The sequence below is a fragment of the Streptomyces sp. CB02959 genome, from assembly GCF_002803155.1.
GTDB lineage: Bacteria > Actinomycetota > Actinomycetes > Streptomycetales > Streptomycetaceae > Streptomyces.
In genome coordinates this window covers 226,692-324,515 of the sequence record NZ_NNBP01000008.1, presented here as the reverse complement: position 1 = coordinate 324,515, position 97,824 = coordinate 226,692, and the positions used below count along the sequence as shown (strand labels likewise).

The window sequence follows — 97,824 nt, the reverse complement described above, 5'->3', positions numbered from 1 at the left end:
CAGACCCGTCCCCTCCCGTTGATGGGTGGGAAAAGGCCGGTGGGGCTGCGCGTGAGTGGGACGGTGCGGGTCCGTTGTTGAGTGGTGACCGGGATTGAGTAGCGACCGGTAGGCGACCACTCACGCTGGCCCCCACCCACCGTCTTTCCTCACCACCACCGGGAGGGGTCGGGGCGGAGGGGTCGGTGTGCAGGACGTAAAGCGCAGCAGTCCTGCACACCGACCCCTCCGACCCGACACCGCACCCAACAGCCCCGCGCAGCGGACAACAGCCAGCGCCGCCAGGCGCAACGACGAGCAACCCCCACGGCGGGACAGCCAAAAACGTCCGGGGCCCAACCAAGCGCAGCGACTAGCGGCCCATCTCCTCGCGGATCGCCGTCAGGAAGGCGTCGACGTCGGCCTCGGTCGTGTCGAAGGCGCACATCCAGCGGACCACGCCGGCCTGCTCGTCCCAGAAGTAGAAGCGGAACCGCTTCTGGAGGCGTTCGCTGACGTCGTGCGGGAGGCGGGCGAAGACGCCGTTGGACTGGACGGGGTAGAGGATCTCCACGCCGGGGATCTCGCGGACGCCGGTGGCCAGGCGCTGGGCCATGGTGTTGGCGTGGCGGGCGTTGCGGAGCCAGAGGTCCTTGGCCAGCAGTGCCTCCAGTTGGACGGAGACGAAGCGCATCTTGGACGCCAGCTGCATGGAGAGCTTGCGCAGGTGCTTCATGGCGCGGACCGCGTCGGGGTTGAGGACGACCACGGCCTCGCCGAAGACCGCGCCGTTCTTGGTGCCGCCGTACGAGAGGATGTCGACGCCCACGGCGTTGGTGAAGGCGCGCATGGGGACGTCGAGGGTGGCGGCGGCGTTGGATATGCGGGAGCCGTCGAGGTGCACCAGCATGTTGCGCTCGTGGGCGTGGTCGCAGATGGCGCGGACCTCGTCCGGGGTGTAGACGGTGCCGAGTTCGGTGCTCTGGGTGATCGAGACGACCTGCGGCATGGCGCGGTGCTCGTCGTCCCAGCCGTACGCCTCGCGGTCGATGAGCTCGGGGGTGAGCTTGCCGTCGGGGGTGGGGACGGTGAGGAGTTTGAGGCCGCCGACCCGCTCGGGGGCGCCGCACTCGTCGACGTTGATGTGTGCGGTGGCGGCGGTGATCACCGCGCCCCAGCGGTCGGTGACGGACTGGAGCGCGACGACGTTGGCGCCGGTGCCGTTGAACACCGGGAAGGTCTGGGCGCGCTGCCCGAAGTGGCTGCGGAAGACGCGCTGGACGTGCTCGGTGTAGTCGTCCTCGCCGTAGGCGACCTGGTGGCCGCCGTTGGCGAGGGCGAGCGCGGCGAGCACTTCGGGGTGCGCACCGGCGTAGTTGTCGCTGGCGAAGCCGCGGATCTGCGGGTCGTGGTGCTGCCGGGCGTCGGTCCTCGCCCGGTTCACGGCTTGGGGGTCAGCCACAGACGCTGTCCATTCACTTCCTGGGCGGGCCGGTTCCAGACTCCGGCGATGGCCTCGGCCAGCTCCGTGACGTCGGTGAAGCCCGCGAACTTTGCGTTCGGTCGCTCGGCGCGCATCTGGTCGTTGACGAGCGCCTTCACGACCAGGATGGCAGCCGCGGCACGCGGCCCCTCCTCGCCCCCCGCCTTGCGGAAACCGTCCCCCATGGCGAGGGTCCACGCCTCGGCGGCCGCCTTGGACGCGGCGTAGGCGGCGTTGCCCGCGGTGGGCTTGCTCGCGCCGGCCGCGCTGATCAGGACGTAGCGGCCGTTGCCGCTGCGTTCGAGTGCGTCGTAGAAGGCGAGGGAGGTGTGCTGGACGGTGCGGACCAGGAGCTTGTGCAGGGTGTCCCAGTCCGCCAGGTCGGTCTCGGTGAACGTGGAGCAGCCGCGCCAGCCGCCGACGAGGTGGACGACGCCGTCGACCCGGCCGAATTCCTTCTCCGTACGGGCGGCCCATTCGCGGGTCTGGTCGAGGTCGAGGAGGTCGACGGTCTCTCCGATGACGGTGGCGCCGCCGTGGGCGTAGCGGGCCGCGTCGACGGCTTCCGCCAGCCGCTCGGGGTTGGCGTCGGAGCCGACCACGGTCGCGCCGGCCTCGGCCAGTCGCAGCAGGGTGGCGCGGCCGGCCGGGCCGGCCGCTCCGGCCACCGCGATGACCGCACCGTCCAGCGGCCCCTGGCCGCCCGTCGAAGTAACCATCTCCGTCGCCTCCTCGTCCTGCCCCTGGACGGCCGTTGGCCGGGTGTTCCGGTCGGTCCGCATACTCTGCTGCCCGTTCTGTTCCTGCTCGGTCCGCGCGTTCGTCACGCCGCCGCCGGCGCTTCGCTCTGGGCGGTGATGCCCTTGGTCGAGGCGATCACGGTACGCAGCTTCTTGGCGAGCGCCTCGTAGAACATGCTCAGCGGGAACTCGTCGGGAAGCACGTCGTCCACGAGTTTGCGCGGCGGCTGGTCGAGGTTGAGGGCGTCGGGCCCCTTGGCCCAGACCGAGCCGGGGTGCGGGGCGAGGTAGGTCGAGACGAGGTCGTAGGCGGCGAACCAGTGGACCAGCTTGGGCCGGTCGATGCCGTCGCGGTAGAGCTTCTCGATCTCGCCGCAGAGCTGGTTGGTGACCCTGGGCGCCCGCTCCCAGTCGATGTGCAGTGTGTTGTCCGTCCAGCGTACGACGTCGTGCTTGTGGAGGTATGCGAAGAGCAGCTGGCCGCCGAGGCCGTCATAATTGCGCACCCGGTCGCCGGTGACCGGGAAGCGGAACATCCGGTCGAAGATCACCGCGAACTGCACGTCGCGGGCCTGCGGGTAGCCCTCGGCCTCCAGCTTCACGGCCTCCTTGAAGGCGGTGAGGTCGCAGCGCAGCTCCTCCAGGCCGTACATCCAGAACGGCTGGCGCTGCTTGATCATGAACGGGTCGAACGGCAGGTCGCCGTGGCTGTGGGTGCGGTCGTGGATCATGTCCCAGAGGACGAACGCCTGCTGGCAGCGCTGCTGGTCGTCGAGCATGGCCTCGACGTCCGGCGGGAGTTCGACGCCGAGCAGGTCCACGGCGGCCTCGCTGACCCGGCGGAAGCGGGCGGCCTCGCGGTCGCAGAAGATGCCGCCCCAGCTGAACCGCTCGGGGGCCTGGCGGACCGCGATGGTCTCGGGGAAGAGGACGGCCGAGTTGGTGTCGTAGCCGGCGGTGAAGTCCTCGAAGGTGATCCCGCAGAAGAGGGGGTTGTCGTAGCGGGTGCGCTCCAGGTCGGCGAGCCAGTCCGGCCAGACCATGCGCAGGACGACGGCCTCGAAGTTGCGGTCCGGGTTGCCGTTCTGCGTGTACATGGGGAACACGACGAGGTGCTGGAGGCCGTCGGCGCGCTGCTGGGCGGGCTGGAAGGCGAGCAGCGAGTCGAGGAAGTCGGGGACGCCGAAGCCGTCGTCGGCCCAGCGGCGCAGGTCGGCGGCGAGTGCCTGGTGGTAGGCGGCGTTGTGCGGGATCAGCGGGGCGAGTTCGCGGATGGCGAGGATCGCCCGCTCGACCTCGTGGCGGACGGCCTCGGCGGTCGGCGCGCCGTCCGCTGCGAGGTCGATCGAGCCGTCCTTGACCTGCCACGGGCGGATGGTCTCGATGGCGTCCTTCAGTACGGGCCAGGCGGGGTGCGCGACCACGGACTCGTCGGACAGGGTGCCACCCCGGACACCCACAGGCGAAAGAATTTCCGTCATGACTGCCCTCCGGCGGTAGATCGTCCTGTGGGAACACCGTAACCAGCCAAGGATCGCCCATTCAAGTGGGGTCGGTGAAAATTATTCTGCTGACCCCCCGTGGTCACGAGTGTTTTTCCTGTGAGGTACGGGTTCGGCCTCACTTCCTGGCATCCAGGGTGTCGTATTCCGCGTTTTCTCCGGAGGATGGCGGGGTAGGCCCTGGAGTCACGGCCCGTCCGGGCGGGTGACGGACGCGGGGCGGGGGCGGTCCCCGGCGAAGTGCGGAATGACCTTTTCACCCCATTGGCGGATGGTCTCCAGACAGGCTTCCTGCGGCACGGTGCCCATCTGGATCAGGCACATCACCTCGTCGGCGCCGGCCGCCCGGAACCGCTCCACGTAGGCGATGGCGTCCTCGGCCGTCCCGTAGGCGTGGTCGGCCCGGAACGTCGCGGTGGCGTTGGGGCGGACCGGGATGCGCTGCTCGTGGAGGTGGGCGACGACCGTCTCGGCGGCCCGCCGCAGTTCGGCGGCCTCGTCCGCGCCGTCCACCACGGCCTCGTCGGGGATCCCCGCGCCGCCGTACCAGTGCGCGATGGCCTGGGCGAAGAAGCGCTGGCCGCGCAGGCCGACGGCGCGGGCCCGCTCCCGGTCGGCCAGGACGGTGGTCGGGCAGAGCACCGCGAAGTGGTCGTTGATCCGCGGGGAGACCAGCCGGTCGCCGGTGCGGGCGGCGCGGGCGGCGTCGTACACGGTGCGCAGCTCCGCGACCGCGTCCGGTCCGGCGAAGCCCATGACGAGGGCGCCCACGCCCAGTTCGGCGGCCTGGCGGAGGGTCTCGGCGCGGCTGCAGGCGAGGAAGAGCGGCGGGTGCGGCATCTGGTGCGGCCGGGGCAGGATCGGGTGCGGCGGGATGTCAATCAACTCGCCTTGGTAGGCGAGCTGTTCGCCTTGCCAGGCGCGGCCGATGATGCGCAGCGCCTCCTCCACCTCCTGCGTCGTGCGGTCGCGGTCGACGCCGCACAGCGAGGTCTCCTTCCGCGGTGCGCGCACCGGCTACGAGCTGAAGAAGTGGGCCGACTCCTCGCTGCGGTTCTTCTACTGGTCGCCTGCGATCAGCCAGATCTACGCGGAGCTTCGGCGGCTGGAGCGGCTCGGGCTCGCCACGTCGCGGCGGTCGGGACCGGAGGAGCCGCGGGCCACCCGCGGCTACACCCTCACCGACGCCGGCCGCGCCGCGCTCGCCGGCTGGGCGGACGGCACCGACGACCCGGGTCCGCCGGTCCTCAAGCACCCGCTCGTGCTGCGCCTCTGGCTCGGCCACCTCGCCACCCCGGAGACCCTGCGCACCCTGGTGGAGCGGCACCTCGCGCGGACCCGGGACGCCTTGGCCGAGGTCCGCGGCGCCCTGCGGCGCGCCGAACAGGACCCGGAATGGGCGTTCCCCCGCGTCGCGCCGGCCTGGAGCGAGCGCCAGCACCTCGCGGAGCCGGCGCTGGCCGAGGCGATGCCGGCGGATCTGGCACGGATGGCGGCATCCGGGCCGGCCGACGGTGCGTAGCGGGCGCGGCGCGCGGGCACTCGTACGGGCTAGAGGGCACTTGTCCCTACGGCGATGCCGCTGTTGCGCGGATTAGGCTGTGGGCCATTTCGGGCAGCAGTGCGCCGGCGGCCGACATGTGCGCGGAGCCGACAGCAACCGAGCCGACAGAAGCGAGGCAGCCTTGTCCTTTCTCACCATCGGGCACCGCGGATTGATGGGTGTGGAGCCGGAGAACACCCTGCGCTCCTTCGTACGGGCCGAACGTGAGGGCGTCGACGTCATCGAACTGGACCTGCATCTGAGCAAGGACGGCGGGCTGGTGGTGATGCACGATCCGGACGTCGACCGGACCACCGACGGCAGCGGCCCGGTCGCCGAGCGCACCCTCGCCGAACTGCGGGAGCTGGACGCCGGGCAGGGCGAGCGGATCCCGGTGTTCGAGGAGGTGGTGGACGCGGTGCGGCTGCCGATCCAGGCGGAGATCAAGGATGTCGCGGCGGCCCGGTCGCTGGCCGAGGTGGTGCGCTCGCGCGACCTGACCGGCCGGGTGGAGGTGATCTCGTTCCACGACGAGGCACTGGCGGCGGTCCGCACCCTGCTGCCGGGGGTGCGCACCGGGCTGGTGGGCGAGTGGTACGACGCCGATGTCGTCGACCGGGCCAAGGCGGTGGGCGCGGAACTGGTGTCGCTCGACATCCGGCGGCTCACCCTCGAACTCGTCGAGCGGGCGCACGCCGCGCGGTTGAGGGTGCTGGGCTGGACGGTGAACACCCATGACCAGCTGCGGCTGGCGCGCGGGTTGGGGCTGGACGGGGTGGTGACCGACCAGCCGGAGATCCGGCGGGCGGTGCGCTTCACCGCGTAGCCGAGATCCTGCGGGCGGGTCGGCCGAGCCCGGCACACGGGGGCCGCCCGACGGGAAATCCGCAGTTCACAGCGGCGCAACGGGCTTCCAGCATGTGGACGTTCGCCCCGGTGATCTCGACAGGGAGGCCGGTGCGCTGCCACTCTCCCGACATGCACCTGTCGCCACGCCCCGTACGTCTCACCGTCTGCGCCACCGCCGTGCTGCTCGTCACCGCGGTCGGCTGCGCTCCGCAGGACGCGTCCCCCGACGGCGCGCAGGCCGCCGGGCCGGGGAAGCGGAGCTGTGCGCCCGGCAAGCTGACCACCGTGGCGCCCGGGAAGATCACGGTCGGCACCGACAAGCCCGCCTACGCGCCCTGGTTCAGCGACGACGACCCCGCCAACGGCAAGGGCTACGAGTCGGCGGTGGCCTATGCCGTCGCCAAGGAGCTGGGGTACGGCAAGGACGCGGTGCAGTGGCGGACCGTGCCGTTCAACAGCGCCTTCGCGCCCGGTGCGAAGTCCTTCGACTTCGACGTCAACCAGGTCTCGATCAGCGCCTCGCGCAAGCAGGCGGTGGCGTTCTCCTCCGGCTACTACGACGTGCGGCAGGCGGTCGTCGCGGTCAAGGGCTCCAAGGCGGCCGGCGCCAGGAGCATCGCCGACCTCAAGGACGCCAAGCTCGGCGCCCAGGTCGGCAGCACCAGCCTCGACGTCGTCAACGACACCATCCGCCCCCACCAGGCCGTCGCGGTCTTCCAGAAGAACGACCTGGCCAAGGCCGCGCTGAAGAACGGTCAGGTGGACGCGATCCTGGTCGATCTGCCGACCGCCTTCTACATCACCTCGGCCGAGCTCAAGGACGCCGTGGTCGTCGGGCAGTTCGCCCATCAGGGGCCGGCGAAGGAGCAGTTCGGGCTGGTGCTGGACAAGGAGAGCGCGATCACCGGCTGCGTGACGGCGGCGGTGGACGCGCTGCGCCGCAAGGGCACCCTGGCCGCGCTGGAGAAGCAGTGGCTGGCCGACGCCGTCAACGTGCCGGTGCTGAAGTGACGTCCGGGACGGCGAAGGCGGCGGGGACGGCGAAGGGGGCCGCGCCGGACGGTGTGGGCGGGTCCGCCGACGACGGGTACGTGCCGTCCCGGCGGCGGATCGAACGGGAGCGGTACAAGCGCACCCGGGCGCGCCGGGCCACCGGCCTCGCGGCGCTGAGCACGCTGGTCACCGGCGCGGTGCTGTACTTCGTGGTCACCGCAGCGCCCGGCTGGCCGCGCACCCGGGAGACGTTCTTCAGCGCCGCGTACGCACGGATCGCGCTGCCGAAGGTGCTGGAGGGGCTGCTGCTGAACCTGCGGCTGCTGGTGGTCTGCGGGGCCGCGGTGCTGGTGCTCGGCCTGCTGCTGGCGGTGGCGCGGACGCTGCGCGGACCGGTGTTCTTCCCCCTGCGGCTGCTGGCCACCGCCTACACCGACTTCTTCCGCGGCATGCCGCTGATCATCTGCCTGCTGATGGTGGTGTTCGGGGTGCCGGCGCTGCGGCTCCAGGGCGTCACCACCGATCCGGTGATCCTCGGCGGCGCGGCGCTGGTGCTGACGTACTCGGCGTACGTGGCGGAGGTGTTCCGGGCCGGCATCGAGTCGGTGCACCCCTCGCAGCGGGCCGCGGCCCGGTCGCTGGGGCTCTCCGGCGGGCAGACGCTGCGCTTCGTGGTGCTGCCGCAGGCGGTGCGGCGGGTGGTGCCGCCGCTGCTGAACGACCTGGTGTCGCTCCAGAAGGACACCGGGCTGGTGTCGATCGCGGGCGCGGTGGACGCCGTCTACGCGGCGCAGATCATCGCCAGCAAGGACTTCAACTACACGCCGTACGTGGTGGCCGGTCTGGTCTTCGTGGCGCTGACGATCCCGATGACCCGGTTCACCGACTGGGTCACCGCCCGGATGGACCGCCGGCGCGCCCAGGGAGGAACGGTATGAGCACGACGGACGGGAGCCCGGTGGCGGCGGAGGCGGCGGCCGGGGACGGCGGGCCGGTGCTGCGGATGGAGTCGGTGCGCAAGACCTACGGGCGCGGCGGCGGCACCGTCGTCCTGCGGGACGTGGACCTGGAGGTCCCTCCGCACAGCGTGACGGTGCTGATCGGGGCCTCCGGGTCCGGCAAGTCCACGCTGCTGCGCTGCACCAACCTGCTGGAGGAGATCGACGACGGGGCGATCTTCCTGGACGGCGAGGAGATCACCGATCCGCGGGCCGACGCGGACGCGGTGCGCCGCCGGATCGGGGTGGTCTTCCAGGCGTACAACCTCTTCCCGCACATGAGCGTGCTGGACAACATCACGCTGGCGCCGCGCCGGGTGCACGGGGTGGCGCGCGCCGAGGCCGAGGAGCGCGCCCGCGAGCTGCTGGAGCGGCTGGGGCTCGGCGGGCGGGCCGGCGAGTATCCGGACCGGCTCAGCGGGGGCCAGCAGCAGCGGGTGGCGATCGCCCGGGCGCTGGCCGGGCGGCCGCGGTTGCTGCTGCTCGACGAGATCACCGCGGCGCTCGACCCGGAGCTGGTCGGCGAGGTCCTCCGGGTCGTCCGGGACCTCAAGGAGGACGGTATGACGATGGTCATCGCCACCCATGAGATGGGGTTCGCCCGGGAGGTCGCCGACCAGGTGTGCTTCCTGGACGGCGGGGTGGTCCTGGAGCGCGGGGCGCCCGGTCGGGTCTTCGGCGAGCCCGAGCACCCCCGGACCCGGCAGTTCCTCCAGCGGATCATCGAGGCCGGGCGGCTGTAGGGCCGGCCGCCGCGGCCGGTCCGGCGGTCAGCCCAGCGGCTTGACCAGCAGCTCGAACTCCAGGTCGGCGCGCTGCGGGATGCCGAACCGCTCGTCGCCGTAGGGGAACGGGGTGAACTCGCCGGTGCGGCGGTAGCCCCGGCGCTCGTACCAGGCGATCAGTTCCGCGCGCTGCCGGATGACGGTCATCCGCATCTCCGGGGTGCCCCAGGCGGTCAGGGCGGTGCGCTCGGCCTCGGCGATGATCACCTTGCCCAGGCCGCTGCCCTGGAGTTCCGGGCGGACCGCGAACATCCCGAAGTAGGCGTGGTCCCCGCGGTTCTCCAGCTGGCAGCAGGCGATCAGCTCGCCGTCCCGCTCGGCGACCAGCAGCCGGCCGCTCTCGTTGCGCACCACGGCGGCGACGCCTTCCGGGTCGGTCCGCTGGCCCTCCAGCAGATCCGCCTCGGTGGTCCACCCGGCCCGGCTGGCGTCCCCGCGGTAGGCCGATTCGACCAGTGCGACGAGCCCGGGGACGTCGGTGTCGGTGGCGGTGCGGAAGGTCAGCGAGGTGGTGGGCATGGTGCGCGGGGTCCTCTCGGGCCGTAAGGATGGCTGCCAGCGAGGCTAACAAGAGGCGGCGGCCGGCGGCAGGGCCGGAAGGCCCCCAAGGCCCGGCGGTGCGCCGTGTCCGGCCCGTCGGGGCGGCCCGGCGGCGTAGGGTCCGTGCCATGGTGCAGGTACTGAGCAGCAGGGTGCTGGTGCGGCCGGCCGATCCGGAGCGGTCGCGGAAGTTCTACGGCGAGGCGCTGGGGCTGGCGGTCTACCGGGAGTTCGGTACGGGGCCGGAGCGCGGCACCGTGTACTTCCTCGGCGGCGGGTTCCTGGAGGTCTCCGGGCGGGCCACGAGCACCCCGACGCCGACCGTCCAGCTGTGGCTCCAGGTGGCCGACGCGGCGGCGGCGCACGAGGAGCTGGTGGAGCGGGGGGTCGCGGTGCTGCGGCCGCCGGTGCGCGAGCCGTGGGGGCTGATCGAGATGTGGATCGCCGATCCGGACGGGCACAAAGTTGTAATCGTGGAAATCCCAGCGGACCATCCACTCCGATACCGACCCTGACAAAAACGCAGCCTAACGGGACCTCGGGTCGCCTTCCATAGGCTCTTCGGAGTCGCCATCCTTGCCGGGGACATTTCGTGTGCGACCAGGGGCTCTATCTTCCGCGCCGAAATGCTCAATCACTAGCCTGCTCCCCCGGCAAGGACCGCAAAGCCGACGCGCCAGGGACGGAATCGGTGCGCCGCGCAGCTCCTCGGCATTCCGCCGAAGCCCAGCTCCTGTCGCCTAGTGCTGTGACCGGGATGGTCCACCGTGATCGGAAGGCGGCTCACGGGACGAGCGCAGGCGCAACGGCTGGTATTGCTGGGGCATGCAGGAAGAGACGGCACGCTCCGCGATCGACACGTTCATCTCCGCGTTTAACGCCTCGGACGACAGCTATGTGACTGCCCTGCTCTCCCAGGCCCTGACCTCAGACGTGGTCTTCTGGGGGCCGTTGGGTCGCAGCGAAGGAATCGCGGCGGTCGAGCGGTTCGTGCTGGACATCCGGCGCCACCCGGCGGGGACCGGCACGATGGTGCGCTGCTCAGCGGTGGACATGCCTGACGAGTGGGCCCGGTACCAGTGGGTCTTCACCACGCCGGATGGAGGCCCCCGCCTGGCGGGAACGGACGTCGTCCATCTGCGGCGGAGCCTCATCGACCAGGTCATCGTCTTTGCGGGGGAGATCGAGCCGTCCACCTCCTGAGTCGTCCTTCTGTCGCTGTCCTTCTCGTGAACTTGTCCCTTTCGGCACTCCGGGGCTGCGGTTCGCGGTCGGTCAGGCTGCGGCGTTGAGGGGGCGTCCGCCCCAGCGGATGCCCTTCTCGCTGCGGATGCGGGCGCGTTCCTTGCGTTGGGCGGCAAGTACGTCGGGTGGCGGGCGTTGACGTTGCGCCAGCGCAGGTAGCGGTGCAGTGCCTGGGATTGCGTGGGGTGGCTGCGGTGGTGGGAGTTGGCCAGGGTGAACTGCCGCAGCGGGCCGAAGTGGGCCTCGATCGGGTTGGCCCAGGATGCGTAGGTCGGGGTGAAGCACAGCTCGACCTTGTTCTTCTTCGCCCAGCGGCGGATGTCGGCGCCGGTGTGGGCGGAGAGGTTGTCCAGGATGATGTAGATCGGGGCGCCGTCGGGTCGGGCGGCGCGGATCGACTTCAGCGCGGCCAGGGTGTTGGCGGTGCCCTTGCGGCGGCGGTTGACGCCCCACAGGCGGTCGTCGCCCACGGAGTAGCAGCCGTGGAAGTAGGTGACGCCGTGGGCTGGAAGGTGATGCCGCGGCGCCGGAGCAGGCACCGTAAGGCTTCACGGCCGATGCGGATGACACGTCCGTGCACCTCCCGCAGGTAGGCGGCGAGTTTGCGGATCCACCAGTGGGTGAAGGGCTGGCCGAGCCTGGTGGGGCGGGTGGTGGCCGTCCGGATGACGAAGTCCTCGTCGTCAGGGGTGAGCAGGCGGGGAGGGTCTGTACGGTCAACGGTGGATCTTCGAACAGGAAGTGACACCTGATGACAGACGTGACCGTCTCGGCTGAGGCCGTGGAGGAAGTCGAGCCGACCGAGCTGAAGCCGGACGCTCTGGACGACCAGCTGATCAGCCAGCTGGTGGACCGTGCGAAAGCTGGCGGGGTCAGGCTGACCGGCGAGGGCGGGCTGCTGCAGCAGCTGACGAAGAGGATCCTCGAATCCGCCCTGGAGGGCGAGATCACCGACCATCTCGGGCATGAGAAGCACGAGAAGACCGCCGGCGGCAACGTCCGCAACGGCACCCGGGCCAAGACCGTGCTCACCGACGTCGGCCCGGTGGAGATCGACGTGCCCCGGGACAGAGCGGGCAGCTTCGAACCGCAGATCGTCAAGAAACGGCAGCGTCGGCTGACCGGCGTCGACGAGATGGTGCTGTCGCTGTCGGCCCGGGGCCTGACCCACGGGGAGATCTCCGCCCACCTGCGAGAGGTCTACGGCGCCGATGTCTCCAAGACCACCATCTCCACCATCACCGACAAGGTGATCGACGGCATGCACGACTGGCAGAATCGACCGCTGGATTCGGTCTACCCGGTGTTGTTCATCGACTGTGTGCACGTGAAGCTGCGGGACGGTCAGGTCGCCAACCGCCCCATCTACGTGGCCTTGGCGGTCACGGTCGAAGGCACCCGCGAGATCCTCGGTCTGTGGGCCGGCGACGGCGGCGAGGGTGCCAAGTACTGGCTCCAGGTCCTGACCGAGATCAAGAACAGGGGCACGCAAGACGTCTGCATGGTCGTCTGCGACGGCTTGAAGGGCCTGCCCGACGCGATCGAGACCGTCTGGCCCCAGGCCATCACACAAACCTGTGTGGTTCACCTGCTGCGGGCGTCGTTCCGCTACGCGGCCCGCCAGGACTGGGACAAGATCTCCAAGGCCCTCAAGCCCGTCTACACGGCACCCACGCAGGACGTCGCCGAAGAGCGGTTCCTGAAGTTCTGCGAGACGTGGGGCAAGAAGTATCCCGCGATCGTGAAGCTGTGGGAGAACGCCTGGGCGGAGTTCGTTCCCTTCCTTCAATTCGACACCGAGATACGGCGAGTTGTGTGCACCACGAACGCCATTGAGTCGGTGAACGCGCGGATCCGCAAGGCCGTGAGGGCCCGCGGCCACTTCCCCAACGAGCAAGCCGCTCTCAAATGCGTCTACATGGCCATCATGAGCCTGGACCCCACCGGTCAGGGACGCAAACGCTGGTCACTGCGGTGGAAGGCCGCTCTGAACGCCTTCGAGATCACCTTCGACGAACGCCACTCAGCAGCCCGTCTCTGAACCCCTAACAACACCAGAAACACCGTTCACTGGACAGACCCGAGGCACGCCGGAGGCCGGATTCCGCGACGGTAGCTTCCTGTCCCAACTGCCCTGAGGCGCCTTCATAGTCACGGGTCTGCCAGTGCGGAGGGAACGTGGCGGTGCACTCAACGGACGCCGCATCCATGGTGCTCAGCGCCCGTCGGGCATCGCCCAGGAGTACTGTGATGCGGTCATTGTGGAAACACGGTGTGAGCTGTACTGAGATTTGTGGAGTCCCTGAAGCCAGGGTTACGGTCCTGGCAAAGGAGAACCACCCGCACCGAGATCGCCGCTACGCTCGTCGATTGGGAGACCGACGACCTGCGCCAGTGATCGTTGATCGATTGCCACCGAAGGGCGACAACGGCCTTTCGTGTCGGCGAAGGACGACCACTTGCAGATTCGTGTCGGTGAAGGATGACCGCAAGCGGTGGTAGAGCCTCTATGGGTGCAGATCCTTTGAGGGGCCGCTCCACGTTGCTGAGAACGTCGGCTCGGCGCGGCTGTACCGGCCGGCGGCCGGGGAGGACGAGAAGTGGCCTCGCCGGGGGCCGGTGCTGTCGAGCAAGACGATCGACTGGGCCCTGATCCGCCGGCAATACGACCAGATCGTGAAGTGCGCCACCGCCCTGCGCCTGGGCACCGCCGAGGCCGAGCAGGTCCTGCGGCGCTTTCGCCCGCGGCGGGCCCAAGCACCCCACCTACCAGGCGATCGAGGAGCTGGGCCGGGCGGTGCGTACGGCCTGAGCGAGGAGAAGCGGCTCACCGACGCCGAACGGCGAGCCCTATCCCCGCCGTTCTGGCACCATGTGAACCCCTACGGTCGGTTCGAGCCGGACATGAACTCCCACCTCGAATCGGCCCCAGCCACGGCGGCCGGGGCGTCCGGCCCGCCCCGCGCCCGGAGTGCCTACTGTCCAATCGGCGGGCGGTTGGTCAGGCTCGGTCTGAACGACCGCCCGGGTCTCCTCGCGCCGGTACGACCACTTCAACTTCCTCGGCCGCTGCTCCAGCACCGAGCCTGCGGCACCGGGCCTGCGGCAGCGGCGCGCCCCGACCGCATGGCACGCGTGATTCGGTGCATCAGGGGATCTGGGCCTCGATGTGGGCGAGTTGGGCGGCGAGGATTTCTTCGAATGCGGCGCGGCGGTCGGCTCCGAGGGGGCGGATGTCGCGGGCGAAGTGGGCCAGGGCGGGGAAGTGTTCGGGGTCGGCGCCGAGCACCGCGACGCGGAACTGCTCCATGCCCTGTTCGTACTCCTTGGGGGTGATGGTGCTGATACCCGCCTCGGAGGAGATCAGCGCGGCGAGGAGGATCACGATGCGGTGGTATCGCGCCGGGACCTCCTCGTCGGGCAGGCCGGACGTGCCCAGGGCCTGCAGCAGTTCCTCCATGACCAATCGGGATCCGGTGCCGCCGGACCCGTAGCGTCCCCAGACGGCGGCGAGTTGGGGTTGCTCGCCGAATGCCTCGCGCAGGTGCAGGGCCAGGGCGGTGACGCGCTGCTTCCAGTCGCCCTGGGGGCGGTAGCCGTCCATGGCGGCCAGCAGGATCCGGTCGGCGACCGCGCGCAGTAGTTCGGTCTTGTTGCGGAAGTGCCGGTAGAGGCTGGAGGAGTCGGTCCCGAGCGCTGCGGCGAGTTTGCGCACGCTGAACGACTCGGCGTCGCTCGTGCGCAGCAGTTCCGCCGCCGTGTCCAGGATCTCCTCGGTCGACCATCGCCTTCGGCCAGTCATCTCGCCCCTCTCGTCAGGACTCACTCTAATCTATGCACTTGCTGATGCACGCACTGCGTGCATAATGGGGTGCAACACGTGGTCCAGTCACGACGACACACCCGGCGTCCAGCCGGAAGGGGAGAAGGACACATGAGCGAGACCACCACCGCGATACGGCCGCCGGAGCCGGACTTCTCGGCGATCACAGCCGAGGAGCTGCTCGCCTATCGCGACGCGGAGAACCGCTTCCGGGCCTCCGGCGAGGCGCGGGCGATCCTCGGAGAGCCGGATCCCGGCGCCGCGATCGATTGGCAGGAGATCGCGCTGCCCGGCCGCGCCCTCCCGGTCCGGGTCTATCGGCCGGCGCCGACGGGAGACGACGAAGCCGCAGCTCGAACCGACCTGCCTCTCGTGGTCCATGTCCATGGAGGCGGCTTCGTGGGCACGGCGGTGCAGTGCGACTGGACCAACAGCCACCTCGCCGCCCGACTGCCCGCCCTCGTCGTCTCGGTCGAGCACCGCCTCCTCGCCCCCGGCAGCCCGCTCGCGAACGCCGCCGACGACGGCTGGGACGTGCTCCAGTACGTGGTGCGGCACGCCGCGCAGTGGGGCGTCGACCAGGAGCGCGCGGCCGTCTTCGGTGAGAGCTGCGGCGCGCTGATCAGCGCGCTGACGGCCATCCGGGCCAGGGAGGCCGGCCTGGAACTCAAGGCGCAGGTGCTGGTCAACCCCGCAGTCGACGTGACCGAGACGATGTTCGACCACCCCTCGATCGCCGAGTACGCATACAGCCCGACCCGGGCCCTGCCACTACTCCGGCTCTTCCAGCGGCTCGCCGTCCCGCCGGGAGCCGACGCCGGCGCCGTCTCGCCGCTGCACGCGGACGACCTGAGCGGGCTCGCCCCGGCGCTCGTGGTGGTGCCCACCCAGGACGCGGTCGCCGACCACGGCCGCCGCTACGCCGAGCGACTGCGCGAGGCAGGGACCTCTGCGCGACTCTCCGAATACCCGGGCGCAAAGCACGCGTTCCTCACCCTGCCCGGCGTGGAACCACAGGCCGCGGTCGCCCAGGCGGAGATCCTCGCGTTCCTCCGCGCGGCCCTGGCAAAGTGACGGAGGAGCAATGAACCCCACCCTTGGACCCGACGGCCCGGCGGTCTCCCGACTCGGCCTCGGCTGCATGAGCATGACCGGCATCTACGGCCCCACCGACCCGCACGAGGCCGCAGCCACCCTGCTGGAGGCCCTCGATTCGGGCGTGACACTGTTCGACACCGGCGACTTCTACGGCGACGGAGTAAACGAGGAACTCCTCGGTCGGTCCCTCGCACCGCACCGCGATCGCGTCGTACTGGCCACCAAGACCGGAGTCCGCCGCACCGCCGAAGGCCTGGTCCCCGCCGGCTCACCCAACGATCTGCAGCGTGCCTGCGAAGCCTCGTTGCGCCGGCTGCGCACCGAACACATCGACGTGTACTACCTAGCCCGCATCGACCCCGCCGTGCCTGTCGAGGAGTCCGTCGGCGCCCTGGCCGACCTGGTGGCCCAGGGCAAGGTGGGCCACATCGGCCTGTCCGAGGTCTCGGCCACCACCCTCCGCCGCGCCCACGCCATCCATCCGATCAGCGCCGTCCAGACCGAGTACTCGCTGTGGGAACGCCATGTCGAAATCGACATCCTGCCCACGATCCGCAGTGTCGGCGCCACTCTGATCGCCTACAGCCCTCTCGGTCGCGGTCTGCTGACCGGGTCCGTCCGCGCCACTACACGGTACGAACCCGGCGACTTCCGCGCCACCGCTCCCCGCTACAACGGCCACGACCTCAAGGCCAATCTCGCCATCGTCGACGCCATCACCCACCTCGCCGCTGCCAAGAGCGCAACCCCCGCTCAGATCGCCCTCGCCTGGCTCCTCACCCGCGGCGGCGACGTCATCCCCATCCCCGGCAGCTCCCGCCGCCCCCACCTGCGCGACAACCTGGCCGCCCTCGACCTGCACCTGACCGCCACCGACCTCGGCGACATCGACGCCGCCGTTCCCGACGCCGGGGCCCAAGGGGCCCGGTATGGCGACCACGGCATCGCCCTGATCGACCAATGAAGGGAAATGAAGAGAGAAGCACCCTGATGACGCAACCACCCCATGCACGAAGGCTGCTCGCAGCGATGTACGTGGGCCTTGCGCTCACTGTCCTAGCGACGATCGCCCCGTACATCGACCGCGGCACCCATCTGCTGGCCGACCACATCCGGGCCGCCTATCCCAGCTACCTCCAGGCGCGGGTCGACTCGGCCGTCACCACCTGCCTGGTCGTGATGTCCGTCATCGGAGCGCTCGGCGTCCTTGCCTGGCTCACGATGGCCTGGGCTGTCAAGGCAGGCAAGCGATGGGCCCGTCCCGCCGCGACCGTGGTGTTCATGCTCGGCACCAGCGTCGGACTGGCCGGGCTGCTGACCAAGGACACCTCCGGTGCGACCGGACTGCCGCCGGAGCTGGGCTGGGCCGGGATGATTCCCAGCCTGGCGGGCGTCGCCGCGGTCACATTGCTGTGGAGAAGCCCCCGACTGACGTGACGTCGACTCGTTCGACTCCATATGTGAGGAGCCGACGGCAACCATCGCGACCGCACAGATCGAGCACCAACACAAGTCACGACTACCGCGCACCATGGAGGAAGACACAGTGCAGCGCATCGGCATTATCGGAGTGGGCGAGATCGGCCGGGCCATCGTCGAGGGCCTGCGCAACGAGGGCAGTGCGTTGCCAGACGTCTTCCTGTCTCCCCGAGGGGCCCGCACCGCCGCCGAACTGTCCGAGCGCTATGAGGGCGTCCAGGTATGCGCCGACAACCAGGAGGTTGTGGACCGCTCCGAGCTGGTGGTCATCGCCGTGCGCCGCCAGGACCACCACGAGGCCCTCACCGGGTTGAAGGTGAACGACGACAAGATCGTGGTCAACCTGATCGCCGGCGTCGCCACCGACGACCTGCGCCGGACCCTCGCCACCGGCGCCCCGATCGTCCGCGCCATCCCGCTGCCCGCAGTGCGCGAGCGTCGCTCCGTCACCGTGACCTGCCCCTCGCACCCAGCGGTCGACTCCCTCTTCGATCAACTGGGAGGAGCGCTCCCCGTCGCGGACGAGGGCGCCTTCAACGTCTTCTCCGCACTGACCGGGACGCTCACCGCCCACTACACCTACCTCGCCACGCTCACCTCTTGGGCTGTCGGCAACGGCATCGCCCCCGACGCCGCCGACCGCTATGTGCGCGGCCTCTTCCAGAACGTCGGCCGCTCCTTGGACGACGAGACCCGCCCTCTGCACCAACTCGCCGCCGACCACGAGACACCCAAAGGGAACAACGAGCGCATCCGCACCACCTGGTTCGATCCGGCCAACGCCGCAGCCCTCGAGGAGGCCCTGGACGGCCTCCTCGCCGATCTGAACTAGGGTCTGTTCCGCGGAACCTGTGACCGCTGCGGTCCCGGATCATTGGCATGAGCACGACGCGCGAAGATCTCACGAACACGGAGTGGGTCCGGCTGAAGTCTCATCTGCCGAAGTCCGATAGGCGCGGCGGTCGCTGGGCGAGCCACTGCAAGATCGTCAACGGGATCCTGTACCGGCAGCGTATCGGGATGCCATGGCGGGATCTGCCTGCGCGTTTCGGTTCGCGGAGGAGCATGTACGAACGCCACAGGCGCTGGTCGGCAGACGGCAGACGGCAGGATCGACTGGTCGATGGTGAGCGTGGTTCGACCTCCTGCCGGGCTCAGCATCGCGTAGGGGAAGCGCCGATCGAGTCGTGGGGTGCGTTTTCGCTCGACGTCCCCTGCCTGGTCGTGGATACCACGCAATGCTGGAAGCCGTCCCTGGACCGGATCGTCGAATTCGCCACGCTCAGGAGATCACCCGCAGGCGGGCCGGGGCTGGCTGGGTGAGCCGGTCGAGGTGGGCGGCGGTGTCCTCGTCGGCAGGGAGCAGGACGAGGAGCTGCTGGGCGTCGGCGGTGAGGTCCAAGCTCTCGCGCAGCAGGCGGAGTTCGGGCCCGGCCGGGTGCTGGAGGCGGAGCGGTCCGCGGCGGGGGACGCGGTGGTTGCCCAGGCGGCGGGTGAACTCGGAGCCGGCCACGGGGGCGAGTTCGGTGCTGAGCCACTCGGAGTTCTCGGCCGAGGGGCCGAGCCAGAGGTCGAAGGCCTGCTCGTCGGCGACCTCGTCCCAGTCAGGGAAGAGGGTGCGAGACCGGGGGTCGGTGAAGACGTAGCGGGTGAGGTTCGGAGCCGGGCCGTCGAGCAGGCCGGTCGTCCCGAGGACGGCGGCGTAGCCGCTGGTGTGGGCGAGGATGTCGCCGAGGCGGTTGGTGACGGCGGCGACGCCCGGTTCGAGCAGGCGCAGGGTCTCGCGGACGGCCGGGCGGACGTCGCGGGGCGGCGGGGCGGGCCGGGTGTGGCCGGCGCAGGCGCCGCCGGTGATCTTCGCAAGGTAGCGCAGGTGACCGCGCTCGGCGGGGTCGAGGCTGAGGGCGTCGGCGAGCGTGTGGACCACGGCCGGGGAGGGGTTACGGTCGCGGCCCTGCTCCAGCCGGGTCAGGTACTCGACGCTGATGCCGGCGCGGACGGCCAGGTCGGAGCGGCGCAGCCCGGGCGAGCGGCGGCGGCCGTGGTCGGGCAGGCCGAGCGTCTCGGGCTGGATGCTGTCGCGCTTGGCGCGGATGAAGTCCCCCAGTGGTGTGCCCATGCGACGAGCGTAGCGGTTGGCGGCAGCACGGAGGGTGGCCCTGCGGGGGCCAGCCTGGGCACGGTCTGGTTGCGGCCGGCGGGCGGGCCGATGGTGGTGGACATGGAGAAGAACACGCACAAGTTGGTGATCCTCGTCGGCAGCGTCCGGGAGGGCCGGTTCGGTCCGGTGGTGTCCTCGTGGGTGGCCGAACAGGCCGTCGCGCACGGCGGGTTCGAGGTGGAGGTGGTCGACCTGGCCGAGGTGGACCTCCCACTGGCCCTGCCCTCTGCCCCGCCGAAGTTCGCGGGCGCCGACTACCCCCGCCCGGCCGGGATGGCCGGGCTGACCGAGGCCCTGGAGGGCGCGGACGCCTTCCTGATCGTCACGCCGGAGTACAACCACAGCTACCCTGCCTCGCTGAAGGCCGCCATCGACTGGCACTTCACCCAGTGGACGGCCAAGCCGGTCGCCTTCGTGAGCTACGGCGGCGCGGCAGGCGGCCGGCACGCCGTGCTGCACCTGGAGAACGTGCTGACCGAGCTGCACGCGGTGACCATCCGGGACGGCCTGGCCTTCCCGAACTACTTCACCGCCTGGTCGGACGGCCGCCCGGACGACCCGCAGGCGGCCGGCTACGCCAAGACCATGCTCGACCAACTGTCCTGGTGGGCGGGCGCGTTGAAGCACGCGCGGGCCGCCGAACCGTACCCGGCATGAGCGGGGGAACGATGGAGTACGTCAAACTCGGCGGCACCGGCCTGACGGTCAGCCGGATCGCCCTCGGCTGCATGGGCTTCGGCGGCAGCGGCCATGGGCACAACCCGTGGGCGCTGGACGAAGAGGCCGCGGCGCCGGTCTTCCGGCGGGCGGTCGAGCTCGGCATCACCTTCTGGGACACCGCCAACGTGTACGGCGGCGGTGCCTCGGAGGAACTGGTCGGCCGCGCGGTGCGGCGGTACACCCGTCGCGAAGACGTCGTACTCGCGACGAAGGTGGGCCTGCCGATGCACGACGGCCCGGGCGGCTCCGGGCTGTCCCGCAAGGCGATCCTGGCGCAGGTGGACGGCTCGCTGACCCGCCTGGGCACCGACTACCTGGACCTCTACCAGCTGCACCGCTTCGACCCGGCGACCCCGGTCGAGGAGACCGTGGCGGCCCTGCGGGAGGTGGTGGCGGCCGGGAAGGTCCGGTACGTGGGTGCCTCCTCGATGTGGGCCTGGCAGTTCGCCAAACTGCAGCACACCGCGGCGCGGGACGGCGGCCCGGCCTTCGTGTCGATGCAGCACCAGTACAGCCTGATGCAGCGCGAGGAGGAGAGGGAGATGTTCCCGCTGCTCGCCGACCAGGGGGTGGGCAGCCTGGTGTGGTGCCCGCTCGCCTCCGGGCGGCTGGCCCGCCCGTACGGGCAGGCGACGGCCCGCTCGGCCGGGGATCCGGTCGCCCGGCGGTTCTTCGCGGACGTCGACCGGCCGATCGTGGACGCCGTGCAGTCCGTCGCGGGGGCCCGGGGCCTGCCGATGGCGCAGGTCGCGCTCGGCTGGGTGCTGGGCAACCCGGTGGTCACCGCCCCAGTCATCGGCGCGACCCGCCCGGACCACCTGGACGACGCGGCGGCCGCGCTGGACGTCCGGCTGACCGGCGACGAACTCGCGACGCTGGAGCGTCCGTACACCCCCCGGCTGCCCACCGGGTTCTGAGCACGAGGTCCGCGAAGATCGGGGCCTCGGCGGTGGTTGGCTCAGCCGAGAGGACACAGAACGACGAGCGGGGGCGTCGATATCGCAGCGGGTCACGGCGGTCGCGCGGCTGCGGGCAAAGCCGGGGCGCGAGGCGGAGATGCGGGAGCAGGCGCGGTCGATGGTGGTGCTGAGCATGGCAGAGCCCGCTGCCTGTCGTACCGGAACTACGTGGACCCGGACGATCCGCGCTCCTGGGTGGTCGTGGACGAGCGGGAGCCCTGAGATGCCTTCGAGGCGCACCTGGCCGGCCCGCACCTGGCGCGCTCGCTGGAGCGTACGGCCCAGCTGCTGGACGGCCCGCAGGAGTTGCGGTGCTGACGGTTTACCCAGGGAGGCTGGGCGTTGAAAACAGCTTCTCAACTTGAGGTTTAACGTTGCGAGTTGGAACGCGATACACACGTCGGGTCTGGAGACAAGCGCCACTTGTCTCCAGACCCGACGGCTACAGGCAGTGTCGCCGATCCGGCACTCCTGAGCGGATGCGCCGAAGTAAACTGCCGACACTTCGCCCTGATGGCTCGCAGTCCGCAGGGTTGTCACGGGACCAGCAGCGGACGTCTTTCTGTCCGCCTAGTGGATGTCAATGACGGCTTTGCCCGGCACGCGGCGGCCTGCCAGTTCGGCGGCTGCCCGCGCCACCTGCGTCCAGTCGGTACGCAGGGCGACTTGCGGGTCCAGCTCGCCGCGGGCGGTGAGTGCGGCCAGCCAGGTGAGGTCGGCGCCCAGACCTACGGCATCGTCCAGCAGGTAGTAGGTGGCGATCTGACGGTTGTGGCGACGGCCGTTGCCGAAGAGGGCGCCGTAGGGGAACTGCTCGCCGTCGCCGGATATGTGCCCGGCAGCAACCAGCACGCCGTTCTCGGCCAGGGCACCGTGTGCGGCGACCATGTGGGCGCCGCCGACCAGTTCGACCACGCCGTGCACCGGTTCGAGGTGCTGGAGCGCGGCCAGGTCGGTGACGATCTCGTCGGCGCCGAGTGCGCACAGCGCGTCCGCCTTCGCCGGATCGCTGGTCACTGCGGTGACGTGTGCGCCGCCCCGGGCCGCGAGTTGCAGGGTGAAGCGGCCCACGCCGCCGCCCGCGCCGGTCACCAGCACGCGTCGTCCCAGGATCGGGCCGATGCGGTGCAGGGCGCGCAGGGCCGTGCCCGCTGCGACCGGCAGTGTGCTCATCGGGCCAAGGTCGGCTCCTTCGGGCACGGTGCCGATCAAGTCGGTGTCCACGACGCGCAGTTCGGCCCAGGCGCCGTCGGCCCCCACGGTGACGACGGGGGTGCCGGCCACGGGACCGGAGCCGTCGGCGGCTGCCCGGACCACCACGCCCGCGGCGTCCCAGCCGGGCACCGTACCGGCTTCACCCTCGGGGACCACATGGTGGACCTCGCCGGCGTTGAGGGAGAACGAGTGGACCTGGACCAGGGCCTGGTGGGCGGCGGGTTCGGGGTCGGCGACCGTGGTGAGCGCAAGGCTTCCTGGGGCTGAGTGATCAATCGTCAGTGCCTTCATGGCGAGAGATAGTGCCACTGAGTGGCATAAGCTTACAAGTGGCAAAAGCTGCTGGTAGGCTTCATCCTGTGCAGGAGGACCCGAAGGAACTGCCGCTGCGTGAGCGCAAGAAGCTGCGGACCCGTCAAGATCTGGTCGACACGGCCCTCGAACTGTTCACCGCTCGGGACTTCACCGCGGTCACACTCGACGAGATCGTCGATGCGGTAGAAGTCTCCAAGCGCACCTTCTTCCGCACGTTCACCTCGAAGGAAGACGTGGCACTGGCCCCTGAGAAGGAACTGTGGGCCGCCTACCTCACCGACATCGAGACCCGGCCCCTGACCGGCGAGCACCTGCTTGGCGCCTACAAAGACGCACTGTTCGCGGCACTGGAACAGATGACGGACGGCTGGGAGCAGCGCTTCCTGGCCAGCCGCAGCCTGGCCGACCGCACCCCCACGCTGACCGCGCACAGCCTTCGCCATTGCTCAGAGGTCTCCGCGAACGTCGTTCGCATCGTCGCAGACCGGCTGGCCGGACAGGTCCCCGGCCACACCGAACTACGCCTGCTGCTCGACCTCATGCTCGCCGCCTGGCACTGCGCGCTGGAGGCATGGACCGCATCACACACCGCACGGCAGGACCGCCCTGCACTCATCCGGCACATGCACAAAGCCTTCGCAGCGATCCCCGCGGTCGCGGCACTGGCAGCACAGGACAGCTGAGCGGACAGAACGAGGTCCATTGCTGGTCCCGTGACGATCCTGCTGACTACGAAGTCATCAGGGCGAGTGTCAGCAGTTGACTTCGGCACATCCGCTCAGGAGTGCCGGATCGGCGGCACCGCCTGTAGCCGTTGGGCCTGGAGACAAGTGGCGCTTGTCTCCAGACCCGATGTCTGTATCGCGTTCCAACTCGCAACTTTAAATGTCAAGTTAGTGGACTTAAAGCCGTGATGGCATCGGCATCGTGCGCACTCTTGTCGTCGTCGCCTCAAGTCCGCGCAGGTCAAGGGTGGCTACCGGGAGGCCGTGGCTGGGCCCGGTTCGGGTAGGGGCCGGTTCGGTCCGCTCATTTTTCGTTGCCTCGTGCGCCTGGTGATGCTGGAGTGAGCGGATGGATCAGGACACAGTGCTGGCGGTCTTCGATCGCGAGATGCGGCAGGGCATCCGGGCCGATGGGCCCGGAGCCCGGGTAGAGAGGGTGGGCGGCGTCGTACGTCATGTGGGCGCAGACGCCGACGGCTGGAACGGGGTCGTCTGGTCGGAGCTGGACGAGGCCACGGCAGACGCCGCGATCGCGGAACAGGTGGAGTACTTCACCTGGCTCGGGCGCGGGTTCGAGTGGAAGTTGTACGGGTACGACCGGCCGGCCGACCTGCCCGGACGGCTGCGGGCAGCGGGTTTCGTACCCGAGCCGGAGGAGACGCTGATGGTCGCCGACATCAAAGACCTGCCCACGAGCGTCGAACTGCCCGAGGGCGTTCGCCTGCTCCCGGTTACCGATGCTGCCGGGGTCGAGCTCGCGGTGGCCGCGCAGGAGCGGGCGTTCGGCGAGGCACGGCAGTACCATCGGCATCTGTTGCTCGGCCAGTTGGCCGCTGGCTTGCCTCCCGCGGTCGTCGCCATGGCCGGTGACGTGCCGGTGAGCGCCGCACGGATGGAGCTGCACCCGGGGACGTCCTTCGCGAGCCTGTGGGGCGGGGGCACGGTGCCGGAGTGGCGCGGCCGGGGCGTCTACCGGGCCTTGGTCGCCTTCCGTACCCGCATCGCCGCCGAACACGGCTACCGCTACCTCCAGGTCGACGCGTCCGACCAGAGCCGTCCGATCCTGCGACGCCTCGGGTTCGTACCGCTGGCCACCACCACCCCGTACGTACACCGACCTCACCCAGAACGCGGCATCGACCGACCGGGCTCAGCGCCGCGAGGACGACGAGGCCGCCGGTGACCGCGAGACTGGTCAGCACCGCCGGGAAGGCAGCCCATGGCCTGCCTGGCGCGGGCCTGATAGGAGCCGTCGGACACGTCGTAGGCGCCTGGTCATGAGGGTGATGGCTGCCCAGGTGATCAGCGTCTCCGAGTGTTGGACGAGCCGTTAGTAGTCCCAACGGACCGCTACGTCTATCTCGACGGCGGCGGCGGCAGTTGCGCGATCCGGCCGGGCGTCTGGCGTGACACACTCCGCGACACTTCCCCCACCCCACTCCCGATCCCCTCCATCGCCTGGTGGTTGCACCACCCCGGCGCCTCCCCACCCACCCCCACCGTCGCCAACCGCACTGTCATCTCCACCGACCCCACCGGCCTGGCTACCTGGGGTATCGCCGAGGTGAGCCCAAAAGGGGCCATGGGATGATCTTGCTCCGTGATTGATGAGCAGAATCCTGGTGTGCTGGGTGGCTGGCTGGCCCCGCTTCCTTGAGCGTCGGCGGGACGCTCGTCGCAGGCGGGGGTCAGCCCCTTGATCCCGCCCGGCGACAGAGGCCGTCACCGCGTCGCCACGGCCTGGGCTCCGGTACGGGGCTCAGGAAGCGCGCCGCTGGCCTGGAGGGCTGCGAAGTCGGAGTGGGCCTGGGCGACGGCTTCGGGGTACGCCTCGCGCTTGGCGTGTTCGGCGAGGGCCCGGTAGATGCTGGCGACGGAGGGGTTCTGTCCTTGCGCTTGCCGATGGGGATGATCAGGTCGGGCTGGATCTGCTCGACGGACTCGCCGCCCGCGCGGCGCCGCAGCACAGTGTGGAGCATGTCGTCGGTGATGACCGGGGGCCGGCCGCCGTGCTTGCCCTTGCGGGCCGCGGTGTCGAGCCCCTCCAGCGTCGACTCCCGGATGTTCTCCCGCTCCGTCTCCGCCATTGCCGCGAAGAACGCGAACAGCAGCTTCCCGGGCCCGGTGGGGTCGTAGATGCCGGGCAGCGGGCCGGCGAGCATCTCCAGGATGAGGCCGTGGGCGGTGAGATGGTCCGCCAGGGCGGTGAGTTCGGCGGCGTCGCGGCCGAGCCGCTTGATCTCGTACACGGTGAAGATGACCCGGCAGTGCGGGGCGTGTGCCTTGACCTCCCGCGCCGTCCTCAGCGCCTCCTCGAACTTCGGGCGGACCCGCACCCGGGTGCTGATCTTCTCGCTGAAGATCTTGTCCCTCGGGATGCCGTGCCCCGCGAGCGCGTCGAGCTGGGAATCAAGTTCCTGCCCGAGCGTCGAGCAGCGCGCGTAGCCGATGCGGATGTCCGCGCTCGGCAGGTCCGGGTCGATGGGCGCCGGCGGCGGGGTGCCCGGCCGCCACGGCCGGCCCGGGCCCCGGTCCGCCGGGGTCGGGACCCGCAGCGCCTTCTTCAGCCGGGGCACCATGGTGAAGCGGCGGGTGTGGTAGGCGGAGGCGACCGCGCCGCCGCGCGAGCGGCAGGGCGAGCCGGGCTGGGCGCCACACTTCGGACAGGCGTGCTGCTCCACGTCGTCCGCGTCCGACCGGTCGGTCGAGGAAGGGGGCTGAGGGTCTGTCATGGGCCCGGATTTCCGCACAATGCAAGTCTCAGAAGGGGGTCCGTTCCGCTTTTGAGTGAGAACGGGTTCTGAGGACGAATCCGGGATCGGCGGGGGTCCGGGCCAGCGTGGCCCGGACGGTGACCAGCAAGGTGAAGTCCCCGATCCGCGCGATCGGGGACTTCACCAGTACGAGACCGTCCGGCGGGGGTCGGGGCGGGCCTCTGTTACGGCTCCGGGTGCCCGCTTACGCGGCCGGGGCGAGTTCGGCGCGGCCGAACAGCAGGGCGTAGCCGGTGGGAAGCTGGTACAGGATGCGGGTGATCAGGTCGGGGCCGGCGTGGGCTGTGACGGCGGCGAATACGGAGCCGGTGTCCCAGCGGGTGGTGGCCAGGGAGGCGCCGGAGCGGGCGGCGAGGTCCTTGACGAAGGCCCAGCCGGTCAGCGGCTGGGTGTCGGGGATCTGTGCGGTCAGGACGCGTGCGGCCTCCAGGGGCAGGCAGGCGGCCAGGTCGACGCGTTCGTCGCCGGTCAGCTGACGCCCGAGCCCTCCCAGGACGAGGCGGACGGCTTCGTCGGCCTTCTCGCGGGTGGGGTAGGCGCCCTCGTAGCGGACTTTCTCCAGCATCTGCTCGTACGCCGTCTCGTACGGCTGCTGGTGCCCTTGAGGTGCGCGTACGTCGGTGATCACTGCTGTGCATGCCTTTCATCGGAGCCGGGATGGGGTGGCGCCCGGGGGTGTGGCACCACTCCAGGTCTTGGTCAGGTGGGTTGTGGGCGGCCGAAGAGGAGGTCGTAGCCGGCGGGGAGCTGGAGCAGGATCTGCCCCGTCAGGTCGTTGCCGGCGGTGTCGGCGACCGTGGACAGGACGGCGCTGACGTCCCAGGTCGCGGTGTGCTCGGTGGCGCCTTCGATCCAGGCCGCGGTCGCGCGGACGAACCGTTCGGGGGGCAGCGGTTCGGCGCTCTGCAGCGGGTTCAGCAGGATCAGTGCGAATTCCTCCGGCAGGCGTGCGGCGAGCTGGGCTCGGACCTCGCCGACCAGGTGCGCGCCGAGCAGGGCGAGAACCACGCGGGCCGCCCGCTCCGCTTCCTGCACGGTCTCGTACTCACCGCGTTCTCTCACGTGATCGAGGAACGCTTCGCGTCGCAGAGTCATCTCGGCCGCCCCTTTCCTGTTCGGACTGTCCAGGGGTGCGGAGGACGGGTGATGAGGAGGAGATCAGGTGCCTGTCCTCCGCACCGGTCCGGCCGGCTGGTGTCAGCCGGAGATCTCCTTGCGGCCGGAGCCGACGCCGATGGAGATCTTGCGGGGCTTGGCGCGCTCGGCGATCGGGATGCGCAGGGTGAGCACGCCCGCGTCGTAGTCGGCCTGGATGTGCTCGGTGTCGAGGGTGTCGGCGAGCACGATCTGGCGGGAGAAGGCGCCCAGCGGCCGCTCGGACAGTTCCATCTGCACGTCGTCGGCCTTCGCCACCGGCCGGCGCTCGGCCTTGACGGTGAGCATGTTCCGCTCGACGTCGATGTCGATCGCGTCCGCGGTGACACCGGGGAGGTCGAAGGCCACCACGTACTCGTCGCCCTCGCGGTAGGCGTCCATCGGCATCGCCGACGGCTTGGACCAGGTGCCCGGGCCCATCAGCTGCTGTGCCAGCCGGTCCAGCTCACGGAAGGGGTCAGTGCGCATCAACATCGTGAAACACCTCCAGCGGTTTGTAGGCAGTTGCTGCCAATGCGCTGCACTGACACCGTTGTAACATGTCATCCAATGGATGACAAACATGATGTCGTCGACTTGATGACATGACGAGGGAGGTGCCCGTGACCGCAGCAGACCAGCCGTCCACAACCAGCACCGACGCCCACAGCCCGGCGTCGTTCCTCGCCGCCGCGGCGGCCCTCAACGCCATAAACGACGCCCTGCACACAGCCCAGCACGAGACCCCTGGCAGCCCCGGCACCGGGCCGGGCCCGGAGCAGGCCCTGGCCTCCCTGATGCTGCTGCGGCAGGTCCGCGAGCAGCTCGCCGGATGGGAGACCGGCCTGATCGAAACCGCCCGCGACGCGGGCGCCAGCTGGGCCGACCTCGCCCACCCCCTCGGCGTCACCAGCCGCCAGGCCGCCGAACGCCGCTACCTGCGCGGCCGCCCCGGCCCCGCCGGCACCACCGGCGAACAGCGCGTCACCGCCACCCGCCAGGCCCGCGCCGCCCAGCGCACCACCGCCACCTGGGCCCGCCACAACGCCGCCGACCTACGCCGCCTCGCCGGCCAGATCACCGCCCTCACAGACCTGCCCCCCACCGCCCGCCGCCCGCTCAGCGAGCTCCACGCGGCTCTCGCCCACAACGACCCCGCCGACCTCATCGCCCCCCTGACCGCCACCCGCCCCCACCTGGCAGCCACCCACCCCGGCCTCGCCGCCCAACTCGACAGCCTCACTCCCCCCTGACCCCGCCTGGTGCACCGCACCACCATCCAGGTCAGCCTCCGCCCTCGGGCGAACGAGTTGTGGCCTGGAGACCCGGACGGGCACCAGATCGTGGTGACCGAGGTGCCCGCCGACCATCCGTTGCGGTACCGGCCCTGACCCGGCGGGGCGGCGGACGGCCGGGGTGCGGCCGGCGGGGCGCCCCGAGAGTGCGTCCGGTGCAACTCCGGTGTGCACAGCGGTAACTGGTGGCGGGTGCCCGCCGTCGCTAGCGTCGCGGGCATGACCACTACGGAACACCCCCTCGGCGGGGAGCACTTCGATGTCGTGATCGCGGGCGGCGGCCCGGTCGGCCTGGCGTTGGCCGCCGAGCTGCGCCTGCACGGCGTCGTGACCCTCGTCCTGGAGCGGGGGCGGCGCGGGCAGGGCGAGCCGCGCACGCTGGAGCTGCACTCCCGGACGCTGGAGACACTGGACCGGCGGGGCCTGCTGGCGGAGTTCACCCGCGCCCAGGAGAGCCTGCCGGGCCTGGCGGACTACCGGCAGAGCCTCTCCGACCAGGCCACCCGCGGCCACTTCGCCGGGCTGTACCACCTCGGCCGGCACTCGGCGGAGCCCGCCGAGCAGCCGCACGGCCTGACCCTCCCCCACCACGTCCTCAAGGAGCTGCTCGCCCGGCGGGCCGACGGCCTCGGCGCGGTGGTCCGCTACGACCAGGAGGTGACGGGCCTGGCGCAGGACGCGGACGGTGTCACCGTCCATGTGCGGACCGCGGACGGCGACTCCGCGGTCCGTGCCGACTTCGTGGTCGGGTGCGACGGCGGGCGCAGCGCGGTCCGCAGGAGTGCCGGGATCGACTTCCCGGGCACCGCCCCGTCGTTGGTGTCCCGGATGGGGCGCGGCACCGTCGAGGTGCACGGGGGCGGTGAGCTGCCGACCGGTTGGCGGCGCACCGACGGGGGCTGGTTCATGCGGATGCCCGACGGGCGGATAGCCGTGACCGAATGGAGCGTGCCGGAGGACCTGGAGAGCCCGGCGACCGCCGGCGAACTGGCCGGCGCCATCGAGCGGGTGACCGGGCAGCGGATCACCCTGACCGACGTGGACTTCGTGACCCGCTTCACCGACAGCGCCCGGCAGGCGAGCCGGTACCGCGCGGGCCGGGTGCTGCTGGCCGGGGACGCGGCGCACATCCACTTCCCGGCCGGTGGGCAGGGCGTCAACCTCGGCCTTCAGGACGCCTTCAACCTGGGGTGGAAGCTGGCCGCGGAGTGCCGGGGCGGGGCGCCGGAGGGGCTGCTGGACAGCTACGAGGCGGAGCGGCATCCGGTCGCCGCGGCGGTGCTGGACAACACCCGGGCGCAGGTGGCGCTGATGGCGCCCGGCCCGCAGGTGGACGCGTTGCGGGCGTTGTTCACCCGGCTGATGGCGATGGACGAGGTCAACAAGCACCTCAGCGACGTCATCTACGGCACCGGCATCCGCTACACCGCTCCGCCCACCGTCGCCGGGGGCCCCTCCGGGCCGGGCGGTCATCCGCTGGCGGGGGCGTTCGCCCGCGATCTGCCGGTGACGACGGCGGACGGGCCGGCCCGGCTGGCGGAACTGCTGCGCCCGGGGCGGCCGCTGCTGCTCGGGCTGGACGGTTCGGGTGCCGGCGGCGCACTCAAGGCCGCGGCGGGTTGGACCGACCGGGTCGAGGTCGTACCGGCCACCGCCCGGGAGCCCTACGCGGCGGCGCTGCTGGTGCGGCCGGACGGCTATCTCGCCTGGGCGAGCGACGGGCCGGTGGCGGAGGACGCGCTGCGTGCGGCGCTGACCGCCTGGTGCGGGCCGGAGCGGCCGGCGGCCGGCTGAGCCCCGGCCGCGGCGCACTGTACGGGGGCTCCACCGGCGCCCGAGTCGGCCGGTCGGGCCGCGCCCTAGCCTGGCGCGGACATCCGACCGGCGGCGAGGGGGCTGTGCGATGACGGCGGACGCGGTGGCAGCGGCACTGGGGCGGTTGCGGGAGCTGGTGCGGGCGGGCGGCGGGTACGGCGAGGTGCGGGCGGTGCTCGGCGAACTCGCCGCCGGTCCGGGCGGGTTGGCGGACCTGGCGCGGGCCGGGCGGCTGCTGGCCCGGCACGCCCCCTCCCGCACCGCCCCGGACGCCCCCGGGGAGATCGGGATCGCGGTCACCGGGCACGGCACGCTGGCCGCGCTGGTGCCGTCGCTGACCGCCGAGTGCGCCCGGCACGGCCTGTGGGCACGGGTGGCGGTGAGCGACTTCGACGCGTACGTGCGGGACCTGCGGGACCCGTCGAGCGCGGTCTACGACGCCGGGCACCGGCTGGTGCTGTGCGTCCTGGACCCGTATGTGGTGCTCGACGAGCTGCCGGTGGTGTGGCGGGTCGATGCGGTGCGGGCGGCCGCGGACCGGGCGCTGGCCGGGGTCGGGGCGCTGGCGGAGCGGTACGCGGCGCACGGCGGCGGCACGCTGGTGCTCAACACCGTGCCGCTGCCCCGCAGCTGGTCGCACCAACTGGTGGATCTGGCGTCCCGGGCCGAACTCGGCGTGGTGTGGCGGGAGTTCAATGCCGCACTGCTGCGGCTGGCGGCGCGGCACTCGCGGGTGGTGGTGCTGGACCTGGATCCGCTGGTGGCCGCCGGTGGGCCCGCCGAGGAGCCGCGGCTGGCGGTCTACGCCGGGGCGCACCTGAGCGAGGAGCTGCTGGCCCGGTACGCGCGGGAGGTCGGGCACCTGGCCCGGGCGCTGTCCGGGCGGACGAAGAAGGTGCTGGTGGTCGACCTCGACAACACCCTGTGGGACGGGGTGCTGGGGGACGACGGGCCGGACGGGATCGCGGCGGCTGGCACCCTCCGGGGCGAGGCGTTCGGGCGGTTCCAGCGGGTGGTCAAGCAGCTGGGGAGCCAGGGCGTGGTGCTGGCGGTCAGCAGCAAGAACGAGGCCGGGGCGGTGGCGGCGGTGCTGCGGGACCACCCGGACATGGTGCTGCGGGAGGCCGACTTCGCCTGCGTGCGGGCCAACTGGGAGCCCAAGGACGGGAACCTGCGGGAGATCGCCGCACGGTTGAACCTGGGGGCGGACAGCCTGGTCTTCGCCGACGACTCGGCGTTCGAGACCGGGCTGGTCGCCGGGAGCCTGCCCGAGGCGGCCGTGGTCCGGCTCGGCGGCGAACCGGCCGTCCACGGCCACCTGCTGCTCGCCGACGGCTGGTTCGACACGCTGGAACTGACCGAGGAGGACCGCGTCCGGGGCGCCCACTACCGGACCGAGGCGGCCCGCGCGGAGCTGCGTGCCGACACCGGCTCGTACGCGGAGTACCTGCGGCGGCTGGACGTGCGGGTCGGGATCCGGACCGCGACCGGGGGCGACCTGGCGCGGGTGGCCCAACTCACCCGGCGGACCAACCAGTTCAACCTGACGACGCTGCGGATGGGACCGGCGGAGGTGGCGGCGTACGCCGCGGCGCCCGGGCGGGCGGTGCTGGTGGTCACGGCGGCCGACCGGTGCGGGGACGCAGGCGTGGTGGGGGCGGTCTTCGCGCGGTGCGCGGACGGGGTGCTGGAACTGGACAACGCGCTGCTCAGCTGCCGGGTGTTCGGCCGGGGGATCGCGGCGGCCGCGGTGGGCCGGGTGCTGCGGCAGGCCCGGGAGTGCGGGCTGGTGGCGGTGCGCGGACGGTACCGGGAGACCGCGAAGAACGGGCGGTTCCGGTCGTTCTATCCGTCGCTGGGGTTCGGGCGGGAGGGCGGGGACGAGGCGGCGCCGGTGTTCCGGCACGGCCTCGACCCGCTGCCCCCGATGCCCGGCCACCTGCGGGTGACCGCGGCGTTCGGCACCGGGCCGCTCAGCGGCCGGCCGGGGTGACGGCGCCGGCGTGCGGCCGGTCCGCCGGGGCGGTGTGCCGGGCCGCGTAGTGCAGGCGCGGCACGCCCGGCAGGGTGATGCCGGCGAACAGGTCGCTCTCCGGCAGGTGGGTGTCGACCAGGGAGCGCGCCAGGGCGTAGTCCTCGGTCGGCCAGATCTCCTGCTGGAGGGCGAGCGGCACCGCGAACCACGGGCCGTCCGGGTCGATCTGGGAGGCGTGCGCGATCAGCGCCCGGTCGCGCACCGGGAAGTACGCGGCGCACGGGACCCGGGTGGTGATCGGCGGCTGGTGCCGCAGGTCCCGCCAGATCGGCGCGTACGGGGAGGGCAGGCCGCGGTCGAGCAGGGCGCGGTGCAGGGCGGCGCGGCGGGCCGGGTGGGAGCCGTGGTTGTAGTAGAGCTTGAGCGGCTGCCAGGGCGGGCCGGCCTCGGGGCAGACGTCCGGGTCGGCGGCGGTGTCGAAGGCCGCGACGGCGACCCGGTGGGTCATGACGTGGTCCGGGTGCGGGTAGCCGCCGTCGGGCGCGTAGGTGGTGACCACGTGCGGCCGGAACTCCCTTATGACGCGGAGGAGTTCGCTGGCCGCGTCGGCGACGTCCAGGCGGGCGAAGCAGCCCGGGGGCAGCGGTGGGGCGGGGTTGCCCTCGGGCAGGCCGGAGTCGACGAACCCCAGCCACTCCTGGCGCACGCCGAGGATCCGCCGGGCCTCCTCCATCTCGCAGGCGCGGACCTCGGGCATCCGGTCGGCGAGTTCCGGGTCGCCGCGCAGTGCGGGGTTGAGGACGGAGCCCCGTTCGCCGCCGGTGCAGGTCGCCACCAGGACGTCGGTGCCTTCGGCGGCGTACTTGGCCATGGTGGCCGCGCCCTTGCTGGATTCGTCGTCGGGGTGGGCGTGCACGGCCAGCAGCCGCGGCCGGACCCGGTCGGGGTGGGGTTGACTGGTCTGGGTCACCGGTTCTCCTCGGATGTGGCTCACCGGCCCGCCACCGGTACCAGCCGGTCGGCGAACTGCGCGTGCCGCTGCGCCTCCCAGTCCAGGAGCCGCAGCAGGTAGTCGCCGTAGCCGCTCTTGCACAGCGGTTCGGCCAGGCGCCGCAGTTGCGCGTCGTCGATCAGGCCGGCGCGCCAGGCGGCCTCCTCGACGCAGCCGATCTTCAGGCTCTGCCGTTCCTCGATGACCCGGACGAACTCGGCGGCCTGGACGAGGGAGTCGAAGGTCCCGGTGTCGAGCCAGGCGGTGCCGCGGTCGAGGAGGGTCGCGTGCAGTTGGCCGCGCTCCAGGTAGGCGGTGTTGACGTCGCTGATCTCCAGTTCGCCGCGGGCGCTGGGGCGCAGGCCGCGGGCGATGTCGACGACCGCGCCGTCGTAGAAGTACAGGCCCGGTACGGCGTAGCGGGAGCGCGGCAGGGCGGGTTTCTCCTCGATGGAGAGCACCCGCCCGGCCGGGTCGAACTCGACGACGCCGTAGGCGCTGGGGTCGGCGACCGGGTAGGCGAAGATCCGCCCGCCGGTGACCGTGCCGCGGTCGCGCAGCCGGCGGCCGAGGCCGACGCCGTGGAAGATGTTGTCGCCCAGGATCAGTGCGGCGGGCGCCCCGGCGAGGAAGTCCTCGGCGATCAGGAACGCCTGGGCGATGCCGCGGGGTTCGGGCTGGACCGCGTATTCCAGGCGCAGGCCCCACGGGTGCCCGTCGCCCAGCAGCCGCTGGAACTGCGGGCGGTCCTCGGGTGTGGTGATCACCAGCACCTCGCTGACGCCCGCCATCACCAGGGTGCTGAGCGGGTAGTAGACCATCGGTTTGTCGAAGACCGGCATCAGTTGTTTGGACACCGCCCGGGTGATCGGCCAGAGCCGGGAGCCGGTGCCGCCGGCGAGAAGGATTCCACGCACAAGAGCCACCTCCGGGGCCGATGTTCCCGGCCCGCTCGCGGGCGCTCCGCTCATAACTGAGCATCGGGCGGTACGCGGCGCCTGGGCGGCCGATCGGTGCCGGGCGCGCGGGACGAACGGCGGCGCGGGCGTGCAAAGTTGAGCAGACGGCCGCTGGCGGCGCGCCCAGGCTCGGGGGATCCGTCCCCGTGTCCGAGGAGCCGAACTGCCATGTCCCGGGTTTCCGGCGTCGCTCGACGCCGCTTCTTGCAATGGACCGCGGCCGCCGCGGGAGCCTCCGCGGGCGCCGGGGCGCTGTCGGCGTGCAGCGGAGCGCGGGGCGGCGGCTCGGCGTCGGTGGCGGCCGACGGGGCGCTGCTGCGGGTCGGGGCCGGCGACGCCACCGGCAGCACCGGGCTGGATCCGCGCGATGCGGGGTTCGGTGCCAGTTATGTGGCGCTGTACCACGTCTACGACTCGCTGATGTATCTGCAGGGCGGCCGGTACGTGCCGGGGCTGGCGCGGTCGGTGGAGCCGAACGCGGACGCCACCGAGTGGACCGTCCGCCTGCACGAGCACGCGGTCTTCCACGACGGGGCGCCGGTGCGGGCCGCGGACGTGGCGTACTCGCTGCGGACGCTGGCGGCCCCGCCGTCCAAGCGCGCCTCGGTCTTCGCCGATCTGGATCCGGCGCGGATCAAGGTGGTGGACGCGACCACGCTGCGGGTGGGGCTGCACCGGCCGCGGGGGGACTTCCGGGAGTCGGTGCTGGTGGTGTTCTCGCCGGTGTTCCCCGAGGGGACCCGGGACTTCACCAAGGGCATCGGCTCGGGTCCGTACCGCCTGGAGGAGAACGACGGGAAGAACCTGCGGCTGGTGGCGAACCGCGGCTACTGGGGCGGGCGGCCGTCGTTCGAGCGGATCGAGCTGGTGCGGATCGCCGATCCGGCGGCCCGGCTGAACGCGCTGAAGAGTGGCCAGATCGACTATGCGATGGGGATCTCGGCGACCGGGGCGCGGGCCGAGCGGGCCGACCCGGGGGTGCGGATCCTGCGCGGCGGCGCCGCCAACTCCAACGCGCTGTCGTTCGCGATGAACGCGCGGCTGGCGCCGTTCGACGATCCGGACGTGCGGCGCGCGGTACGGCTGGCGGCCGACCGGGACGCGCTGGTGGGGCGGGTGCTGGAGGGACTGGGCACTCGGGGCGACGACCTGGTGGGCAAGGAGTTGCCCGGTTACGCCGCCGGGGCGGGGCCGCGGCGGCGGGAGGTCGCCGAGGCGCGGCGGCTGTTCGCCCGCGCGGGGGTGCGCGAACTGACCCTGCGGGCGGCGGACACGGTGCCCGGCCTCGTCACGGCGGCCCGCCTGTTCGGCCAGCAACTCCGGGACGCCGGCGTTGCGTTGAACGTGGAGCAGGTTCCGGCGGACACCTATTACGCGGATCTTCCCGGGCTGGCCCGGGCGCCGTTCCAGACCTTCTACTACACCAACCGGCCGGCCGCGGTACACCTGTCGGCGACCACTTCCAAGGGCGCGTTCTTCAACGTCACGGGCCTGGCCGAGGACCACTGGAAACGGCTCGCGGCGGCCCAGGCGACGGTGGACGACGACCGCCGGGCGGCGCGCTTCGCGGCGATCCAGCAGGGGCTGTACGCCTCCGGCGGGGATCTGCTGTGGGGGTTCCAGGAGCAGGTGGACGCCGCGGTGCCCGGACTGTCGGGGGTGGCGGTCAGCCAGTCGGTGCCGCTGTTCGCACGGGCGGCGGTACGCGGATGAACGGGCCGCGGGCGCGCGGGGTGCGGCGGTGGTCGCTGGTGCCGCCGGCGGTGGCGTGCGGGCGGCGGCTGGCCGGTGCCGCGGCGACCCTGCTGGCCGCGTCGGCGGTGCTGTTCGCGGCGGCGGAGGTGCTGCCCGGGGACGCCGCGGCGTCGGCCCTCGGCGGCTCCGCCACGGCAGGTCAACTCACGCAGTTACGCGCCCAGTTGGGCCTGGACCGCCCCCTGGTGGTGCGGTACGCGGACTGGATCGGGGCGGCGCTCGGCGGGGACCTGGGGCGGAGCACCGCGGACGGGCGTCCGGTGCGCGCGATCATCGCCGGGCCGCTGGCGGACACCCTGCTGCTGGTGGGGCTGTGCGCGGCGCTGACGGTACTGCTGGCACTGGCGGTCGGACTGGCCGCCGGGCTGCGGCCGGGCGGGCGGCTGGACCGGGTGCTGTCGGGCGGGGCGGTGGTGCTGGTGTCGCTCCCCCAGTTCGTGACCGCGGGGATCCTGGTGCTGGTGTGCGCGTCGTGGCTGGGGGTGCTGCCCGCAGTGTCGCTGGTGCCGTTCGGGGCGTCGCCGCTGGCCCGGCCGGAGGTGCTGGTGCTGCCGGTCGCGGCGCTGACGCTGTTCTCGGCGGCATGGGCGAGCCGGATGGTGCGGGCGGCGGTGGCCGATGCCGCGGCGGCCCCGCATGTGGCGGCGGCGCGGCTGGCCGGGCTGAGCGAGCGGCGGGTGGTGGTACGGCATCTGCTGCCGACCGCCGCCGGGCCCTGTGCGCAGGTCTTCGGCTGGCTGGCGGGCGCCCTGGTCGGCGGTACCGCGGTGGTCGAGCAGGTCTTCAACTATCCAGGATTGTCAAGGGAGTTGGTGGCGGCGGTGGAGCACCACGACAGTGCGGTGCTGGAGGGCGTCGGGCTGCTGATGGCGGCCGCGGTGGTCGGCGGGCTGGTGCTGGCCGACCTGGTGGGGATGGCGGTCGATCCGCGGCTGCGGAGGGCGCGATGAGCACGGTGCGGGCAGCGCGGCTGCGCGAACCCGGTCCGCCGCCGGACCCGGCGCGCCCGCACCGCACCGGGCGGCACCGGCCGGCCGGTGCGGTGCGGGCGCTGCTGCCGCTCCTCCCGCTGCTGGCGGTGGTGGTGCTCGCGGTGGCCGGCCCGTGGCTGGCGCCGCTGGATCCCGGTCGCATCGTCGCGGCCCCCTACGAGACGCACGGCGCGGGGCTGCTGGGGACGGACGGCGCGGGCCGGGACGTGTGGGCCCGGTTCCTGGCCGGTGGACGGCCGCTGGTGCTGATCCCGCTGCTTGCCACCGCCGTCACCACCGTGCTGGGGACGGCGATCGGCGTCCTGGCGGCGTATGCCGGTCGCCGGCCGGCGGCGCTGGTCGCACGGCTGGACACCCTGCTGCTGGCGCTGCCGCCGGTACTGGTGCTGCTGGTGCTGCTGTACGGCTGGGGCTACCACACCGGGACGCTGGTGACCGCGGTGGCGGTGACCGGGGTGCCGTTCGTGTCCCGGGTGGCACGGGCCGCCACCGCGCAGGTTCTGCACGCCGGTTACGTGGACCAGGCGGTGGCCCTCGGGGACGGGCCGGTGGCGGTGATGGCCCGGGAGATCGTGCCGAACATCGTGCGCCCGGTGCTCGCCGACGCCGGCACCCGGCTGGCCGTCGCGGTGGCCCTGACCGCCTCGGCGGGCTTCCTCGGCTTCGGGCCGGACAGTCCCGACTGGGGCGCGATGATCAGCCAGAACATGGAGGGCGTGACGCTGGCGCCCTGGGGCGTGGCGGCCCCGGCGGCCGGGCTGGCCGTCCTCACCGTCTCCGTCAACCTCGGCCTGGACCGACTGACCGCGAGGATCGCACCGTGAGCACTGTGGGCATTGTGGGGACTGCGGGCACCGGGGGCTCCGGAAGCTCCGGGGACACCGGGGACACCGGGGGCACCGGGGGCACCGTTCGCGCCGTGCGCGGGGAGCGCGCCCGGCCCGGCGGACACCGGGACGCACCGCTGCTCGACATCGAGGCGCTGACTGTCGCCGACCCCCGGGGGCGGCCCGTGCTCGACGGTCTGTCCCTGCGGGTGCGGTCCGGGGAGGCGCTCGGCGTGGTGGGTGAGTCCGGGTCCGGGAAGACCACGCTGGCGATGGCGCTGCTCGGCGCCCTGCGGCCGGCCGACGGCGGCGCCGCGGCCGGTCTGCGGATCACCGCGGGCCGGGTCCGGGTGGCCGGGCGGGACCTGGCGGCGCTGTCCGGCCGCGAACTGCGGGCGGTGCGGCGGCACACGGTGGGGTATCTGCCGCAGGACCCGGCGGGGGCGCTCACGCCGACGATGCGGGTGGGCGCGCTGATCGGCGAACTGGCCCCGGAGCGCTCCGCGCAAGCGGTGGCCCGGACGCTGGAGAGCGTCGGGCTGCCCGCCGGACGGGACTTCCTGCGGCGCTTCCCGCACGAGCTGTCCGGTGGTCAGCAGCAACGGCTGGCGCTGGGGCGGCTGTTGGCGGCCGATCCGGCCGTGGCGGTGCTCGACGAGCCGACCACCGGTCTGGACGTGCTGACCCGGCGCCGGGTGCTCGACGAGATCGGCCGGCTGGCCGCGGAGCGCGGGCTGACGCTGGTGTTCATCACCCACGACCTGCCCGCCGCGGCCCGGCTCACCGACCGGCTGGCGGTGCTGCGCGGCGGCCGGTTGGTGGAGGACGGCCCGGTGGACGAGGTGCTGCACCGGCCGCGGGCGGCGTACACGGCGGAGCTGGTGCGGGCGGTACCGGACGTGGCGGAGGCGGTGCGCGACCGGCCGGACCGCTCCCCCGCCGGCGGGCCGTCGGCCCGGACGGCCGGTGGTCCGGCGGGTGCCGGTCCGGTGCTGGCGGTCCGCGGGCTGCGGGCCGGGCACGGCCGCGGCGCGCGCCGGGTGACCACCGCCGCGGGGGTGTCGTTCGCCGTCGCGCGGGGCGAGTGCGTCGCGCTGCTGGGGGCCTCGGGGACCGGGAAGACGACGCTGGTGCGGTGTCTGAGCGGGCACCACCGGCCGGATCAGGGCGTGGTGGAGCTCGCCGGGGCGCCGGTGGCCCCGCGGCTGCGGGACCGGTCGGTCGCGCAGCGGCGGTGGGTGCAGCTGATCGCGCAGGACGCGACCGGTTCGCTCAATCCGCGGCGCACGGTGGCCGCGGCGATCGCCCGCCCGCTGCGGGTGCTGCGCGGTCTGGACCGGGACGCGGCGGCCGGCGAGACCCGGCGGCTGCTGGGGCTGGTGGGGCTGTCGGCGGAGTGCGCGGACCGGCTGCCGGGCGGGCTGTCCGGCGGCCAGCGGCAGCGGGTGGCACTGGCCCGGGCGCTGGCGGCCGGGCCCGAGGTGCTGCTGTGCGACGAGATCACGGCGAGCCTGGACGTCCGGGTCCAGGCGGAGATCCTGCGGCTGCTGGCGGAGCTGCGCCGGGACCTGGGCCTGGGGCTGCTGCTGGTCAGCCATGACCTGGGGGTGGTGGCGCGGCTGGCGGACCGGGTGCTGGTGCTGGACCGGGGCGGGGTGGTCGAGGACGGTCCGGCGGCCGAGGTGCTGGGTGCGCCCCGCCACGCCTGGACGCGGGAGGTGGTGGCGGCGGCCCCCCGCCTCACCCCGGGCTGAACCGACAACGCGTCATATCCGTGCCGCGGGCACACGTACGGGGCGGACCGGGATTCCCGATCTGCCCCGTATCGCGTTGCTCAGATCCGGTCGGCGGCCTCCGCGCGCAGGCGGAGCCGGTCGGTCTTGCCGTTGGGGTTGAGCGGCGGGTCGGGCCGCGCCCACAGGTGCTTGGGGAGCATGTACGGCGGCAGGAGTTCGGCGAGCCGCTTGGCGAGTGCGGTCAGGTCCGGGGTGTCCTCGCCGAGGACGAACGCGACCAGGACCGGACCGGCCGGGCCGGGTACGGCGAAGGCGGCGGCGTCGGACTGCGGGGCGGCGGTGCGCACCGCCCGTTCCACCTCGGAGAGTTCGATGCGGTAGCCCTGGATCTTGACCTGGCCGTCGCTGCGGCCGAGGTGGACCAGGCCGCCGTCGGCGGTGCGGCGGACCCGGTCGCCGGTGCGGTACCAGCGGTGGCCGTCGTGGTCGAGGAAGCGGCCGGCGTCGTTGGCGGGGTCGAGGTAGCCGTCGAACATCTGGGGCCCGGTGACGCAGAGTTCGCCGGTGGTGGCGTCGGTGCGGCCGTCCTCGTCGAGGAGGAGGCCGCGCAGGCCGGGGTGGAGCCGGCCGATCGGGACGGTGCCGGTGGGCGCGTCGGTGGCCGGGTCCCAGCGGTGGCCGGTGCAGGCGACGGTGAGTTCGGTGGGGCCGTAGAGGTTGTCGAGGACGGTGTGGGGGGCGACCGTGCACCAGTACGCGGCGCTCTCGGCCGGTAGCGGCTCGCCGCAGAAGACCGTGTGGCGCAGGCCGGGCAGGTCGCCGGGGCGGAGCAGGTCGCGGGTGCGGACCGCGGCGACCAGGCTCGGGGTGGAGGTCCACACCGTGATGCGGTGGTCGCGGAGGTAGCGGCGGGGGTTGAGGGCCTGGAGGCGGTTGAGGACGGTGAGGCAGGCGCCGGAAGCCCAGGCGGCCCAGACCTCGAACATCGAGAGGTCGAAGGTGAGCTCGTAGACCTGGCCGAAGGTGTCGTCGGGGCCGAAGTCGAAGCGCGGCAGGGTCGCGTCGAGGAAGGCGGAGATGTTCCCGTGCCGGATCGGTACGCCCTTGGGGCGGCCGGTGGAGCCGGAGGTGAACAGGATGTAGGCCGGGCCGTCGTCGGGGCCGGTGGCCGGCGGGTGGTCGGCGGCGGGGTCGGGGACGCGGACGGGGGTGCCGGCCGCGGCGGGGGCCCACCGGTCGTGGCGGGGGGCGAGGACGACGGCGGGGTGGGCGGCGGCGGCCAGCGCGTCGAGTTGCGCGGCGCCGGCCGGGTCGACGACGAGGGCGTCGAGGGCGGCGGCCGCGGCGATCTCCTGGTTGCGGGCGACCGGGTACTCGGGGTTGAGGGGGACGGCGGTGGCGCCCGCGTACAGGGCGGCGAGGAAACCGAGGTAGCTCTCCTCGGACTTGGCGGCGAGGATGCCGACGCGGCGGGGCGGGCGGGGCCCGGTGTGCAGGGCCGCTGCCCAGGAGCGGGCCGTGCGGTCGGCCTCGTCGTAGGTCCAGCGGCGGTCGTTGAGGCGCAGTGCGGTGCCGTGCGGGTTGCGGGCCAGACCGTCGAGGAACCAGTGGTGGAGGCGTTTGACGGGGGTGTCCGGGCCGGCCGTGGTCATCGGCCGGCTCCGCTGCCGGCGGCGGTGATCAGCGGCCGCAGGGCCGTCCAGATGGCACCGGGGGTGGCGAAGGTGGCGGGGGCGATCACGGTCTCGGGCAGGGCGAGGCCGTAGGTCTCCTCCAGGGCGACGATCAGGCCGACGGTGGCCATGGAGTCGAGGCCGAAGGCGGGCAGCGAGAGGTCCGCGGTGAGCGGGGTGCCGGGGTCGAGGCCGGGCAGGCGGTCCCGGACGAGCTGCTCGAACTGCTGGTCCCACATGGGGTTGTCACCTCGTGATGGCTGGGTGGGTGGGGCGGGGCCGGGCCGCCGGGTCAGGCGGTGGCGAACCGGACGAGGTCGGGGACGAGGTCCGCCGGGCCGGGCAGGGTCGCGGTCTCGGCGCGGACCTCGGCGGCGGCGTGGGCCAGCTTGTCGTCCTCGGTCAGGCGGCGCAGCAGGTCGGGGGTGAGGTCTTCGGGCGCCGCGGCCAGGGCCAGGCCGCGGGCGGTGGCGGCGTCGGCGTTGATGTGGCGGTCGGCGCCGTCGGGGAGCATCAGCTGCGGGACGCCGGCGCCGGCCGCCGTCATGGTGGTGCCGGCGCCGCCGTGGTGGACGATGCCGGCGCAGGTGGGCAGCAGGGCGCCGAGCGGCAGCCAACCGCAGGGGCGGACGTTGGCCGGGAGGTCGCCGAGGGAGCTGAGGTCGATGTCGCCCAGGGCGAGGACGAACTCGGCGTCGACGTCGGGGGCGTGGCGGAACAGGTGCTCGACCGGGCCGAGGCCGGTGAGCTTGGGCGCCATGGTGCCCAGGGTGACCGCGATGCGGGGGCGACCGGGGTTCTCCAGCAGCCAGGGCGGGAGGACGCCGCCGCCGTTGTAGGGGACGTAGCGCACGGTGCGGCCGCCGGGCTCGGGGGTGACCATGCTGGGCGGTGCCACGTCCAGGACCAGGCGGGCGGGGAGCCGGGCGGCGGTGTGCCGTTCCCGGGCGTCGGCCATGTGGTCGGTGAACTGGGCGGTCTCCAGGTCGCCGCTGCGGGCGAAGCCGTAGCCGTGGCTGACCGCGGGGACGCCCAGCGCGGCGGCGGCCAGGGTGCCGGCGCTCCACATCTGGGAGTGCACGACGAGGTCGGGCCGCCAGGCGCGGGCCACTTCGACGGTGCCGTCGCCGAGTTCGCCGGCGGCCATCCGGGCCCACATCACGGACATCAGGCTGAGGTCGCGGGGCGGGTTCTCGGTGAGCCGGCGGACGATGTCGGGGCATTCGGCGGCGATGGTGGTGCGGAGGGCGGCCATGTCGCAGTCGGGGGCGACGTCGGCGACCTGGAGTCCGGCGCCGGCCGCGGTCAGACCGTCGCCGGTGGTGGCGAGCAGGACCTCGTGCCCGGCGGAGCGCAGCGCCCAGGCCAGCGCGATGGTCGGGAAGGTGTGGCCGATGTGCGGGTTGGTGGCGAAGAGGACGCGCATGGTTGCTCCTGTCTAGGCGGACCGGGTCTCCAGGTAGGCGGCGAGCCGGCGTTGGTCGACGACCAGGTGGGATTCGGGGGTGACCTCGACCAGGCCGACGTCACGGAAGCGCTTGAGGAAGTGGCCGACGCGGGAGCGGGTGGTGCCGACCATGCCGGACAGCTCCTCGTGGGTGATCCGCTCCTCTATGCGGGGCCGCTGCCGGTCGCCCTTGCCGAGCTTGCGGGCGAGGTCCAGCAGGATCTCGCCCAGGCGCTGTTCGCTGTCGACGGTGACGAGGTGGGTGATGGACTGCTGCTGTTCGGCCAGCCGCCGGGTGAGGTGGTTGATGAACGCGTCGACCAGGCCCTCTTCGGTGAGGGCGGTGAGGAACTGCCCGTAGGGCACTCTGCGGACGACGCTGTCGCGCATCGCGGTGGCGGATTCCGCGCGGACGCCGCCGAGCGAGCACAGCTCCCCGAAGAGGTCCCCGGGGGTGTAGATCCGCAGCAGGCATTCCTTGCCGGAGCGGGAGAACATCACCGTCTTGATCTGGCCGCTCTCCACGTAGTAGACGTTGCGGTCCTGGTCGCCGCAGCTGTAGGCGTTCTGGTTGCGGTCGACCGTCACGGTGGAGGCCCGCACCGAGTCCTTGTAGAGCACGCCGTGCATCCGGGCGCGGAATCCGGTGGGTGCGAAGACGTGTGACGACGGGTTCATGTGGCCTCCCCAGGGCGATCGACCCGAAGCTCAGGTCCCGACCGTACGAAGGGGTCGTTGAGCGGTGGTCGATTCCCGGTGCACCGTGGACAGGGCGGTGCGCAGGGCGGTCATCAGGCCGTCGGGGGCCTCCTTGAGGTAGAAGTGGTCGCCGGGGAGGACCCGCAGCAGGAAGTCGCCGCTGGTCACGTCGCGCCAGCGGGCGACCTGGTGGGGCGAGGCGAGCGGGTCGGCGTCGCCGGTGTAGGCGAAGACCGGGCAGGTGAGGGCGGGTGCGGGCGGTGGGACGGGCCGGTAGGTCTCGTTCAGTTCGTAGTCGGCGCGCAGCGCGGGCAGGAACAGCCGCAGCAGCTCGCGCTGGCGCAGGACCTGCGGTGGGGTGCCGCCGAGCCCGGTGACCTCGGCGAGGAACTCCTCGTCGGGCAGGTGGTGGACGGCGGGGCGGTCGGTGGGGGCGTACGGGCCGCGGCGGCCGGAGACCAGCAGGGCGGCCGGGCCGGTGGCGCCGCGGTCGCGCAGCAGGCGGGCGGTCTCGTAGGCGACGATCGAGCCGAGGCTGTGCCCGAAGAAGGCGTACGGGCGGTCCAGGTGGAGTGCCAGGCCGTCGGCGAGGTCCTCGATGAGCGGGCCCATGCGGGTGTAGGGGGTCTCCCGGCCGCGGCCCTCGCGGCCGGGCAGGACGACGGGGCAGACCTCGACGTGCGGGCGCAGTGCGGTGCGCCAGGGGTGGAAGAAGGCTCCGCCGCCGCCGGCGTGGGCGAAGCAGAAGAGCCGCGGGGCGGAGCCGGTGGCGTCGGTCCGCCCCGCTATCCATGCGCCGGACAAGGTGAATCTCCTTACGGGAAGGGGAAGTTCAGCGCCAGGCGTACTGGCGGTGGTAGTCCTTGACGCCGGTGAACGTCAGGATCTCCTTGCGGTCGGCGACCCGGGCGAGGATCGGCTCCCAGGGCTCCGGGTCGACGGTGCGGTGCTGGACCGGCTCCAGGCAGCGGAGGTTGTGGTCGAGCATCCGCAGGTACTCGTCGAAGGTGATCCGGGCGCGGTGGTCCAGGTGGGCCTTGATGCCCTGGGCGGCGACCGCGGCGGCGGAGCGCTCGTCGGCGACGCCGCTGAAGAACTCCGAGGAGCAGCCGGACCCGTAGGAGAACAGGCCGATCCGGCGCGGGCCGGTGACGGCGCCGGAGTCCAGCAGGCTGGCGAGGGCGAGGTAGACCGAGCCGGAGCAGAGGTTGCCGACGACGCTGGGGTAGGCCAGGGACGGGGCGACCCGGCGGGTGAAGTCCGCGTCGATGGCGTGCGGTGCGGCGCCGTGCTCCCGCATCAGCTTGCGGTGGCCGGCCTTGACCAGCCCGGCGAACGGGGTGTGCATGACGAGGTGGTCGAAGTCGGTGGTGACGTCGACGTCCACGACGCGGGAGGCGTAGTCGGCGTAGGAGTGCTTGAGGCAGTCGAGGTAGGCGAAGAGGGAGCGGTCGACGTCGGCGATGTCGAAGCGGGGCGAGGGGCGGGCGGAGTCGAGGGTTTCGTAGCTGTAGTTGCCGAAGGCGCCCAGGTCGAGGGCGAGGACGCGCGGGTCGTCGCCGAGGAGGAGGGCGACGGCGCCGTGTCCGGCGGCCGGTTCGGAGTACTCGGCCTTCTCGTCGACGACCGCGACGTCGGTGGCGATGACCAGGGCCTTGGCGCCGGGTGAGATGCCGGACGCCAGGTATCCGACGGCCGTCTGGAGGGCGGCGGTGGCGCCGAAGCACGCCTGTTTGACCTCCAGGAGGCGGCAGTGGCGGTTCAGGCCGAGGTGTTCGTGGACGTAGGAGGTGAGCGATTTGCTGTAGTCGACGCCGGATTCGGTGGAGGTGACGACCAGTTCGATGCGGTCGCGTTCCTCCGGCGGGAGGGCGTCGACGAGCGGGCGGGCGGCGTTGACGGCGTTGGTGACCGGGTCCTCGATCGGCAGGCCGATGGAGCGTTCGGTCATCATCAGGTTGCCGAGGCGGGCCGGGTCGAGGCCGCGGCCGGCGAAGAGGTCGGCGGTGGTGATCCTGGCGAGGCCGCACCAGACGTTGAGCGCCTCGATGCCGTAGGCCGTTCGGTCGGTGGCGCCGGCGGTGGCGGTCATCGCTGCGCTCCGCTCAGGAAGTCGATCAGGCTGTCGATGTCGGGCAGCTCGCTGAAGGCGGACATCGGGGCGTCGGTGCCGGTGCGCGCCATCAGCTCCGAGATGATCTCCACCCGGTCCACGGAGTCCGCCCCCAGGTCCTTCAAGTGGCGTGTGCCGCCCACGAGTTCGGGGTCGGTGCCGGGCAGGATGGCGGTGACGACCGCGCGGACCAGTTCCGCCGTCGCGGCCCTGTGGGCGGTCGGTGCCTGGGTCATGCTGCTTCCCCCTCGGGGTCGTGGACGGTGTGCAGGGTGCTGACGGCGATCACCCGCTGGGTGCCGCGGTCGCGGATGACGACGTCGGTGAGTTCGTCGCCGGGGTCGGTGGTGCTGACCCGCGAGGTGGCGCTGAGCACCAGCACCGAGTCGAGGTCGGCGTTGCCGAGGTAGCAGATCTTCTGGTCCAGGACGGTGCGCCGCAGGAACGCGGCGTCGGACCGGTCGCGCTGCCGCCACAGGGCGAGGGCCGCCTTGTCGGCGAGGGCGAAGTACGAGGCGAAGTAGAGCAGTCCGACGCCGTTGACGTCCCGGGTGAGGTCGACCGGGTGCTCGACCAGGCCGATGCCGGGCAGCGGCCGGTAGCCGCGGTCGGCGCGGTCGCGGAAGGTGTGCTCGCTGCGGGCCCGGCGGTAGACGGCGCGCGGCGAGTAGCGGACCGGCAGGGCCGGCAGCCCCTCGTGGCGGAAGTCGGGCGGGGACGCCTTGACCAGGTCCTGGTTGCTGCCGGGGGTGCTGCGGGTGACCCAGCGGTTGAAGTTCTCGACGTAGAGGGAGCCTTCGCGGGGGTGGTCGTAGAACTCGGCGAGGTCCAGCGGCCGGTCGGCGCCGGGGGTGCCGGTGCGGTCCAGGCGGTGCAGGGTGAGCACCGATTCGCTGCCCTGGTCGTAGCAGCCGGAGGTGACGGTCAGCCGGTCGCCGAAGGTCAGCGCGCCCTGGTGCAGGGTGCGGCTGCCGCGCACCCGGAAGTAGTAGAACGCCAGGTAGGTGGGGTTGCCGGCGGTGTCCCGGGCGGCGAAGACGTCAGTGCCGCACAGGGCGCTGACGGTCTCCCAGGTCCAGTCGCCGAGCTGGCCCTGGAACAGGGAGTTGGGGCCGCACATCCCCGGGCGGACGGTGATGGTCCGCTTGACCTCCTGGCGGATGTCGAGGGCCGGCGCGGTGAGCGCGGACGCGGTTACGGGTATGGGTGTGGTGGTCATGCCGGGTCTCCGTCCAGTCATGCCGGGTGCTGCTCCAGGTGGGCGGCGATCGCCGCGTTGAACGCGTCGGCGCTGGTCAGGCTCGGGAAGTGCCCGGCGTCGGGGATCTCCTGGTAGGTGGCGTCCGGGATGGCGCCGTGCAGCAGGTGGGCGGTCTTCAGCGGGATCACGGTGTCGTACCGGCCCTGGACGAGCAGGGTGGGCGCGGTGATGTCGCCGAGCCGGGCGAGCAGGTTCGGGGCGGCCGCGAAGACGTCGAGGTAGCGCAGCCCGGTCTGCGGGTCCATGCTTTCGCAGCGCAGCAACTGCCGCTCGTAGCGGGCGCGTTCGCGGGCCAGCCGGTCCGATCCGCTCTGCGCGACGACATGGTCGAAGTCCTCGCCGGCGACCACCGTGAGCCGGTTGACCTCGCCGGACCGGTTGCCGAGCTTGTACGAGCTGCCGATCAGGGTGAGCGAGGCGGTGGCGTCGGGGTGGCGCAGGGCGAAGGTCTGGGCGGTGAGTCCGCCGGAGGAGGCCCCGGCGACGTGCACCCGGCCGCGCACCCCGAGCCGGTCCAGCGTGCGGCGGCCCAGGTCGGCGATCCCTTCGCAGGTCAGGTCCTCGCAGGCGGTGGTGGAGCCGACGCCCGGGTGGTGGACGACGGTCACCCGGTAGCGGTCGGTGAGCGCCGCGAACTGCGGGCCGTAGAAACCGGCGCCGATGTTGAACGGCAGCATCAGCAGCAGCGTCGGCCCGTCCCCCGCGGTGAACACCTCGACGTCGCCACCGCCGGCGCCCTGCGGCAGCCGGACCAGGTGCCGTTCGGTGGCCGGCTGATGCTCGCGAAGCACCGTCCAGTTGTCGTTCTCGGCCTGGTGGCCCTCGACCATGGCCTGCCGGATGTCGTCGGGGACCCGGTCCAGGGGGTGGTACCAGGCCAGGGCCGCGGGCCCGTCGCCGGGCGCCGGCAGCAGGTCGGGGATGTCGAGGACGGCGGGGCCGGCGAACAGGTCGGTGAGACGGGCGGTGATCTCGTCGGTCTCGGTGTCGGTGAGGCCGACCGGGACGGCCAGCCGGATCAGGGCCGGACCGTCGGCGCGGGCGTCGAGGTGGGCGGCGGCCCGGATGCCGGTGTGCCGGTAGAGCCAGGCGAGGGCGGCCGGAACCGGGTGGGCGTGGCCGTCGAGGGCGGGCATCCGCCGGGTGTCGAGCAGGACGCAGTGGGTGGCGGTGCCGTCGGTCACCGGGGCGCCGGCGGCGGCCAGCGCCCGCTGGATCCGGGCGACCCGGTGCACCCGGTCGCGGACCGCCGGGACCGCCCAGGCGGTGTCGGCGAGCGCGGCGGCGGCCAGCGCCCGGCCGGAGCGGCTGGTCTCCGGGCCGCGCAGGGTGATCCGTTCGCGCAGGTGGTGGGCGACGGCCGGGTCGTCGGTGGCGACGATGCCGCCGGTGTCCACACCGAAGTCCTTGGAGAGGCTGATGGTGACGGCGTCGGCGAGCGCGAGCAGGTCGCGGGCCACGTCCAGCACCTCGCGGCCGCGGTGGTCGTCCTCGTGCTCGGTGATCAGTACGGCGTTGTCCAGGACCCGGGTGGCGTCCAGGACGAGCGGGACGCCGTGCCGGTCGGCGGTCTCGCGGACCGCGGCGAGGTTCTCGTAGGAGAGCGCGGCGCCCCCGTCGGCGTTGTTGCTGACCTCGACGCACAGGAAGGCGATCCGGCCGGCGTCCTCGGCCAGCCGCGCGTCCAGGTGGGTCAGGTCGAGGTCGCCGCGGAAGACGGGGTCCCGGTCCGCGGCGCGGCGTACCGCGGTGGGGGTGAAGCCGTGGTCGAGGTGGCTGAAGTACCAGGTGGGGAAGAGGGAGTTGTGCAGGACTACGGGTCCGCGGTGCGGCCAGGCGCGGCACAGCGCGGCCTCGGCGGCCCGGCCGGACGGGGTGGGCACCACGCAGGAGAACGGCAGCAGGTCCAGGCCGTCGAGGGTCTGGCCGGTGGGGCGGTGCTCGGCCGCGGCGCGCAGGGCGGCGGTGCGGGCGGCGACGTCCGGTCGGTCGAGCTCGGCCCAGGAGTCGCTGAGCAGGTCGAAGTCGACGGCGGAGGCGGGGAGGTGGAGGGGGTTCCAGCCGTGTGCGGCGAGGTGCTGGTCCCGGGGGCCGGTGGGCTGCTGGGGGGCGTGGGGCGGTTGGGTGGTGTTGGGTGACTGGGGAACGTGGGGCGCCTGGGAGACCGGAGCCGGGGGTGCCGTGCGGGTGGCCGGGGGTGCCGTACGGGGCGGGGCCGGCGGTGTGGCGGGCTGCGGCGTCGCGGTCCGCGCGGCGGCGGGCGAGGGGCCGTCGGCGGTGGCTTGGTCGTCGTCCGCGGCGTCCCCCTGGGCCGCCACCTCCGGATTGGCGATCATCAGGATCAGCCGGGAGACGTCCGTGCGGGCCGTGTCGGCGGGCTGGCAGAGGTAGAGGGGCAGGTTCTCGGTGCGGAACTTGTTCTTGAAGCGGAGGTTGCCGTCGCCGGTGAAGATCCCGCGGGAGCGCAGTTCCTCCAGTGCGGCTTCGGCCTCCGGTGCCGCGTTCGGTGACTCGCAGACCTTGGCGCCGAAGCTGCCGCCGAAGCTGAAGACCGTGCAGCCCTCGGCCGCGGTCTGCTCGATGATCTTCACCACGGTGTGGTCGAGGCCGCCGAGCGGGGCGTCCTTGGGGTAGAACTCCAGGTCCAGCAGGTAGCCGTCCTCGGACGGGATCTTGGTGACGATGACCGCGTTGACCAACCGGTCGTCCACGTACGTCAGGAACATCCGGTGGCGCGGGGCGAGGATGCCCCGGCCGATCTCGTCCCGCACGGTGTGCACGTACGGGTTGACCATGTCCTTGGCCTCGCACCAGCGGTCGATCAGCTCGGTGATCGACCGGTCGGTGTCCGGGTCGGAGCCGACCGGGTACTCGACCGTGCGGCACTCCCCCGCCTTCTCGAACTTCCGGATCATGTAGCGCAGGCGCTGCATCCGGCCGCCTTCGAGGGTGAAGTCCCCGATCCCTTCGAGGCGTTGCAGGGCGCCGAAGGGGGTGGCGGTGAACCGCACCCCGTCCGCCTCCTCCAGGCGGATCAGGGAGACGATGTTGGGGCCGATGCCGTGCGCCTGCCCGTGGCGGACGTACTCGGCGGCCAGCGCCGGCATGTCCTCGGTGGGCCCGACGTAGCTCCAGGTGAGCATGGCGTCGCCGCGGCGGGAGAAGTTGAAGTAGGCGTTGCGGGCCGCGCCCAGGAAGATCAGCGGGGCGATGTCCCGGCCCGGCAGTCCGCCCTCGCGGCCGTGGCGGCGCTCCAGGTCGGCCACGGCGGCGGCGAGTTCCGGGTGGTCCGGCAGGTCGGTCTTGGCGATGACCAGGGCGCCGCCGTCGTACCGCGGCGGTTCCGCGGCGGCGGGTTCGGCCGGGGGCGCGTCGGTGGTCGGGGCGGTCGCCAACAGGCGGGCGGCGTCCGGGCCGTGGGTCTCGGTGAGGTGGGCGGCCAGCCGGTCGAGGGTGGGGTGGTCGAAGAGCAGGGTCTTGCGGAGCGCGCCGAAGCCGCGTTCCAGGGCGGCGACCACCCGCAGCATGTCGAACGAGCTGAAGTCGTTGTCGGTGAAGGTCTCGCGGGGGTCGAAGGGGCGGCCGAGTTCGGCGGCGATGGCGTCCTGGAGGACGTCCTCGAAGGAGCGCTCCTCGGGGGCCGGGGCGGCGGCCGGGGCCGCGGGGGCCTCGGGTGCGGGGGCGGCGGGGGCGGGGGCCTCGGGTGCGGGGGCCTCGGGCGCGGTGGCCTCGGGTGCGGGGGCGGCGGGGGCGGTGACCGGCCCGCGCGGGCCCCCGCACAGCGGGGCGACGAACCGGCTCAGCAGGCCGACCGTGTCGTAGTCGTAGAGCTCCGCCGCCTTCAGCTCCAGGCCGAAGGTCTCGTTGAGCGTGCGGACCAGGTCCATCCGGTAGATCGAGTCGAGCCCCAGCTCACCGAACGGCGCGTCGTCGTCGATCTCGTCGACGTCCATGCCCAGCAGGTGGGCGAGCTGACCGCGCAGCAGGGCCGCGACGTCGGGACCGGCAGCGGTTGCGGCGGCAGAGGCAGGGGCGGGGGCAGGGGCGACGGGAGCGGGTGCGACCGGAGCGGACGGGGCTGGAGCGGGTGCGGCCTGGGCGGGTGCGGCCTGGGCCGGCGCGAGCGGGGCGGGTCGGGCGCCGCCCGGGGCCGCCAGCCGGACCTTGGGCCCGCGCCGCGCCGGGTGCGTCGGGCGGATCGGGGTGGGCGTTTCCATCACGGTCTCCTCAGGGGCCGGTCGGGCCGGTCGGGCCGGTCGCGCCGATGGGGCCGGTCGGGCCGCTCGGACGGGTCGGGCCGGTCGGACCGGTGCGTCGGTGGTGGTCTGCGGCTCGGCGGCCGGTGCCGCGAACCAGTGGCGGGTACGGGCGAACGGCGCGGTCGGCAGCGGGATCCGCCCCGGCACCGACGTCCACAGCCGGTGCCAGGGCACCTCGGCGCCCTCGCACCACAGCTTCATCAGCAGCTCGCGGTCCTCGTCGCCGCCGGCCGCCGGGGCGCCGCGCCGGGCGGTGCCGGTCAGCGCGCCGTCCGGCAGCTCCCCGGCGGCGAACGTCTCCAGCGCCCGCAGCAGCTCCGTCCGGTCGCGGACCGCCACCGCGAACCGCTGCCGGTGCTCGGTGCGCCCGGTCTGGAGGGTGTGGGCGACCCGGGCCGGGTCGGCCTCCGGGAAGCGGCGCAGATGCCGGGCGAGCCGTCCGGCGTAGCTCCGCAGCCGTTCGTCGTCGCCGGCCGAGAGCGTGACGACCCGTGGGATGAACTCGTCCACGGAGGACGGCAGTTGGCCGTCGTACGCCTCCAGGACCAGGTGGGCGTTGGACCCGCCGAAGCCGAAGGAGCTGATCCCGGCGCGCCACACCGGACGCCCGTCGGCGGTGTGGGCCGGCTCCCAGGCGCGGTGCCGGTCGTTGATCCGGAACGGCGTCCCGTCCAGCCGCAGGTACGGGCTGAGCTCCCGTACGTGCAGGCTGGCGGGGAGCTCGCGGTGGCGCATGCACTGCACCACCTTGAGGACACCGGCGATCCCGGCCGCGGTCTCCAGGTGGCCGATGTTGGTCTTCACCGCGCCGAGGGCGATCCGCCCGGTGTCGGGCAGCGGTTCGCCGCGCTCCTCGTGGAGGGTGCGGAACGCCTTCTTCAGGCCCTCGGTCTCGATCGGGTCGCCGAGCCGGGTACCGGTGCCGTGCGCCTCGACGTAGCCGATGGTGCCGGGCTCGATGCCCGCCTCGCGGACCGCCGCGGCGATCACCCGGGCCTGGGAGTCGGGGTTGGGTGCGGTGAGGGAGTTGCTGCGGCCGCCGTGGTTGACCGCGCTGCCCTTGATCACCGCGTAGATGTGGTCGCCGTCCGCCTCGGCCCGGACCAGCGGTTTGAGCAGCACCGCACCGACGCCCTCGCCCCGGACGTAGCCGTCGGCGGACGCGTCGAAGGTCTTGCAGCGGCCGTCCGGGCTGAGCATCCCCGACTGGCTGAAGGACTCCAGCAGTCCCGGGGTGAGGATGACGTTCACCCCGCCCGCGACGGCCAGTTCGCACTCGCCGTCCCGGATGGCGCGCACCGACCGGTGGATGGCCACCAGGGAACTGGAACAGGCGGTGTCCACGGCCTCACTGGGCCCGTTGAGGTCCAGCAGGTACGAGACGCGGTTGGCCAGGACGGAGTGGGCGATGCCGGTGGCGGTGTGCGCCTGGACCGGGATGCCGCTCTCCTTGAGCAGGTCGTCGTAGTCGTGGGTGGCGACGCCGACGAACAGTCCGCACGAGGAGCCCGCCAGATCGGCCGGGCGGTACCCGGCGTCCTCGAAGACCCGCCAGGCGGTCTGGAGGAACAGCCGCTGCTGCGGGTCCATCAGCGCGGCCTCGTTGGGCGAGATGCCGAAGAGGCGGGCGTCGAAGGCGTCGACGGAGTCCAGGAATCCGCCGCGCAGATCGCGGGTGGCCGGGTTGGCGCGGATCGCGGTGCGGTCCTCGGGCACCGGGCCGACCAGCTCGTCCCCGGCGGCCAGGTGCTCCCAGAAGGCGTCGGGGTCGTCGGCCCCCGGGAGGGTACCGGCGATACCGATGATGGCGATCTCGGTACGGGTGGGGGTGGGGACGGGGGTGAGGGTGGGGGTGGGAGCGAGGGCGACGGTCGGCGCCGCGTGCACCGTCTCCGTATCCGTCCCCGTCACCACCTCCGTTACCGTCCCCGTCACCGCCTCCACCTCCGTCGCGGTCTCCGTCGCCGTCTCCGCCGGTCCGGTGTCCCCGTAGTGCCGGGACAGCTCGACGGCGTGCTCGGCCACCAAGTAGGCGGCGAACGACGCCAGGTCGGGGCATTCGAAGAGGACGGTGGGCAGCAGGTCGAGGCCGAACCGTTCGTTGACCTTGTTGACCAGTTCGGTGAGTGTGATCGAGTCGAAGCCCAGCTCCAGCAGTTCGGCTCGGACGTCCACGTCCGTCTCGTCGACGAGCAGGAACCCCGAGGCCAGCACCCGGGCCTCGCGCTCCACGAGGTCGCGCAGCCGCGCGCCGTCCAGGGAGGGTTCCGCGACCGGCCGTTCCGCGGCGGCCGGCTCCGGGGCGGCGGCGGCCGGCTCCGCGTCCGGTGCGTCGTCGCGCACCAGCCCCTCCACCACGCACAGCGCCGGCAGCTCCGACGCCAGGCCCCGGACGAACGCCAGCAGGCCGGCGCGGGTGGGCAGCGGCACCATGTTCCAGGTGCGGACGAAGAGTTCGCGGGTGGCGTCGTCGACGGTCATCCCGCCGTCGGCCCACAGCGGCCAGCCGATCGACAGGCCCCGGCCGGACCGCCGGCCGGCGGCGCGCAGGGCCTCGCGGCGGACCGCGAAGGCGTTGAGGAAGGCGTTGGCGTAGGCGTAGTCGGTCTGGCCCGGGTTGCCGGACTCGCCCGACATGGAGGAGAAGAGGACGAAGAAGTCCAGCGGCTGGTCCGCGGTGGCCGTGTCGAGGTGCAGAGTGCCCTGCACCTTGGGCCCGAGTACCGCGGTGACCTGGTCCGGCGTCTTGGCGACCGCGCGGGCGTCGTGGGTGACACCGGCCGCGTGGATCACCCCGTTCAGCGGGCCGTACTCGGCGGTGACGGAGGCCACCAACTCCCTTACGGCGGCGGCGTCACGGAGGTCCGTGCGCCGGTGGACGACCCGTACGCCGTCCTCGGTCAGCTCGTCCAGGCGCCGGGCGGTGACCGCGTCGGGCCGGGAGCGGCCGGTGAGCACGAGGGTGGCGGTGCGGGCGCGGTCGGCGAGGAAGGCGGCGAAGTGCAGCCCGAGGGCGCCCGCCCCACCGGTGATCAGATAGGTGCCGCCGTCCCGGAGCGGGAAGTCGCACAGCCGGACATCCGGCGGGGTGCAGGGCGCCAGGCGCTTCTCGGTGCGGGTGCCGTCGGGGGCGTAGGCGGTCTCGACGACGCCGGGGGTGGCGGCGGCCAGTTCCGCCACGATCGCATCGGACTCCAACTCCGCGTGACGTGAAGGGAGTTCGAGTCGCGCTCCGGCGAACTTGCGGTGTTCCAGGGCGAGGGTGCGCAGGGTGCCGCCGATGGCGGTGTGCCGGGGGTCGGCGGTGCCGGGGCCGTCGGGGCCCGCGGGGTGGGCGTACACCAGGCGGAGGGCGGGGCGTTCGGGCCGGGCGAGGACCGCCACCGCGGACCAGAGGACGGGCGGCAGCTCGCGACCGGCCACGGCGTCCGCATCGGCCTCGGCGGTGGCCAGGTGGACGATGGCCTCGGGGAGTTGCCCCCGGTCGGCCAGTTCGGCCATCAGCCGGGTGTGGTGGGTGGGGTCGTCGGTGCGGAGGGTGTAGGTGGGGTGCGGCTGTCCGTCGTCCTCGGGGGCGGTGAAGTCCGGGCCGTCGGTGGCGTACAGGACGGTGCTGCCGTGGTCCGTCAGCCGGCGGGCCAGGGCGCGGCGGGTCGGTGTGTCGGTGCCGAGGACGAGGACGGTGCGCGGCGGGCGGTCCGCGGCGGCGCGGCGGGCGGCCGGGGTCCACTCGGCCCGGAGGTAGCGGGTTTCGGTGGGCTCGGGTGCGGCGTCGCGCGGGGCGATCTCCAGCCCGTCGACGGCCTGGAGCACCCGGCCCTCGCCGTCGGTCAGCCGGAGGTCGAAGCGGCGGTGCCCGGTGGTCCGGTCGTCGGGGGTGACCTCGCGTACGTACGCCCAACTGTCCGCGGGCAGCGGCCCGTACGCCCGCAGCTCGGCCACACCGACCGGCAGATAGCTCCGTTCGCCGGTACACAGTGCCGAGACGGCCTGGAGGGCGCCGTCCAGCAGGGCGGGGTGCAGGGCGAAGGCCGGGCCGGTCCGGCGCAGCACCCGGCCCAGGCTCAGCCGGGCCAGGCACTCCCCGTCGCCGGACCGGAGCCCGGCGACGGTGCGCAGCGGACGGCCGTACTCCAGGCCGCTGTCGGCGAAGGCGTCGTAGAACTCGCAGGGGTCGTGCGGGGTGGGGCAGCGGCGGCGCAGCGCGGCCAGGTCGAGGCGGCCGGGGGGCTCGGGTGCGGCGTCCGGGCCGCCCGCGGTGAGGATGCCGCGGGCGAGGGTGCGGCCGTCGGCGTCCGGGTCGGTGATCTGGAAGGTCGTGCCGGTTCCGGCGCGGTCGGCGTAGGCGAGGGCGATCCGCCGGGTGCCGGCGTCGAGGTCGGCGGGTGCCAGCCAGCGCACCGAACCGATACGGAAGGGGAAGCCGAGGCCGCCTTCCGGGCCCGCCTCGCGGGCGGCCTCCAGCAGGGCCACTCCGGGCACCCAGCGGGCCCCGGCGATGCGGTGGTGGTCGGCGAAGGCGAGGGCGGGGTGGTTGGCGCGGCGCTCGACGGCGCCGGGCGGGAGGGGGGCGGGCGCGGGCCGCGGCTCGGGGGCGGGATCCCCCTGCGGGGCCCGGGCGACGCCTTCGGCCGGGGTGTGCGCGGGGTGCGCGTCCGCCGCCGCCCGCGGGGCCGGCGGCTGCTCGGGAGCCGCCTCCTGATGCGGGGCCGCCGTGGTGTCACCGGCTGCCTCCGCCGGGACCGTCCGCACCGCGCCGGGTGCCAGGTGCCGGGGGTCGTCGGTCACCCAGTGGCGGCTGCGGCGGAACGGGTACGGCGGGAAGGCCACCCGTCGGCGGGCCGCCGCTCCGGGCACCTCGCGCCAGTCGACCCGGCCGCCGCGCACCCAGTACGCGGCCGGTCCGGCCCATCGGCGCCCGGCCAGCGCGGCGGCGACGGCGTCCCCGTCCGGGCCGTCCGCGGGGCCGCCCTTGACGGCCGTGCCCACGCAGACCGCCCCCGGCTCCGAGGAGACCTCCCCGTCCCGCGCGAACTCCCGTAGCAGTACCGCGAGTTGGAGGTGTGACGTGGCCGTCACGGCGAGGCGTTCCGGAAGTTCCCGGCGGCCGATGCGGCTGGTGTGCGCGAGGTCGGCGAGCGGGGTGGCCGCGCCCTGGGGGCCGTCGAGGAAGTCGGCGACCCGTCCGGCGTGCACCGCGAGGGTGGCCCGGTCGAGGGCGGACAGCACGAACAGTTCCGGTTCCCCGGTGGCGGTGGTCGGTTCGGCGACCGCGTCCGGGGTGCCGGCCGGGTCCGGGCCGGGGCCGCGGTATTCCTCCAGCACCATGTGCACGTTGGCTCCTCCCGCTCCGAACGAGCTGATTCCGGCGCGGCGCGGCCAGGCCCGGGCACCGGTGCCGAGGTCGGCGACCGGCCGCTCCCAGGGTTCGGCGGTGCGCTGCGGCCGGAACGGCGAACCCGCGAAATCGATCTTCGGGTTGAGGGTGTCGAGGTTGATGGTGGGTACGAGGGTGCGGTGCTTGAGTTGCAGCAGCACCTTGGTCACCGCGGCGATCCCGGCCGCGCCCTCCAGGTGGCCGATGTTGGACTTCACCGAGCCGACGGCGCAGTGGCCGGTGTCGGACGCGGCGGTCCCGGCGGCCCGGAACGCCTTGGTCAGCCCGCCGATCTCGATCGGGTCGCCGAGCGCGGTGCCGGTGCCGTGCGCCTCGACGTAGGAGACCGTGCGCGGGTGCACACCGGAGCGCCGGAGCGCCTCCTGCACCAGCTTGGCCTGGGCGTTGGGGTTGGGCACGGTGTAGCCGCTGACCTTGCCGCCAGCGTTGCTGACCGCGCCCTTGATGACGCCCCAGATGGTGTCGCCGTCGGCCTCGGCCCGGTCCAGCGGTTTGAGCAGGACCGCACCGGCGCCCTCGCCGGGTACGAAGCCGTCGGCGCCGGCGTCGAAGACCCGGCACGCGTCGCCGGCGGACAGCATGGTGCGGGCGCACAGGGCGGCGTAGTGGGCGGGGTGCAGGATCAGGTTGGTGCCGCCGGCGATGGCCATCCGGCACTCGCCGCGGCGCAGGCTCTCGCATGCCAGTTGGATGGCGCTGAGCGCGGAGGAGCAGGCCGAGTCGACGGCGAGGCTGGGGCCCTGGAGGTCGAAGGTGTAGGAGACCCGGTTGGCCATCGACCAGAAGGCGGAGTGGCCGGTGACGTAGCGGCCCTCGGGCCAGTCGGTGGCCGCCGAGAGCAGCCCGTACTCGCCGTACATCAGCCCGGCGAAGACCCCGGTCTCCGGCTCGTGGGTGTGGGTGCCGAGGTGGCCGGTGGTCTCCAGCAGTTCCCAGCAGGTCTCCAGGAAGAGGCGTTCCTGCGGGTCGAGGTCGGCGGCGTCGCGCGGCAGCACGCCGAAGAGCGGCGCGTCGAACATCTCGATGTCGTGCAGGAAGCCGCCCCAACGGCTGTAGCTGCGGTGCTTCCTGCCCTTCTCGGGGTCGAAGTGGTCGCGCCAGTCCCAGCGTTCGGCGGGGATCTCGGTGATGCAGCTACGGCCCTCGGCGAGGTTGCGCCAGAAGGCGTCGAGGTCGGGTGACCGGGGATAGCGGCCGGTGACGCCGATGACGGCGATGTCCTGGGACGCGGGGAGGGGCGGGGGTGCGGGGGCGGCCGCGGGGGTCGGCGTTGCCGTCGGTTCCGGGGCCGATGCCGGAGGCGGTGCGGCCGAGGTCGCAGGCGGTGCGGCCGATGCCGGAGGCGCTGCGGCCGATGTCGTCGGGGGACGGTCGGTCGGCGTCGTCGCGAGTGGGGGTTCCGGGGTCAGCACTGCCGCCAGCCGCTCCCGCCGCTCCGCCGCCAGGTACTCCGCCAGCCGGTCGATCGTCGGGTACTCGAAGAGCAGGGTCGCGGGCAGGTCCCCGAGGTCCTGTTCGAAGCGGTCGATGAGGTTGAGGCCGACGAGCGAGTCCACTCCGAAGTTCTCGAAGGTCGCCGCCGGGTCCAGGTCGGCCGCACCGTACTTGAGGATCTCCGCGAACACCCCGCTCACATAGCCGCGTACGGACTCCGCGGACGGCCCGCCCGCGTCGGCCGGGTCCTCGGCCGGGCGCTCGGCGACCACCAGCGACTGCTCCAGCTCGTCGACCGGGATGCCGGGGAGGCCGCGGGTGCGGACGGTCCGCAGTCCGGCCGCCGCCGCGGTGTCCCGCCACTGGGCCGGTGCCAGCAGCGGCGAGTGCGGGAGGCGCCGGGCGGCGTCCTCGTACATCCACCAGCCGGTGGTCAGACCGAAGGTGAGGGTGAGGAAGTCGGAGAACCGGGTGATCTCGTTGACCAGCAGCAGGCCGCCGGGGCGGAGCAGGTTGCGGATGTTGCGCAGGGTGCGGTCCATGTCCGGTGTGGCGTGCAGGACGTGGGTGCCGAAGACGACGTCGAAGCTGCCCGGGTCGAAGCCCTGTTCGCGCGGGTCGCGGGAGATGTCCAGCGTCCGGAAGGACATGAACGGGTGGCCGGCGCCGAACTCCCGCTCGCCGTGGCGCAGGAAGGCCGGGGAGATGTCGGTGTACCAGTAGTGGGCGGTGTCCGGGGCGGTGGCCAGGGCGGGCAGTACGGTCTGCGAGCTGGCGCCGGTGCCGGCGCCGATCTCCAGGATCCGGGCCGGGCGGCCGGTCTCGGCGTGGATCCGGCGGGCGGTGTCGGCGATCTCCTCGGCCAGCAGCCGGTTGTAGTGGTCGGCGATCGGCTGGCCCTTGTAGATCGGCTCGACCAGCGCCACCGACCCCTTGGGGAACAGCACGTCCATCGGGTTGCGGCGGCCGGACAGCACCTCGGCGAGGGCGGCGGCGGTGCGTTCGACGAGCGCCACGTGGCCGCGCATCTCGGGGTAGCGGGCGGCGACCTGGGCGCCGTCCACCCGGGCGGCGGGCGAGGCGGCGTCCGGGGCCAGCCCGAAGGCGGCCCGTTCGCCGGCGTCGGCGGCGGTGCCCGCGTCGGGCTCCGGACCGGTCGCCGCGCCCGAGCGGCGCAGGATGCTCAGCGCCGCGTCGAAGAGCCGCCGGTGCCGGTCGACCACGCCGAGGCGGGAGCGCAGCTCACCGACGGTCGTGTACTCCCCCGGGCGCGGTACCGCGTCCCAGCCGAGGACGGTACGCCGCAGCAGGTCCCGGCTGTACGCCTCGACCTCGGCGAACGCCTCCTGGGCGCGGGTGAAGACGGCGGGGGTGCCGTCGGCGGCATCCGCCGAGGGCTCGCCCGGGGACGGTGCGTAGGACGGCGACTGGGACGGTGACGGTGACGGCGAGGCGGACGCAGCTTGTGCTGATGGTGCGTCAATTTCCGCTCCCAGAACACCGGTCAGCGGTTCCGCATAGCTCTCCCTGAAGTGCTCCGTCAGCTGGTCGATCGTCATGTGCTCGAAGAGGAGAGTGGACGGCAGGTCGCCCAGGTCGCGTTCGAAGCGGTTGACGATGTTGAGGCTGACGAGGGAGTCGACGCCGAAGTTCTCGAAGGTCGCGGCGGTGTCCAGGGCGGTCGCCCCGTACTTGAGCACCTCGGCGAAGACCCCGGTGACGTAGTCCCGGACGGCGTCGGCGGAGAGGGCGGCGGGAGTGGTGGAGGTGGTAGGAGTGGTGGAGGTGGTGTCGGATGCGGTGGGCGGGGCCGGGGGTGTCTGCCGGGGTGCGGCTTCCGGGGCCGGGGCGGGTGGCGCCGGGTGCGTTGTGGGGGTGTCCGCGCCCGCCACCCGGATGCCCATCGCGGGCAGGGCCGCCGGGTCCGCCTTCATGGCGAGGGTCTGCGGCAGGCCGGCGCTGATGACGCGGCGCAGGACGGCCATCCCTTCGGCGGGTTCGACGGAGCCGATGCCGAGCTTGGCGAAGGCGTCCCGCATCCGGTCGGTGGCCACCGCGCCGACGCTGCCCCAGAAGCCCCAGTTGACGACCGCGACGGGGTACGGCCGCCGGCGGTCGAGCCACTGGGCGTAGGCGTCCTCGAAGGTGCTGGCCGCCGCGTAGTTGGCCTGTCCTCCGGCCTCGACGAAGGAGACCGCCGAGGAGAAGATCAGCAGGAAGTCCAGCGGTTCGGCGCCGAAGACCCGGCCGAAGGCGGTGACCCCGGCGACCTTGGGGGCGAGTCCGGCGCGGAAGGTCTCCTCGTCCATGTGGGCGAGGGTGCGGTCGCGCAGGTCGAGGGCGGCGTGCAGGGCGCCGGCGACCGGGCCGAACTCCGTGTGGACGGTGGCCAGCGCGGCCCGCAGCGCGGACTCGTCGGCGACGTCCGCCTGGAGGTAGCGGGCCTGCCCGCCCAGCGCCGCGATCTCGGCGGCCTTGGCGCGGTGTTCGGGGTCCTCCGGGCGGCGGCCGAGCCAGACCAGCCGGGCGCGGGCGATCCGGGCGAGCAGCCGACTGAGGGCGAAGCCGATGCCGCCGGCGCCACCGGCGATCACGTACACGCCGCCCTCCCGGAACGGCTCGACGCCCTGCGGCGCGGGCACCCGCACCGGCGCGAAGACCCGCTCCAGGCGGCGGGCGCCGCGCAGCAGCACCACGGGTTCGGTGCCCGGTTCGGCGGTGATCCGTTCGGCGGTAGCGGCCGGGTCGGCGTCCGGGCCGGCGCCGACGTCGACGCAGCTGACGCTCCAGCGGGGGCATTCGGCCTCGATCGCCCGGGCCAGCCCGAGCAGCCCCGCGGCGTCCGGGCGGACCGGGTCGGCGGCGTCGGCCGGGACCGCGCCGCCGAGTACGAGGCGCAGGGCGAGCCGGTCCCGGGTCCGGCCGGTGGTGATCAGGTGTTTGACGAGCCGGAACAGCTCCAGGGCGGAGTGGTCCGACTCGGGGGTGGTCGGGTCCTCCTCGTCCGTGGTCGCCACGAAGTACAGCGTGTCGAGGGGCTGTTGGAGGGCGGGGCGGTCGGCGGTCCGGTCGGGGTCGGCGGAGCCGGTCAGCGGGACCAGGGCCGCTCCGGTGCGGGCCGCCAGCACGGTGGCGAGCCGGGAGGCGGCGGGGGTGTGGACGACGGCGGTGCGGCCGGTGTCCGGTGCGGGGACGGGTGCGGAGCGGGTCGCGTCCTGCCAGACGGGCCGGTGCATCATCGCGTCGACGGGGTTGCGGCGGGCCCGCAGGGCGAGGCCGTGGTAGCGGACGCAGACCCGCCCGTCGGCGTCGGCCAGGCGCACGGTGTACTGGTGCCGGCCGGTGCGCCGCACGTGGGCGTGGACCGGCCGGGCGCGGTCGTCGAGGATCTCCACCCGCTCGACGGAGAACGGGACGAGGGTGGCGTCGTTGCCGGCCTCCAGCGCCGCGATGGTCTGCTGGGCGCCGTCGAGCAGGGCCGGGTGCAGGGCGAAGCCGTCGGTGCCGGGCGGGGTGCGGAGGGTGCCCAGGACGTCGTCCGCGCCGAAGGCGATCGTCTCCAGGACCTGGAAGGACGGGCCGTAGGCGATGGCGCCGGCGCGGAAGTCCTCGTAGAAGCGGGCGGCCGGGATGGTGTGCGGACAGCGGGCGGCGAGCGCGCGGAGGTCAAGGGTCTCGGGTGCCGGGCGCGGGCCGTCGGGTCCGGCGGTGAGCTGCCCGCGGGTGCACACGGTCCCGCCGTCGTCGCCGGTGGTGAGGGTGAAGCGGTAGCCGCCCGCGGTGGCCCCGTCGCGGGCGAGGGTCAGGCGCAGCGAACCGGCGGCCTCGGCGTCGATCAGCCGGAGCCACTGGACGCCGTGCAGGGTGACCGGGCCGGGCAGGCCGCAGCGGGCCGCGGCGGCCGCCGCCAGGTCGAGTCCGGCGGCGCCGGGGAGGACCGGGGCGTCGCCGATCCGGTGGTGGTCCAGCACCCAGTGGCCGGCGGGGACGGCGGCCGGCAGGACGGCGCCGTCGGGGTCGCCGGGTGAACCGGCCGCGGTGCCGAGGAGCGGGTGCGGGGCCGGGGCGGTGGGCTCCGGGTGGGTTGCGCCGGTGGCTGCCGGGAGTTCCACCCAGTGCCGGTCCGCGGCGAACGGATAGGTCGGCAGGGGTGTGCGGCGCGGGTGCGGCCCGTGCGGCAGGGCGCGCCAGTCGACGTCGTGGCCGGAGGTGTAGGCGGCGGCCAGGGCTTCCAGGGCGGCGCGGCGGACGTCGGGGTCGGCGGCGCCGGTGCCGGCGATCAGGTCCCGGCCGCCGGTCTCCTCCGTCGTGGCGGCCGCGGGGCCGTCGGGTCCGGTGCGGTGGCAGCCGGGCGCGGTCGAGCCGACGGCCAGCAGCCGGAGTTTGCGGCGGAGTTCGGGGGTGTCGCGGGCGATGACCGCGGCGCGCACGGGGAGGTGTGCGCGGCCGACACCGAGGGTGAAGGCGACGTCGGCGGGCCGGGCGTCGTCCGGGATGGCGTCGGCGAGGGCGCCGAGCAGTCGGCCCAGTGCGGCCTGGTCGCGGGCGGAGACCGGGAACAGCCGCTCCCCGTCGGGCTCTTCGGGGCGGGCGGTGGGCCGCGGGGCCTCGGCGAGCACCGCATGGGCGTTGGTGCCGCTGAAGCCGAAGCTGCTGACGGTGGCGATCCGGGTGCCGCCGGGGCCGGGCTCCCAGGGCCGGCGGTCCGGGACGACGTAGAAGGGGCTGGTGGGCAGTTCGGTCTTGGGGTTGGGGGTGTCGAAGGCGGGGGCGGGCGGGAGTTCGCGGTGGCGCAGGGCCAGCAGGACCTTGAGCAGTCCGGCGATCCCGGCGGCCATCGTGGTGTGCCCGATGTTGGCCTTGACGGTGCCCAGGCCGCAGTAGCCGACCCGGTCGGTGTGCCGGCGGAAGACCTCGGTGAGCGCCTTGACCTCGATCGGGTCGCCGAGGGCGGTGCCGGTGCCGTGCGCCTCGACGTAGCCGATGTCGGCGGGGTGCACCCCGGCCCGGTCGTGGACGTCGGCGATCAGGGCGGCCTGGGATGCGGCGCTGGGCGCGGTGATGCCGTTGGTGCGGCCGTCGCCGTTGACGCCGGTGGCCTTGATGACGCCGTGGATGTGGTCGCCGTCGGCCAGGGCGCGGTCGAGGCGTTTGAGGACGACGGCGCCGACGCCCTCGCCGAGCACCGTGCCGTCGGCCGCGGCGTCGAACGGTACGCAGCGGCCGCGCGGGGAGAGCATGCCGACCTTGCTGCCGCGGATGTGGAGTTGCGGGGTGACCATCAGGGCGACGCCGCCGGCGACGGCCGTCGCGCACTCGCCGCGCCGGATGCTGTCGGCGGCCAGGTGGACCGCGACCAGGGACGACGAGCAGGCGGTGTCGACCGCCATGGTGGGGCCGTCGAGGTTGAGGAAGTAGCCGATCCGGGCCGGCAGGAGGGAACTGGTGGTGCCGAGGAAGGCGTGGCCGGTGTCGGCCTTGCCCGCCCGGTCGAGCAGCAGCGAGTAGTCGCCGGGAGCGCAGCCGACGAAGACCCCGCAGTGGGTGCGTTCGGGCCCGCCGACCGCGTATCCGGCGTGTTCCAGCGCGGCGTGCGACTGCTGGAGGAAGAGCCGCTGCTGTGGGTCCATGACCTCCGCCTCCAGCGGCGAGAGGTGGAAGAACGCGGCGTCGAAGCGGTCGACGTCGGGCAGCATCGCCGCCCATTTGCTGTAGGTGCGGCCGGGGGCGAGGCGGTCGGGGTCGAAGACCCGGTCGACGGCCCAGCGGTGGGCGGGCACCTCGGTGAAGCTGTCCCGGCCGGCGGCGAGGTTCGCCCAGAAGGCGTCGAGGTCCTCGGCGCCGGGGAAGCGGGCGGACATGCCGATGACGGCGATGTCTGTGGTGTCTGTGGTGTCGGTGGTGTCGGTGGTGTCGGTGGTGTCGGTGGTGGGGGTGGTGGCGGGGGTGGCTTCGGCGGTGGGCGCCGCGGCGGGGGCGTCGTCGGTCCCCTGAGGCCGGTCGGTCGCGGTGGGCTCCGTACGTGCCGGGGTGCGCTGCCAGAGGTCCCGGATGTGGTCGGCCAGACGGGCCACGGTCGGGTGGTCGAAGAGCGCGACCGGGTCGATCTCCACGGCGAAGCGCTCGCCCAGACCGCGGACGATCTCCACCGCACCGACCGAGTCCACGCCCATCTCCTGGAAGCTCAACCGGGCGTCGATCTCGTGGCGTTCGAGGTAGAGGCGGGCGCAGACGGCGTCCTCGACGGCCCGGACGGCCTCGGCCCGGTCGAGGGCGGGACGGTCGGAGGCGGGCCGGGGCGCCGGGTCCGGTGCCGGGACCGGTGTCGGCCGGGCGGTGACCGGCGCGGCCGGGGCGCCGGGGGCCGGGGCGACCGCGGGGTGCGGGCGTTCGGCCCGGTCCCGCTGCCAGCGGCCGATCCAGTACGGCCGCTCGTCGAGCGGGTGGGCGGGCAGCGGGACCCGGCGCGGACGCGGACCGTCGGCGGGCCGGCACTCCTCCCAGGGCACATCGGTACCGGCGGCCCAGAGCCGGGCCAGGCCGTGCAGCCGTCCCTGCCGGAACAGCTCGACGGCCCGCCCGCCGGCCGCGGTCCGCTCGTCCTCGGCCTGCGGCCGGTCCGCGCCCCCGGCCGGATCGGCGGCGCCGGTGAAGACGTCGTCGCCGGGCTCCCCGCCCGCCAGGTAGGCCGTGAGCTCGGCCTGCAGTGCGGAGACTTCGGAGGCGACGACGGCCAGCCGGGCGGGGAGTTGGGCGCGCCCCGCCTGGAGGGTGTACGCGATGGCGGCCAGGGGGACGGTGCGCGGGTCCGCGGTGGCCCGGGCGGCCAGTTCGGCGATCGAGGCGTCGAGGGCGACCGGTGCGCCGCCGGGGCGGCGGTGCTCCAGGCGGCGGCTGAGTTCGGTGGCCGCGACCGGGTCGAGGCCCAGGTCGGCGAGGGGTTCGCGGGGGTCGACCGCGGTACGGGGCACGTCCAGGACGGCGGCGACCTCGTCGGTGAGCAGGGCCACCGCGGCGTCCTCGACCGTACCGGCGCCGTCGGCGCCTTCGACCGCCAGCCGGTCGAGGTGGGCCAGCTGGCGCCGGACGACCTCGCGCAGCCCCGCCTCGTCCGCCGCCGAGTACACGAACAGCTGGGGTCCCGCGGGGGTGGTGTCGGCCGGTTCCGGCGGGGGGCTCTCCAGCAGGACATGGGCGTTGGAACCGCCCGCGCCGAACGCGCTGACCCCGGCGCGGAGCACAGTGCCACCCGCCGGGGGCCGCCAGGGCGCGCGGTCCCGCTGGACGCGGAAGGGCGAGGCGGCGAAGTCGATGTACGGGTTGAGCCGTTCGGCGTGGAGCGAGGGGGCCAGTTCGCGGTGCCGCATCTGGAGCAGCACCTTGGTGACCGCGGCGATCCCGGCCGCGCTCTCCAGGTGGCCGATGTTCGACTTCACCGAGCCGATCGGGCAACTGCCGGGTTCCACACCGGAGTCGGCGTACGCCTGGGTGAGTCCGGCGATCTCGATCGGGTCGCCGAGCGAGGTACCGGTGCCGTGCGCCTCGACGTAGCCGATGCTGTCGGGCGCCAGTCCGGAGCGGGACAGGGTCTCGCCGATCAGGGCGGCCTGGGCGGCGGGGCTGGGGACCGTGAAACCGCTGGTGCGGCCGGAGTGGTTGAGGAACGAGCCGCGGATCACGCCGTGCACGGTGTCACCGTCGGCCTGCGCCCGCGCCAGCGGTTTGAGCAGCACGGCGCCGACGCCCTCGCCGGGCACGTAGCCGTCGCCGTCGGCGCCGAAGCTGCGGCAGCGGCCGTCGGTGGACAGGAAGCGGCCCTGGGCGAGTTGGAGGTACTTCTGCGGGTGGACGGAGAGGTTGACGCCGCCGGCCACGGCCATCGCGCACTCGCCGCGGCGCAGGCTCTCGACGGCCAGGTGGAGGGCGGTGAGCGAGGAGGAGCAGGCGGTGTCCACGGCCATGCTGGGGCCCGCCAGGCCCAGACAGTAGGAGAGGCGGTTGGCGACCGCGCAGTGCAGTGCGGTGGGGGCCACCCCGCCGTCCGCGCCGTCGCCGTCGGCATCGGTGAAGAGCTGGTAGTGGTTCCACATGACGCCGGCGAAGACACCGACGCGGGAGCCGGTCAGGGCGTCCGGCCGGTAGCCGGCGTGCTCGACGGCCTGTCGGCCGATGGTGAGGAAGAGGCGTTCCTGCGGGTCCATCCGCTCGGCCTCGCGGCGGGAGATGCCGAACGCGGCCGCGTCGAAGCGGTCCACCCCGTCGAGGAAGCCGCCCCAACGACCGTAGGTGCGGCCGTCCTTGCCGGGTTCGGGGTCGTGGACCGCGTCGTGGTCCCAGCGGTCGGCCGGGACCTCGGTGACGCAGTCGCGGCCCTCGGCGAGGTTGCGCCAGAAGGCGTCCAGGTCGTCGGCGTGCGGATAGCGGCCGGCGAGGCCGATGACGGCGATGGCGTCCGGCTGGTCGGCCGGGGCTTTCCCCTCGGAGGCGGAGGAGGCGGAGGAGACGGAGGAGACAGGAGAGACGGACGAGGCCGGGCCGGAGGCGGAGGCGGCGGAGGCGGCGGCGAACGGCTCGGACGGCGACGTCGGCCGGTCGTCGGACCGCGCCGACTCGGGGACCTGCTCGGGGGCCTGCTCCGGGACCGGCAGCAGCTGCTCGATGCGCCGCTGGTCCCCGTAGGTGACCACGGTCCGCACGCCCCGGTCGTCGGCCAGCAGCGCGAACAGGGTGTCCAGGCCGGCGTCGGTGGGCAGGGCGTGCAGTCCGGTCCCGGCGGCCGAGCGGTGCCGGGCGTCGTCGGAGACCCGCATCCCGCCGTCGGCCCACAGCGGCCAGCCGACGGCCACCGTGGCGCCCCGGCGGTCGGTGCGGGCGGCGCGCCGCTCGGCGAAGTGCTCCATGAAGGCGTTGCCGTAGGCGTAGTCGGCCTGGCCCGGGTTGCCGACGGCGGCCGAGACCGAGGAGAACAGCGCGAAGAACGCCAGGTCGTCGTCGGCGGTGGCGGCGTCCAGGTGGCGGGTGCCGGCGGTCTTGGCGGCCAGCACGGCCGCGGTCTGCGCCGGGTCCTTGCGGAAGAACATGCCGTCCTTGACGGTGCCGGCGCAGTGGAACACCCCGTCGATCCGGCCGTACAGCTCGCGGGCCCGGGCGGTGACCGCGTAGGCGTCGTCGAGGTTGCCGATGTCGCCGCGGACGTAGTGCACGGCGGCGCCGCGGTCCTGCCAGGCGCGGATCCGCGCGGTCAGGTCGGGGCCGGGCGCGCTGCGGCCGGTGAGGACCAGCCGGACCGGTCCGCGGGCCACCAGCCGCTCGGTGATCAGCGCGGCGAGCCCGCCGCCGCCCCCGGTGATCAGGTACACGCCGTCCGGACGCAGGCCGTCGCCGCCGGTGGGGGCGGGCTCGGACGCGTACCGGACCGCCCGGCGGACGGTGTCGGTGTACCGGACCTCGGACTCGGCGGAGAGGTCGGCGGTCTCGTCGGCGAGGAGCCGCGCCAGCCGGTCGGCGGGCAGCTCCGCCGGGTGGCCGACGGCGCGGGCGCGCAGCACCGGCGCCTCGACGGCGACGGTGCGGGCCAGCGCGCCGAGTGCGGCGTCCTCGGGGTGCGGGCCGGTGGGGGTGGTGTCGTGCGGGTGGAGGAAGAGCAGGGCGGTGGGGTGCAGCGGTCGGGTGTCGGTGACGGCGGCGGCCAGCGCCCAGCATTCGCGGTACGCCTCGGGCACCGGGCCGGTGTCGTCGGCGCGGGCCGGGACCCGGGCGAGCCGGGCGTAGCCGGCCGGTGTGGCGCCCTCGTCCCGCAACGCTCCCAGCATCCGGCCGAGTTGGTCGCGGTCGGTGGGGTCGAGGCGGTAGTGGTCGGGGCCCAGTCGCTGGTAGCCGGAGGCGCGTTCGGCGCGGATGACGCGGGTGCCGGGGCCGGTGGCGGTGCGGAGCGCGGCGGCGGTGGCGGCGGAGGCGCCGATCAGGACGAGGGCGCGGTCCGCGGGCGCCCCGTCGGCCGGGGGCCGGGCGGCCACCGGGGACCAGACGGGGCGGTGGCAGCGCAGGGCCGGTTCGACGGTGTCGTCGGGCGCGGCCGGGGTGTCCGGTGCGGCGGGCCGCGGCGCCGGGTCGCGATCGGGGGCCGGGCGCAGCCGGGGCGCGTACTCGGCGTGCAGGTGCGCGGCGAGCGAGTCGATGTCGGAGAACTCGAACAGCAGCGTCGGGTACAGCGGGGCGCAGACGTACTTCTCCAGTTCGCGGCTGATGTCGAGCATGTGGCCGGAGTCCAGGCCCAGTTCGTAGAAGCCGGTGCCGGTGGAGAGGGCCGCCGGGTCCCGGCCGAGGATCCGGGCGATCATGCCGCGCAGGTGGCCGGTGACCTCGGTGGGGTCGGCGGCCCGTTCGTCGTCGATGCCGGGGTCCGCGCAGCCGGCGGTGCGGATCGCGGCGGGGCGGCGGATGGCGTCGACCGAGCCGTCGTCGGGCCGGTCCGGGCCGTCCTCGGTGACCAGCCGGGTGATCAGCCCGGCGTGCCGGATGCGTTTGCACATCAGCTTGGTGAAGCCGGCGAGGAAGCGGCCGTCGGCGTCGTAGAGCGCGCAGTCGTTGTGCATCACGTCGCCGGACTGGGCGAGCGTCTCGGGGTGCGGCATGTAGGCGTAGGCGGTGCCGGTGAGCGGGCGCGGGGCGCGGAACGACTCGATGAAGACCGGGATGAACGGGTCGTCGCTCTCCGGCGGGACCTGGGCGAAGGCGGCGATGGTGGTGCAGTCCATCTTGGCCGGGTGCAGGTGGAAGTGGCCGTCGAGTTCGGCGGCCTCGGGGTCCAGGCCGAGTTCGGCGAGGAGCCGTCCGTCGCCGTAGTAGAGCCGGCCGAAGCAGCGCATCGCGGAGCCGTGCCGGATCTCCTCGGCGCGGGCCCGGGCGTACATCTCGTCGAGGTCGACGACGCGCAGGGCGGTGCTGCGCAGGGTGTCGAGGTCGAGCGGCGGCGGTTCGGGGGCGTCGCGGAAGACCAGTTCGCCGCGGAAGTTCTCGCGGTAGGTGGTGACCGGGGCGCCGTTCTCGCGGCGGCGGCTCTCGGCGGTGATCCAGCGGCTGCCGTCGGTGGGGACGGACACCGAGACCCGGATGTCGCAGTCGAAGCCCTCGGCGGTGGCGATGGCCTCGTGGAAGAGGACGTTGCGGAGTTCGGCGCGGGCGGTGTCGAAGCCGCGGTCGCGCAGGATGCGGAAGACGATGTCGAGGAAGGTGACGCCCGGCATCACGGACACCCCGTGCACCCGGTGGTTCTGCATGATGAAGTCGGAGTGCGCAAGGACCAGGTGGCAGACCAGTTCGTGGCCGGGGTCCGGTGCGGAAGGGGAGTTCAACACGGCTGTCCTTCCTGCGTGGCCGCCGCGGTGTCGAGGGCGGGCGCGGTGGTGGGTGCGGGGCCGGCCGGGGCGGGGGCGAAGCGCAGGCCGAGGATGGAGGCGCTGAGGGGGCGGCGGGGTGCGGGGGCCGGGGCGGCGTCGGCGGCCGGCTCCGGCGGCGGGCCGGCCGGCCGGGCGGGCGCGGGCTTCTCCAGCCAGAGGCGGCGGCGCCGGAACCGCGGGTCGGGCAGCGCGGGCCGGGGGGTGTGCCGGGCCGCCAGCGCCGGATCCAACTGGCTGGTGATGACATGGGCGTTGGTGCCGCCGAGCCCGAAGGCGCTGACGCCGGCGGCGCGGACCCGGCCTCCTTCGGGGGTCCAGTCCAAGGCGGTGCGGGCGGGCCGGAACGGCGAGGCGGCGAAGTCGAAGCGGGGGTTGGGCCGGTCGCAGAAGAGCGTCGGCGGGATCCGGCCCTCGCGCACCGCGAGGACGGCCTTGAGGAAGCCGGCCATACCGGCGGCGCTCAGCAGGTGCCCGACGTTGCTCTTGACGCTGCCGATGGCGCAGAAGCCGGTGCGGTCGGTGGCCTCGCGGAACACCTCGGTCAGGGCGCGCAGCTCGATCGGGTCGCCGATCATGGTGCCGGTGCCGTGCGCCTCGATCAGCCCGATGTCCTCGGGGTCGCGGCCGCCGGCGGCCAGCGCCCGGCGGACGACCTTGGCCTGGGCGGCCGGGTTGGGGGTGGTCAGGCCCATGGTGCGGCCGTCGTTGTTGACCGCCACCGCGTCGATGACGGCGTGGATCCGGTCGCCGTCGCGCAGCGCCGCGGCCAGCGGCTTGAGCAGGACGACGCCGCAGCCCTCGCCGGGTACGAAGCCGTCGGCGCGCTCGTCGAAGGTGGCGCAGCGGCCGCGCCGGGAGAGCGCCCGGGCGGCGCTGAAGTCGAGGTAGGGCTCCTCGTCGAGGAGGATGTCCACCCCGCCGGCCAGGGCCAGTTCGGACTCGCCGTCGCGCAGGCTGCGGCAGGCGAGTTGGAGGGCGACGAGCGAGGAGGAGCAGGCGCTGTCGACGACGAGGTTGGGGCCGTGCAGGTCGTAGTGGTGGGCGACCCGGGCGGCGATGAAGTTCTGGTCGGAGCCCATGCCCACGGCGTCCCGGCGGTCACCGGCGCGCCGCCCGTAGCCGGACATCCGCGCCCCGGCGAAGACGCCCACGTCGCGGCCGGCCAGCTCCGTCTCGCGGTAGCCGGCGTCGGCGAGGCACTGCGCGGAGCCTTCCAGGAAGAGCCGGACGGCGGGGTCCAGGCAGCGCGCCTCGTCGTCGGTCATCCGGAAGTACTCCGGGTCGAACTCCTCGATGCCGTCGAGGAATCCGCCCCATTTGCTGATGCTGCGGCCCGGTGCGTGGTCGGGACTGTAGAGCGCGGCGGTGTCCCAGCGGGCGACCGGCACCTCGTCGACGGCGCACGCTCCGGCGAGCAGGTTCTCCCAGAACGCGGCCACGTCCGGGGCGCCCGGGAAGCGGCCGGCCAGACCGATGACGGCGATCTTGTCGGGGCCCGCGGCGGGGGGCTCGGGGGCCGGTGCCGGGGCGACTGTCGCGGCGGGGGCGGCGGGCGTCTCCGCGTCGGACGGCGCCGGGGCGGCGCCGTCGGCCGGGCCGGTGGTCATCGGGGCGCCGAGGGCGGCCAGGTGCGGGCCGAGCCGGTCCAGAGTGGGGTGGTCCAGGAGGGTTCCGGGGTCCAGCGGGCGGCCCATCTTCTCCTCGATGCGTTCGAGGAGTTCGCCCAGCATCACGGACTCCACGCCCAGGTCGCCGAAGAGCTCGGTGGGGTCGAGGTCGTCCTCCGGGATCGCCAGCAGCTCGCTGAACAGGGGGGCGAGCCAGGGCGGCGCGGCAGGTGACGGCAGCCCGTGGTCCGGGGTGGTCCGCACGGCGGTCTCCTCCTCAGAGGTGGTGGGTTCGGGGGCGGGGGCCGGCTGCGCCGGGTGCCCCAGGAGCGCCCGGGGGTCGGCCGGTACGCCGTCCAGCGGTGGGCAGGGCACCACCCGTACGTGCTCGGGCGGCAGTTGCAGCACCCGTTCCAGGACGCGCAGCCCGTCCTCGTCGGTGAGCGGTCCGACGCCGGCCGCGGCGCAGCCGTCCGGCTGGGCGGCGCCCATCCCGGCCTCGCTCCAGGTCGGCCAGACCACCGACCGGAACCACGGCCGGCCGGAGCGCGCCTGGTGTGCGGCGAAGGAGTCGAGGAAGGCGTTGGCGGCGGAGTAGTCGCCGACGCCGACGGCGAGGGCGGGGGCGAGCGCCGACAGCGAGGAGAACAGCACGAAGAACTCCGGCCGGTCGGCCGCGCACAGCTCGGCCAGCGTCGTAAGCCCCGTCGTCTTGGGTTCGAGGACCGGGGCGAAGTCGGCGAGGTCCTTGCCGACGAACGAGGGGCGGCCGAGCGGTCCGCGGCCGGCGCAGTGCACGATCCCGCCGAGCGGCCCGAGGGTGTGGCGCACCTCCGTCAGGAAGCGTGCGGTGCGGTCCCGGTCGCTGAGCGGCCCGGAGTGCAGCAGGACGTGGGCGCCCGCGCCCTCCAGCTCGGCGACCAGGGCGGCGGTGGCACCCTCGGGCGTCCGGGGGTCGAGGCCGGCCCATCGGGTGCGCGGCGGCAGGGTGCGGCCGCCGGTCAGGGCGATCCGCCGGGCGCCGCGCCGTACCAGGAGCCGGGCCACCAGGGCGCCGATGCCGCGGGTGCCGCCGGTGACGAGGTAGGCCCGGTCGGCGGCGCAGCGCAGCGGGCCCGGGTCGGCGGCGGGCAGTTCGGCCAGCGCCGGGCGGTGGCGTACGCCGTCCCGGAGGCAGACCTGGTGCGGGGCGTCGGGCGCGGCGAGTTCGGCGAGGACCTGCCGGGCGGTGTCGGCCGGGTCGGCGGCCGGGTCCAGGTCCAGTACGGTGGCGGCGACCTTGCCGTACTCGGCGCCCAGCATCCGTACGAAGCCGGCCAGTCGCGCGCCGGCGAGGGTCGGTGCGGGGCCCGGCAGGTCGTACAGTCCGCCGGTGACCTGGAGGATCCGGCAGCCGGTGCGGCGGAGTTGGCGCACCAGCCGCTGGAGCATCAGCAGTCGGCAGGTCCAGGGGCCGGGACCGTCGAGCGCGGGTCGGCCGAGGTCGGTCAGGTCGAGCCAGTGGGTGAGGTCGGGGTGCTGGGCCAGGGCCCGGTTGATGATCCGCGCGGCCTCCCGTTCGGAGGCGAAGGCGGGCACGCCGTCCCCGGCGTCGGCGCCCTCGCGGACCAGCAGCACCCTTTCGGGGCCGAGGAGTTCGGCGATGGTGCGGGCCAGCGGCTCGCTGTGTTCGGCGAAGAGGCACAGGGTCCGGCCGGGCACGTCCCCGGTCGGGCGCGGGCCCGGTACGGGCTCCCAGCCGCAGGCGTGCAGCGGGATCTCGGGGCGGGCGGGGGCGAGCGGCTGCCGGGGTTCGGGCAGCCAGTAGCGGTGCCCGGCGAACGGGTACGACGGGAGGGCGGTCAGCCGGGGGCGCGCCGGGTGCAGCGCGGACCAGTCGACGGCGCCGCCGCGGGTCCAGTGCCGGGCCAGCCGCCACAGCTCGGCGACCGGGTCGGCGCCGGGTTCCGGGGCGGCGGGCGGGCCCTCGGGGTGCGCGGCGCCCGGGGTGCGGTCGTGGACCGGGCCGTCCGCGGCGCCGCCCGCGAACCGGTCCAGGTGCCCGACGAGTTCCGGCAGGTCGTGCACGACCACGGCGAGGCGTTCGCGCAGCGGTTCCCGGCCGCTCTGGAGGGTGTGGGCGACGTCGGCGAGCGCCGGTGGCGGGGCGCCGCCGGGGTCCTCGGTGAGGTGGTCGCGGAGTCGGGCGGCCAGGGCGCGCAGCCGTCCCTCGTCGTGGGCGGACAGCACGATCAGCTGCGGTCCGGGCGCGGCGGGCGCCGGGGCCGCCGGGGCGGGCAGGTACTCCTCCACCACGACGTGGGCGTTGGCGCCGCCCGCCCCGAAGGAACTGATCCCGGCGCGGCGCGGCAGCGGGGTGCCGTCGGGGCCGCGGCGGGCGTCCCAGGGCCGGGTCTCCTGGGGGACGTGGAAGGACGAACCGGCCCAGTCCACGGCCGGGTTGAGGTCGCGGGAGTGCAGGGACGGCACGAGGGTGCGGTGGCGCAGCTGGAGGACGACCTTGGCGAGGCCGGCCATACCGGCGGCGGCCTCGGCGTGGCCGATGTTGGACTTCACCGAGCCGATCGCGCAGCTGCCGGGGGCCGGCGGCGCCCCGTCGAAGGCCCGGGTCAGACCGTTTATCTCGACCGGGTCGCCGAGTTCGGTGCCGGTGCCGTGCGCCTCCAGGTAGCCGAGGTCGGACGGTTCGACGCCGGCCCGCCGCAGCGCGGTGCGTACCAACTCGCCCTGGGCGACGGGGTTGGGGACCATGTAGCCGTTGGTCTTGCCGCCGTGGTTGACGGCGGTGGCCCGGATGACGGCGTGGATCCGGTCGCCGTCCGCGCGGGCCGCGGAGAGCGGTTTGAGCAGTACCGCGCCGACGCCCTCGGCGGGCACGAAGCCGTCGCCGCCCGCCCCGAAGCTGCGGCAGCGGTGGTCGGCGGAGGCCATCTTCAGCCGGGCCTGCTGGCGGAACTTGTGCGGGTGCAGCGAGAGGTTGACCCCGCCCACCAGGGCCGCGGCGCACTCCCCGCGGCGCAGGCTCGCCACCGCCAGGTGCAGTGCGGTCAGCGACGACGAGCACATGGTGTCGACGGCCAGGCTGGGGCCGTGCAGGTCGAGGAAGTAGGAGACGCGGTTGGCGATGCCGGCCACCGCCGATCCGGTGTCGGCCGGCTCGCCGAGCAGGGACCGCTCCACACCGAAGAACGGGTACTCGTTGTACATCGTCCCGACGAACACCCCGACCCGGGAGTCGAGCCGGTCGCGGATCGCGGCCCTGGTGCAGCCGGCGTCCTCCAGCGTCTCCCAGGCCACCTCCAGGAACTGCCGTTCCTGGGGGTCCATCAGCTGGGCGTCGCGCGGGGAGATCCCGAACAGCAGCGGGTCGAACCGGTCCACGCCGTCGAGGAAGCCGCCCCACATCAGGTCGGTCGGCCAGCCCTCGCGGGCCCGCTCGGCGGGCAGCGGTCCGACGCAGTCCCGGCCGTCGACCAGGTTGCGCCAGAAGCGGTCCAGGTCGGGGGCCTGGGGGTAGCGGCCGGCGATGCCGATGATGGCTATGGGGTCGTCGGTGCCGGGGTCGTCGGTGCCGGGGGCTTCCATGGCGGCTTCTCCCGTGCCGGGGGCCGCCGTGCCGGGGGCCGCGTCCTGGTGCGGGGCGGCGGCCGGGGCCCACGGCCCGCGGTGGTGGCGGGCCAGGTGGCCCGCGACACCGGCGAGGTCCGGGTACTCGTAGAGGACGGTGGGTGAGACCCCGCCGATCTCCCGCTCGAAACGGTCGTTGAGCAGGGAGACCAGGTGGGAGCTGAGCCCGTAGTTCTCCAGCGGGACGCGCGGGTGCAGCCGGTCGGCCGGGATGCCGCTGGCGTCGGCGTAGCGGTCGAGGACGTAGCGCTCGGCGGGGGCCGGGGCGGCCGTGGGCGGCGCGGTCGTCGGGGCGGCGGGCGGGGCCGCGACGGGTTCCGTCGGCGCCGCACGGCTCGGGGTCGGCCGGCTCGGGGTCGGCTGCCGCGGCTCCGCCGGCCGCTCGGGCGCCAGTCGGTGGCGTTCGCCGCCCAGGGCGCGGACCGGCAGCGGGATGCGGCGGGCGGGGACGGTCCACAGCCGGGCGAAGTCGACCGGGTGGCCGCGGAGCCAGTCCGCGGCCGCGGTGGCGGGGTCCGGGGCGGCGTCCGGACCGGTGGCGGCCGGTGCCGGGTCGGCGGTGCCGGTGGCCAGGCCGGGGTGGCTTCGGCCGTCGAGGAAGGCGGTCAGTCCGGCGCGGACGCCGTCCAGGCCGTCGGCGTCCAGCGTCAGCCGGGAGGCGAGCGGGACCCGGCCGGTCTGGAGCGTCCAGGCCAGGTCGTCCGGGTCGGTGTGGCGGCCGGTGGTGGCCAGGTGGTCGCGGAGCCGGCGGGCGGCGTCGGCGAGCCCGGCCGGGGACTCGGCGGAGAGCACGACGGTGCGCGGGCCGTGCGGTGCCGGGGGGCGCGGCGCGGCCTCCCGGGCCCGGTCCGCGCGGTCGCCGGCCGGTATGTCCCGGTGGGGTGCCCGGATCAGCGCGTGTCCGTACGAGCCGGTGGCGCCGACCGCGTTGACCAGGGCCGTGGCGCGGCCGTCGGCGGCCCGGACGGGCCACGTCCGGGGCCGGTCGACCACCTCGACGGGCAGGCCCGGCCAGTCCACCAGCGGGCTGCGGTCGGCGGCCACCAGGGTCGGGGCGAGGGTGCCGTGCCGCATCTGGAGCAGCACCTTGATGAGCTGTGAGATGCCCGAAGCGGCCTCCAGGTGGCCGATGTTGGGCTTGAGGGTGCCGACCGGCACCGGCGGGACGTCGGCGCCGCGGGCGAGGACGGAACCGAGGGCCTCCAGCTCCGCGGCGTCCGCGATGCCCGCGCCGGCCGCCGCGCACTCCACGTAGTCGATGTCGTCGGGGGTCACCCCCGCGTCGGCGAGCGCCCTGGCCAGGGAGTCGGTGAGGGCCTCGGTGCGCGGGGCGCCGTAGCGCGGGGCGCGCCCGGCGTGGGCGATCCGGGTGCCCTCGATCAGTCCGTGCACGGTGTCCCGGGCGCGTTCGGCGGCGGCGGCCGGCCGCAGCAGCAGCACCCCGGCGCCCTCCCCCGGGTGCCAGCCGCTGCCGTCCGCGGCGTACGCGCCGCGCGGGGCACCGGTGGCGAGCAGCTCCAGTCCGTCGAGCAGGCCCCAGTGGTACGGGTGGCCGAGGAGGTTGACCGCGCCGACCACCGCGGCCCCGCACTCGCCGCGGCGCAGGCTCGCCACCGCCAGGTGCAGCGCGGCCAGCGAGGACGAGCAGGAGGTGTCCACGGCGAGGCTGGGGCCGCGGAAGTCGAAGAAGTGCGAGACCCGGTTGGCGATGTCGGAGGCGGTGGCGGGGGTGTGCGCGGGGCCGCCGTCGGCCCAGTGATCGGCGCCCTGCTGCCGGTGGTCGTGCCACATCGCGCCGATGAACACCCCGACCCGGCCGGCCGACTCCCGCAGCGACCCGGCGGTGTGTCCGGCGTCCTCCAGGCACTGCCAGACGGTGTGCAGCATCAGCCGGGCCTGCGGGTCGACGGTGCCCGCCTCCTGCGGTGCGATGTGGAAGCGCAGGCTGTCGAAGCGGTCGATGTCGTCGAGGAAGCCGCCGGTGGCGGCGGCACCGGGCGGGGCGGCCTCGGTGCGGGTGGCGGGCAGCGGGCGGACCGCGTCCCGGCCGGCCAGCAGGTCGTCCCAGAACGCGTCCAGGTCGTCGGCGCCGGGGAAGCGGCCGGCCATGCCGATGACGGCGGTGGGGGCGGCGGCCGCGGGCTCCGCCTCCTCGGCGGCCGGGCCGGTCGGCTCGGGGTCGGCGAACACCGGACGGGTGCCGGCCGCCGAGCGTTCCGGGTGTGCGGCGGCGCCGCCCAGGAACGCCTGGAGGAAGACGTGCCCCTCGTCCAGTCCGAGTCGGGCGCGCAGCCCGTCGGTGTTGAGGGCGCCGATCGGGCACAGTCCGATGCCGCAGGCGGCCTGCCCCATCAGCAGCAGCTGCCCCATGTAGCCGGATTCCAGGGTGAGGTAGCGCAGGCTCTCGTCCCCGTACAGCGGCTCGATGCCGTGCCGCTGGCCGAAGAGGTAGACGCCGAACCGCGAGCGTTCGAAGACCGGGCGGTTGTAGTAGAAGTGGCTGCGGCCGTCGAACCGGCCGTCGGCGTCGAGGAGCCGCAGGGCGTGCCGGTCCGGGTCGTAGTAGTAGAGCCCGGCGCCGAGGCCGTCGACGGCGTCCGGAGTGAGGTGGAGGTAGACCTGGACGGCGTAGGTGTCGCCGGCCGAGGGGTACAGGGCGCGGGCGGTCCCGTCGGCCGGTGCCGCGCGCAGCAGGCTCAGCAGCCGGCAGAAGTCGGCGTACGGGACGGGGCCCGCGCCGAAGTCCCGGCGGCTGGCCCGCCAGTCGTACAGCTCGGCCTCGAACTCCGCGGAGTCCAGGAGGGTTTCGGAGCTGTCCGGCTCCTCCGGGCGCCGGTTCCAGTGCTGCCGCTTGAAGCGGTCCCGGTCCTCCGCGGAGAAGAAGTCGACGGAGGCGGGGGCGGGGACCGGTTCGGGGGCGGGGGCGGGAACCGGTTCCGGCGCGGCGGCGGGCGCGGGCGCCGGTTCGGCCGCCGACTCGGGTCCGGGCTCGGCCGCCCCCAGGAGATGCGTCCGCACCCACCGCGCGATGCCGCTCACCGTCGGCTCGTCCAGCAGTGCCGATACCGGTACCCGCTGCCGGTGGGCGCGCTGGAGGGCCCCGGAGACCCGGACCATGGTGAACGAGGTCGCGCCCTGGTCCCAGAGATCGGCCTCGGCGTCCACCGACGGCACCCCCAGCGCCTCCGCGAACAGCCGGGCGACCTCCGCGCACAGCTCGGCGTGCGAGGGCCCGGTGGGCCGGGGCGCCGGGGCCCGGTCCGGTCCGCCGGCCGGCGCGGCGGCGGCCTCGGGGGTCCCGGCAGGTTCGGCGGGCTCGGCGGTCGGCCCGGTCAGCTGGTCCTTCGTCAGCGGCCAGGGCAGCGCCGACCGGTCCAACTTGCCGTTGGCGGTGGCCGGGAAGGCAGTCAGGAAGCCGAGGAAGTTGGGGATCATGTACTCCGGCAGGGCCTGGGCCGCGAAGGCCCGCAGGTCCCGGCCGGTGCACGCGGCCCCGGGGCGCGGGACGACGTAGCCGACCAGTTTGCGGTCGCCGCAGCCGTCCTCGCGGGCCAGCACCACTGCTTCCTTGACGGCCTCGTGGGCGCGCAACCGGTGCTCGATCTCGGCGAGTTCGACCCGGAAGCCGCGGATCTTGACCTGGCCGTCGGCCCGGCCCAGGAAGCAGAGGTTGCCGTCGGGGAAGTAGCAGGCGCGGTCGCCGGTCTTGTAGAGCCGCTCGTCGGGGCCGTCCCGGAAGCGGAAGGGGTCGGGCAGGAAGCGTTCGGCGGTGAGCGTGGGCTGGTTGACGTATCCCAGCGCCAGGCACTCACCGCCGATGTAGAGGTCGCCCTCGACACCGACGGGACAGGGGCGCAGCTGCGCGTCGAGGACGTGGTAGCGGCAGTTGTCGATGGGCTTGCCGTAGGGGATGCTGCGCCACTCCGGGTCGATGGCGCCGATCCGGAACCAGTTGGACCAGACGGTCGCCTCGGTCGCTCCGCCCAGGCTGATCAGGTCGGCGCGGGGGAAGACCGCGCGGATCTCGTCGGGCAGGGACAGCGGGGTGTAGTCGCCGCTGAGGAAGACCAGCCGCAGGTCGCCGGTGCCGGGGGCGTCCTGCCGGCCGCCGAGCAGCGGGCCGATCTGGGCGAGGGTGGTGGGCGCGGAGTTCCAGAAGGTGACCGGTTCGTCGAGCAGGACGTCCAGGAGGAGCGCCGGGTCGCGCTGCTGCTCCTCGTCGGCGAGGTAGAGGGCGGCGCCGCGGCCCAGCAGCCCGAAGACGTCGAAGACGGAGAGGTCGAAGCCGAGCGAGGTGACGCACAGGCCCATGTCGTGCGGGCCGAAGTCGAAGGTGCGGTGGCACCAGTTGAGGAGGTTGAGGACCGGGCGGTGGGCGACCGCGACGCCTTTGGGGCGGCCGGTGCTGCCGGAGGTGAAGATGATGTAGGCGGTGTGCTGGGGCCCGGTGGCCGGGTCGGGGTCGGCGTCGGCGTCGGCGGGGTGCGGGCCCCGGGTCGCGGCGGTGGCGCAGAGCCGGTCGACGCCGTCGGGGACGGGCCAGCCGTTCCGGTCCTCGGTGGTGACGACGAGGGCGGCGGCCGCCTCCTCCAGGATGACCGCGGCGCGTTCGGCGGGCAGGTACGGCTCCATCGGGAGGTAGCAGCCGCCGGCCTTGAGGACGCCGAGCACCGCGGCGATCATCATCGGGCCGCGCGGCACACTGACCGCGACCACGGTCTCCGGGCCGACGCCGCGGGTCCGCAGTTCCCGGGCAAGGCGGTTGGCGCGCCGGTTGAGTTCCCGGTAGGTCATGGTGCCGCCGCGCCAGCGCAGCGCCTCGGCGTCCGGCCGCTGGGCGGCCTGCTCCTCGAAGGGCTGGTGCATCAGCCGGTCGGCGGGGAAGTCGTGGGCGGTGTCGTTCCACGTGTGCAGGAGGGTGTGGAGCTCGGCGTCGGTGAGCGCGCCGGCGGCCGGGGCCTGCGCCGGAGCCGCCCGCGGGGCGTCCGACGCGGGCCCGTCCCATGCCGCGTCGTCCGTCGCCAGCCGCCGTACGGCCGCGGTGTACGCCGCGAACGCCTCGTCCCAGCCGTCCGTGGGGGCTTCGGGTTCGACCGCGTCCCAGGCGAGGTGGAGCAGCCCGGCGTCCACGGTGGTGATGCAGTCCAGGGTGACGGCCGGGGTGCAGCTCAGCCAGGGGCCGGCGGTGCTGCCGGGGGGCAGCGGCCGGTCGGTGAGGTCCAGGACGGAGGTGTAGACGACGGGGTGTCCTGCGGTGCCGGTGCGGGCGGCGGTGCGCCGCAGCTCGGGCAGGCCGCTGGTGGGGACCGCCCGGTCCTGGTCGAGGGTGTCCTGGCAGTGGCGGGCGCGGTCGGTGAACGGCAGCGCGGGCGGGGGGCAGGGCAGCCAGCTGAGGGCGGTGTGTTCGGCCGGCCGGTGCCGGTCGCCGGTGTGGTCCCAGCGGACGACGGGCAGCGCGAAGCCGGTGCCGTGGCGGCGGGCCAGCGCGTCGCAGAAGGCGGTGAACAGGACGGCGTCCGGGGACAGTCCGTGGGCGGCGCAGCGGTCGGCGAACGGCTGCCAGGCGAGCGGGGCGGCCTGGAGGCGGATCCGGCGCGGCGGGGTGCCGTCGGGGGCGGTGCGGGCGACGGGGATGCCGGGCGGGAGGTCGCGCAGCCGCCGCGGCCAGTGGTCGGGGTCGGCGGGCGGTGCGGTGGCCTCGTCGGTGCGGGGTTCGACGGGGCGGGGGGTGGCGGCCGGATCGGCGTACAGCCGCATGAGTTCGCGGCCGATGAGGTGGATGCTGCGGGCGTCGGCGAGGGTGAGGTCGACGGCGAGGTGGACGGTGTCGGTGCCGGACGCCGCCGTGCCCGCCCCCGCCGTGCCCGTCGCCTCGCTGTGGGGCGTCGCGGTGCCGCGGGTGACGCGCACCTCGAACTGCGGGTGGCGGCCGAGCGGGAAGGGCGCGGCGGCCATCGCCTCCCGGACGGCGTCGGGGCAGGGGGCGGCGCCGTCGGGGCCGGGGCCGGTGACGGGTACCGTCCACTGCTCGGGCGCCCGGGCGCACACCTCGATGGTGCCGTCGTGGGTGACCGCGCTGCGCAGGACGTCGTAGGCCGCGGCCAGCCTGGTCACGGCGGCGGACAGCCGGACCGGGTCGATCCGCTCCTCGCTGTCGTAGGAGGTGACGACCTGGCAGCCGCGCCAGGGGCCGGGTTCGGCGGTGGCGCGGGGCACGAAGTACGCCTGCTGGAGGTCGTTGAGCGGGCGGGTGGTGGGGTCGGTGGCGAGGGCGGCGGCGCGCAGGCCGTTGCAGAGCGCGGCGAACGCGGCGTCCGCGGTGCCGGGGGTGAAGCGGGCGTCGGCGGTGTCCCAGCGCAGGTGGAGCGCGCCGTCCTGTTCCCACATCTGGTGGTCGAGCCAGATGCCGGTGGTCTGGCTGACGGCGTAGCCGGTGCGGGCGGCGAAACCGCGGTCGCGGGGGCGGCCGGCGGGGTCGAGCATGCTGGTGAAGACGACCGGCAGCGGCGCGGGGCCGCGGCCCCGGTCGCGGGCGCGCAGTTCGCGCCCGGCGGCGACCGCGCAGACCCCGGAGTGCTCCAGTGCGTCCCACAGTCCGCGGTGGGTCAGCCGGGCCGCCTCGTCGAACGGGTGCTGGTAGGGCAGGACCGCCTCGACGAGCGCGGTTCCGGTGAACGGGCCCACCAACTGGTCGGCTTCGGGCGGGAGGTGGGGCCGGCGGCTGGTGGTGACGACGAGCGCGTACGGGCGGTGGGCGCCCTGCCGGGCGAGTGCCTCGGTGAAGACGGTGAGCACCAGGGCGGTCGGCGAGACCTCCAGTGCCGCCGCGCGGTCCTGGAGGGCCTGCCACACGGCGGGCGGGAGGGCGGCGGTGCGGGTGGTCCGGCGCAGGCACGGCATGCCGTCGGGGCGCTCTTCCGGGGCGTCGGTGAACAGGTCGGGGGCGCCGGGGAGCCGGCGTATCCGGTCCACCCAGTGGTCGAGGTCTCGGCGGTGGCCGGGGGTGTGCCGGGCGGCGTCGAGGGCGGTTGCGCAGTCCCGGACGGTGAGTCCGGTGGCGGGGGCGGGGAGGGTGTGCCGCGGGTCGTCGTAGCACGCCTGCCACTGGGCGGTGAGCAGGTCCAGGCCCTGGCCGTCGGTGATCAGCGCGTCGATGCTGAGGTGGATCCGGCCGCCGCCGTCGGCGCGGCGGGTGACCTCGACGGTGAACGGGGGCCACTGCCCGGCCGGGTAGTGGCGGTGCGCGAGCCGCTCGCGAACCTCGGCGGCGCGGGCGGTGAACGCGGCGCGGTCCGCGGTGTCGTGGACGGTCGGGGTCCAGGACGGGGCCGTGGCGCGGATCTGCTGGCGGCCGTCGTCGGTGAGGACGGCGCGCAGCATGTCGTGGTGGTCGACGAGGCGCTGCCAGGCGGTGCGCAGCCGTTCGGCATCGAGGGCCGGGAGGTCGAACTCGCGGTAGAGGTGGCAGCCGATGGCGTCGGCGGTGAGTTCGGGCTCCTTGCCGCTGAGGTACGCCTCCTGAAGGGGCGTCAGGGGGAACGGCTGGTGGCGGGCGGCCGGGTCGGCGGTGGCGGACGGGGCGCCGGGGCCGGACTCCGGCCGGGTGTCGCCGCTGGCGAGGGCGGCGACCCGCCGGGCGTAGTCGGCCAGGGTCGGGGCCTCGGCGAGCCAGCGGAGCGGGACGTCGAGGCGGTGCTCCTGCTGGACGGCGAGCCAGAGCCGGGCCGCGGTCATCGAGTCCAGGCCCAGCCGCCGCAGTGCGGTGTCCGGGGTGGCCGGCGGGTCGTCGGGCCGGGCCTCGCCGAGGACGCGGGTGAGCGTCCGGGCGATGTCCGCGGCGAGTGCGTCGCCGGTGGCTGCCGGCGCTCCCGCAGGGCTGGTTCCAGGCTCCATGTGCTTGCTCCCCCAGGTGTGGGACCGGTGGACGGCCAGGTGAGCGGCCGCGCGGTGCCGGGTGCGAGGCCGGTGTGCGGCGCCGGTGTGAACCCTAGGAACAGCGCGCCCGCGGGCCCGCTCAGAAGTGAGCAGGCCCGCGGGCGTCGGGGCGGGGGGCGAGTGCGGCTCTAGTGGGCCTCCGCCAGGGGTGCGAAGGCGGTGTCGGTCATGGCGCCCTCGACGAAGAGCCGGTTCCAGGTGCCGCCGCCCTTCTCGGGCGCGATGATCTCGTCGAGGTAGATGGCGCGGGTCTCCTCGTCCATCCGCATGTGCATGTCGATCAGGTCGTAGTAGGCGTCGACGCTCTTCATGTGGATCAGCCAGTGGACCCGGTCGGCGGGCCCGAACGCCTCCTCGTAGAGGAAGGAGGAGGCGATGCCGGGCAGTCCGGTGGTGATGGAGGCGGTGATCCGGCGGGCGAAGAGCCGGGCCTCGGCGCGGAAGGCGTATTTGGGCTGCGCGCTGCGGTGGATGATCAGCCCGGAGTTGGCGGAGTGCCGGGTCCGCGCCGGGCTGATCGAGGTCTGCCGTTGGGCGGGCGGGACCCGCAGGTCGGGGGCGGCCGCGTCGATGACGGTGCCCTCGGGCAGTGCCTCGTCGGTGCCGTACATGCCCCAGTGCTGCGGGATGAGCGCGGTCTCGTGGAACGAGCCGTCGGTGAACCAGCCGTGCCAGTCGGCGTCGGCGGCCGGGCCCTCGTCGCCGTCGAGGAGCGGGGCGAGGGCGCGGTAGCCGCCGAGGGCGGGGAGGTGGATCAGCCAGTGCAGCCGGTCGCGGGTGCCGAAGGCTTCCTCGTGCACGGTGACGGTGGCCTGCCCGGCGTGTTTGGCGTTGAGGAACGCGGCCTGCTCCAGGGCGAGCCGGCGGCCTTCGGTGCGGTGGGCCTGCTTGAGCTGGGCGGTGCGCTGCACGATCACACCGCTGTTGGTGGAGTGGAAAACCGGGGGTGCCGGGGCGGCTTGGGTGGTCACCTGGTGCTCCTGTGGTGAGGGAACGTCATGACGGGCTGTACGCAGAACAGTTCAGGACGGGAGGCGGCGGGACAGGACGTCGGCGGCGCCGGTCATCAGACATGCGGCGATGGCGTCCACGTGGCGGTGGCGCCAGTCCTCCAGCGGGGTGCCGCGGACGACGTGGTTGAAGGCGCCGATCGCCGGGCCGCACTGGATCTGGAAGTTGACCTTCTGGGCCGGGTCGCCCTCCAGTGCCCAGCGGACCGAGCGGGCGAAGTACCAGCGGAAGACGAGCGCCATCTTGTGCTTGGGCGAACGCTCGGCCTTGTCGATCTCGGCGGCGCGTCCGCGGCCGAGGTGGTAGGCGCGGGTCTCGGCCCACACGTCGTCGAAGGTCCGCTTGAAGTAGGTCTCCTCGACCGAGCGCCGGGTGGCGGGGTCGATGGACTCCCAGCCGTCGTGGGCGCGGTAGAGCTGGTGGAGCTTGTTGCCGCGGGCGGCGAACAGGGTGCCCTTGCGGACGACCTGGACCCGGGCACCGATCTCGAACATGTCGCCGGCCGGGGCGTAGGCGGTGTCCTGGACGTCGAGTCCGGCGAGGATGTCCTTGACCGCGTCGGAGGTGCCGGCCTGTGGTGAGCACTGGTTGACGGTGCCGGTCAGCACGAAGTCCGCACCGAGGACGAACGCGGCGGCGACGGCCTCGGGGGCGCCGATGCCGCCGGCCGCGCCGACCCGGATCCGCTTGCGGTACCCGTGCCGGGCCATCGCCGCGTCGCGGTGCCGGAGCATGGCGGGGAGCAGGGTGAGCGCGGCGCCGCCGTCGGTGTGCCCGCCGGAGTCGGCCTCCACGCAGAGGTCCTCGCTGACCGGCAGTTCGGCGGCGATCCGGGCCTCCTCGTCGGTGAGCCGGCCGGCGGCGCGGAGCTTCGCCACGATCGGCTCGGGGGCCGGGCCCATGAAGGCGGTGGCGACCTCGGGCCGGGAGACCTTGGCGAGCACGTGGCGGACGGCGACCGGGCGGCCGTCGGGGCCGCGGTGGGCGCCGGTGTAGCGGAACTGGACGACGGCGGGGGTGAGTTGGGTGAATCCGGCGGCCTCGACGTGCCGGACGCCGTGCCGGAGGCAGCACGCGACGACCGCGTCCTCGTAGGCCGGGTCGTCGATCGCGTGCAGGAGGTTCATGCCGAAGCGGCCCTCCGGGCCCAGGGCGCGGGTCAGGGTGGTCAGCGCCTCCTCCACCCGCTCCAGAGTGAGGCCGCCCGCACCGAAGAAGCCCATCAGACCGGCCCGCGCCATCCGGATGACCAGGTCGGTGGAGGCGATACCGCGGAACATCGCACCGGCGAGGTAGGCGTAGCGGACGCCGTAGTCCTGGCGGAACGCGGCGCTGCCGAGGTCCTCGGCGCGCACCGGGGCGGACCGGGTCGGCGGGGCGGGCGGGGGCGCGGCGGCGGCCGGGGGTACCGCGGCCCGTTCCCGCACCGGCCGCCACAGCCCGGTCAGCACCCGGCCGGGCCCGACCTCCTCGATGTCGCTCACCCCGTCCGCGACCAGCCGGTCCATGATGCCGGTCCAGCGCACCGGATGGTCGATCTGCCGGGCGAGCAGCTCCGCGACCTGCCCGGGGCCGTACGGCCGGGCCGTGACGTTGGAGAGCACCGGCAGCCGCGGATCGCGGAAGGCGAACCCTTCGAGGAACCGGGCGAACTCCCGGGCGGCCGGGCGCATATGGCGGGAGTGGAAGGCGGCGCTGACCCGCAGCGGCACGCACCGCACACCGTCCCGCCCGGACAGCCGGGCGGCCACCTCGCGCAGGGCGTCCAGCGGCCCGGACAGCACGGTCTGCGCCGACCCGTTGTAGTTGGCGATGTCCACGCCGCCCACACCGGCCGCGCCGTCCGCGCCGGTCACTCCGGTCACGCCGGTCGCGCCGTCGGCGGCGAGCAGGGCGGCCAGCGCGTCGCCGTCCGCGCCGAGCACCGCCAGCATCCCGCCGCCCTCGGCACGGCCCATCAGCGCGCCGCGCTCCTTGACCAGCCGCACCCCGGTCGCGAAGTCGAAGCAGCCGGCCGCGAACAGTGCGTTGTACTCCCCCAGGCTGTGCCCGGCCAGGTGGCTGGGCTCGGGCAGTCCGGTCTCCCGGGCCAGGTAGGACAGCGCGTTGACGATGAACAGGGCGGGCTGGGAGAACTGGGTGCGGTCCAGCCTCCCGTCGCCGCCGGTGCGGCACAGCTCCTCGACGGAGTAGCCGAGGAGGGCGTCCGCCCGCTCGGTCAGGTCGGGGAAGCGCGCGAACAACTCCCCGCCCATGCCCTTGCGTTGGGATCCCTGGCCCGGGAAAACCAGTGCCACCATCGCGTCGTCCTCACTTGTCCGGGGCTACTCCCAGGGGAGCTGCCGTGCCGTGGTGTAGTCGGTGATCCGGCGCCGGGCGACGGGGGAGGCGACGGCCCGGGTGAACTCCGCGAGCGCGAAGGCGTCGGTCTCCTCGCCGGTGAACCACAGCGCCCGTGCGTACCGCTTGAGTTCGCCGATGGTCCGCGGGTCCAGACGGGTCAGCCGGACCAGCAGCCGGCGCACCGCCGCGTCCGGGTCCGGCACCACCTCGTCCACCAGCCGGAACTCCTCGGCTCGCCGGGCGGACACCGGCTGGGTGCTCAGCGCCATCGCGTACGCGGGTTGGAAGCCGGTACGGCGCATCAGCGCGGGCAGTACGCAGCACGGCAGCAGCCCCCACAGCGCCTCGGGCAGGCTGAACCGGCTGCGCTCGGTGGCCAGGACGAGGTCCGCGGCGGCGGCCAGCCCCACCCCGCCACCGGCGACCCGGCCGTCGACGGACGCCACCACCGCGACCGGGGCGGTGCCGAACCGCCGCATCAGGGCGAGGAAGGCGGCGCCGCCCTGGCCGGCGCCGGTGGCCGGGCCGCCGTCGGCCAGATCCGCACCGGCCTCGTCGAAGTCGAGTCCGGTGCAGAAGGTGCCGCCGGAGCCCTCGATGAGCAGCACCCGGCACTCCGGGTCGGCCACGGCCCGGTCGAGCGCCGCGGTCAGGGCGTCCAGCACCGGGCCGCTGAGGCTGTTCTGCCGGTCCGGGCGGCTGAGCGTGACGCGCAGGACGTGCGGCTCGGCGGTGAGGCGGACCGGCGGCCCGTCGGCGGGGCGGCTGCCGGTCCGGGGCGGGCGGCGGGTGTCCACGGTCAGAAGCCGATCGGGGCGCCGCCGTGCAGCGGGGTGAGCACGGTGTCGTGGATCGAGGCCGGGACGAAGGTCTGCTCCCAGCCTCCGCCGCCCTTGTGGGCGGGCACGAACTCCCGGCCGAACAGGGCCCGGTAGTCGGCGTCGGTGCGGCTCAGCTCGGTGAGCTTGCGGTACACGTCGAGGTTGTCGAGGTGGATCATCCAGTGGATCCGGTCCTGCTGCCCGAAGGTCTCCTCGTAGAGGTAGACGGTCAGCTCGCCGCCGAGCGCCCGGTTGACCTCGGAGGACCAGGCGAAGGCGAACTCCCGGGCCTCGTTGCGGAAGCGGTAGAAGGTCTGGGCGGTGCGGATGACGGTCAGCCCGCTGTCCGCGGAGCTGCGCAGGCGGCTGTCGGGGAGGCCGGTCTGGTGGCGGGCGGGCGGCACGAAGGTCGTCGCGTCCGCGTCGTGGTCGTGGTCGTGGTGGGCGCCGTCGTGGCCACCGTGGGCGGCGTCGTGACCGGTGTCGTGGTCGGCGTCGTGGTCGTCGAGGCCGTGCTGCGGGACGTACACCCGCTCCCGGAAGGAGCCCTCGACGAACATCCGCTCCCAGTTGCCACCCTGACGCTGCGTCAGGCGATCGGCCTCGGTGATCTCCTTGAAGGAGCGGTCGTGGTCGGCGATCTCCAGGAAGCGGCGGTAGTCGTCGGGCTTCTTCATGTGGATCAGCCAGTGCAGCCGGTCGACGGCGCCGAGCACCTCCTCGTGGACGAGGACGGTGGCGGTGCCGGCCATCACCTTGTTGAGGTGCTCGACGAGGTCCGCGGCGAACGCCCGGCCCTCGGTGCGGTAGGCGTGGTCGAGTTGGCCGGCCCGGTGGATGATGAATCCCGCGTTGCCGGAGTGCAGCAGGTCGCCGTCGGCGCCGGCGGGACCCGTCTGCGCCGCGCGGAACGCTCCCGTTGCCGCGCTCACCGTGTCGGTCATCGGTCAGTCCCCTTCTTCGTGCGACGGGCCGTGCGCGGCCCCGTATCGGATGACGCTAGGGAGGGGCGCCCTGCGGTGCCGCTCACAATTGAGCGGGGGTGCGGGGCGTCCCGGTGGGCTCGACCGCGCGCAGGAAGCCGGTCAGCAGTCCGGCGATCTCGCGCGGCCGGTCGTACATCGAGTGGTGGGTGGCGCCGGTGAGCTGCCGGTAGCGGGCGTCCGGGAAGCGGTCCACCGCCTGCGCCAGCCGCTCCGGCGACGCGATCCGGTCGTACGCGGCGCCCACGCACAGCACCGGGACCCGGACCTGCGGGGCGTGCGCCAGGGCGTCGTCGGCCCAGTAGTCGAGGAGCTGGCGGGCGTAGGCGGCGAGGACCGGGCCGGTGGCGAACGGGCGGCGCAGCTCCTCGTCGAGGGCGCGGGCCGGGCGCGCCAGCACCTCTTCGGCGAAGCGGCGCGGATCGGCCTCCGTGCCGGGGGCGGCGTCGGTCCCGGTGCTGGTGCCGGGGTCGGCGCCGCCCCCTCCGTCGAAGATCCGGCGGAGAGTGTCGGCCATGGCCGGCCGGGCCGCCACCGCCCGGCACAGTTCCTCCAGATTGCGCTCGTAGGAGGTGTCCGGTTCCCGCCCGCCGGCGTCGTCGGTGCGGCGGAACGAGCCGTGCAGCCAGACCATCGACCGCACCGCGTCCGGGCGGCGGCGGTGGAAGGCCATCGCGACCTTGGGGCCGGTGCACCAGCCGACGAGGTGGCAGGCGGTGGCGCCCTCGGCGACCAGCACCGCTTCGAGGTCGGCGGCGTGGTCCCGGACCCGCAGCGGCCGGGAACCGGGGGCGGTGCCCCGCGGCGCCCACGTCACCACGCGGTGCTCCTGGGCGAGTTGCCCCATCAGCGGGTACCACAGGGCGGGGCCCATACCGAGGGCGTTGAGGAGGACGACGGGCGGGGCGCCCTCCCGGCGGGGGCCGGCGGCGGCGTAGTGGAGCACGCCGCCCATGACGCCGGTCCGCTCCGGGGGACGGGCGGCGATCCGTTCGGCCGCCGCCCGGTCCAGGCGGTCGCGCTCCTGCTGGGCGGTGGCCACCGAGCGCAGTACGGCGGCGAGTTCGGGCTCCGGCGGGGCGGTGGCGGAAGCACCGGACGCGCCGGACGCGCCGGATCCGCCGGTCGCCCGCTCGGCGAGGAGCCGGTCCACGGCGGTCAGTGCCTCCGGCCCGTCGACCGGCTCGACGGTCAGGCCGTAGGCGTCCCCCAGCAGCCGGGCCAGGGTCCCGTCGGCGCCCGCCGGACCGCCGTAGCGGGCCAACAGGTCCCGGTCCAGGCGCAGCGGTCGGTCGGCGAAGTAGTCGGGGCTTTTGGCCCGGACCTCCGTGGCGGTGTCGTGCACCGCGTCCATCAGCGGACGCAGGCGCGTCGCGGCGTCCACCGGTCAGCGGTTGAGGAGTTCGAAGGAGGCCGCCGGCCGGCCGCCGAACCGCTCGCCGATCTGCCGGGCGAACCCGGTGATCGGCCCGCGGACGTCCCCGATCCCGGCCCCGTCCAGATAGACCCGGTGCGCCTCCAGGGAGGCCACCGCGGTGTCCAGGGTGGCGGTGATGTCGACGGCGTGGGTGGGCTGCGCGGAGGAGGCGATGGCGACGTGCCGGACGCCGCTCCAGGGTTCCAGGCCCTGTTCCAGCAGTTCGGGGAAGACCCAGCGGTTGGCGGCGTCGGCCACCGCGTCCAGCGCGGCCCGCCCGGTGTTGCGGTGGTCGGGCATGTTCCAGCGGTGGTTCACCCAGGCCAGGTCGCGGTGGTTGTAGGTGAGGACGAGGTCGGGGCGGTGGCGGCGGATCGCCGCGGCGATGTCCCGGCGCAGCGGCAGCCCGTACTCGATGACGCCGTCCCGGTGGTCGAGGAACTCGACCTCCTTGACGCCGACGATCTGGGCGCTGTCGCGCTGCTCCGCCTCGCGGACCGGCCGGGCCTCCTCCGGCGCCATCCCGTCGATGCCCGCCTCGCCGCGGCTGGCCAACAGGTAGACGACCTCCTTGCCGGCGGCGGTCCAGGCGGCGATCGCGCCCGCGGAACCGAACTCCAGGTCGTCGGGGTGGGCGACGACGGCCAGCGCCCGCTCCCAGTCCTCGGGGAAGGGCGCCAGCTGTCCCTCGGTGGTGGATGTCGCGTCGGTCATGGTGCGCGGCCTCTCCTTCGGTCCGTCTCCGGACGGCCCGCGGACGCTCACGGGTGCGGGCCGGCCTGCCACCATGCGGCCGCCCGCGGTGCCGCGTCTGCTCAGGAGTGAGCGGCCCCGGATCCGCCCCTCCAGCCCGCCTCGACCGGCACTGTGGACCGCCGGGCGATGCTCACTGCGGCCGCACGCGGCCCGCCCAGGCCCGCCCCCACGTCCGCCCTGCCCGTGCACCGCCGCAGCCCCGGAGGCACCATGACCGACCGCGCCCCTGCCGCCGCCCCCGTGCGCGCCTACCCCTTCCCCCGCCCCTCGGCGACCGAGGTCCCGCCGGTCTACGAGGAGTTGACGCAGAGCGCACCGGTCTGCCCGGCCCGCTTCCCCAGCGGCGACGAGGGCTACGTCGTCTCCCGTCACGAGGACGTCCGCACCGTACTGGGAGATCCCCGGTTCAGCCGGGCGGCCACCGTGGCGCCCGGCGCCCCCCGGCTGACCACGGTGGCGTTCGAGCAGGGCGGGCTGTTCACCATGGACCCGCCCGAGCACACCCGGCTGCGGTCCCTGGTCGCCCGGGAGTTCACCCCGCGCCGGGTCGCCGCCCTCACCCCGCGGATCGCGGAGCTCACCGACGGGCTGCTGGACGCCATGGCGCGGCACGGCGGCCCGGTCGACGTCCTGGAGGCCCTGGCCCAGCCGCTGCCGGTGGCCGTGATCTGCGAACTGCTCGGGGTACCGCCGGCCGACCGGGCGGACTTCCGGGACTGGTCGGAGGCGGTGCTGTCGATCACCGCGCTGGACCGCGCGGAGGCACTGGCCCGGCGCGCCGCCCTGCTGGAGTACCTGGGCTCGCTGATCGCCGCCAAACGCGCGGAGCCCGGCGACGACCTGCTGAGCGCGCTGGTCGCGGCCCGCGACGAGCGGGGCCGACTCTCCGAGCGCGAACTGCTGACGATGGTCCTCACCCTGCTCGTCGCCGGCTACGAGACCACCGCCTCGGTTCTCGGCACCGCCGTCTTCACCCTGCTGCGCCACCCGGGCGCGCTCGCCGCACTGCGCTCCTCCCCCGAACAACTCTCCGCCGCCGTCGAGGAGTTGCTGCGCATCAACCCCATCGGGGACGGCGGTCCGCTGCGCGTCACCCTGGAGGACGTGGAACTCGCCGGCTGCCCGATCCCGGCCGGCAGCGCGGTGATCGCCGCGGTCTGCGCCGCCAACCGCGACCCGGCCCGCTTCCCGGACCCCGCCGCCTACCGCCCGGACCGCCACGACGGCACCCATCTCGCCTTCGGCCACGGCCCGCACTTCTGCCTTGGCGCACCGCTGGCCCGCACCGAACTGCGCATCGCCCTGGGCGCGTTGGCCGCACGCTTCCCCGGCCTCCGGCTCGCCGTCCCCGAGGACCGGGTCCGGATGCGGTCCGGGCTGATGCTCAACCGCCTGGAGGCACTACCGGTCACCTGGTGACGGCGGGCCCGGAGCGACGGCCCGCCGTCACTCTCCCAGGCCCCCACGACGGCCTCCGGACGAGCCCGCCCGTCGCCCCACCCGGTACACGCGGCCCTGGCCCCGTGGCACTGCCGCCCAGGCCCTCCCTCTTTCTTCCCTTTCCTGCCCTTTCTCGCCTTCCGAGGCACCTCACGAAGGGGAGAGCAGCGCCACGCTCACCGCGGTGACCGCCGGGAGCAGCAGGAGCACGGCGCCGCGCACACACCTGTTCTTGGTGCGGGCGATGCGACTGGTCGCCGTCAGGGCCCGGTACAGGCGGCGGTGCGGATCGACGCTGCTCAGGAGTAACTCCGATGGAAGTTCCGCATGCTTCTCCGCCCGGACCACGTCCCCGTAATAGGCAAGGACGCGGGAGCTCTCCCGGAGCCTGGGTCCGCGCCGGGGCACCAGCGCCGCCAGGAGGAACAGCAGGGCCGCTGTGGTGGACACCACGGCCGTCCACCACAGCTGATGAGGCCAGAAGCTGCCCGGCGGGCGGTGGACCAGGAGGAGTCCGAGCAGCGATCCCCCGGCGGCGAGCAGGACCGCGGCCTTTCCGTCCGCCCGCCCTATCTCGACGTGGTTCTGAGCGATCAGCTCGCGCGACAGGGCCTCCACGTCCGCGGGCTCGGCCCCCCTTGGGAGGCGGCTGGCGAAGGGCAGCCGGAGTATCACTGGTCGCCCCCATACGGGCCGTTCCCAGGTTCCTCCTCGTCGATGTGGCCGATCCGCCGCAGGACCTCATCGCCCTGCGGGACCCCCACATCGCTCAGAACGCGCGCCAAGTTGACGCCGACGAACCCCCGGTCCTCCGGGGTCAGTGACTGGAGCGTTGCCGCGAGGGCGTGTTCCCAGCCGTCGCGGTCGGAGAGGAGACTGCGGTGGGTCACCGTCCAGTCGAGCACCTCCCTTGCCTGTTCCGGCTGGTGCAGCAGCCACAGGGCGGCCAGACCGACGGGCCCGCCCGCGACGACTTCGCGGTAGAAGCGGTACGCCTCGCGGTGGGCTTCGCCGAAGCCTGGCGGAAGGGTCGGCTCACGGCCGGCGACGGGGGTGGGCAGGAGAGCAGCCGGCGGGTCCAGGAACCAGTACGTCAGGCCGAAGCCTTCGATCACCCGTAGCCGGCCGGGCGGCTCGACCTCGGTGGTACCGAAGTGCGGCGGGGGCTTCCGCAGCGGGTCCGCGGCGCCGGGCACGGTGGCGTTTTCGTTGATGTGGCCGACCACCAGGTGTCGGGCTCCTTCCTCGGTGATCCGGTTCCGCGCCGCGACGACCGGGTTGGTGACCTTCCAGGCAACCCCGTAGCGGGCAGGTGCTTTGGGCGGCCGACGCGGGATGTCGACCGAAATCCGCCGTTCCGCGAGCGAGACCCATACGACGTCGAAGAAGCCCCCCTGACGCACCGCTCGCATTGTCGGTCGCGGATAGCCCCAGTAGTCGCCGTTGCGGGGCGGCACCATTCCGTCGGCCCCGTCGGCCGCGAGAAACACCAGGGCCCGATCCTCCGGGGAGCCGAACCGCAGACGGAACAACTCCCAGGCCGGTGAGGAGTTCAGAGGTGCGATGAGTGGATCAGTCATGAGGCGAATCCTTCTGAGGAAGCCGTACGGGAGCGATGACGGCGCAGGACGAATCGCAGGACGCCACGGTGGCTGCGGGCCCTGCTGGAAAGTGCGGTGAGGAAGTCCAGGAAGCCGGTCGTCTGCCGTAGGCCCGGATCGCTCTCGATCTGGGACAGGCCCGTCGCCGTCGCTTCGTGGGTGGCGGGGTCGTCCAGGGCTGCCGTCACGAGATCGAGGGCCCGCTCGGAGTGGTCGACGAGCAGGTCGGCGAGGCGCACGCGTCGTACGCCCGGTGCGCCTGGCTGGGGGAAGGTCGCCACGCTCATCGACGCCATGACATGGACAGCCATGGCATGACGCTGTGTATCGGTGTCGGTCTGCTGCCATTCCCGCAAGCGGTCGAGGACGAGGACGAGGTTGGCGTCCTCGGAGAGAAGAGTGCCGAGAGCGAAGGACACAGCGGCCTTCAAGCTGCCTTCCAGCTTCGCTTCCGACTCGCCGAGTACGGAGTCCAGGAGTTTGAGGGCGACGGCGGGCCTGGCCAGGCCGTAACTGCCGGCGCAGGTCTCGGCAACAGTGCAGCGAAGGGGGACGGGCGCGGCCCGGCTCCATTGCCGTAGCTGCTCCCGCACCGCGCCCGTAAGAGCGGGGTGCTCGACCATCTCCCCGAGTGCGTAGGCCACCAGACGGCGCTGCCAGCGCCTGTCCGATGCGGCGAAGGGCTGCAGTTGGCGCAGAGCGCCGCGGCCGGTCGCGTGGACCAGGACCTTCCCGATCGCCTGACCGGCCGCCAGTTCGATGCCGGAGTGGTGGGGAGCCTCCTCCAAGGTCTTCCACAGCAGGCCCGCCATGCCTTCGTAGTCCAACCACAGGCAACGCAGCAGAGAGTCCGACCGATGACGCCCGGAGAAGGCCACCGGCTGGACCGGATAGTGCTGTGCCGTCCCGAAGCTCAAGGGCAGCGGGTGCGCGTCGACGGCCGCCAGCCGGTCCTCGAAGGCCGGCCCGAGAACATCGCGCCGCGCCTCCGCTCCCTCCGTAGAGGGTCCCTGCATACCGTTGCGCTCCCGCTGCCCGGTCATGCCGCCAGCCGGACCGCCGCGTTCGTCGATGCGGCGGCGGAGAATCGCGCTGAACTCCTCGATGACCGTTCGATCCTGTCCGGGCAGCAGCGAGATCGCGGCCATCAGGGACAAACGGTCGGCTCGGTGACTCGACTCCGCCAGTGTTCTACGGGCCTCCGTGAGACTGCCCGCCTGCAACTCGTCGAGCACGGACGCGGCGGAGTTCCCCGACAGGACGAGATCCCGCAGGCCCTCGGCCACCTCGACCCCGTCCCGTGGCAGGCAGCGGCCCTGCAAATAGCCGGTGAAGTCCGCGGAGGTCAGATGCGCCAGTGCGTCGGCGACTTGCTCGGCATGGAGTTCGCCCGCATCGCCCATGGCGATCAGGCGCTTCGTGGCCACCTCGGTCGGCAGCGGGGGGCGGTGCACGACCTGCCAGGGCACCGTGTCGCCCGGAAGCACCGCCGCCGCCCGTACGGTGACGACCAGATGTGCGCCCACCCGGCGCAGCAGCGCGGCCAGCCGGGTGAGCGCGACTTCGCTGAGAGAAGCGGCGCCCACCGGGGACAACCCCTGGAGCAGATAGCCGCGCGCCTCCTTGGGGTGCCAGTGCGAGAGGTCGTCCGGCGAGTCCAGGCCGGTGATGCCACCGGCTCCGTACCGGTCGGCCAGCAAGGCGAAGCCGGCGGTGCTCGCGCCTGTCCCGCCGCTGGCCCTCAGCACCAGGATGTGGCCATCCAGGACCTTGCGGCACTGCGCGTAGGCCGGCGGTTCGACGAATCCGCGCAATCGGGCCCGCACGTCGTCCGCCGGGTACGGTCCCTCCCTCAGGCGGGGTGGCACGATGCGCTCCGTGACGGCCTCATCGGCACCGAACACCACGGTGAAGTCGCCGGCGATGTCGCCCATGAACGCGATGCCTTGGTCGAGCCGCTGCTGGTTCTCCCGGTAGGAGTTCCCCGGGTCCGGTCGGCCTTCGGCATCCGGGGCGTTCGGAGTGGGGTCCGCTCCGGCGCTCACCGGTGGTCTCCGGCTCCGCCGACCCGCTTGTCGCCCGCCACGTTGTCGCCGCCGCCCCAGTGCTGATTGGTGCCGTGATACGTGGTGGAACCCCCGGTGTACGTGATGTCCCGTCCGACGTTCCCCATCACCGCGGCGCCTTCACCCACGTGCTGCGTGTTGCCGCTGTAGTGCGTGCCGGGCCGCACCACCGCGTCCTGTTCCCGGTCTCCGGACTCAGCTGCCTGCACGGGAGCTTCCTCGCGCGGTCGCACACCGGCCTGCAGGAGGTTTCCGGACGGCGATGGGACATACAGCCATGCCCGCTGCGAGAAGTTCTTGCCCTCCACGGTGGCGGGCACCTCCACACAGCGGTCGGGGTGCAGTCCGGTGTACGCGCCGAGCACGACGTCCTCGTAGACGCGCTGCGAGATGACCGCCGCCAGGTGGGTGACCTGCTCGCTCGCCGCGGCCAGGATGGCCTTGACCGGACGGGAGTCCAGCAGCCGATGCGTGTCGTTGCGGGCAGAGCCGTTGCCGTCGCCCGGGCGGTCCGCGTCCGGCAACGGTCCGACGTGGACGCTGGCCCGGAGCCGGATGCGGGGGCCCACGCACTGCCTGTTGTACGCGCCGAGGATGTCGTCGAGCACACCCAGGAACGGCCAGAGGACGAAGGGCAGCAACGCCGGATCGAACCCGAACACCACGCCGTCCCCGGTGTTGGCCGGAAACCGCTTGGAATCGCGCAGCTCGTGGAGGCCGGCTCGCTCCAGGGCCTGGTCGACGAGTTCGGGGATCAACTGGCTCACCGGACCGTGCTGTACCGCGGGAAGGCCGGTGAAGTCCTTTGCGTCGACGGCGAACAGGGCACGGTAGGGAGGAAGCGGTCGGCTCTCGGCGTACGGGGCAGGAACGGGCGTGGACATAGGTGATCTCCTGGCGGCCGGGGGGACGGTGACGTAGCCGGTAACCGGCTGATTCGAGGTTCCGCCGGTTCCGTCCGTCCAACTGCACAGCCCAGGGCACTTCCAGGGTGTTCCACGTCACAGCGCGGGGAGGCCCTCAGGCGACGGCCCTGCCACCTTGGCGCGTGCGCTCCTTCAATCGGAGGGCGAGGAGAACTACGCAAACCTACTTTTCGGGTCGGCCGTTGCCCAGTCCCGAAGTACCGCCATGTCCTTGATGACGATGACCTTGCGGGCCGTCTCCACGGCACCGGACTCTCGTAGCCGTTGCAGTCCGGTGATGACCGCGTTACGCGTCACTCCGGTCGCCTGGGCGATCTCCTCCTGGCTCAGGCCGGTCAGCCGTACGACTCCCGCCTCAGTACCGGACATGGTGAGTTCGGCCAGTCGCAGAAGTGCCCGCGCCAGCCGGACGACCAACGGAAGGGTCAGCAGTTCGGTCCGGTGTGCATCGGACTCCCGCAGCCGGGAGAGCGCCTGGCGCATCAAGTCCATGACGAGTCCCCGCTGTTCGATGAATCGCCGGAACCGTTCTGCCTCCAGTACCACTGCCGTGCAGGGGGTGAGCGCCACTACTTCTGCCGTACGCGGGGTGCCGCTGAAAACGGACACCTCGCCCAACAGGTCGCCCGGCCCCCGAAACGCCAGCCAGGTCACGACTCCACACGGTTCCCGGCACACGACCTTCGCAAGGCCCTCGGTGAGGGCGAGCAAATGCGTACCCGCGGACCCTTGTCGCAGCATCACACTGCGTTCGCGGAAATTGCGGTACGCACCTTGGTCCCGTAGCTCACGCCACGCTTCGTCCGACAGCACTCGCCTTCTCCATCTGCCCTGTAGGCGGCCTCGCCCTCCATCATGAGGTGTACGCCGACCCGACCGCTGCCACCGTGAGTCGGACAACCTTGTCCGAGAACCACCGCCGTACCACCTCACACGGACACTGGGCGGTGCCACTTCTGGACAGCCACGGGGCTCGACCTCCGCTTCCCGGCCTCACCTGCCAAGGCATGCCCATTCAGGGCCCCGCCCCCGCGGGACCAACTCCATGCGGATCAGTCCGCCCTACGCTCCCCGCCCCCGCCCCGCGACGAACCCGTCCGCGTCCCGTGGGCCGTAGCCCCAGGCGCGGTCCCAGCCCAGGTGGCCGAACCAGGCCAGGCCGGCCACCAGCAGCGGGCGGTGGCGGGTCAGTGCGGCCGCGGTGAGCAGGGTGGCGGGTACCGCCGGGGAGTGCAGGGCGTTGTAGGGGCCGATGGCGTACCGCGGGAGTCGGCGCCAGGTGGGGGCGGCGGCCGCGCCGAGGAGGAGGGCGGTGTCGGGTGCCAGGGCGGCCGCCCACAGCACCTTGTCGCGCGGGCCGGCGATGCGGGCGCCGGCCAGGAGTGCCGCGATCCCCAGGGTTCCGCTCAGCGCCCGCCCGGCGGGGGCGGTCCAGGTCCAGGTCCAGGTCGTCATGCGGCACCGCCGGGCAGGGCGCGGCGGGCCCGGGCGGTTGCGGACAGGGCGCCGAACAGTGCGCGCCGGGCCGGATGGGCCCGGGCGGCGCGCAGCGCGTGGGCCAGCAGGTAGGGGCGGACGACCGCCAGGTGCGCGGGGGCGCCGTGGACGTCGTCGAGGACCAGTGCCCGGCTGCGGGTGACGGTCCGGCGGAGCAGCGCCACCTCGGTGAGCGGCACGATCTCGTCGCGGAGGCTGGCGACGTAGGCCACGTCCAGGTCGAGGCCGCGCAACTGGGCTTCGGTGAGGGCCAGTTCGGGGAGGGCGTGGTCGGTGGTGCCGTCGGTGAGGTGGTCCAGGGTGCGGCGGGTGGTCAGCGGGACGCGGCGGCGCCAGGCCGGGTCGCGGAAGAAGGGGCCGAGCGGGGCGCCGACCGTGGCGACCGAGCGGATCCGCGGGTCGTCGAGGGCGCAGCGCAGCACCAGGTGGCCGCTGAAACTGAGCGCGAGGGCGTGCGTGCGGGTGGTGTCGGCGCGGCCGGTGAGCGCGTCGAGCAGGGCGGTGTACGCGGTGTGGGCGCCGGGGCCGTAGCGGGCGGTGTGCTCGCCGACGCCGGGCAGTTCGGCGGCGACCACGGCCATGCCGAGCGCGGGCGCCAGGCGCAGCAGGGGCGCCCACTGCTCCTTGACGCTGACGATCCCGCCGGTGATCAGCAGCAGCGGCCGGGCCGGGTCGCCCAGTCCGGCGGCCCAGGCGGTCTGGGTGC

Annotated in this window: 61 protein-coding genes and 5 pseudogenes (1 of these 66 cut by a window edge); 28 read left to right on the top strand and 38 right to left on the bottom strand. The window is 73.7% G+C overall.

Translation table 11 applies throughout. The features are described 5' to 3' along the window. Positions 1-352: 352 nt before the first annotated feature. The 4 genes and pseudogenes from CG747_RS16160 to CG747_RS16145 all read right to left on the bottom strand — a co-directional run. Positions 353-1,423, bottom strand: coding sequence for a low specificity L-threonine aldolase (locus CG747_RS16160; protein ID WP_100602439.1), 1,071 nt, complete (start codon positions 1,421-1,423; stop codon positions 353-355). Next, complete coding sequence (locus CG747_RS16155; protein WP_100602438.1) at positions 1,420-2,244, bottom strand: SDR family NAD(P)-dependent oxidoreductase; 825 nt, start codon at positions 2,242-2,244, stop codon at positions 1,420-1,422. Before CG747_RS16155 ends, CG747_RS16160 begins: the two co-directional genes overlap by 4 nt. Positions 2,245-2,285: 41 nt before the next feature. Continuing rightward, complete coding sequence (locus tag CG747_RS16150) at positions 2,286-3,683, bottom strand: DUF6421 family protein (protein WP_100602411.1); 1,398 nt, start codon at positions 3,681-3,683, stop codon at positions 2,286-2,288. 207 nt (positions 3,684-3,890) lie between these two features. After that, positions 3,891-4,703: pseudogene (locus CG747_RS16145) on the bottom strand (LLM class flavin-dependent oxidoreductase); the annotation flags it as partial. On the opposite strand from CG747_RS16145, the gene CG747_RS16140 reads away from it, so the two are divergent. The 5 genes from CG747_RS16140 to CG747_RS16120 all read left to right on the top strand — a co-directional run bounded on the left by CG747_RS16140 (position 4,633) and on the right by CG747_RS16120 (position 8,830). Further along, positions 4,633-5,226 carry a PadR family transcriptional regulator gene (locus CG747_RS16140; protein ID WP_257980445.1) on the top strand — a complete coding sequence of 198 codons (594 nt, stop codon included), beginning with the start codon at positions 4,633-4,635 and terminating at the stop codon, positions 5,224-5,226. The pseudogene CG747_RS16145 and the gene CG747_RS16140 sit on opposite strands and share 71 nt — an antisense overlap. A gap of 163 nt (positions 5,227-5,389) precedes the next feature. Then, positions 5,390-6,073 carry a glycerophosphodiester phosphodiesterase family protein gene (locus CG747_RS16135; RefSeq protein WP_100602409.1) on the top strand — a complete coding sequence of 228 codons (684 nt, stop codon included), beginning with the start codon at positions 5,390-5,392 and terminating at the stop codon, positions 6,071-6,073. 152 nt (positions 6,074-6,225) lie between these two features. Next, positions 6,226-7,107 carry an ABC transporter substrate-binding protein gene (locus CG747_RS16130; RefSeq protein ID WP_100602408.1) on the top strand — a complete coding sequence of 294 codons (882 nt, stop codon included), beginning with the start codon at positions 6,226-6,228 and terminating at the stop codon, positions 7,105-7,107. 53 nt (positions 7,108-7,160) lie between these two features. After that, the gene (locus CG747_RS16125) at positions 7,161-8,027 is read left to right on the top strand and encodes an amino acid ABC transporter permease (RefSeq protein WP_100602437.1); all 867 of its coding nucleotides are present in this window, start codon (positions 7,161-7,163) and stop codon (positions 8,025-8,027) included. Beyond that, entirely contained in the window at positions 8,024-8,830 is an 807-nt protein-coding gene (locus CG747_RS16120; protein WP_100602407.1) for an amino acid ABC transporter ATP-binding protein, read from the top strand. The genes CG747_RS16125 and CG747_RS16120 overlap by 4 nt, the downstream gene beginning before the upstream one ends. Positions 8,831-8,857: 27 nt before the next feature. On the opposite strand, the gene CG747_RS16115 is transcribed toward CG747_RS16120, so the two are convergent. After that, the gene (locus CG747_RS16115) at positions 8,858-9,391 is read right to left on the bottom strand and encodes a GNAT family N-acetyltransferase (protein WP_100602406.1); all 534 of its coding nucleotides are present in this window, start codon (positions 9,389-9,391) and stop codon (positions 8,858-8,860) included. Between the two features lie 149 nt (positions 9,392-9,540). Here CG747_RS16115 and CG747_RS16110 point away from each other — a divergent pair, with 149 nt between their 5' ends. After that, complete coding sequence (locus CG747_RS16110) at positions 9,541-9,927, top strand: VOC family protein (protein ID WP_100602405.1); 387 nt, start codon at positions 9,541-9,543, stop codon at positions 9,925-9,927. 310 nt (positions 9,928-10,237) lie between these two features. Continuing rightward, positions 10,238-10,615, top strand: a complete 378-nt coding sequence (locus tag CG747_RS16105) for a nuclear transport factor 2 family protein (protein WP_100602404.1) — start codon at positions 10,238-10,240, stop codon at positions 10,613-10,615. Positions 10,616-10,687: 72 nt separating this feature from the next. On the opposite strand, the pseudogene CG747_RS16100 reads toward CG747_RS16105, so the two are convergent. Continuing rightward, positions 10,688-11,360 (bottom strand): annotated as a pseudogene (locus CG747_RS16100) (transposase); the annotation flags it as partial. 48 nt (positions 11,361-11,408) lie between these two features. Here CG747_RS16100 and CG747_RS16095 point away from each other — a divergent pair. Together CG747_RS16095 and CG747_RS50970 are read left to right on the top strand one after the other, a co-directional pair. Then, the gene (locus CG747_RS16095; protein ID WP_100602403.1) at positions 11,409-12,698 is read left to right on the top strand and encodes an IS256 family transposase; all 1,290 of its coding nucleotides are present in this window, start codon (positions 11,409-11,411) and stop codon (positions 12,696-12,698) included. A gap of 527 nt (positions 12,699-13,225) precedes the next feature. Beyond that, a pseudogene (locus CG747_RS50970) lies at positions 13,226-13,354 on the top strand (hypothetical protein); the annotation flags it as partial. 451 nt (positions 13,355-13,805) lie between these two features. Here CG747_RS50970 and CG747_RS16085 read toward each other — a convergent pair. Then, entirely contained in the window at positions 13,806-14,459 is a 654-nt protein-coding gene (locus CG747_RS16085; RefSeq protein ID WP_100602402.1) for a TetR/AcrR family transcriptional regulator, read from the bottom strand. Between the two features lie 132 nt (positions 14,460-14,591). On the opposite strand from CG747_RS16085, the gene CG747_RS16080 reads away from it, so the two are divergent. The 5 genes and pseudogenes from CG747_RS16080 to CG747_RS49460 form a co-directional block, all read left to right on the top strand. After that, positions 14,592-15,554, top strand: coding sequence for an alpha/beta hydrolase (locus tag CG747_RS16080; RefSeq protein ID WP_100602401.1), 963 nt, complete (start codon positions 14,592-14,594; stop codon positions 15,552-15,554). 10 nt (positions 15,555-15,564) lie between these two features. Then, positions 15,565-16,542, top strand: a complete 978-nt coding sequence (locus tag CG747_RS16075; RefSeq protein WP_100602400.1) for an aldo/keto reductase — start codon at positions 15,565-15,567, stop codon at positions 16,540-16,542. 26 nt (positions 16,543-16,568) lie between these two features. Further along, on the top strand, positions 16,569-17,015 hold the full coding sequence (locus CG747_RS48030; RefSeq protein ID WP_180985557.1) for a hypothetical protein: 447 nt from the start codon (positions 16,569-16,571) through the stop codon (positions 17,013-17,015). 94 nt (positions 17,016-17,109) lie between these two features. Then, the gene (locus tag CG747_RS16065; RefSeq protein ID WP_100602399.1) at positions 17,110-17,889 is read left to right on the top strand and encodes an NAD(P)-binding domain-containing protein; all 780 of its coding nucleotides are present in this window, start codon (positions 17,110-17,112) and stop codon (positions 17,887-17,889) included. A 47-nt stretch (positions 17,890-17,936) separates the two neighbouring features. Beyond that, positions 17,937-18,227, top strand: a pseudogene (locus CG747_RS49460) (transposase); the annotation flags it as partial. A gap of 112 nt (positions 18,228-18,339) precedes the next feature. On the opposite strand, the gene CG747_RS16055 reads toward CG747_RS49460, so the two are convergent. Then, entirely contained in the window at positions 18,340-19,176 is an 837-nt protein-coding gene (locus CG747_RS16055; protein WP_100602397.1) for a helix-turn-helix domain-containing protein, read from the bottom strand. A gap of 102 nt (positions 19,177-19,278) precedes the next feature. Between CG747_RS16055 and CG747_RS16050 the strand changes: the two genes are divergently transcribed. Then, on the top strand, positions 19,279-19,875 hold the full coding sequence (locus tag CG747_RS16050; protein ID WP_100602435.1) for an NADPH-dependent FMN reductase: 597 nt from the start codon (positions 19,279-19,281) through the stop codon (positions 19,873-19,875). A gap of 11 nt (positions 19,876-19,886) precedes the next feature. Beyond that, positions 19,887-20,855, top strand: a complete 969-nt coding sequence (locus CG747_RS16045) for an aldo/keto reductase (RefSeq protein WP_100602396.1) — start codon at positions 19,887-19,889, stop codon at positions 20,853-20,855. A gap of 612 nt (positions 20,856-21,467) precedes the next feature. Here CG747_RS16045 and CG747_RS16040 read toward each other — a convergent pair. Beyond that, complete coding sequence (locus tag CG747_RS16040; protein WP_100602395.1) at positions 21,468-22,403, bottom strand: zinc-binding dehydrogenase; 936 nt, start codon at positions 22,401-22,403, stop codon at positions 21,468-21,470. Between the two features lie 68 nt (positions 22,404-22,471). Here CG747_RS16040 and CG747_RS16035 point away from each other — a divergent pair, with 68 nt between their 5' ends. The 3 genes from CG747_RS16035 to CG747_RS48025 all read left to right on the top strand — a co-directional run bounded on the left by CG747_RS16035 (position 22,472) and on the right by CG747_RS48025 (position 24,743). Beyond that, positions 22,472-23,110 carry a TetR/AcrR family transcriptional regulator gene (locus CG747_RS16035; RefSeq protein WP_100602394.1) on the top strand — a complete coding sequence of 213 codons (639 nt, stop codon included), beginning with the start codon at positions 22,472-22,474 and terminating at the stop codon, positions 23,108-23,110. 391 nt (positions 23,111-23,501) lie between these two features. Beyond that, positions 23,502-24,335: a GNAT family N-acetyltransferase gene (locus CG747_RS16030; protein WP_100602393.1), complete on the top strand. Its 834-nt coding sequence runs from the start codon at positions 23,502-23,504 to the stop codon at positions 24,333-24,335. A 132-nt stretch (positions 24,336-24,467) separates the two neighbouring features. Then, positions 24,468-24,743, top strand: a complete 276-nt coding sequence (locus CG747_RS48025; protein ID WP_180985565.1) for a hypothetical protein — start codon at positions 24,468-24,470, stop codon at positions 24,741-24,743. A gap of 97 nt (positions 24,744-24,840) precedes the next feature. Here the strand turns inward: CG747_RS48025 and CG747_RS16020 are convergent, their stop codons facing one another. From CG747_RS16020 to CG747_RS16005, 4 genes are all read right to left on the bottom strand, one after another. Next, on the bottom strand, positions 24,841-25,884 hold the full coding sequence (locus CG747_RS16020) for a recombinase family protein (RefSeq protein ID WP_236573002.1): 1,044 nt from the start codon (positions 25,882-25,884) through the stop codon (positions 24,841-24,843). A 226-nt stretch (positions 25,885-26,110) separates the two neighbouring features. Further along, a complete protein-coding gene (locus tag CG747_RS16015) occupies positions 26,111-26,554 on the bottom strand; it encodes a DUF2267 domain-containing protein (protein ID WP_100602391.1) in 444 nt (147 codons plus the stop codon). A gap of 71 nt (positions 26,555-26,625) precedes the next feature. Beyond that, positions 26,626-27,021, bottom strand: coding sequence for a DUF2267 domain-containing protein (locus CG747_RS16010; protein WP_100602390.1), 396 nt, complete (start codon positions 27,019-27,021; stop codon positions 26,626-26,628). Between the two features lie 102 nt (positions 27,022-27,123). After that, a complete protein-coding gene (locus tag CG747_RS16005; RefSeq protein WP_100602389.1) occupies positions 27,124-27,555 on the bottom strand; it encodes an Hsp20/alpha crystallin family protein in 432 nt (143 codons plus the stop codon). Between the two features lie 128 nt (positions 27,556-27,683). On the opposite strand from CG747_RS16005, the gene CG747_RS16000 reads away from it, so the two are divergent. The 4 genes and pseudogenes from CG747_RS16000 (at position 27,684) to CG747_RS15985 (ending at position 32,163) form a co-directional block, all read left to right on the top strand. Further along, positions 27,684-28,313 (top strand): type III effector protein, encoded by a 630-nt coding sequence (locus CG747_RS16000; protein WP_100602388.1) that lies wholly within the window; start codon positions 27,684-27,686, stop codon positions 28,311-28,313. Between the two features lie 54 nt (positions 28,314-28,367). Next, positions 28,368-28,451 (top strand): annotated as a pseudogene (locus CG747_RS49455) (VOC family protein); the annotation flags it as partial. 123 nt (positions 28,452-28,574) lie between these two features. After that, positions 28,575-30,149, top strand: a complete 1,575-nt coding sequence (locus tag CG747_RS15990; RefSeq protein WP_100602387.1) for an FAD-dependent monooxygenase — start codon at positions 28,575-28,577, stop codon at positions 30,147-30,149. A gap of 109 nt (positions 30,150-30,258) precedes the next feature. Then, positions 30,259-32,163, top strand: a complete 1,905-nt coding sequence (locus CG747_RS15985; protein WP_100602386.1) for an HAD family hydrolase — start codon at positions 30,259-30,261, stop codon at positions 32,161-32,163. Here the strand turns inward: CG747_RS15985 and mca are convergent. Together mca and rfbA are read right to left on the bottom strand one after the other, a co-directional pair. Then, positions 32,144-33,115: a mycothiol conjugate amidase Mca gene (gene mca, locus CG747_RS15980; RefSeq protein WP_257980444.1), complete on the bottom strand. Its 972-nt coding sequence runs from the start codon at positions 33,113-33,115 to the stop codon at positions 32,144-32,146. The two genes, CG747_RS15985 and mca, sit on opposite strands and share 20 nt — an antisense overlap. A gap of 20 nt (positions 33,116-33,135) precedes the next feature. After that, positions 33,136-34,053: a glucose-1-phosphate thymidylyltransferase RfbA gene (gene rfbA / locus CG747_RS15975; RefSeq protein WP_100602385.1), complete on the bottom strand. Its 918-nt coding sequence runs from the start codon at positions 34,051-34,053 to the stop codon at positions 33,136-33,138. A 210-nt stretch (positions 34,054-34,263) separates the two neighbouring features. On the opposite strand from rfbA, the gene CG747_RS50700 reads away from it, so the two are divergent. The 4 genes from CG747_RS50700 (at position 34,264) to CG747_RS15955 (ending at position 39,423) form a co-directional block, all read left to right on the top strand. Further along, positions 34,264-35,808 carry an ABC transporter substrate-binding protein gene (locus tag CG747_RS50700; protein WP_100602384.1) on the top strand — a complete coding sequence of 515 codons (1,545 nt, stop codon included), beginning with the start codon at positions 34,264-34,266 and terminating at the stop codon, positions 35,806-35,808. Further along, a complete protein-coding gene (locus CG747_RS15965) occupies positions 35,805-36,800 on the top strand; it encodes an ABC transporter permease (RefSeq protein ID WP_100602383.1) in 996 nt (331 codons plus the stop codon). Before CG747_RS50700 ends, CG747_RS15965 begins: the two co-directional genes overlap by 4 nt. After that, on the top strand, positions 36,797-37,666 hold the full coding sequence (locus tag CG747_RS15960; RefSeq protein ID WP_100602382.1) for an ABC transporter permease: 870 nt from the start codon (positions 36,797-36,799) through the stop codon (positions 37,664-37,666). The genes CG747_RS15965 and CG747_RS15960 overlap by 4 nt, the downstream gene beginning before the upstream one ends. Before the next feature lie 95 nt (positions 37,667-37,761). Next, the gene (locus tag CG747_RS15955; RefSeq protein WP_219621462.1) at positions 37,762-39,423 is read left to right on the top strand and encodes an ABC transporter ATP-binding protein; all 1,662 of its coding nucleotides are present in this window, start codon (positions 37,762-37,764) and stop codon (positions 39,421-39,423) included. A gap of 80 nt (positions 39,424-39,503) precedes the next feature. Here the strand turns inward: CG747_RS15955 and CG747_RS15950 are convergent, their stop codons facing one another. From CG747_RS15950 to CG747_RS15875, 16 genes are all read right to left on the bottom strand, one after another. Further along, the gene (locus tag CG747_RS15950) at positions 39,504-41,057 is read right to left on the bottom strand and encodes a D-alanine--poly(phosphoribitol) ligase (RefSeq protein WP_100602381.1); all 1,554 of its coding nucleotides are present in this window, start codon (positions 41,055-41,057) and stop codon (positions 39,504-39,506) included. Next, positions 41,054-41,317, bottom strand: coding sequence for an acyl carrier protein (locus CG747_RS15945; RefSeq protein WP_100602380.1), 264 nt, complete (start codon positions 41,315-41,317; stop codon positions 41,054-41,056). Before CG747_RS15945 ends, CG747_RS15950 begins: the two co-directional genes overlap by 4 nt. A gap of 53 nt (positions 41,318-41,370) precedes the next feature. Beyond that, the gene (locus CG747_RS15940; RefSeq protein WP_100602379.1) at positions 41,371-42,504 is read right to left on the bottom strand and encodes a nucleotide disphospho-sugar-binding domain-containing protein; all 1,134 of its coding nucleotides are present in this window, start codon (positions 42,502-42,504) and stop codon (positions 41,371-41,373) included. A 12-nt stretch (positions 42,505-42,516) separates the two neighbouring features. Continuing rightward, positions 42,517-43,203: a Crp/Fnr family transcriptional regulator gene (locus tag CG747_RS15935; RefSeq protein WP_100602378.1), complete on the bottom strand. Its 687-nt coding sequence runs from the start codon at positions 43,201-43,203 to the stop codon at positions 42,517-42,519. 30 nt (positions 43,204-43,233) lie between these two features. Further along, positions 43,234-44,028, bottom strand: coding sequence for a thioesterase II family protein (locus CG747_RS15930; protein ID WP_100602377.1), 795 nt, complete (start codon positions 44,026-44,028; stop codon positions 43,234-43,236). Between the two features lie 28 nt (positions 44,029-44,056). Further along, positions 44,057-45,316, bottom strand: a complete 1,260-nt coding sequence (locus tag CG747_RS15925) for a hydroxymethylglutaryl-CoA synthase family protein (RefSeq protein ID WP_100602376.1) — start codon at positions 45,314-45,316, stop codon at positions 44,057-44,059. Continuing rightward, positions 45,313-45,573 carry an acyl carrier protein gene (locus CG747_RS15920; RefSeq protein ID WP_100602375.1) on the bottom strand — a complete coding sequence of 87 codons (261 nt, stop codon included), beginning with the start codon at positions 45,571-45,573 and terminating at the stop codon, positions 45,313-45,315. Before CG747_RS15920 ends, CG747_RS15925 begins: the two co-directional genes overlap by 4 nt. Next, positions 45,570-46,556 carry an LnmK family bifunctional acyltransferase/decarboxylase gene (locus tag CG747_RS15915; RefSeq protein ID WP_100602374.1) on the bottom strand — a complete coding sequence of 329 codons (987 nt, stop codon included), beginning with the start codon at positions 46,554-46,556 and terminating at the stop codon, positions 45,570-45,572. The genes CG747_RS15920 and CG747_RS15915 overlap by 4 nt, the downstream gene beginning before the upstream one ends. A gap of 17 nt (positions 46,557-46,573) precedes the next feature. Then, positions 46,574-69,043, bottom strand: coding sequence for an SDR family NAD(P)-dependent oxidoreductase (locus CG747_RS48020; protein WP_180985556.1), 22,470 nt, complete (start codon positions 69,041-69,043; stop codon positions 46,574-46,576). Beyond that, the gene (locus tag CG747_RS15905; RefSeq protein ID WP_100602372.1) at positions 69,040-82,215 is read right to left on the bottom strand and encodes a non-ribosomal peptide synthetase; all 13,176 of its coding nucleotides are present in this window, start codon (positions 82,213-82,215) and stop codon (positions 69,040-69,042) included. The genes CG747_RS48020 and CG747_RS15905 overlap by 4 nt, the downstream gene beginning before the upstream one ends. A 170-nt stretch (positions 82,216-82,385) precedes the next feature. Next, positions 82,386-83,273, bottom strand: a complete 888-nt coding sequence (locus CG747_RS15900; RefSeq protein ID WP_257980451.1) for a DUF6039 family protein — start codon at positions 83,271-83,273, stop codon at positions 82,386-82,388. 6 nt (positions 83,274-83,279) lie between these two features. Then, positions 83,280-85,568, bottom strand: a complete 2,289-nt coding sequence (gene fabD / locus CG747_RS15895; RefSeq protein WP_100602370.1) for an ACP S-malonyltransferase — start codon at positions 85,566-85,568, stop codon at positions 83,280-83,282. Between the two features lie 24 nt (positions 85,569-85,592). Then, positions 85,593-86,408: an enoyl-CoA hydratase-related protein gene (locus CG747_RS15890; RefSeq protein ID WP_100602369.1), complete on the bottom strand. Its 816-nt coding sequence runs from the start codon at positions 86,406-86,408 to the stop codon at positions 85,593-85,595. Positions 86,409-86,410: 2 nt separating this feature from the next. Next, positions 86,411-87,376, bottom strand: a complete 966-nt coding sequence (locus CG747_RS48015; RefSeq protein WP_180985555.1) for a DUF6039 family protein — start codon at positions 87,374-87,376, stop codon at positions 86,411-86,413. An 82-nt stretch (positions 87,377-87,458) separates the two neighbouring features. Then, complete coding sequence (locus CG747_RS15880; protein WP_100602368.1) at positions 87,459-88,799, bottom strand: alpha/beta fold hydrolase; 1,341 nt, start codon at positions 88,797-88,799, stop codon at positions 87,459-87,461. Between the two features lie 3 nt (positions 88,800-88,802). Further along, a complete protein-coding gene (locus tag CG747_RS15875) occupies positions 88,803-89,546 on the bottom strand; it encodes a PIG-L deacetylase family protein (RefSeq protein WP_100602367.1) in 744 nt (247 codons plus the stop codon). A 252-nt stretch (positions 89,547-89,798) separates the two neighbouring features. Here CG747_RS15875 and CG747_RS15870 point away from each other — a divergent pair, with 252 nt between their 5' ends. Continuing rightward, positions 89,799-91,007, top strand: a complete 1,209-nt coding sequence (locus CG747_RS15870; RefSeq protein ID WP_100602366.1) for a cytochrome P450 — start codon at positions 89,799-89,801, stop codon at positions 91,005-91,007. Between the two features lie 171 nt (positions 91,008-91,178). Here CG747_RS15870 and CG747_RS15865 read toward each other — a convergent pair whose 3' ends face one another. The 7 genes from CG747_RS15865 to CG747_RS15835 form a co-directional block, all read right to left on the bottom strand. Further along, positions 91,179-91,646: a Pycsar system effector family protein gene (locus CG747_RS15865; RefSeq protein ID WP_219621461.1), complete on the bottom strand. Its 468-nt coding sequence runs from the start codon at positions 91,644-91,646 to the stop codon at positions 91,179-91,181. 53 nt (positions 91,647-91,699) lie between these two features. Further along, positions 91,700-92,608 carry a hypothetical protein gene (locus tag CG747_RS15860; protein ID WP_257980442.1) on the bottom strand — a complete coding sequence of 303 codons (909 nt, stop codon included), beginning with the start codon at positions 92,606-92,608 and terminating at the stop codon, positions 91,700-91,702. Then, entirely contained in the window at positions 92,605-94,674 is a 2,070-nt protein-coding gene (locus CG747_RS15855) for a hypothetical protein (protein WP_100602365.1), read from the bottom strand. The genes CG747_RS15860 and CG747_RS15855 overlap by 4 nt, the downstream gene beginning before the upstream one ends. After that, positions 94,671-95,579: a hypothetical protein gene (locus tag CG747_RS15850; RefSeq protein WP_100602364.1), complete on the bottom strand. Its 909-nt coding sequence runs from the start codon at positions 95,577-95,579 to the stop codon at positions 94,671-94,673. Before CG747_RS15850 ends, CG747_RS15855 begins: the two co-directional genes overlap by 4 nt. A 195-nt stretch (positions 95,580-95,774) precedes the next feature. Next, complete coding sequence (locus CG747_RS15845; RefSeq protein WP_100602363.1) at positions 95,775-96,434, bottom strand: Crp/Fnr family transcriptional regulator; 660 nt, start codon at positions 96,432-96,434, stop codon at positions 95,775-95,777. A 249-nt stretch (positions 96,435-96,683) separates the two neighbouring features. Next, entirely contained in the window at positions 96,684-97,076 is a 393-nt protein-coding gene (locus CG747_RS15840) for a DUF4260 family protein (RefSeq protein WP_100602362.1), read from the bottom strand. Continuing rightward, positions 97,073-97,824, bottom strand: partial view of an alpha/beta hydrolase gene (locus CG747_RS15835; RefSeq protein WP_100602361.1) — the 3' portion only. 373 nt of this gene lie beyond the right edge of the window; only the last 752 of its 1,125 coding nucleotides appear in the window; its start codon lies beyond the right edge, outside the window; the stop codon is at positions 97,073-97,075. The genes CG747_RS15840 and CG747_RS15835 overlap by 4 nt, the downstream gene beginning before the upstream one ends.

Excerpts from the sequence above, each read along its gene's own strand:
- CG747_RS15870 (WP_100602366.1), top strand. The coding sequence starts at position 89,799 with ATGACCGACCGCGCCCCTGCCGCCGCCCCCGTGCGCGCCTACCCCTTC.
- CG747_RS15905 (WP_100602372.1), bottom strand. The coding sequence starts at position 82,215 with ATGGAGCCTGGAACCAGCCCTGCGGGAGCGCCGGCAGCCACCGGCGAC.
- CG747_RS15990 (WP_100602387.1), top strand. The coding sequence starts at position 28,575 with ATGACCACTACGGAACACCCCCTCGGCGGGGAGCACTTCGATGTCGTG.
- CG747_RS48030 (WP_180985557.1), top strand. The coding sequence starts at position 16,569 with ATGACGCAACCACCCCATGCACGAAGGCTGCTCGCAGCGATGTACGTG.
- CG747_RS16075 (WP_100602400.1), top strand. The coding sequence starts at position 15,565 with ATGAACCCCACCCTTGGACCCGACGGCCCGGCGGTCTCCCGACTCGGC.
- CG747_RS16055 (WP_100602397.1), bottom strand. The coding sequence starts at position 19,176 with ATGGGCACACCACTGGGGGACTTCATCCGCGCCAAGCGCGACAGCATC.
- CG747_RS16120 (WP_100602407.1), top strand. The coding sequence starts at position 8,024 with ATGAGCACGACGGACGGGAGCCCGGTGGCGGCGGAGGCGGCGGCCGGG.
- CG747_RS16020 (WP_236573002.1), bottom strand. The coding sequence starts at position 25,884 with ATGACAGACCCTCAGCCCCCTTCCTCGACCGACCGGTCGGACGCGGAC.
- fabD (WP_100602370.1), bottom strand. The coding sequence starts at position 85,568 with ATGGTGGCACTGGTTTTCCCGGGCCAGGGATCCCAACGCAAGGGCATG.
- CG747_RS16005 (WP_100602389.1), bottom strand. The coding sequence starts at position 27,555 with ATGTTGATGCGCACTGACCCCTTCCGTGAGCTGGACCGGCTGGCACAG.
- CG747_RS16045 (WP_100602396.1), top strand. The coding sequence starts at position 19,887 with ATGGAGTACGTCAAACTCGGCGGCACCGGCCTGACGGTCAGCCGGATC.
- CG747_RS15985 (WP_100602386.1), top strand. The coding sequence starts at position 30,259 with ATGACGGCGGACGCGGTGGCAGCGGCACTGGGGCGGTTGCGGGAGCTG.
- CG747_RS15840 (WP_100602362.1), bottom strand. The coding sequence starts at position 97,076 with ATGACGACCTGGACCTGGACCTGGACCGCCCCCGCCGGGCGGGCGCTG.
- CG747_RS50700 (WP_100602384.1), top strand. The coding sequence starts at position 34,264 with ATGTCCCGGGTTTCCGGCGTCGCTCGACGCCGCTTCTTGCAATGGACC.
- CG747_RS15915 (WP_100602374.1), bottom strand. The coding sequence starts at position 46,556 with ATGACCACCACACCCATACCCGTAACCGCGTCCGCGCTCACCGCGCCG.
- CG747_RS15935 (WP_100602378.1), bottom strand. The coding sequence starts at position 43,203 with ATGAACCCGTCGTCACACGTCTTCGCACCCACCGGATTCCGCGCCCGG.
- CG747_RS16050 (WP_100602435.1), top strand. The coding sequence starts at position 19,279 with ATGGAGAAGAACACGCACAAGTTGGTGATCCTCGTCGGCAGCGTCCGG.
- CG747_RS15945 (WP_100602380.1), bottom strand. The coding sequence starts at position 41,317 with ATGTGGGACCAGCAGTTCGAGCAGCTCGTCCGGGACCGCCTGCCCGGC.
- CG747_RS15940 (WP_100602379.1), bottom strand. The coding sequence starts at position 42,504 with ATGCGCGTCCTCTTCGCCACCAACCCGCACATCGGCCACACCTTCCCG.
- CG747_RS15875 (WP_100602367.1), bottom strand. The coding sequence starts at position 89,546 with ATGACCGACGCGACATCCACCACCGAGGGACAGCTGGCGCCCTTCCCC.
- CG747_RS16110 (WP_100602405.1), top strand. The coding sequence starts at position 9,541 with ATGGTGCAGGTACTGAGCAGCAGGGTGCTGGTGCGGCCGGCCGATCCG.
- CG747_RS16115 (WP_100602406.1), bottom strand. The coding sequence starts at position 9,391 with ATGCCCACCACCTCGCTGACCTTCCGCACCGCCACCGACACCGACGTC.
- CG747_RS16080 (WP_100602401.1), top strand. The coding sequence starts at position 14,592 with ATGAGCGAGACCACCACCGCGATACGGCCGCCGGAGCCGGACTTCTCG.
- CG747_RS16085 (WP_100602402.1), bottom strand. The coding sequence starts at position 14,459 with ATGACTGGCCGAAGGCGATGGTCGACCGAGGAGATCCTGGACACGGCG.
- CG747_RS16140 (WP_257980445.1), top strand. The coding sequence starts at position 4,633 with ATGATGCGCAGCGCCTCCTCCACCTCCTGCGTCGTGCGGTCGCGGTCG.
- CG747_RS48015 (WP_180985555.1), bottom strand. The coding sequence starts at position 87,376 with ATGACCGACACGGTGAGCGCGGCAACGGGAGCGTTCCGCGCGGCGCAG.
- CG747_RS15950 (WP_100602381.1), bottom strand. The coding sequence starts at position 41,057 with ATGACCACGGCCGGCCCGGACACCCCCGTCAAACGCCTCCACCACTGG.
- CG747_RS15860 (WP_257980442.1), bottom strand. The coding sequence starts at position 92,608 with ATGACTGATCCACTCATCGCACCTCTGAACTCCTCACCGGCCTGGGAG.
- CG747_RS16030 (WP_100602393.1), top strand. The coding sequence starts at position 23,502 with ATGGATCAGGACACAGTGCTGGCGGTCTTCGATCGCGAGATGCGGCAG.
- CG747_RS15920 (WP_100602375.1), bottom strand. The coding sequence starts at position 45,573 with ATGACCCAGGCACCGACCGCCCACAGGGCCGCGACGGCGGAACTGGTC.
- CG747_RS16150 (WP_100602411.1), bottom strand. The coding sequence starts at position 3,683 with ATGACGGAAATTCTTTCGCCTGTGGGTGTCCGGGGTGGCACCCTGTCC.
- CG747_RS16010 (WP_100602390.1), bottom strand. The coding sequence starts at position 27,021 with ATGACTCTGCGACGCGAAGCGTTCCTCGATCACGTGAGAGAACGCGGT.
- CG747_RS15850 (WP_100602364.1), bottom strand. The coding sequence starts at position 95,579 with ATGTCCACGCCCGTTCCTGCCCCGTACGCCGAGAGCCGACCGCTTCCT.
- CG747_RS16155 (WP_100602438.1), bottom strand. The coding sequence starts at position 2,244 with ATGCGGACCGACCGGAACACCCGGCCAACGGCCGTCCAGGGGCAGGAC.
- CG747_RS16040 (WP_100602395.1), bottom strand. The coding sequence starts at position 22,403 with ATGAAGGCACTGACGATTGATCACTCAGCCCCAGGAAGCCTTGCGCTC.
- CG747_RS15925 (WP_100602376.1), bottom strand. The coding sequence starts at position 45,316 with ATGACCGCCACCGCCGGCGCCACCGACCGAACGGCCTACGGCATCGAG.
- CG747_RS16065 (WP_100602399.1), top strand. The coding sequence starts at position 17,110 with ATGGAGGAAGACACAGTGCAGCGCATCGGCATTATCGGAGTGGGCGAG.
- CG747_RS16105 (WP_100602404.1), top strand. The coding sequence starts at position 10,238 with ATGCAGGAAGAGACGGCACGCTCCGCGATCGACACGTTCATCTCCGCG.
- CG747_RS15960 (WP_100602382.1), top strand. The coding sequence starts at position 36,797 with ATGAGCACGGTGCGGGCAGCGCGGCTGCGCGAACCCGGTCCGCCGCCG.
- CG747_RS16130 (WP_100602408.1), top strand. The coding sequence starts at position 6,226 with ATGCACCTGTCGCCACGCCCCGTACGTCTCACCGTCTGCGCCACCGCC.
- CG747_RS16095 (WP_100602403.1), top strand. The coding sequence starts at position 11,409 with ATGACAGACGTGACCGTCTCGGCTGAGGCCGTGGAGGAAGTCGAGCCG.
- CG747_RS15965 (WP_100602383.1), top strand. The coding sequence starts at position 35,805 with ATGAACGGGCCGCGGGCGCGCGGGGTGCGGCGGTGGTCGCTGGTGCCG.